General features: G+C 69.0%; 101 protein-coding genes and 7 pseudogenes. 46 read left to right on the forward strand and 62 right to left on the reverse strand.

The genetic code is table 11. The features are described from left to right. A partial coding sequence (locus A4R44_RS23060) for an NAD(P)/FAD-dependent oxidoreductase (RefSeq protein WP_232791729.1) occupies positions 1-844 on the forward strand: 844 nt, incomplete at its 5' end. A gap of 137 nt (positions 845-981) precedes the next feature. On the opposite strand, the gene A4R44_RS50635 is transcribed toward A4R44_RS23060, so the two are convergent. Together A4R44_RS50635 and A4R44_RS52520 are read right to left on the reverse strand one after the other, a co-directional pair. Further along, positions 982-1,275, reverse strand: coding sequence for a hypothetical protein (locus A4R44_RS50635; protein ID WP_232791744.1), 294 nt, complete (start codon positions 1,273-1,275; stop codon positions 982-984). A gap of 166 nt (positions 1,276-1,441) precedes the next feature. Next, a pseudogene (locus tag A4R44_RS52520) lies at positions 1,442-1,522 on the reverse strand (TetR/AcrR family transcriptional regulator); the annotation flags it as partial. A 110-nt stretch (positions 1,523-1,632) separates the two neighbouring features. Between A4R44_RS52520 and A4R44_RS23070 the strand changes: the two are divergent. After that, entirely contained in the window at positions 1,633-2,094 is a 462-nt protein-coding gene (locus A4R44_RS23070) for a cupin domain-containing protein (RefSeq protein WP_067584297.1), read from the forward strand. 241 nt (positions 2,095-2,335) lie between these two features. Here the strand turns inward: A4R44_RS23070 and A4R44_RS23075 are convergent, their stop codons facing one another. Continuing rightward, positions 2,336-3,331 (reverse strand): inorganic phosphate transporter, encoded by a 996-nt coding sequence (locus A4R44_RS23075; protein ID WP_067584300.1) that lies wholly within the window; start codon positions 3,329-3,331, stop codon positions 2,336-2,338. Next, positions 3,332-3,946 (reverse strand): DUF47 domain-containing protein, encoded by a 615-nt coding sequence (locus A4R44_RS23080; protein WP_067584303.1) that lies wholly within the window; start codon positions 3,944-3,946, stop codon positions 3,332-3,334. A gap of 100 nt (positions 3,947-4,046) precedes the next feature. Here A4R44_RS23080 and A4R44_RS23085 point away from each other — a divergent pair, with 100 nt between their 5' ends. Then, on the forward strand, positions 4,047-4,946 hold the full coding sequence (locus tag A4R44_RS23085; RefSeq protein ID WP_067584306.1) for a Ku protein: 900 nt from the start codon (positions 4,047-4,049) through the stop codon (positions 4,944-4,946). A 183-nt stretch (positions 4,947-5,129) separates the two neighbouring features. Here A4R44_RS23085 and A4R44_RS23090 read toward each other — a convergent pair whose 3' ends face one another. After that, the gene (locus A4R44_RS23090; RefSeq protein ID WP_067584309.1) at positions 5,130-7,082 is read right to left on the reverse strand and encodes an aconitate hydratase; all 1,953 of its coding nucleotides are present in this window, start codon (positions 7,080-7,082) and stop codon (positions 5,130-5,132) included. 98 nt (positions 7,083-7,180) lie between these two features. On the opposite strand from A4R44_RS23090, the gene A4R44_RS23095 reads away from it, so the two are divergent. The 3 genes and pseudogenes from A4R44_RS23095 to A4R44_RS51795 form a co-directional block, all read left to right on the forward strand. After that, positions 7,181-7,516 (forward strand): plasmid stabilization protein, encoded by a 336-nt coding sequence (locus A4R44_RS23095; RefSeq protein ID WP_067584312.1) that lies wholly within the window; start codon positions 7,181-7,183, stop codon positions 7,514-7,516. A 578-nt stretch (positions 7,517-8,094) separates the two neighbouring features. After that, positions 8,095-9,558 (forward strand): annotated as a pseudogene (locus A4R44_RS23105) (thiamine pyrophosphate-requiring protein); the annotation flags it as partial. 14 nt (positions 9,559-9,572) lie between these two features. Then, positions 9,573-10,034: pseudogene (locus A4R44_RS51795) on the forward strand (thiamine pyrophosphate-dependent enzyme); the annotation flags it as partial. Between the two features lie 187 nt (positions 10,035-10,221). Here A4R44_RS51795 and A4R44_RS23115 read toward each other — a convergent pair. Together A4R44_RS23115 and A4R44_RS23120 are read right to left on the reverse strand one after the other, a co-directional pair. Continuing rightward, positions 10,222-11,079, reverse strand: a complete 858-nt coding sequence (locus tag A4R44_RS23115; protein WP_232791730.1) for an SDR family oxidoreductase — start codon at positions 11,077-11,079, stop codon at positions 10,222-10,224. 180 nt (positions 11,080-11,259) lie between these two features. Further along, a pseudogene (locus A4R44_RS23120) lies at positions 11,260-11,650 on the reverse strand (CBS domain-containing protein). Positions 11,651-11,758: 108 nt separating this feature from the next. Between A4R44_RS23120 and A4R44_RS23125 the strand changes: the two are divergent. From A4R44_RS23125 to A4R44_RS23145, 6 genes are all read left to right on the forward strand, one after another. Then, complete coding sequence (locus A4R44_RS23125; RefSeq protein ID WP_067584321.1) at positions 11,759-12,316, forward strand: hypothetical protein; 558 nt, start codon at positions 11,759-11,761, stop codon at positions 12,314-12,316. 54 nt (positions 12,317-12,370) lie between these two features. Further along, entirely contained in the window at positions 12,371-12,781 is a 411-nt protein-coding gene (locus A4R44_RS23130) for a phage holin family protein (protein WP_067584323.1), read from the forward strand. Beyond that, complete coding sequence (locus A4R44_RS23135) at positions 12,778-13,098, forward strand: DUF3618 domain-containing protein (protein WP_067584326.1); 321 nt, start codon at positions 12,778-12,780, stop codon at positions 13,096-13,098. Before A4R44_RS23130 ends, A4R44_RS23135 begins: the two co-directional genes overlap by 4 nt. 41 nt (positions 13,099-13,139) lie before the next feature. Next, the gene (locus A4R44_RS46105) at positions 13,140-13,277 is read left to right on the forward strand and encodes a hypothetical protein (RefSeq protein ID WP_232791731.1); all 138 of its coding nucleotides are present in this window, start codon (positions 13,140-13,142) and stop codon (positions 13,275-13,277) included. 157 nt (positions 13,278-13,434) lie between these two features. Then, positions 13,435-15,186 carry an APC family permease gene (locus A4R44_RS23140; protein ID WP_067584329.1) on the forward strand — a complete coding sequence of 584 codons (1,752 nt, stop codon included), beginning with the start codon at positions 13,435-13,437 and terminating at the stop codon, positions 15,184-15,186. 213 nt (positions 15,187-15,399) lie between these two features. Then, positions 15,400-16,548: a M48 family metalloprotease gene (locus A4R44_RS23145; protein ID WP_067584332.1), complete on the forward strand. Its 1,149-nt coding sequence runs from the start codon at positions 15,400-15,402 to the stop codon at positions 16,546-16,548. A 49-nt stretch (positions 16,549-16,597) separates the two neighbouring features. Here the strand turns inward: A4R44_RS23145 and A4R44_RS23150 are convergent, their stop codons facing one another. Together A4R44_RS23150 and A4R44_RS23155 are read right to left on the reverse strand one after the other, a co-directional pair. Then, the gene (locus tag A4R44_RS23150; RefSeq protein ID WP_067584335.1) at positions 16,598-16,957 is read right to left on the reverse strand and encodes a darcynin family protein; all 360 of its coding nucleotides are present in this window, start codon (positions 16,955-16,957) and stop codon (positions 16,598-16,600) included. A 16-nt stretch (positions 16,958-16,973) separates the two neighbouring features. Next, the gene (locus tag A4R44_RS23155; protein ID WP_067584338.1) at positions 16,974-17,855 is read right to left on the reverse strand and encodes an NAD(P)H-binding protein; all 882 of its coding nucleotides are present in this window, start codon (positions 17,853-17,855) and stop codon (positions 16,974-16,976) included. A gap of 102 nt (positions 17,856-17,957) precedes the next feature. On the opposite strand from A4R44_RS23155, the gene A4R44_RS23160 reads away from it, so the two are divergent. From A4R44_RS23160 to A4R44_RS23170, 3 genes are all read left to right on the forward strand, one after another. Further along, complete coding sequence (locus A4R44_RS23160) at positions 17,958-18,893, forward strand: LysR family transcriptional regulator (protein WP_198545406.1); 936 nt, start codon at positions 17,958-17,960, stop codon at positions 18,891-18,893. Positions 18,894-18,980: 87 nt separating this feature from the next. Continuing rightward, a complete protein-coding gene (locus A4R44_RS49220; protein WP_198545407.1) occupies positions 18,981-19,181 on the forward strand; it encodes a hypothetical protein in 201 nt (66 codons plus the stop codon). 256 nt (positions 19,182-19,437) lie between these two features. Further along, positions 19,438-20,193: an SRPBCC family protein gene (locus A4R44_RS23170; protein ID WP_095213539.1), complete on the forward strand. Its 756-nt coding sequence runs from the start codon at positions 19,438-19,440 to the stop codon at positions 20,191-20,193. A 120-nt stretch (positions 20,194-20,313) separates the two neighbouring features. Here A4R44_RS23170 and A4R44_RS50645 read toward each other — a convergent pair whose 3' ends face one another. Both A4R44_RS50645 and A4R44_RS23180 read right to left on the reverse strand, forming a co-directional pair. Next, the gene (locus A4R44_RS50645; protein WP_232791732.1) at positions 20,314-21,330 is read right to left on the reverse strand and encodes an iron-containing alcohol dehydrogenase; all 1,017 of its coding nucleotides are present in this window, start codon (positions 21,328-21,330) and stop codon (positions 20,314-20,316) included. Positions 21,331-21,387: 57 nt separating this feature from the next. Further along, positions 21,388-22,482: a mandelate racemase/muconate lactonizing enzyme family protein gene (locus A4R44_RS23180; RefSeq protein WP_067584344.1), complete on the reverse strand. Its 1,095-nt coding sequence runs from the start codon at positions 22,480-22,482 to the stop codon at positions 21,388-21,390. A gap of 58 nt (positions 22,483-22,540) precedes the next feature. Between A4R44_RS23180 and A4R44_RS23185 the strand changes: the two genes are divergently transcribed. Continuing rightward, positions 22,541-23,341, forward strand: a complete 801-nt coding sequence (locus A4R44_RS23185) for an IclR family transcriptional regulator (RefSeq protein WP_067584346.1) — start codon at positions 22,541-22,543, stop codon at positions 23,339-23,341. Continuing rightward, positions 23,338-23,832, forward strand: a complete 495-nt coding sequence (locus A4R44_RS23190) for a hypothetical protein (RefSeq protein WP_232791733.1) — start codon at positions 23,338-23,340, stop codon at positions 23,830-23,832. The genes A4R44_RS23185 and A4R44_RS23190 overlap by 4 nt, the downstream gene beginning before the upstream one ends. Positions 23,833-23,954: 122 nt before the next feature. On the opposite strand, the gene A4R44_RS23195 is transcribed toward A4R44_RS23190, so the two are convergent. The 16 genes from A4R44_RS23195 to A4R44_RS23265 all read right to left on the reverse strand — a co-directional run bounded on the left by A4R44_RS23195 (position 23,955) and on the right by A4R44_RS23265 (position 39,311). Beyond that, complete coding sequence (locus A4R44_RS23195) at positions 23,955-24,320, reverse strand: hypothetical protein (protein ID WP_067584349.1); 366 nt, start codon at positions 24,318-24,320, stop codon at positions 23,955-23,957. A 149-nt stretch (positions 24,321-24,469) separates the two neighbouring features. Next, positions 24,470-25,027, reverse strand: coding sequence for a hypothetical protein (locus tag A4R44_RS23200; protein ID WP_157904965.1), 558 nt, complete (start codon positions 25,025-25,027; stop codon positions 24,470-24,472). Between the two features lie 986 nt (positions 25,028-26,013). After that, positions 26,014-28,932, reverse strand: coding sequence for a LysM peptidoglycan-binding domain-containing protein (locus tag A4R44_RS23205; RefSeq protein WP_067584354.1), 2,919 nt, complete (start codon positions 28,930-28,932; stop codon positions 26,014-26,016). Further along, positions 28,929-29,342, reverse strand: coding sequence for a hypothetical protein (locus A4R44_RS23210; protein ID WP_067584357.1), 414 nt, complete (start codon positions 29,340-29,342; stop codon positions 28,929-28,931). Before A4R44_RS23210 ends, A4R44_RS23205 begins: the two co-directional genes overlap by 4 nt. Further along, positions 29,339-29,785, reverse strand: coding sequence for a TadE family protein (locus tag A4R44_RS23215; RefSeq protein WP_067584360.1), 447 nt, complete (start codon positions 29,783-29,785; stop codon positions 29,339-29,341). Before A4R44_RS23215 ends, A4R44_RS23210 begins: the two co-directional genes overlap by 4 nt. Then, positions 29,782-30,699: a TadE/TadG family type IV pilus assembly protein gene (locus A4R44_RS50650; RefSeq protein WP_232791735.1), complete on the reverse strand. Its 918-nt coding sequence runs from the start codon at positions 30,697-30,699 to the stop codon at positions 29,782-29,784. Before A4R44_RS50650 ends, A4R44_RS23215 begins: the two co-directional genes overlap by 4 nt. 21 nt (positions 30,700-30,720) lie before the next feature. After that, positions 30,721-30,978 carry a hypothetical protein gene (locus tag A4R44_RS23225; protein ID WP_067584362.1) on the reverse strand — a complete coding sequence of 86 codons (258 nt, stop codon included), beginning with the start codon at positions 30,976-30,978 and terminating at the stop codon, positions 30,721-30,723. Between the two features lie 66 nt (positions 30,979-31,044). After that, entirely contained in the window at positions 31,045-31,950 is a 906-nt protein-coding gene (locus A4R44_RS23230) for a pilus assembly protein TadB (protein WP_067584365.1), read from the reverse strand. Further along, a complete protein-coding gene (locus A4R44_RS23235; RefSeq protein WP_067584367.1) occupies positions 31,947-32,876 on the reverse strand; it encodes a type II secretion system F family protein in 930 nt (309 codons plus the stop codon). The genes A4R44_RS23230 and A4R44_RS23235 overlap by 4 nt, the downstream gene beginning before the upstream one ends. Beyond that, positions 32,873-34,360, reverse strand: coding sequence for a CpaF family protein (locus A4R44_RS23240; protein ID WP_067584370.1), 1,488 nt, complete (start codon positions 34,358-34,360; stop codon positions 32,873-32,875). The genes A4R44_RS23235 and A4R44_RS23240 overlap by 4 nt, the downstream gene beginning before the upstream one ends. Next, positions 34,357-35,184: a hypothetical protein gene (locus A4R44_RS23245; RefSeq protein ID WP_067584579.1), complete on the reverse strand. Its 828-nt coding sequence runs from the start codon at positions 35,182-35,184 to the stop codon at positions 34,357-34,359. The genes A4R44_RS23240 and A4R44_RS23245 overlap by 4 nt, the downstream gene beginning before the upstream one ends. Positions 35,185-35,223: 39 nt before the next feature. Further along, positions 35,224-35,829, reverse strand: coding sequence for an SAF domain-containing protein (locus A4R44_RS23250; protein ID WP_232791736.1), 606 nt, complete (start codon positions 35,827-35,829; stop codon positions 35,224-35,226). Between the two features lie 166 nt (positions 35,830-35,995). Further along, the gene (locus tag A4R44_RS23255; protein ID WP_304456049.1) at positions 35,996-36,526 is read right to left on the reverse strand and encodes a hypothetical protein; all 531 of its coding nucleotides are present in this window, start codon (positions 36,524-36,526) and stop codon (positions 35,996-35,998) included. A 443-nt stretch (positions 36,527-36,969) separates the two neighbouring features. Further along, positions 36,970-37,569, reverse strand: coding sequence for a hypothetical protein (locus A4R44_RS48185; RefSeq protein ID WP_157904966.1), 600 nt, complete (start codon positions 37,567-37,569; stop codon positions 36,970-36,972). A 32-nt stretch (positions 37,570-37,601) separates the two neighbouring features. After that, entirely contained in the window at positions 37,602-38,237 is a 636-nt protein-coding gene (locus A4R44_RS23260; protein ID WP_067584378.1) for a prepilin peptidase, read from the reverse strand. A 177-nt stretch (positions 38,238-38,414) separates the two neighbouring features. After that, the gene (locus A4R44_RS23265; protein WP_157904967.1) at positions 38,415-39,311 is read right to left on the reverse strand and encodes a hypothetical protein; all 897 of its coding nucleotides are present in this window, start codon (positions 39,309-39,311) and stop codon (positions 38,415-38,417) included. A 355-nt stretch (positions 39,312-39,666) separates the two neighbouring features. On the opposite strand from A4R44_RS23265, the gene A4R44_RS23270 reads away from it, so the two are divergent. After that, complete coding sequence (locus tag A4R44_RS23270; protein ID WP_067584384.1) at positions 39,667-40,059, forward strand: helix-turn-helix domain-containing protein; 393 nt, start codon at positions 39,667-39,669, stop codon at positions 40,057-40,059. Here the strand turns inward: A4R44_RS23270 and A4R44_RS23275 are convergent. Together A4R44_RS23275 and A4R44_RS23280 are read right to left on the reverse strand one after the other, a co-directional pair. Next, a complete protein-coding gene (locus A4R44_RS23275; protein ID WP_157904968.1) occupies positions 40,052-41,242 on the reverse strand; it encodes a GGDEF domain-containing protein in 1,191 nt (396 codons plus the stop codon). The two genes, A4R44_RS23270 and A4R44_RS23275, sit on opposite strands and share 8 nt — an antisense overlap. A 170-nt stretch (positions 41,243-41,412) precedes the next feature. Next, positions 41,413-42,654 (reverse strand): MFS transporter, encoded by a 1,242-nt coding sequence (locus tag A4R44_RS23280; RefSeq protein WP_157904969.1) that lies wholly within the window; start codon positions 42,652-42,654, stop codon positions 41,413-41,415. Between the two features lie 321 nt (positions 42,655-42,975). Between A4R44_RS23280 and A4R44_RS23285 the strand changes: the two genes are divergently transcribed. Further along, positions 42,976-44,034 carry an NAD-dependent epimerase/dehydratase family protein gene (locus tag A4R44_RS23285; RefSeq protein ID WP_067584390.1) on the forward strand — a complete coding sequence of 353 codons (1,059 nt, stop codon included), beginning with the start codon at positions 42,976-42,978 and terminating at the stop codon, positions 44,032-44,034. Positions 44,035-44,052: 18 nt separating this feature from the next. Here A4R44_RS23285 and A4R44_RS23290 read toward each other — a convergent pair whose 3' ends face one another. Next, positions 44,053-45,357 (reverse strand): hypothetical protein, encoded by a 1,305-nt coding sequence (locus tag A4R44_RS23290; RefSeq protein ID WP_067584393.1) that lies wholly within the window; start codon positions 45,355-45,357, stop codon positions 44,053-44,055. 237 nt (positions 45,358-45,594) lie between these two features. On the opposite strand from A4R44_RS23290, the gene A4R44_RS48190 reads away from it, so the two are divergent. The 6 genes from A4R44_RS48190 to A4R44_RS23305 all read left to right on the forward strand — a co-directional run bounded on the left by A4R44_RS48190 (position 45,595) and on the right by A4R44_RS23305 (position 50,642). Then, complete coding sequence (locus tag A4R44_RS48190; RefSeq protein ID WP_157904970.1) at positions 45,595-46,461, forward strand: hypothetical protein; 867 nt, start codon at positions 45,595-45,597, stop codon at positions 46,459-46,461. Between the two features lie 151 nt (positions 46,462-46,612). Then, positions 46,613-47,005 carry a hypothetical protein gene (locus A4R44_RS48195; RefSeq protein ID WP_157904971.1) on the forward strand — a complete coding sequence of 131 codons (393 nt, stop codon included), beginning with the start codon at positions 46,613-46,615 and terminating at the stop codon, positions 47,003-47,005. Between the two features lie 103 nt (positions 47,006-47,108). Beyond that, complete coding sequence (locus A4R44_RS48200; RefSeq protein WP_157904972.1) at positions 47,109-47,483, forward strand: hypothetical protein; 375 nt, start codon at positions 47,109-47,111, stop codon at positions 47,481-47,483. 691 nt (positions 47,484-48,174) lie between these two features. Then, positions 48,175-48,456, forward strand: a complete 282-nt coding sequence (locus A4R44_RS23295; RefSeq protein WP_067584403.1) for a hypothetical protein — start codon at positions 48,175-48,177, stop codon at positions 48,454-48,456. Positions 48,457-48,676: 220 nt separating this feature from the next. After that, the gene (locus tag A4R44_RS23300) at positions 48,677-49,609 is read left to right on the forward strand and encodes a DUF5753 domain-containing protein (protein WP_067584406.1); all 933 of its coding nucleotides are present in this window, start codon (positions 48,677-48,679) and stop codon (positions 49,607-49,609) included. Between the two features lie 97 nt (positions 49,610-49,706). Continuing rightward, a complete protein-coding gene (locus tag A4R44_RS23305) occupies positions 49,707-50,642 on the forward strand; it encodes a Scr1 family TA system antitoxin-like transcriptional regulator (RefSeq protein ID WP_157904973.1) in 936 nt (311 codons plus the stop codon). Positions 50,643-50,749: 107 nt separating this feature from the next. Here the strand turns inward: A4R44_RS23305 and A4R44_RS23310 are convergent, their stop codons facing one another. Continuing rightward, complete coding sequence (locus A4R44_RS23310; RefSeq protein ID WP_067584411.1) at positions 50,750-51,730, reverse strand: hypothetical protein; 981 nt, start codon at positions 51,728-51,730, stop codon at positions 50,750-50,752. Positions 51,731-51,807: 77 nt separating this feature from the next. Between A4R44_RS23310 and A4R44_RS48205 the strand changes: the two genes are divergently transcribed. Continuing rightward, a complete protein-coding gene (locus A4R44_RS48205) occupies positions 51,808-52,260 on the forward strand; it encodes a hypothetical protein (RefSeq protein ID WP_157904974.1) in 453 nt (150 codons plus the stop codon). 183 nt (positions 52,261-52,443) lie between these two features. Here the strand turns inward: A4R44_RS48205 and A4R44_RS23315 are convergent, their stop codons facing one another. The 9 genes from A4R44_RS23315 to A4R44_RS23355 all read right to left on the reverse strand — a co-directional run bounded on the left by A4R44_RS23315 (position 52,444) and on the right by A4R44_RS23355 (position 63,493). Next, a complete protein-coding gene (locus tag A4R44_RS23315) occupies positions 52,444-53,424 on the reverse strand; it encodes a M23 family metallopeptidase (RefSeq protein WP_067584414.1) in 981 nt (326 codons plus the stop codon). 39 nt (positions 53,425-53,463) lie between these two features. After that, positions 53,464-54,411: a replication-relaxation family protein gene (locus A4R44_RS23320; protein WP_095213542.1), complete on the reverse strand. Its 948-nt coding sequence runs from the start codon at positions 54,409-54,411 to the stop codon at positions 53,464-53,466. A gap of 64 nt (positions 54,412-54,475) precedes the next feature. Beyond that, positions 54,476-55,894 (reverse strand): type IV secretory system conjugative DNA transfer family protein, encoded by a 1,419-nt coding sequence (locus A4R44_RS23325; protein WP_067584417.1) that lies wholly within the window; start codon positions 55,892-55,894, stop codon positions 54,476-54,478. A gap of 27 nt (positions 55,895-55,921) precedes the next feature. Then, positions 55,922-57,163 (reverse strand): hypothetical protein, encoded by a 1,242-nt coding sequence (locus A4R44_RS23330; RefSeq protein WP_067584420.1) that lies wholly within the window; start codon positions 57,161-57,163, stop codon positions 55,922-55,924. Next, the gene (locus tag A4R44_RS23335; protein ID WP_338080345.1) at positions 57,160-59,028 is read right to left on the reverse strand and encodes a VirB4 family type IV secretion system protein; all 1,869 of its coding nucleotides are present in this window, start codon (positions 59,026-59,028) and stop codon (positions 57,160-57,162) included. The genes A4R44_RS23330 and A4R44_RS23335 overlap by 4 nt, the downstream gene beginning before the upstream one ends. Positions 59,029-59,031: 3 nt before the next feature. Next, positions 59,032-60,027, reverse strand: a complete 996-nt coding sequence (locus tag A4R44_RS23340; RefSeq protein ID WP_198545408.1) for a PrgI family protein — start codon at positions 60,025-60,027, stop codon at positions 59,032-59,034. Next, complete coding sequence (locus tag A4R44_RS23345) at positions 60,027-62,123, reverse strand: conjugal transfer protein TrbL family protein (RefSeq protein WP_067584427.1); 2,097 nt, start codon at positions 62,121-62,123, stop codon at positions 60,027-60,029. The genes A4R44_RS23340 and A4R44_RS23345 overlap by 1 nt, the downstream gene beginning before the upstream one ends. A 3-nt stretch (positions 62,124-62,126) precedes the next feature. After that, the gene (locus A4R44_RS23350; protein WP_232791737.1) at positions 62,127-62,492 is read right to left on the reverse strand and encodes a pilin; all 366 of its coding nucleotides are present in this window, start codon (positions 62,490-62,492) and stop codon (positions 62,127-62,129) included. Positions 62,493-62,662: 170 nt separating this feature from the next. Beyond that, the gene (locus A4R44_RS23355; protein ID WP_232791738.1) at positions 62,663-63,493 is read right to left on the reverse strand and encodes a hypothetical protein; all 831 of its coding nucleotides are present in this window, start codon (positions 63,491-63,493) and stop codon (positions 62,663-62,665) included. A 1,118-nt stretch (positions 63,494-64,611) separates the two neighbouring features. On the opposite strand from A4R44_RS23355, the gene A4R44_RS23360 reads away from it, so the two are divergent. Together A4R44_RS23360 and A4R44_RS23365 are read left to right on the forward strand one after the other, a co-directional pair. Next, positions 64,612-65,412: a hypothetical protein gene (locus tag A4R44_RS23360; protein ID WP_067584430.1), complete on the forward strand. Its 801-nt coding sequence runs from the start codon at positions 64,612-64,614 to the stop codon at positions 65,410-65,412. Further along, positions 65,409-65,735: a hypothetical protein gene (locus A4R44_RS23365; RefSeq protein WP_067584433.1), complete on the forward strand. Its 327-nt coding sequence runs from the start codon at positions 65,409-65,411 to the stop codon at positions 65,733-65,735. Before A4R44_RS23360 ends, A4R44_RS23365 begins: the two co-directional genes overlap by 4 nt. A 240-nt stretch (positions 65,736-65,975) precedes the next feature. On the opposite strand, the gene A4R44_RS23370 is transcribed toward A4R44_RS23365, so the two are convergent. The 3 genes from A4R44_RS23370 to A4R44_RS23380 all read right to left on the reverse strand — a co-directional run bounded on the left by A4R44_RS23370 (position 65,976) and on the right by A4R44_RS23380 (position 69,504). Continuing rightward, a complete protein-coding gene (locus A4R44_RS23370) occupies positions 65,976-66,713 on the reverse strand; it encodes a hypothetical protein (protein WP_067584436.1) in 738 nt (245 codons plus the stop codon). 398 nt (positions 66,714-67,111) lie between these two features. Next, positions 67,112-67,786, reverse strand: coding sequence for a trypsin-like serine protease (locus tag A4R44_RS23375; protein ID WP_067584438.1), 675 nt, complete (start codon positions 67,784-67,786; stop codon positions 67,112-67,114). Between the two features lie 944 nt (positions 67,787-68,730). After that, complete coding sequence (locus tag A4R44_RS23380; protein ID WP_157904975.1) at positions 68,731-69,504, reverse strand: hypothetical protein; 774 nt, start codon at positions 69,502-69,504, stop codon at positions 68,731-68,733. Positions 69,505-69,908: 404 nt separating this feature from the next. Between A4R44_RS23380 and A4R44_RS23385 the strand changes: the two genes are divergently transcribed. Next, on the forward strand, positions 69,909-70,856 hold the full coding sequence (locus A4R44_RS23385) for a glutaminase (protein WP_067584444.1): 948 nt from the start codon (positions 69,909-69,911) through the stop codon (positions 70,854-70,856). 1,000 nt (positions 70,857-71,856) lie between these two features. Here the strand turns inward: A4R44_RS23385 and A4R44_RS23395 are convergent. Continuing rightward, complete coding sequence (locus A4R44_RS23395; RefSeq protein ID WP_067584450.1) at positions 71,857-72,849, reverse strand: Lrp/AsnC family transcriptional regulator; 993 nt, start codon at positions 72,847-72,849, stop codon at positions 71,857-71,859. 188 nt (positions 72,850-73,037) lie between these two features. Here A4R44_RS23395 and A4R44_RS23400 point away from each other — a divergent pair, with 188 nt between their 5' ends. The 11 genes and pseudogenes from A4R44_RS23400 (at position 73,038) to A4R44_RS23440 (ending at position 82,628) form a co-directional block, all read left to right on the forward strand. After that, a complete protein-coding gene (locus tag A4R44_RS23400; RefSeq protein WP_095213545.1) occupies positions 73,038-74,186 on the forward strand; it encodes an ABC transporter permease in 1,149 nt (382 codons plus the stop codon). Beyond that, positions 74,183-75,340 carry a substrate-binding domain-containing protein gene (locus tag A4R44_RS23405; protein ID WP_095213546.1) on the forward strand — a complete coding sequence of 386 codons (1,158 nt, stop codon included), beginning with the start codon at positions 74,183-74,185 and terminating at the stop codon, positions 75,338-75,340. The genes A4R44_RS23400 and A4R44_RS23405 overlap by 4 nt, the downstream gene beginning before the upstream one ends. Then, on the forward strand, positions 75,337-76,917 hold the full coding sequence (locus tag A4R44_RS23410) for a sugar ABC transporter ATP-binding protein (protein WP_161269839.1): 1,581 nt from the start codon (positions 75,337-75,339) through the stop codon (positions 76,915-76,917). Before A4R44_RS23405 ends, A4R44_RS23410 begins: the two co-directional genes overlap by 4 nt. Positions 76,918-76,933: 16 nt before the next feature. Next, positions 76,934-77,206, forward strand: a pseudogene (locus A4R44_RS52525) (succinylglutamate desuccinylase/aspartoacylase family protein); the annotation flags it as partial. A gap of 34 nt (positions 77,207-77,240) precedes the next feature. Next, entirely contained in the window at positions 77,241-77,948 is a 708-nt protein-coding gene (locus A4R44_RS23415) for a succinylglutamate desuccinylase/aspartoacylase family protein (RefSeq protein ID WP_067584455.1), read from the forward strand. A 3-nt stretch (positions 77,949-77,951) separates the two neighbouring features. Then, positions 77,952-79,226, forward strand: a complete 1,275-nt coding sequence (locus A4R44_RS23420; protein ID WP_067584458.1) for a M20 family metallopeptidase — start codon at positions 77,952-77,954, stop codon at positions 79,224-79,226. A gap of 190 nt (positions 79,227-79,416) precedes the next feature. Next, a complete protein-coding gene (locus A4R44_RS23425) occupies positions 79,417-79,752 on the forward strand; it encodes a hypothetical protein (RefSeq protein WP_067584461.1) in 336 nt (111 codons plus the stop codon). A 140-nt stretch (positions 79,753-79,892) separates the two neighbouring features. After that, a pseudogene (locus A4R44_RS52530) lies at positions 79,893-80,276 on the forward strand (alcohol dehydrogenase catalytic domain-containing protein); the annotation flags it as partial. A 132-nt stretch (positions 80,277-80,408) separates the two neighbouring features. Continuing rightward, positions 80,409-80,591 carry a hypothetical protein gene (locus A4R44_RS50655; RefSeq protein WP_232791739.1) on the forward strand — a complete coding sequence of 61 codons (183 nt, stop codon included), beginning with the start codon at positions 80,409-80,411 and terminating at the stop codon, positions 80,589-80,591. A gap of 756 nt (positions 80,592-81,347) precedes the next feature. Beyond that, complete coding sequence (locus A4R44_RS23435; protein ID WP_067584467.1) at positions 81,348-81,839, forward strand: hypothetical protein; 492 nt, start codon at positions 81,348-81,350, stop codon at positions 81,837-81,839. A gap of 402 nt (positions 81,840-82,241) precedes the next feature. After that, positions 82,242-82,628: a transposase gene (locus A4R44_RS23440; protein ID WP_198545410.1), complete on the forward strand. Its 387-nt coding sequence runs from the start codon at positions 82,242-82,244 to the stop codon at positions 82,626-82,628. Positions 82,629-82,713: 85 nt separating this feature from the next. On the opposite strand, the pseudogene A4R44_RS52535 reads toward A4R44_RS23440, so the two are convergent. Continuing rightward, positions 82,714-83,052: pseudogene (locus A4R44_RS52535) on the reverse strand (DEAD/DEAH box helicase); the annotation flags it as partial. A 213-nt stretch (positions 83,053-83,265) separates the two neighbouring features. Continuing rightward, positions 83,266-83,709 carry a hypothetical protein gene (locus A4R44_RS48210; RefSeq protein ID WP_157904977.1) on the reverse strand — a complete coding sequence of 148 codons (444 nt, stop codon included), beginning with the start codon at positions 83,707-83,709 and terminating at the stop codon, positions 83,266-83,268. Positions 83,710-84,173: 464 nt separating this feature from the next. On the opposite strand from A4R44_RS48210, the gene A4R44_RS23445 reads away from it, so the two are divergent. Beyond that, positions 84,174-85,202 (forward strand): IS630 family transposase, encoded by a 1,029-nt coding sequence (locus tag A4R44_RS23445; protein ID WP_067584473.1) that lies wholly within the window; start codon positions 84,174-84,176, stop codon positions 85,200-85,202. Positions 85,203-85,772: 570 nt separating this feature from the next. Here the strand turns inward: A4R44_RS23445 and A4R44_RS48215 are convergent. The 9 genes from A4R44_RS48215 to A4R44_RS23480 all read right to left on the reverse strand — a co-directional run bounded on the left by A4R44_RS48215 (position 85,773) and on the right by A4R44_RS23480 (position 95,050). Then, entirely contained in the window at positions 85,773-86,399 is a 627-nt protein-coding gene (locus tag A4R44_RS48215; protein WP_157904978.1) for a hypothetical protein, read from the reverse strand. 35 nt (positions 86,400-86,434) lie between these two features. Beyond that, positions 86,435-87,082 (reverse strand): hypothetical protein, encoded by a 648-nt coding sequence (locus A4R44_RS48220; RefSeq protein ID WP_157904979.1) that lies wholly within the window; start codon positions 87,080-87,082, stop codon positions 86,435-86,437. Further along, positions 87,072-87,509, reverse strand: coding sequence for a hypothetical protein (locus A4R44_RS23450; protein WP_067584476.1), 438 nt, complete (start codon positions 87,507-87,509; stop codon positions 87,072-87,074). The genes A4R44_RS48220 and A4R44_RS23450 overlap by 11 nt, the downstream gene beginning before the upstream one ends. Positions 87,510-88,025: 516 nt before the next feature. Then, on the reverse strand, positions 88,026-90,038 hold the full coding sequence (locus tag A4R44_RS23455) for a recombinase family protein (RefSeq protein WP_067584478.1): 2,013 nt from the start codon (positions 90,036-90,038) through the stop codon (positions 88,026-88,028). A 103-nt stretch (positions 90,039-90,141) separates the two neighbouring features. Next, the gene (locus A4R44_RS23460) at positions 90,142-91,257 is read right to left on the reverse strand and encodes an acyl-CoA dehydrogenase family protein (RefSeq protein WP_067584481.1); all 1,116 of its coding nucleotides are present in this window, start codon (positions 91,255-91,257) and stop codon (positions 90,142-90,144) included. A gap of 1 nt (position 91,258) precedes the next feature. Beyond that, positions 91,259-92,065, reverse strand: a complete 807-nt coding sequence (locus A4R44_RS23465; RefSeq protein WP_067584484.1) for an enoyl-CoA hydratase/isomerase family protein — start codon at positions 92,063-92,065, stop codon at positions 91,259-91,261. Then, the gene (locus A4R44_RS23470) at positions 92,062-92,976 is read right to left on the reverse strand and encodes an acyl-CoA dehydrogenase family protein (protein WP_232791740.1); all 915 of its coding nucleotides are present in this window, start codon (positions 92,974-92,976) and stop codon (positions 92,062-92,064) included. The genes A4R44_RS23465 and A4R44_RS23470 overlap by 4 nt, the downstream gene beginning before the upstream one ends. 11 nt (positions 92,977-92,987) lie before the next feature. Continuing rightward, positions 92,988-93,908: an acyl-CoA dehydrogenase family protein gene (locus tag A4R44_RS23475; RefSeq protein ID WP_067584488.1), complete on the reverse strand. Its 921-nt coding sequence runs from the start codon at positions 93,906-93,908 to the stop codon at positions 92,988-92,990. Positions 93,909-93,910: 2 nt separating this feature from the next. Further along, on the reverse strand, positions 93,911-95,050 hold the full coding sequence (locus A4R44_RS23480) for an acyl-CoA dehydrogenase family protein (RefSeq protein WP_067584491.1): 1,140 nt from the start codon (positions 95,048-95,050) through the stop codon (positions 93,911-93,913). Positions 95,051-95,305: 255 nt separating this feature from the next. On the opposite strand from A4R44_RS23480, the gene A4R44_RS23485 reads away from it, so the two are divergent. From A4R44_RS23485 to A4R44_RS23495, 4 genes are read left to right on the forward strand one after another with little or no spacing between them, the layout of a single operon-like run. Beyond that, positions 95,306-96,664 (forward strand): MFS transporter, encoded by a 1,359-nt coding sequence (locus A4R44_RS23485; protein WP_067584494.1) that lies wholly within the window; start codon positions 95,306-95,308, stop codon positions 96,662-96,664. 47 nt (positions 96,665-96,711) lie between these two features. Beyond that, the gene (locus A4R44_RS23490) at positions 96,712-98,013 is read left to right on the forward strand and encodes an amidase (RefSeq protein WP_338080542.1); all 1,302 of its coding nucleotides are present in this window, start codon (positions 96,712-96,714) and stop codon (positions 98,011-98,013) included. Then, the gene (locus tag A4R44_RS49235; RefSeq protein ID WP_167545638.1) at positions 98,010-98,171 is read left to right on the forward strand and encodes a hypothetical protein; all 162 of its coding nucleotides are present in this window, start codon (positions 98,010-98,012) and stop codon (positions 98,169-98,171) included. The genes A4R44_RS23490 and A4R44_RS49235 overlap by 4 nt, the downstream gene beginning before the upstream one ends. 13 nt (positions 98,172-98,184) lie before the next feature. Further along, complete coding sequence (locus A4R44_RS23495; RefSeq protein ID WP_067584500.1) at positions 98,185-99,708, forward strand: class I adenylate-forming enzyme family protein; 1,524 nt, start codon at positions 98,185-98,187, stop codon at positions 99,706-99,708. Positions 99,709-99,805: 97 nt separating this feature from the next. Here the strand turns inward: A4R44_RS23495 and A4R44_RS23500 are convergent, their stop codons facing one another. From A4R44_RS23500 to A4R44_RS23515, 4 genes are all read right to left on the reverse strand, one after another. Then, on the reverse strand, positions 99,806-101,338 hold the full coding sequence (locus A4R44_RS23500; RefSeq protein WP_067584503.1) for an AMP-binding protein: 1,533 nt from the start codon (positions 101,336-101,338) through the stop codon (positions 99,806-99,808). An 11-nt stretch (positions 101,339-101,349) separates the two neighbouring features. Then, complete coding sequence (locus A4R44_RS23505; RefSeq protein WP_067584506.1) at positions 101,350-102,222, reverse strand: cyclase family protein; 873 nt, start codon at positions 102,220-102,222, stop codon at positions 101,350-101,352. 120 nt (positions 102,223-102,342) lie between these two features. Further along, positions 102,343-103,071: an SDR family NAD(P)-dependent oxidoreductase gene (locus tag A4R44_RS23510; RefSeq protein ID WP_093576863.1), complete on the reverse strand. Its 729-nt coding sequence runs from the start codon at positions 103,069-103,071 to the stop codon at positions 102,343-102,345. 161 nt (positions 103,072-103,232) lie between these two features. Beyond that, entirely contained in the window at positions 103,233-103,970 is a 738-nt protein-coding gene (locus A4R44_RS23515; RefSeq protein ID WP_067584509.1) for a FadR/GntR family transcriptional regulator, read from the reverse strand. Positions 103,971-104,849: 879 nt separating this feature from the next. Between A4R44_RS23515 and A4R44_RS23525 the strand changes: the two genes are divergently transcribed. Next, positions 104,850-105,917: a trans-acting enoyl reductase family protein gene (locus A4R44_RS23525; RefSeq protein WP_067584515.1), complete on the forward strand. Its 1,068-nt coding sequence runs from the start codon at positions 104,850-104,852 to the stop codon at positions 105,915-105,917. Positions 105,918-105,983: 66 nt separating this feature from the next. Here the strand turns inward: A4R44_RS23525 and A4R44_RS23530 are convergent, their stop codons facing one another. The 3 genes from A4R44_RS23530 to A4R44_RS23540 are packed head-to-tail and all read right to left on the reverse strand — an operon-like array spanning position 105,984 to position 109,488. Continuing rightward, positions 105,984-108,281 carry an FtsX-like permease family protein gene (locus A4R44_RS23530; protein WP_067584518.1) on the reverse strand — a complete coding sequence of 766 codons (2,298 nt, stop codon included), beginning with the start codon at positions 108,279-108,281 and terminating at the stop codon, positions 105,984-105,986. Beyond that, positions 108,278-108,967: an ABC transporter ATP-binding protein gene (locus A4R44_RS23535; RefSeq protein ID WP_067584521.1), complete on the reverse strand. Its 690-nt coding sequence runs from the start codon at positions 108,965-108,967 to the stop codon at positions 108,278-108,280. Before A4R44_RS23535 ends, A4R44_RS23530 begins: the two co-directional genes overlap by 4 nt. Further along, positions 108,967-109,488: a PadR family transcriptional regulator gene (locus A4R44_RS23540; RefSeq protein ID WP_037813352.1), complete on the reverse strand. Its 522-nt coding sequence runs from the start codon at positions 109,486-109,488 to the stop codon at positions 108,967-108,969. The genes A4R44_RS23535 and A4R44_RS23540 overlap by 1 nt, the downstream gene beginning before the upstream one ends. Positions 109,489-109,782 lie beyond the last annotated feature (294 nt).

Raw genomic sequence — 109,782 nt, forward strand, 5'->3', positions numbered from 1 at the left:
AATCCACTACCTGCGCCGGATCGAGGACGCCGACCGGCTCAAGGAGCTGTTCGGCACCGCCTCGAAGCTGGTGGTCGTCGGCGGCGGCTGGATCGGCCTCGAAGCGACCGCCGCCGCGCGCCAGGCCGGGGTGGAGGTCACCGTGGTCGAGGCGCTCGAACTGCCGCTGATCACCGCGCTCGGCCGCGACGTCGCCCCGGTGTTCGCCGACCTGCACCGCGCACACGGCGTCGACCTGCGGCTCGGCGTCCAGGTCGAGCACATCGCCAACGGCGGCCAGGGCAAGCGGATCCGCCTCGGCGACGGCAGCCTCCTTGAGGCGGACGCCGTCCTGGCCGGGATCGGCGCGAAGCCGAACGACGAACTGGCCGAGGCGGCCGGCCTCCGCGTCGGCAACGGCGTGGTGACCGACGCGAGCCTGCGCACGAGCGACCCGGACATCTTCGCCGTCGGCGACATCGCGAACGCCTACCACCCGTTCCTCGGCAAGCACCTGCGCGTCGAGCACTGGGCGAACGCGCTCAACCAGCCCGCCGTGGCCGCGGCCGGGATGCTCGGCGAGGAGGAGTCGTACGACGAGCTGCCGTACTTCTTCACCGACCAGTACGACTTGGGCATGGAATACCTGGGCGTCATCGAGGGCCACGACCGCGTCGTGTTCCGCGGCGACGTGCCCGGGCGCGAGTTCATCGCCTTCTGGCTCAAGGAAAACCGCGTCCTGGCCGGGATGAACGTCAACGTCTGGGACGTCACGGACCCGATCAAGGCGCTCATCCGCTCGGGCAAGGCGGTGGACCCGGAGCGGCTGGCCGACCCCGGGGTCCCGCTGGAGGACCTCGCCTGATCTCCCGCCGGCGGGCCGTTCCGGAGGGGCTTCCGGGGCAGCCCGTCACGCTTTTCCGCCGGCGGGGACTCCGCCTGCCACGTCGTGCGAACCTCGTTCGGCCCGAGGTTCCTCGCCGACAGCGGCGAACTCACGTCTTACGTACTGCGCCTGGCCGGATAGTCCCGGGGCAGCAACCCCTCCAGGGCCAGCGCCAGAAACCGCCGCCAGTCCCCGCTTCCCGTGCGGACCACCGACGACAGGCAGCCGACCAGCAGATACACGTCCCCCGCCGTGCAATCCGCGCGGAGCACCCCCGCCGCCTGGTCGGCCTCGATCGCTTGCGTCACCACGATTTCCAGCTCCGCCAGCGCGTCGCCGCGCGGCTCGCTCCCCGCCGACCCCCGCGCCGCCTCGATGGCGGACGACAGCGCCCGGTCCCCGGACAGCACCTCGCCGACGTGCCGCAGGTAGCGTTCGACGCCGGATTTCCCGTCGAGGCACCGCTTTCGCGCGTACTGCGCGATCTCGNGCGATCTCGTGGAACCGCTGCTCCGCCAGCGCTTCCACGAGCGCCCGCCGGTCCGGGAAGTTCCGGTACACCGTCCCGACGCCCACCCCGGCGGCCCGCGCGATCTCCGGCAACTGGACGTCGTCCTGCTCGGCGAGCAGCGCGCGGGCCGCTTCGAGCACCCGCACCCGGTTGCGTTCCGCGTCCGCCCTCGGCCTGCGCTCCGTTGACAACCGACACCCTCCTCCGGTTAATCTGGAAACGGACTCCGTTTCCGATATGTTCGAGAGGATACCCCATGACGAAGGACCGCTTCCTCCTGCTGCAGCCCGGCGAGGCGCGCCCGGGCCGGGTGCCGCTGCCGCCCGCGTTCGCGGTGAAGGCGATGACGGGCGACACCGAGACCCGGTTCTCGCTGCTGGAGGTGACACTGGCGCGCGACATCCCGCGCCACGTCCACCACGAGGCCGACGAATGCATTTACGTCCTCGAAGGCGAACTGGGCATCGACTTCGCGGACGAAAGCCATGTGGCGGCGAAGGGGACGTTCGTGTTGCTGCCGCACGGGGTCCCGCATGCGCTGCGGGCGGTTTCGGATCCGGCGCCGCGGCTGTTGCAGATCTCCTCGCCGGGCGGGTGGGAGCACTATCTGGAGGATCTGTTCGAGGCTGGTCCGGCGGTGCTGACCGACGGCGCGGTGGACCCGGTGAAGATCAATCCGGTGGCGGCTCGGTACTCGATCACCTATGCGGAGAGCTGATTCCCGGCCAGTGCCGCACACCGGCCCGCCAGGTCGGCCACACCCGCGCCGAAGCCCGTGACCAGGTCTGCCGCTACCGGAGCAACCGTGTCCAGCGCTCACCGGCGGGACCGCGATCACCGCACTGCGGGCCCTCCGGTCGCGCCGCCGCGACCGGTCTTCGCCGCTCCCGTCGGCGAGTTCTGCCCCGGACTTCAGCCCTGCCAGCGACCAGGACGTCCTCGCCCTGGCGCCCAGATGATCAGCCGAACGCCGACAAAAGCCAGAACATCAGCGCAGCGACCCCCGCCGCGGCCGGGAACGTCAACACCCAGCCCAGCACGATGTCACGGGCAATCCCCCACCGCACCGCCGAAAGCCGCCTCGTCGCACCGACACCCATCACCGCCGCCGTGATCACGTGCGTGGTCGAAATCGGGGCCTTCACGGCAAAAGCCGTCAAGTACAGCACCGAAGCCCCGACCGACTCCGCGACGAACCCGTGCGGCGGGTCGAGCGGGAAGACCCGGCGGCCGAGCGTCCGCATGATGCGCATGCCGCCCGAGCAGGTGCCGAGCGACAGCGCTCCGGCGCACACCAGCGTCACCCACAGGGGCACCGAGAACGTGTCCTGTTTCCCCGCCGCGATCAGCGCCAGGACGAGCACGCCCATCCCCTTCTGCGCGTCCTGCAAGCCGTGTCCGAGCGCCAGTGCCGAGGCCGAGACGATCTGCAGCCGCCGGAACACCCGGCCGCTGCGGTGCGGGTTCGCCCGGCGCAGCAGCCACAGCACCGCGACCATCGCCGCATAGCCGAGCACGAGCCCGAGCAGCGGCGACGCGACCATCGGCACCAGCACTTTCTCGACGATGCCCGTCCAGTGCACCGTGCTCGCCGCGGCCAGCGCGGCCCCGACCATGCCGCCGATCAGCGAATGCGACGACGAGGACGGCAGCCCGAAATACCAGGTCACGAGGTTCCACGCGATCGCGCCGACCAGCGCGGCGAGCACCACGGTCAACGCGCCCGGGCCGGGCGGGACGTCGATGATTCCTTTCGCGACGGTCGCGGCGATCCCGGTCGACAGCAGCGCTCCGGCCAGGTTCATCACCGCGGCCAGCACGAGCGCGGTGCGCAGCGGGAGCGCCCTGGTCGAAACCGCGCTGGCGATCGCGTTGGCCGCGTCGTGGAAGCCGTTGGTGTAGTCGAAGAAGACCGTCAGCACCACGACGGCGACCAGCGCGGCGGTGCTGTCCACTCAGGACTCCTTGACCGCGATGGTCTGCACCACGTCCGCGACGTGCTCGAAGCCGTCGGCCGCCAGTTCGAACTGTTCGACGACCTCCTTCGCCTTGAGCACCTCAAGCGCGTCGGCTCCCGGCTGGAAGAGGTCGGCGAGCATCCGCCGGTAGGTGTGGTCCGCCTCGTTCTCCAGCGCGTTGATCTCGATCCAGTACGGCGACAGCTCGCCGACCTTCGAAAGCCCCGGCATGGATTCCGCGGTCAGCTCCGCCGCGCGGCACAGCACCCGCAGCATCCCGTCCGTGCCCGGCGGGAACTTGTCGAGCCGGTACAGCACCGCGAGGTCCGCGGCAGTGTCCACAAAGTCCAGTACGTCGTCGATCCGGGCGGCCAGCGCCTGGATGTCCTCGCGGTCGAACGGCGTGACGAAGGTGCTGTTCAGCTCGACCATGATGGTGTGGGTCAGGTCGTCGCCGGCGTGTTCGACCTCGTGCAGCCGGGCCGCGATCGCCTCCCGGTCCGGGGGCGGAGCCTCGGTGAGGTCCCGCAGGAGCGCGGTGGCGGTGACGAGGTTCGCGGCCGCGTCCGCGAGCAGCTGGAAGAACTGGCTTCCGCGAGGTTTTATGCGCATCGGAGCAAAAGCTACCCGGTAACCTCCTCGCGCACACCGGGGCGGTGTGCCGCGCGCCCGGATCGGGTACCCGGCGGGCAGCAGGGAGGAAGGAGCGCCGATGCGTCCGGTCTGGCAGGGTGCGCTGTCGTTCGGGCTGGTCAACGTCCCGGTGCGGATGTACAAAGCGGTCGAGGACCACGCCGTGCGCTTCACGCAGTTCCAGCGCGGGACGCGGGACCGCATCCGCTACCGGCGGGTCAACGAGCGGACCGGCGACGAGGTGCCCTACGACGAGATCGTCCGCGGCCGGGAGGTCGGCGACGACGAGTACGTGCTGGTCGAGCAGGAGGAACTCGACGAGATCGCGCCGGGGCGGTCGAGGTCGCTCGAGGTGGAGAGCTTCGTGGACCTCGACGAAGTCGACCCGGTGTACTTCGACCGCGCTTACTGGCTCGCGCCCGCCAAGGAGGAGGCGCAGCGCCCGTACGTGCTGCTGCTCGACGCACTGTCCGGCCGGGACAAAGCGGCCGTCGCGAAGTTCGTCTTCCACGGCCGCGAACACCTGGCGCTCGCCCGGGCCGGCGACGGAGTGATCGTGCTCAACACGCTCCATTACGCCGCCGAGGTGCGCAGCGCGGACGACGTTCCGCAGCTGCCCGCCAAGGCCAAGACCAACCGGAAGGAACTGGACCTCGCGGTCAAGCTGATCGACGCGATGACCGAGCCGTGGAAACCGGAGGAGTTCCGCGACACCTACCGCGAGCGGGTGGAGGAACTGATCGAGGCCAAGCGGGCGGGGAACACCGTCACGCCCGCCGCCGAGCCGGAGCAGCCGACGAAGGTGGTCGACCTGATGGAGGCGCTGGCCAAGAGCGTGCGCGGCAGCCGCAAGCCGCGCACCCCGGATCTGTCCGGATTGTCCAAGACCGAGCTGCGGAAACTCGCGAAGGAACGCGACGTCAAGGGGCGTTCGAAGATGTCCCGCGCCGATCTGGAGGCCGCGCTGAAGGCTTCCTGACCAGCCAGAGGTCCGCGAGGGGAACCTGGCCGCCGAGTCCCCAGGCCGGAAACGCAAGCCGCGTCGATCCACCCCCTGCTGTCCACAGGAGACATCAGAGTCGCCGAAATGCCCGATTGACGGCCAGATGACCGTGTCTTCCGCGCTCCAGCTCCGACGTCGCCTTCGGCCTGGACGGACCTCTCAGTGCAGCGCCCGCGCCAGCTGCGGAATCCGCCCGCCGGCCAGCAGCACATCCACCTGACGCGGCGACAACTGGTGCTTCGCCCGGTACTCCTCGTCCCGGGTCAGATTCCGCACCGCGAACTCCCCCGGCTCAGCCAGCCGTTGCAGCCCGGACACCGACAACACGTCGTCGCGCCGGATCTTCTCGCTGTCCTCCGGCTCGGCGAATTCCAGCGGCAGCACCCCGAAGTTGACCAGGTTCTGCCAGTGGATCCGGGCGAACGACCGGGCCAGCACCACGCGCAAACCCAGGTACCGCGCGGTGATCGCGGCGTGTTCGCGGGACGAGCCCTGGCCGTAGTTCTCCCCCGCCACCACGAAATGCGCCGGGCTGCCCGCCGCGCGCTCCGGGTAGTCCTCGTCGATCCGGGTGAAGGTGAACTCGGCCAGCTTCGGGATGTTCGAGCGGTAGGGCAGCGCGCGGGCCCCGGCGGGCGAGATTTCGTCGGTCGACACGTCGTCCCCGGCTTTCAGCAGGACCGGGCCCTCGATCTCGTCCGGCAGCGGGTCGAAATCCGGCAGCCCGGCGACGTTCGGGCCCTTCACCAGCTCCTCCCGCAGAGCCTCCGCCTCGGGCAGCGGCGCGGCGAAGACGCGCGGGTCGGCCGCCGAACGGGCCGGTCCGGCGACGCGCGGGTGCGCGAGGTGGTGGGCGGTGGCGTAGTCGCGCGGATCGGTCAGCACGCCGGTGAGCGCCGACACTGCCGCGGTCTCCGGCGAGCACAGCCAGACCGAGTCGTCGGCGGTGCCGGACCGGCCGGGGAAGTTCCGCGGGAAGGTGCGCAGCGAGTTCGTGCCGGGCGCGGGAGCCTGGCCCATCCCGATGCAGCCGAGGCAGCCAGCCTGGTGCACCCGGGCCCCGGCCGCGACGAGGTCGGTGAGGTATCCGCTGCGAGCCAGTTCGACCAGGATCTGCCGCGAGGCCGGGTTGACGTCGAAGCTCACCGAATCGGCCGTCTGCCTGCCCCGGACGGTGGCCGCGGCGACCGCGAAGTCCCGGAACCCGGGGTTGGCGGACGAACCGATCACGACCTGCCCCACCGGCGTCCCCGACACCTCGCGCATCGGTGCCACGTTGCCCGGCGAAGACGGCTTCGCCACCAACGGCTCCACAGTGGACAGATCGATCTCGTCTTCGATGTCGTAGGAGGCGTCGCGTCCGGCGCGCAGGTCGCGGAAGTCGTGTTCGCGCCCCTCCGCCCGCAGGAACGCGCGGATCGCTTCGTCGGCCGGGAACACCGTCGCGGTCGCGCCCAGTTCAGCGCCCATGTTGGCGATCACGTGCCGGTCCATCGCGCTCAGGCAGGCCAGCCCCGGGCCGTGGTACTCGATGATCCGGTGCCGTCCGCCGCTCACGCCGTGGCGCCGCAGCATCTCCAGCACGACGTCCTTCGCCGACACCCACGGCGGCAGCTCGCCGCCAAGCCGGACGCCCCAGATCTCCGGCATCCGCAGATAGAGCGGCTCTCCGGCAATGGCCAGCGCCACTTCGAGGCCGCCGACGCCGATCGCGAGCATGCCCAGTGCGCCTGCCGCGCAGGTGTGCGAATCGGACCCGGCGAGGCTCTTGCCGGGCACGCCGAACCGCTCCATGTGCGTCGGGTGCGAAACGCCGTTGCCCGGTTTGGAGAACCACAGCCCGAACCGGCGGCACGCCGACCGCAGATACGCGTGGTCCTCGGCGTTCTTCTCGTCGGCCTGCAGCAGGTTGTGGTCGACGTACTGGACGCTCAGCTCGGTCCGCGCGCGATCGAGCCCGAGCGCCTCAAGCTCCTGCATCACGAGCGTGCCCGTGGCGTCCTGGGTCAGCGTCTGATCGACCCGCAGGCCGATTTCGGTCCCTGGTTCGAGCCGTCCGGCGACCAGGTGCTCGGCCAGCAGCCGTCCGGCGAGAGTCTGTTCGCGTCCCACTCGCGAACGGGTACCCGTTTCCGGCGCGGCGAACCACGATGTTTCCGCGTGCGCAGCGCGGGCAATCCGGGGACCGAGAACGGCGGAAGGAGACTGGGATGCCGCAGCAGGCTTGGAGTTCGAAACGCGAACGGCAGTACCAGCACATCGAGCAGGCGCAGGAAGAGCGCGGCGCGAGCGAAAAGCTCGCAAAGGAGATCGCCGCCCGCACGGTGAACAAGAACCGGGCGCAATCGGGTGAATCGGACCGCGCGAGCAAGACCTCGGTACGGGACAAATCGCCGCAGCAGCGCGGCGGGCACCGCTCCGGCAAGCGGCTCGGCCCCGGCGGCCCGACGCGCGACCAGCTGTACAACGAGGCCAAGCAGCGCAATATCCACGGCCGGTCCACGATGACCAAGAAGGAACTGGCGAAGGCGCTCGGCCGGGACTGATCGAGAATCACGGCCCGCTCACCGCGGCGCTGGTGTCGCGAGGAGGCCCGGTCGAGCGGCTGCGACTTCCCCGCGCTTCTGCACGACGGGCGCGGGGATGTGGCCGCTCGGACCCGTCGACGGCGGACCGGCCACCCGCCGCGGCTATGTCGATAACTCCCTGGTCCTCGCCCGCGAAGGGGAATCTGCCGACGGTCCCGTGCGCATGCTCGGCCTCATGCCGCCGCGCGACGGAGCGGCCGATCTCGTCCGGATCGTCGAAGGCATGCACGGACTTGCCTGCGGCCGAGGTTCGACCTGGCGGCACTCTCGCCACGCCAGCGATTTCGCTGCCGGAACAGCGCGACGCCACCTTCACCCCCGCGAGCACTCGCCGGCACCGGCTATCCGCCGAGTTGAAAGCCTGCGCGAATGACTCATCCGCGCAGCGGCTGGTGATCCGGCTGGCCTTCAGGCCCGTTCGGGAACATGCCGCGGGCGTCCAGCAGGATCGGGATCGTCACCACCGCGCGGCACGACGTGTAGCGCCTCCGGCCCCCGGGTAGCCGAGGAGGACTCAACGCACGGGAGGACTTGTCATGACCGAGACCGTCGGCGACTACCTGCTTTCGCGGCTGCGTGACTGGGGCGTGGAACAGGTGTTCGCGTATCCCGGGGACGGGATCAACGGTCTCGTCGCCGCCTTCGGCAAAGCGGACGACCAGCCGCGCTTCGTCCAGGCCAGGCACGAGGAAATGGCCGCCTTCTCCGCGGTCGGCTACGCGAAGTTCAGCGGGGCGGTCGGCGTGTGCATGGCGACATCCGGGCCTGGCGCGATCCATCTGCTGAACGGGCTCTACGACGCGAAACTCGACCACGTCCCGGTCGTCGCGATCGTCGGGCAGACCGCGCGCACCGCGATGGGCGGCAGCTACCAGCAGGAGGTCGAACTCCAGGCGCTGTACCGGGATGTCGCGAACGAGTACTGCATCGAGGTGAACGTCGCCGAGCAGCTGCCCAACGCGCTCGACCGCGCGTTCCGGGTCGCGCAGGCGTCCCGCACGCCGACCGCGCTGATCGTCCCGGCGGATCTGCAGGAAGAGCCGTACGAGCCGCCGCGGCACGCGTTCAAGCAGATGCCGTCGAGCCCGCCCGGGACCGCGTGGCCGAATCCGGTGCCGCCCGAACCCGCCATCACCGAGGCGGCCGAGGTGCTCAACGCCGGGGAGAAGGTCGCGATCCTCGTCGGGCAAGGCGCGCGCGGCGCGGCCGGCGAGCTGCGCCAGGTCGCCGACCTCACCGGGGCCGGAGTGGCGAAAGCGTTGCTGGGCAAGGATGTTCTCCCCGACGACCTGCCGTACGTGACCGGCGCGATCGGCCTGCTCGGCACCCGGCCGAGCTACGAGATGATGCGCGACTGCGACACGCTGCTGATCGTCGGGTCCAATTTCCCGTACAGCCAGTTCCTGCCGGAGTACGGCCAGGCCCGCGCGGTGCAGATCGACATCGACGGCCGGTTCATCGGCATGCGCTACCCCACCGAGGTCAACCTCGTCGGCGACGCCGCCGCGACCCTGCGCGCGCTGCTGCCGAAGCTGAACCGGGCCGAAAACCGTTCGTGGCGCGAGAACATCGAGAAGAACGTCGCCGGCTGGTGGACCACAATGGACCAGCAGGCCGAGGTCGACGCGAAACCGGTCAACCCGATGCGGATCGTGCACGAGCTGTCGAAGCAGATCCCGGGCGACGCGATGGTCACCGCCGATTCCGGCTCGTCGACCAACTGGTACGCGCGCAATCTCCGGATCCGCGAAGGCATCCGGAGCACGCTGTCCGGCACGCTCGCGACGATGGGTCCCGCCGTGCCGTATGCGATCGGCGCCAAGTTCGCGCATCCCGACCGGCCGGCGATCGCGCTGGTCGGCGACGGCGCGATGCAGATGAACGGGATGGCCGAGCTGATCACCATCGCCCGCTACCGGGGATTGTGGACCGATCCGCGGTGCGTCGTCTGCGTGTTCCACAACAACGACCTCAACCAGGTCACGTGGGAGCTGCGCGCGATGGGCGGCGCGNCGCCATGCAGATGAACGGGCTGGCCGAGCTGATCACCATCGCCCGCTACCAGCACCTGTGGAGCGAGCGGACCTGCGTGGTCTGCGTGTTCCACAACAACGACCTCAACCAGGTCACGTGGGAGCTGCGCGCGATGGGCGGCGCGCCGAAGTTCGAGGAATCGCAGTCGCTGCCGGACGTCGACTACGCCGGGTTCGCCCGCAGCGTCGGCCTCGACGGCGTCAACGTCGACGATCCGGGCGATCTCGCTTCGGCCTGGCGGACCGCGTTCGCCGCGGACCGGCCGACGGTGCTGGACGTGCGCTGTGACGCGGAGGTCCCGCCGATTCCGCCGCACGCGACGTTCGAGCAGATGAAATCGGTGACCGAGTCGGTGCTCAAGGGCGATCCCGAAGCGTTCCACCTGATGTTCCAGGGCGCGAAGACGAAGCTGCAGGAGTTCCTGCCCGGACGGTCGCGGTAGCCGTCGCCGCCCCGCACACCGAACGGGATCGACGCGCGCTGCCCGGTGCCGGCTGGCGGCGCGCTCTCCCGGGACTCCACCGCGCTCGTCGTGGCCAGGGCGGGGTCGCGGGAAAGCCGGTGTCGGATCCGCCCGCGTGCTGGACGGCCGTGGACCCGACCCCCAAACCGCTGAAGGTCCGTGAAGGTTAGCCGCCCGGAACCGTTTCGCCGCCCAGCGCGGCCAGCACCTCGCCGCTGTAGTACGAAGACAGCCGATTCGACGCGAGGAAGACATACGACGGCGCGAGATCGTCCGGATGCGCCGCCCGCCGCATGGGCGCCTGCAAGCCGAACTTCTCCACCTTCTCCGGCGGGAACGTCGACGGGATCAGCGGCGTCCACACCGGACCCGGCGCGACGCAGTTCACCCGGATCCCGCGATCCGCCAAGGCCTGCGCCATCGCGTACGTCCACGCGTGGATCGCGCCCTTCGTCGCCGAGTAATCGATGAGGCTCTTGTTGCCGCGCAAGCCGTTCACCGAACCGGTGTTGATGATGACGTCCCCATCGCCCAGATGCGGCAGCGCGGCGGCGGTCACCCGGAAGTAGCTGTGCAGATTCACGTCGAACGTGTGCATCCACTGCTCTTCGGTCAGGTCCTCGGGACGGTCGACCGGCCATTGCGTCGCCGCGTTGTTCACCAGGATGTCGAGTCCGTCCAGTTCGGACAGAGTGCGCTCGACGATGTCCCGGCACTGCTTCGCCCCGGCGAGATCACCGGGCAGCAGCACGCATTCCCGGCCCTCCGCGCGCACGCGGTCCGCGGTGTACTCGGCGTCCTCGTGCTCGTCGAGGTAGGAGATCGCGACGTCCGCGCCTTCCTTCGCGAAGGCGATCGCCACCGCGCGGCCGATGCCGGAATCACCGCCGGTGATCAGCGCGCGTTGTCCGGCCAGCAGGCCGCGGCCCTCGTAGCCGGTCATCGAATCGCGCGGCCGCGGGTCCATGGCCGCGGTGGTGCCCGGCGGGTCCTGCTGCTGCGGAGGTCGGATGCGGTCGGCCACGGGAATCCTCCCCGGAAAGTCGGTTCTGTTCCGTTCCGGCTACCCGCTGGGCCGCGGTTCAATCACGGCAAGAACCGCGCGACCGTCCCCTTGCGACGGTCGCGCGGCCTCTAGCCCCCTGCTCCGCTCTGCGGATGCGCGGCGGTTACCCCGATCCGCGTCCGGCAAACCCGGGGACGGTCAGTAATCCTGCGACAGCGCCTCGGCCAGCACTCCGGCCTCCGGATTGGGCAGGGCGCGCGCGACGACGCCGATCAGGTCGCGGCCGTCGATCACCGGCAGGCACCGCACCTGATGCTGCGACTGGTCTGCAGGATCTCGGCGACGTCGTCCGTCACCAGTTCGCCGTGCGCCAGCTCGCCGGCCTGCACCGCGCGGGTCCTTGCCCTCGGCGATCACCTTCACCACGACGTCACGGTCGGTCAGCATCCCCCTTGAGCCGGTTGTCCTCGCCGCGGACCGGCAGCGCTCCCAGCTGTTCGCGCGCCATCGTCCGCGCGGTGCCGTGCCCGGTGTCCGACTCGCGCACGCACCCAGCGGCCGGCGTCATCAAGTCGCGGGCAGTGGTCATGAGACTGTCTCTTTTCTCCCGGCTGACCGCGTTCCCGGCCGTTGCGCCCCCCCGGACGGTTTCTCCTCCGCCCGCCCGGGTAACCGGAGGCGCGTGGAAGGAGCCGACATGCCAGAACCGTTCCCGTCCGACCCGGTCCGCGCGGAGGGCCCGCCGCTGGTCGCGGCAGGCCGGTCCGGCGCACCCCGGCTGATCGTGCTCGACCCGGCGGGCGCGGCCAAACACGACGGCCTTCCCGCCACCTGGCGGCCGCTCGCCGAGGACCACGAGATCCTCTGGTACCGGATCCCGGTCGAGGGCGCGTGGCGCGAAACCGCGGAAACCCTTGCCGCGCCGGAGCGCAGCGACCTCGTCACGAGCGGACCGCTCGCTGCCGACGCGCTGCAGCTGGCCGCCGAGCATCCAGGGTCGCTGCGGTCCGTTCTTCTCGTCGACCCGGCCGCCGAGGGTGTGATCAGTCCCGGTGACGCCGCCGTCGCCGACGAAGCCTGGCTGGTCCAGCACGACGCCGAGATCGCCGCGTTGCGCGAGTCCGGCGTCGAAGTCGAAGTACTGGCGCACAGTCGCGACGACCCGGACGACCAGGTGCCGAGCCCGCTGCCGCTGGGCCACGGCTGGGTCGTCGACGCGCTCCGCGAAACCCTCGCCAAGCTGGAAGCGCGCTGACCGGTTTCGCCGCCCACCTGCCGGGTACGCCTCGAAGAAGGAAGGGAGGAAGCCGTGCTGGAGGAAATGAACCGGACGCCCGCGCACGAGAAGTCCGCCGCGGACCTCGCCGCCGATCTGAGCGCTTCGCTCAAACGCCTGCTCCACGACGAACTCCGCTTGGCCATGGCCGAACTCCAGGCGAAGGGGAAGCGCTTCGGCATCGGGGCGGGGCTCGTCGGGTTCGCCGGCGTGCTGGCGCTCCTGGGCGGCGCGACCCTGATCGCCGCGGCCGTGCTCGCCTTGGCGCTCGTCGTGCCCGGCTGGCTGTCCGCGCTGCTCGTCGGAGGCGCGCTGCTGCTGGTCGCGGGCCTCGCCGCGCTGGCCGGCGGCAAGGAAGCGAGCCGCGCCGGGCCGGTGGTGCCGGAGGAATCGGTCGAACGGGTCCGCGAGGACGTCGAGACGATGAAGCAGGTGCGGTCATGACGGAACGCGAGGTCGAGCGGGCCCGGGCGGACCGGGACGTCACCCGCGAGGAACTGGCCGAAACGCTGGACGCGCTGAGCCACAAGCTGGACGTCCGCACGCGGGCAGGCGAGAAGGTCGACGCGACGATCGACCAAGCCGCCGAACAGGTCGAGAAGACCGTCTCGGCGCCAGCCGCGGAGAAGGTCCGCGCTGGTGCGCAGGCGGTCCGGAGCAACCCGCTCCCGCTGTTCGCGGCGGTCTTCGGCGGGGTGGTCGTGCTCCGCTTTGTGATCCGCCGCCGGCACGCGCACCGGAAGCAGGGTGACGCGGGCTGACCGACCGGGAACAGCGTGCGCTGAACGAAATCGAACGCGATTTGTCCGCCGCGGATCCGTGGCTCAGCGCCAAGCTGGCCCGCGGATCCGGGCGGTGCCGTCCCGCGCTGGAGGTGCTGGCGATCGTCACCGGCGCAGTGCTGATCGCCACCGGGCGTTCGACTCGCGGCCGGGCATGATCGTGGCCGGGGTGGTCGCGCTCGCCGTGCTCTTGGGCGGGCCGTTCGCGGTGCGGCACGGGAAAGGCGGCACCCGGTAACCCTCGTTGGCCGGATCACTGTCAGGAAACCGTCAACGACCGCCTCGTGAGCGCCGCCCGGGGGCCAGCCTGAGCGGGTGACCGCAACTTTGTCCCGCCCGGAAACGCCGCGGGCCGCCGATCGGCACCGGCTTTCCGTCCTCGGCGGCCTCGCCGCACTGTCCCTCGACGCGATGGCGTCGGTCGCCTACGGACCCGAGACGATCGTGCTCGTCCTGGCCGTCGCCGGCGGGACGGGGCTCGGCTTCACCCTCCCGGTGACGCTGGCGATCGCCGTCTTGCTCGCCGTCCTGACCCTGTCGTATCGGCAGGTCATCGCCGCGTTTCCGGACGGCGGCGGGGCCTACGGCGTCAGCCGCGCTCATCTCGGCCGCCGCGCGTCGCTCGTTGCCGCGGCGTCGCTGATCGTCGACTACGTGCTGAACGTCGCGGTGTCGTCCGCCGCCGGGGTCGCCGCGCTGACCTCGGCGGTTCCCTCGTTGCTGCCGTACAAGCTGTGGCTTTGCCTCGGCGTGCTCGCGCTGATCACCGGCATCAACCTCCGCGGCATCGCCGAGAGCGCGCGTGCCTTCATCGTGCCGACCGCGGTGTTCGTCGGGTCGATTCTCCTCGTCGTCGTGGTCGGTCTCTTTCGCAGCACTCCGGCCGCGACTGTCGCGAGCGGACATCTCCAGACGCTCCAGTCGGTCGGCGTCCTGTTGCTGCTCAAAGCTTTCGCGAACGGCTGCGCGGCACTGACCGGCGTCGAAGCGATCGCCAACGCCGTCCCGTCCTTCCGCGAACCGCGGGTACGCCGAGCCCAGCGAGCGGAGGTCGCGCTCGGCGGGCTGCTCGCGGTGATGCTGCTCGGGATCGCCGTGCTGATCGGGAAGTTCTCGATCCGCCCCGTTGACGGCGTGACAGTGCTGTCGCAGGTGACCGCCGCGTCGCTCGGGAACGGTTTCGGGTACTGCTTAGTGCAATTCTCCACTGTCGTCCTGCTGGCGCTCGCGGCGAACACGTCCTTCGGCGGGCTGCCGGTGCTGGCGCACTTGCTCGCGAAACACAACAATCTGCCGCACGTTTTCGCTCTGCGCGCCGAACGCCAGGTGTACCGCTACGGCGTCGGTTTCCTCGCGATCGCTTCGGCTTTGCTGCTGCTCCTCGCGAATGGCGACATGAACACTCTGGTGCCGTTGTTCGCGATCGGAGTGTTCGTCGGTTTCACCTTGTCGCAAACCGGAATGGTGCGACATTGGTTCCGTTCGCGCCCGCGCGGCTGGCGCGGAAAAGCCGCGCTCAACGGCTTCGGCGCGCTGCTCACCGGACTCGCCGCGATCGTGGTCACGGCGACGAAGTCCGGCGAAGGCGACTGGCTGATCGTGATCACGCTGCCGGTGCTCGTGCTGCTGATGGAATGGGTCCACCGCGGCTACCGCCGCATCGGACTCGGGCCTGTCCCGCCCCCCGCCGGTCGCTGGTGGTCGTCCCGGCTGACCCGCGACGCGCTCGCCGCCGCGCTTTCGCTCGGCGACCGCGTCGAGGCTGTCCACGTGACACATCCCGGGGAAGAAGCGTCCGCGCGCGAGTTCGTCGAAGCGTGGGAACGGTGGCATCCGGACGTCACGCTGGTCCAGCTGCACGACGAACGCCGCCGCCTCGGCGAGCCGATCGCGGAACACCTCCGGCGGCACGAGGGCCGCCGCGTTTTCGTCCTGGTCGCCGAGGTCGAACCGGAACACGTCGGGCAGCGCGTCCTGCGCAACCGCCGCGGCGCGGTGCTGGACCGGGCGCTGCGCCGCCGGTCCGACGCCGTCGTCTGCCGGACGCGATTCCGGATCAGCGCTTAGCCAAGCCCATTTCGTCCCGTTTTCCCGGACACCCGGTCCACCGGATCCGCTGCCGTGTTTGCCCGATAGTACTTTCGGCCGATGCCCGCAGGGCGAAAACCCGCCGAAAGGCGTGGGCCATTCCGGGGTTCTTTCCCGCGCCCCGGTTTCCGCGCCCAAGATCGTCTTAGGGTTGGGCGCACTTCGTGATCTTGAAACCGGAATGAGGGGCCCATGCGAAAACGGACCAGGATTCTCGGCAGAACGCTCGCCGCGGCGGGCACCCTCGCGGCGCTGACGATGGCCACGGCCGTCCCGGCGACCGCGGCGCCGCAGGCGAAAGCGGCTGAGCCGACGTCGGTCGAACAGGACGTCGCGCAGCTGTACCAGGACGTCGAGGATCTCTACAACGGGCTGCCCGCGAACGCGCTGCGCGGCGTCGACCCGCTGTTCGACTCGCCGGTCAAGCGGCCGGGCCAGCAGGCGCACGCCGCGCAGGGCCCGATCCCGGGCTGCACCGAGGGGTCGCTGCTGACGTACGCGAACAAGCTCGCTTCCTCGCTGACCCCGACCGAGGACCAGGCGCTCAGCGCGCTGAGCGCGATCGGCCAGCTCTACACCCAAGCGGTCGCCAACGACAAGACGCCGCAGGTCTTCGGCACAGACGGCCAGTACACGCCGCGCGCCGGCGCGACGATCGACAAGCTGCGCGGGTTCTGGGACATCGAGAGCTGGAACATCCAGCTGGTGGCCTGGAAGGGCACCGACCTGGGCAGCCAGGAACGCACCACGCAGACGTTCAAGCTCGGCCTCGACCCGAAGCGGGCGGCGGAGGCGGGCGCGCTCGCGACCAAGGTGCTCTACGAGGTCCCGGCGCTGCAGGGCGGCCGCCACCCGCTGCTGACCCTGAACGCGTTCTCCGCCCCGGCCGACAGCCTCGGCGGCAAGCGCATCATGCTCGGGGACGGCCTGCTCGACGTGGTCAACCACCTCGGCTTCGACGACGTGTCGGTGGAAGCGGTCGTCGGCCACGAGTACGGCCACCAGGTCGACTTCGCGCACGACAACTACCCGCGCGACGAATCCGGCGAGATGGGCCCGGACGCCTACGGCGGCTACTTCGGAGCGCACGCCAAGGGCGAGGCCTGGAACGCCCGCGCCCAGCAGGAGGTCACCTACCTCGACGCCTCCATCGGCGACTGCTACCACAGCCACGGCACCCCCGACCAGCGCAAGGCCGCCGGCGCGTGGGGCGAGAAGCAGGCCGTGAGCCAGAACAACCCGAACCGGATCATCCCGTCCGCGAAGATGATCGAGAAGTTCCAGAAGGAATACCCGAAGCTGATGCCGCCCGCCACGGCGGCACTGGCCGCGGCGCACTGAGCACCGCACTCGGGCCCCGTCTTTTCGGAGACGGGGCCCGTTCGCGTGCTCAGGTGGCGATGGTGGCCAGCGGGTCCAGGCCGTACGTGCGGGCGTAGCCGTTCTCGGTGCCCACCAGCAGGTCGACGATCTCGAAATACCGGTCCCAGAACGGGGTTTCGCGCAGGGCGTCGATCAGGAGCTGGTAGGCGTGGTGGTCGTCGGCCTCCCAGACCCAGACGTCGGTGACGCGCGCGGAGTAGAACTCGGTGTCGTAGAACCGGGACCGGACGCCGGCGGTTTTCGCCTCGATCGCCGGGACGACCTGGGCGGCGAACGCGTCCGCCCGTTCCTCCGGGGTCAGCGCCAGCCATTCCGGAGTGGTCTTGACCAGCAGGAACGCGGTGACCGGCGGGTTATCGATGGGCATTGCGGATCCTCACGGGTCAGGCGCCGAAGGCGGGCTTGAGGGTTTCGGCGCACCACTGTTCGAACGTGGTCGGAGACGCGGTTTCGGCGGTGCGCGCGACCCCGGCGTCGAGACCGTTGTCCTTGGCGTGCTTCATGTCCGCGACGGCGTGGGCGAAGGTTTCGTTGAGCCCGTAGCCGATGAGCGTGGTGCGCAGGTCGTCCAGAGACTCGCGCTCGTAGCGGACCGGACGGCCCAGCTGCTCGGTCATGACGCGGGCCAAGTCGTTGGGCGACAAGTCTTCCGGCCCCAGAACCGGAACGTCGGCGAAGCCGGTCCAAGACCGGTCCCGCACCAGCCCAGCGGCGACCGCGGCGATGTCCGCGACGGCGACGAGCGGGGCCGTGCGATCCGGGTCCAGGACGTCGGCATAGACCCCCTTCTCCCGGATCGAATCGACCTCTTCCAGCAGATTCTCGAAGAAGGACGGGTTGGCCAGCGCCCGGTACGCGACACCGGTGCCCGCGATGAGCTCGTCCATCGCGAGCGACGCGGTCACGAGCCCCGCCTGGTCGGCGACCGCGGTTCCGCGCCCGAGCGCCGAGACGCCGACGACATGCCCGACCCCGTGTGCGACAAGCGCTTTCGCCGCCGGGCCGGTGAAACCGCTCCACCCGTCCGCCGGAGTCCGCGACGAATCCGGTGGCACGACCCAGAAAACGGCGTCCGCGCCCGCGAAAGCCCGGTCGACCGCTTCAGGGTCGCCGTGCGAACCGACGACGACCTCGACGCGCTCCCGCACCGAGTCCGGCAGCCGGGCGGGGTCGCGGACGATCACCCGCAGATCCTCGCCCGCGTCGACCAGCCGGCCCAGCACCCGGCTGCCGATGTTTCCGGTAGGGGCAGTGATGACGATCATGCAAAACCTCCGTTGAGTACGCCCTCGATCCTGCTGAGCGCCGCCGTGCTGCCACAATGGGAACTTCGGCACGCAATCCTTGCCAGAACTGGAATTACCCTGGTGAACAGCTTGAACCCGGCGATCGACGCCACCCTCGCCGTCGCTTTGGACGCCCTGCTGACCGAGCAGAGCGTCACCCGCGCCGCCGCGCGCCTGCACACCTCGCCTGCCGCGATGAGCCGCACGCTCGCCCGGTTGCGCCGCATCCTGCAAGACCCGCTGCTGGTCCGGGCCGGGCAAGCCATGGTGCCCACGCCGCGTGCCCGGTCCCTGCGCGACGAGGCCGCCGCCGTGGTGCAAAGCCTGAACGCGCTGCTCAGCCCCGGTGCCGTCGTCGATCCCGCGGCGCTGCGCTCGACCTTCACGATCCAAACCGCCGACCTGGTCGGCGCCGCACTGGCCGCCGGCCTCCTGCACCTCGCGCGCGAGGAAGCCCCCGGCATCTCCCTCCGCGTCCGAGCCGAGGAGCTGGAAGCCGGTTCAGCCCTCCGCGACGGCCGCCTCGACCTCGAGGTCGGCTCCATCGACCACGTCGATCCCGAGACGCAGGTCGAAAAACTGCTCACCCTGCGCCTGGTCGCCGCCGTCCGTCCCGGCCACCCCCTGGCTTCGGCCCCCTTGACCCCGGCCCGGCTCGCCGCGGCCGACCACGTCGCCGTCAGCCGCCGCGGCCGATTCACCGGCCCCCTCGACGCGGCACTGGCCGAGCACGACCTCCGCCGCCGGGTCGCGGTCGTCCTGCCGAGCCACCTGGCCGCGATGGCGCTCGCCGCCCGCAGCGACGCGGTCTGCCTGATCCCGGCATCGCTCCCCGGCGAACCGCCGTCGCCGCTCACCGCCGACGCGACCGCACTCGGCTTGCGGCTTCTCGACATCCCGGTTCCGTTGCCGCCGCTGACGATCGGCATGGCTTGGCATCCGCGGCAGTCCGCCGATGGGGCGCATCGCTGGCTCCGCGACGCGGTGCGGCGGACCCTCCTCGCGCCGGGAACCTGAGCCGAAGCCCGTGCGGGGGACCCCGGGGGAAGCTGATTCCGTCAGGGTTCCCCGCACGGCTGTTTCCCGGCCGGGCAGGTTGCCCGCGTGGAGTTCGCGGTCGCCGGGGACGAGGTGCGGTTCTCCGTTTTCGACGTCCTTCCGCAGACGGAAGAGGCGTCGGGCGACGCATTCGTGCGCGAGGTCAAGATCCCCAACTGCACCTCACCGGGGACCCGGGCCACCGCGGCGTCCGCGTCCGGCACCGGCGCGAACCGGACGTCGTCGATGTCTTCCGCGAACTCGTGACCGTGCTGAATCGAGATCCACGAAAACCCGTCATCGCGATGGAGTACCGCGCGGAAGGCTGCCGCGGCAGCCGTGCGCGCGCACTCGACCGGCCTTCGCCCTGACGGATGTCTTGCTCCGAACCTGAAGGCCCCCGTGCCGGACGTGCGCGCCGCGTTAGAGGTTCTCACTTTTCCTCTTGACGTTCACCCGATCCGGGCTATAGGGTTTCACCATAGTTAATGGCATTAACACTCGTGAACAGGGAGTATCGCTCATGCCCGCCATCCGCTCGAAGATCTCGCGCAAGCCCAGCCGCCGGACCGGCCTCCGAGTTGCCTTGCTCGCGGTCCCGCTGACGGTCGCCGGCGCGCTGGCGGCGGCCCCGGCCGACGCTTCCCCTGGCCCGGCATCGCTGACCTGCCAGGGAAAAGGCGTCGACCAGACCGCGAAAGCCCGGCACCGGGCCGAAATCCTCATCCACGCGCCGCTGCCCGCGATCTGGGGCCTTCACACCGACGTCGAAGCCTGGACGTCCTGGCAGAAACCCGCCGCGCCGATGACCGTCCGGCGGCTGGATCCTGGACCGCTGCGCAAGCATTCCCGGTTCCAGGCGACCGTCCGCGTGCCCTCCGCTCCCCCGGCCACCGTCGTCATCAGCTCCACCGTCCAGCAGCTCCAGCGCGGCAAGTGCCTCCGCTGGACCGGCCCCGCCGACAGCGCCGGGTACCACATCGACGGCGTCCACGTCTGGACGTTCAGCCCCGTCCGCGGCGGTGTCCTCGTCCGCACCGAGGAAAGCCACCGCGGCCCCCAAGCCGATCCCACCTCCGACATGGGTCTCGAAACCTGGCTCGCCGACCTCAAGACCGCCGCCGAAAGCGGTCGCCGCGGCCGGCACCTCGCCGCGAACGCGGGGGCCGGGCGGGATCGCCGTGCAGGCGAGCCGGAAGGGCGAGCGCTCGGCCGCAGCGCGGGCTGGTCCGGCGCGGGCTGGTCCGGCGCGGGCTGGTCCGGCGCGGGCGGTAGCTGATCGAGTACCCGGCCCCGGCCAGATTCGCCTCGGCGGGCCCGGTCACGTCGAGCGTCTTCACGCCGTCGAACACGACGAAGACCACGCTCGCGACCTCCGGGGCCCGGCATGGCCAGACCGTCAGGCGGACGCGAACCGGAGCACCGCCGCGTCGTACTGGGCGCGGGCGAACCGGAACGGCCCGAACCCGCGGTAGTCCCGCTTCGGACGGTGCGGTTGCCCGAACGAATCCCAGACGACCTCGTCCTCGGTCACCGTGCTGCGCGCCAGCAGCCCGAGAACGCGCAGGCGAGCAGCGGGGTTCTGCCTTCCTCCGCGTCGAGACCGTGGAAGTGCTCGGTCATGGTGCGACTGAACTCGCGCGGGAGAAGTCCGCCGCAAGCGCCACCGCCCCGGGGACATGCCGGCGTCGAGTTCGAACCGGTCGATCAGGTCGGTGAGCGCGATGACGTCGACGGACGGCATCACCGCCGGACCGCCCGCCTCGCCGGGCGGATGGAATGCGAAACGAAGCGCGCGGCGCAGGTTCTCCGCGACCAAGCGGACGGCGTGCAGGTCCAGACCATCCGCCCGGGGATGGGCCCGGCGGAGAGAAAGGACTCCACGGCATGGGTCAGGCAGTCGATTCCGGCGGCCGCGGTCGCGCGCGGCGGCAGGCTCCGGGTCGAGAAGTGCGTACCGGGCAAGGCAAGCCGGGCCGCCGAGGTAACACTTGCGCTGCTGCCGAGGGTCGGTGACGACGCCGAGGTCGTCGCACTCCGAACCGGTGCCGGAGGTGGTCGGGATCGCCAGGATCGGCAACGCGGGCGCCAAGCCCGCCGAAGCTTCGGTGCTCCAGGTCAGTTCGGCGGCCGGACGGTCGTTGACGACGGCCAGCGCGATCGCCTTCGCCGCGTCCAAAGCGGACTCGCCGCCCAGCGAGACCACCGCTCGCGCCTGCGCGGCGCGCACGAAAGCACCGCCCGCGTCGACGTCGCCGGCGGTGGGATTCGGGTGCACTTCGGAGAAAACCTCGACCGCCGACCCGCCTTGCCGCGCCAACTGGACTGCCCGCTCCGGCAACGGGGGCGCGACGAGCCCGCGATCGCTGAGCAGCACAACAGTCCGCGCGCCGATCATCTGGACCAATCGCGGCAACTGCTCGACGGCGCAGCCGGATAGGTCCGATTTCGGCAGCTGGGACCTCCGGCATGCCTACCTCCCGAACCGGTCTTCGTCGACCGCGGCGCCCAGCCCCGGCGCGGACGGCACGTGCAGCAGGCCGTCCCCGTCGATGTCCAGCGGGGCGGAAAGCAGGAAATCGCGCCGCTGCGGCGTCCACACCGGCGGGTCGTAAGGGAATTCGAGGTACGGTCCCCCGCCGACTCCCGCGGTCACGTGCAGGTTCGCGAGCAGGCCGAGGCCGTTGGACCAGGTGTGCGGCGTGAAGAGCCGGTTGCGCGCCAGCGCCAGCTCGGCGAGCGTGCGGGCCCGCAGCATCCCGGCGGCGAGCGCGACGTCCGGCTGGTAGACGTCGAGGGCGTCGGATGCGACCAGGTCCAGCAGCTCGCTGAAGGTCCGAACCATTTCGCCCCCGGCGACGCGGACCCCGGCGTCCCGCACCGCGCGCAGGCCGGGCCGGTCGTCCAGCGGCAACGGTTCCTCAAGCCAGAAGACGTCCGCTTCGCGCAGCGCCGCCGCGAAGCGCCGGACTTCCGCCGGGTCGAGCGAAGGCCGCACGTCGCCGGGCATCCGCCAGGCCTGGTTCAGGTCGGCCATCAGCGTCATCTCCGGCCCGACCGCCTCCCGGACCGCCCGCATGGTGCGGATCCCGCCCGCGAAATCGTCCGCGGCCAGCCGGATCTTCGCCGCCTGGAACCCGCGGTCGCGGACCCCGGTCATCATCTCGGCCCGCTGTTCGGCGGGCAGGATCCGGCCGGTCGAGGCGTACGCCGGGATCGCCGTCGCCGCGCCGCCGAACAGCGTCGCGACCGGGACGCCGAGCACCTTCCCGATGACGTCCCACAGCGCGATCTCCAGCGGCCAGTAGCGCCCGGCGTGGAACGCGATCGTCTCCAGCGTCCGCACGTGCCGGCTGATCGCCATCGGATCCTGGCCGAGGAACAGCTCCGCGTACGGCTCGAACCCCGCCATCGTGTCGCCGGAGCCGTAGCCGGCCACGCCCTCGTCGGTCACCACTTTGACCACCGTCGCGTCGAACCGCGTGCGCGGAACCGGGTCCCACGCGGCGTCGAACGGCGGATCGAGCGGCAGCGTCCCGGGCAGCAGCTGGATGTCGGCGATCTTCACTCCCCGGACGGTAACCGCGGATTGACGCTCGCCCAATCGTTGTTGCACAGTCCTCAACATGGCGAACCAGCGCACCTACGGTTCGGGCCTGGTCCGCGACGTCGACCTGCTCGAAGTCCTGGCACTGCCGGAAGCGCGCGACGGACTCGGCGTGTCCCGCGTCGCCGAACTGTCCGGCCGGGACAAGGCACAGGTCTCGCGTGCCCTCGCGACGCTCGCCGACGCCGGACTGGTGTCGCGCGACGAGCACACCCGCGCGTACCGGCCGGGCTGGCGGCTGTTCGCCTTGGCCACGCACGCCACCGAAACGCACCTCGCGCACCTCGCCGCGCCGTTTCTGCGCACGATCGTGGCGCGGCTGAACGAAACGACGCATTTGTGCGTCCTGCGCGCCGGTCAGGTGTTCACCCTCCGAAGCGAACTCGCCTCCCATGCTTTTCGCGGACTCGGCTGGGAAGGCATCGGCGTCGACCCGTTCACGACCTCACCCGGACGGGTGTTATTGAGCGAATGGGACGAGGAAACCGTCGGACACTGGTGGCGGACCTTCGCCGGCATCGCCGCGCATCCGCTCCCCGATCTCCCCGGCGCCGCCGGCGAACCGCCGCCGATCACGCTCGACCAGCTCGCCGGGAAGCTCGCGGGAATCCGGAAACGCGGCTACGAAACCGTGGACGAGGAGTTCGAACCGGGATTGGTCGGCGTGTCCGCGCCGGTGTACGGCTTCCGGGGCGACATCGTCGCGGCAGTCAACGTTTCCGCCCCGAAATCGCGCCTCGGCGCACGCCTGCCCGCGGCGGGCCGGTTCGCCCGCACTGTCGCCGACCGGATCTCCGCCGCGCTCGGCGCACCGGGATGACGTTCATTTATGCTTCGCTCAAGCGTCTCTCCCGGCAGGTGGTCGCCATGTACGAAATCCCGCCCACGGCGGCCATGCAACGCTGGTCGGTCTCGGTCGACGGCCCCCACGCGATCTTCGTCTGCGCGCCGTGGCTCGAAGACCACACCGCGGACCGGGTGCTGCCGCGCCTCTGGCCGGGCCGCGGCCTGGGCGTCAGCGACGCCGACGCCGCCGGTTTCGCCGCCGCGATCGCCGAGACGATGAAAGCGCCGAACTACTGGACCGCCAGCCACGCCGCGGCGCGTGCCTGGCAGGACCAGCCGTGGTCCCCCGCCAGCCGCGACCACGACGACGGGTTCGTGTACTTCGCCGGACCGTGCGGGGAGCCGGGGAGCGCGGTGGGGTACCGCCCGGCTTACCACCTGCCGCTGGCGCTGCCGGACCTGCGCGGACTGCGGATCCGGGTGGCGGCGTACCTGCGGGGCCGCGTGAGTGTTCCTGCCGGTTAGAGCCGATACTCAATTGGTTACCTACTTGTGACCTGGCAGTCCTTAGCTCAGAACCGGCGTTCACGGGTTAGGCGGACTGGCGGCCATCACGGCGACTGGCCGCAGCGACAGGCATCGGCGTGTCAGTGTCCGGCTAGCTGCTGACGATCTGCGGATGGCAGACCTTGGAGCGGATAGGTGCGACTGTAGACGCCGTCGTCCGGTCCTAGCTCGCCGAGATCAACCAGGAGTTCCACGACCTGGCTAACCTCGTGTTCCGAAAAGTCGGCCCTGATGTGGCGGAAGTCCAAGAAGTAGATGCGATCCCTGCCTGCCTCGCGGTAGGCCCGGATGCGGGCGCGAATCCGGGCGATCAAGTCAGGGGGGTACGCGGCGAGCGCACGACGAACACTGTCCTGCGGCTCGTGATGCAGCGAGCCTGGAACAGTCACCACGACCGTGTCGTTCGTGGTCGCCACAGTCTCGGGCAAGGTCGGTGCGGGGGTCATCGTTTGCCTCCTGCTGATCAAGGAACCTGCTTCTTCTGTCGGTCCGCGAGCAGTCCTGGCGCAGTCCCCGATAGTGGATCGCTGTTCTCGCGCTAGACCGCGAGTGCGCAGCTCGCGCTCCCGCATGACGGAGCCTGCCCGCCGTCTCCTCAGGAGGCGTCGGCTCCGTTGCCAGAAAAGCCGGAGGGGCCGTTGACGTAGATGTTCGGCGAGTCCTTCGCGGCCTGGGAAAAAGCCTTGGATTCGGCAAGAGAAGAAATATCGGACAGTGATGTGGGCGAACAGCCAGCAAACTGGATCGCGATAGCCGCACGCAGCGAATCCTGCACGGCGAGATTTTGAACCTGGTCAATTACGCCAAGCGCACTGATGAATTGTCTGTCAGCTTCACGATCGGTCCGCAGGCGGTCGATCATGGCAATCATCAGATCTCTTGCTTTGTCAGCGCGTTGGAAGAACAGAAACCCGATTGCCTCGTTGACCGCTCCGGCAACCGTGGCGACGATGGCACCGCCCGCCTGGTCCGGGTTGCGCAGGTAACTGACCGCGGCGAGACCGAAGACCACAAACCCGATGACAGCGAAGGAGATGCTGAGCATAAAGCTAATAGCGGTTTGTCGACGAGCATGCACGTAGTACTTGACTATGAGTCGAGCGTTGCCGTCGGAGTGCTCGCGTAGCGTCTCGGCAAGTTGCTCGGTCGACATAGCTCGACCGGACGATATGTTGATCTCGACTGATTGGTGAGCCGTCGGACTTGCCGGGGAAGCAGCGACATCATCTTGGGCTTGCTCTTCGACCCCCTCCGTCGCAGGCGCGGCATCCCCTGGAGGCATTGCAGGCTCAGCCTCGTCCGGCGATGGTTCGACGTTGAGGGCCCGCAGTGTCCTGCCCTCTCTGTTGTGGATTCTGCAGCGTTGCCAGGGTAGACGAACCGAATTCCGGCACATGGTGCCAGAGCGGACGGTAGCGCCACATCGCCACGTCGGCCGCAGTCGCCGTAATCGCATAAGGGAAGCTTGCCTTATTGGCCGCCGACATCCAACCGGAGCCAAGTCTGGAGCGGCCTTTGCCGCCTGACGGCGACTGCTCCAGGTTCGACACGGCCAGTAAGCCGCCAAACGAGGCGGGAACAGGCCAGTGTCTTGCGAAAGCTGAACCGAAAGTCAAACACTCTTCCTGTTGCGGCCTCATGTATATTCTGTTTGACGATTCCGCTTGACGAACTTCCGAAACGGCCTCGGCATGATATAGTTCTATCGTTGCGCAATACGCGCGGACTCAACAGACTAGCCAACGTTGAATGCAATTCGCTTGCTCGCACACTGCGTTACGGATCATTGGCAACCATGGGCACATCGCGAGTTTTCAGTTTAATGGAACGAAGTGGAACGGGATTGCGCATGCCGATGCCTGAAAGGAAGAAGTGCGGGCTGCTGCAGCTCAGGCGGTGTGGTTATCGTGACCAGTCGGGTTCGTTGGACGCGCAGGGCAAGGCGGGCTGACCTGCACTCTTGCCGATGCAAGGGTGGTCAGTGAGGGGGCATCCTTAAGATGACGAGTCTCCGATCCCTAGGATGACGGCCTGGATGACCCCTGACCGACCCCTGGGTTTGCGGTCATAGCAGAAGTTTCCGTTCGATTGAACAACTTCCGGATGTGCAACACGGTCAGTCGTGGAATGCGGATTTCGCTAAATCGGCAAAGGCGATTCATTCAGCAGTGCAGCGGTTCCAGGCGCTGGTTCCAGATCGATGTCACGAAGATTTGTGCACAATCGCTGGTAGGTGCTGTGCGCAGCCGGGAATCGGCCGAGGTCTCGCTGCAGTTTCATAGTACGCCGGTAGAGGGCTTCGATGTAAGGATCCCAGGTGATGGCGATGGCGAGCGCGTCGAGGGCTTCGTCCGGGTTGTGGTCGCGAACGTCGTCGGTGAGAGCGACGAGTGCGTCGATGACGTGGCTGCGCCAGTGCTCGGCCACTGGTTCGGCCCAGGAGTAGCTGACGCCGTCCAAGGGTGCTCCGGCGCGGCACAGTTGCGCGAGGTGCCGCAAGGATGCCAGGCGGGTGGCCGGATCGCCGGCGGTGCGGGCGCGGGTGAGGGTGTCGTCGAGGTCCCACACGTCGGCGGTGATGCTGGCCGGGTCGAGTCGGTAGCGGCCGGATTCGGCGAGGACGAACTGCTCGTCGTCGCGGCCGGTGGCGGTGCGCAGCGCGCCGCGGGCGAAGGAGACGGCCTCGTGCAGGCGGGCGGCGGGCTGGTCGGGCTGGATCGCCTCGCGCAGCGTGTCCGCGGTCGTGCCGTGCTGGTGGGCGGCGAGGTAGGCCAGGACTTCCCGGGCCCGGGACCGCAATCCTCGGACGTGATTCCCTCCGGCTTCCACGCGCACGCCGCCGAGCAGGCGCACCAGGGCGACCGACTCCCGTGTCGACGCCGGCCGTTGGTCGTCACGCGAGGCGTTGGCCGGTGTGGCGTGTCCGGCGGGCTCGTCGCGGTTGTCCGAGTCGGTGTGGTCGGTCGTCTCGGTGTCCGGGGCTCGGCGTGGGGCGGGTGCGCGAGCTGCGGCGAGCAGGTGCCATACCTCGTCCGCTTCGGCAGGGTTCAGGATCTCCGCACGGGCTCCGGCCTCGACATCGCTGTCGCCGAACACGGCCTGAACCGTGCCGTCGGTCTCGACGGACAGGCCCGTGAAGCCGCCGACATCGTGGAGGCGCTTCTCGCCGAGGAGCAAGATGTGGATGCCGACCCCGCTTCCCTGGGCGAGGACCGTGGCCCACTCCCGCCAATGCCGCGGAGACGGGCGCGCCAGCACCAGCAGCAGCGGTACCGGATCGGTGACCTCGGCGGGACTCGGACCGCGATCACGCGGAACGGCGCCGGACTGGAGATCGGCGTCGAGCTGGTCTTCGTCCCGCAGCCGGGCGCGCCGGGCGAGTTCGGTGTGCAACTGCGCCAGCGCGGTCGTTTCGTCGGTGCCGATCTCGATGCCGGGGGCTTCGTGCAGCGGTGTCGGACCTGGTCGTCCGGCGATGAGTTCGGCGGTTCCAGGGTCGACCAGCAACGCTTGGGCCGGGTAGTGCGCATCAACGGCCAGCACGGCGGCCAGGACGGCGCGGGCAGCGGACGCCGCGCCGGGGCCGGCCAGTGCCAGCCCGCCGGATGAGACCAGGTCGACGGTCTGCGCAGCGGTGCCGGTGTACGCGGTCAAGACGGGGGCGGGCGGCGGCCACACGCGCCGGTGTTCGGCCATGACGACGTCGATCGCCTTGCCGCGGTCAGCGGAGTCCGTGCCGGTGCCGGCGTCCTCGGCTTCGTTGTCTTCGAGTTCTGTGTGGCGGGTGTGGACGGCCGTGGTGAGGGTTCCGACAGTGGGACCGGGCCGCAGCGGCTCGGTTTCCTCAGCGTCGGGTGGTGTGAGGTCGCCGGTTGGTGTGCGGCGGGCGCGGCGTCGGCGGCGGGCGAGGAAGAGCAGGACGGTCACGCTCAGCGCGAGTCCGAACCCGACCAGCCCGCCCTCGGGCAGCGACACCGGGTCGGTGCTGGGCTGGGTGTCGTGTTCCGGTGCGGCGCGCGGTGTAGGTGCCGCGGATGAGCCAGCACTCGGCGGCCGAGTTGGCCCTCGTGACGGAGCAGCGGGCGGAGGCATCGGTGCCGACCGCTGCGCAGCGTCGGCGGGCGGTGCCGGCGTGGCGGGCAGGTGCAGCTGCCAGCCGGGGAGGAGCTGGTCGGGATGGCGCAGCACGCGTCCGTCGGGCTGGACGCGGCCTGCGTTGAGATCGAAGAGCGTGTGCCAGGCATCCGGGTTACCGAGTTCTCGCTCAGCGATGCCGGAAAGCGTGTCCCCGGCCGCCACGTTCACGGTGCGGCTGGTGGCCTCGGTGTCGGCGGGCCGGGAAACGCCCTTCGCATCGCCTGGAAGCAGCAGAGTCCATCCGGGTTCCAGCTCGTCGGGGGCCTTCAGCAGGGCGGGATTGAGCCGCATGATCTCGTGGTAGCGGGTGCCCTTGCCTAAATGCCGTTGGGCTAAGTCCCAGAGTGTGTCCCCGTGCACCACGGTGTACGGCACGGCGTTCGCATGGTGCGGTCGATCGGAGGCCACGGCCGGAGCGTCGAGGGTGTGAGTGTCCGAGGCTGGAGTCGCGGGTTGCCGGGTGGCGGGCCACGGTGGCGCTGTCGCCGCGGCCGGTGTGGCAGGAAGGCCGGAGGCGGTAGCGGTGCCTGCCGAGGCGGCCATGAGCGCGGCGGCGACGAGACCGGCGATCCATTGGCCGCGCGGAGCGCGGTTCAGCAGTCCGCGCGCGGTGCGGATCCCGTGTCCTGTCTGGCGAATCACCTCGACAACGACGGAGAGGGTCAGCAGCAGCCAGCCTGCCCATGCCACGGCGACGATCAGCCAGTGCACGAGGTCTCCGGTCAGCCATGCCCACCGCAGCGTGCTCCAGATCCGTTCGGGCCACTGGCTGATCGGTACCGGGTCGGGCCAGCGGTCCGGGATCAAGCGGGCGGGATCGGCGCCGAGTGCAAGGAGTCCGCAAGGTGTCCCGGCGACGAAGGCGAGCAGCGCGAGCGCGGCCAGTGCGCCGCGGATCCGTTGTGCCGGTGCGGTGGTCATGGCAGGTTGCCGTCGCGCGTGCCGACGCCCAGTACGGCCACCGCGGTGCTGGTGGCTTCGATGCTGCGGCCGAGCAATCCGATCGGAGCGGGTTCGGTGACCGTGACCGTCACCCCCACGGTGCGGGGTCCGGTGACGCTGACCGTCCCTGTCTGCCCGGCGCGGGCCAGGTAGTCGGAGGCCGCGCGCGCTGCGGTCGCGGTGTCGATCCCGATGCTGCTGCTGCGTGTGTCCACGGCGGTGTTGGCCGCGCGGGCGCCTTCAGCGGCGAGCGTGTCGGCGCGGGCGATCGCGCGCAGCCTCGCGGACCCGTCGACCACCAAAGCGAAAACAAGCAGCAGAGCGGGTACCAGGACCGCGACCATGACGCTGACCGACCCGGTGTCCTGCGGTGCTTTTCGGTAGATCATGGGATGCCTCGGTACGGGTCGGCGAAGCTGGTGAAGCTGCTGGTGATCGTGCGTGTTCCTTCTGGGACGGGGAGGCCGAGATCGCTGAGGGCGACGCGGCACTCGACGATGGCCCGGACCTGTCCGGGCCGGCCGAGGGCGATCTGGCTGGCATCCACCGACACACTGAACTCGTCACAAGACATGCCTTCGCGGCCGAGCCGTTCGCGGGCGACGAGGGTTCCGGCGTGCTGGGCGGCCGCGGGACTGCGGGCGATCGACGCGGCTCTCGCTGCGGCGCTGGCGGCGTTGTCGACCGCTTGCTGGGCCGAGCTGACCCGGGCGCCGGCGACGATCAGCAACCCCACGAACAGCACAACAGGCACGAGGACAGCGGCCTCGACGCTGATGGAGCCCGTGTCGCTCCAGAGCGGACCGCGGCCGGCTCGGGTCGGAGGACTCATGAGCCGCCTCCGTCTGCCCGATCGGGCACGGAGAAATGCTCTTTCGCGGCGCGTGCGGACGCTGTCACGCGAATATCCAGGCCGGGAATCGGCACCAGACGGACAGCGGTCCCGGACACCTCGACCTGGACGGTGTCGGCGGTGACCGTGGTCTGGACCTCGGGCCCTGCGAGCACTCCGTGCCCGGCGCGGGTGGCGAACGACCGAGCGGCCGCGGCTGCCGTGGTGTTCGTGCCTGCGACCGGGCGTCCGGCGTCAACACCAGCCTGAGCGGCTTGGGCAGCGACAGCGCGTGCATGCCACCACAGGCCTCCTTGCACTGCCGAGAGGATCAGCACGAGCACGACCGGGAACAGCACCGCCAGCCCCACCGACTCCGATCCGCGGTCCGCACCTGTTCTCGCGCCGCGGAAGGTCCACCGCCGAGCCAGCACGGCAAGGTCAGCGGCCCGCCACGGCCGTGTGAGCAGCATCAGGAAACTCCCGCCGGCGTCTTTGCGGCGACTTCCCGCGCGCGAGGAGATTCCTCTGGCATGCCAGAGGAATCTCCTCNCGGTGCTCGGTGCGCGAGGCACGGCCGGTTTCTGCTGCGGGGCAGTGCTCGGGCCGGACGCGCGGGTTGGCTTCTTTCGCTTGGCGCGCCGGGTTTTCTGGCTCTTCAGCTGGTTCTCCCGCCATCGGGTGAGGTCGGCGGCGGGGACGTCGGTGAACCGTGCGAGTTCGCCGATCTCGATGACGGCGCTGGAGTCGAGGAGCACTTCACCCAGTTCTCGTTCGACGTCGTCCAGTTCTCCGACGATCGCGGCGCGGCGTTCGGCTAGCTCGCCGATTCGCTTCGCCGCGGCGGATCGTTTGGCGCTGCGGGCTGAGTCTTCCGATTCGACACGGAGTTCGATTTCCTCGCTGGTAGCCATCTTGCGTTCTGCCTCCTTGTGTCATTTCTTGATCTGGCCTTGAAATTCCTGCACTACGGCCCGGATCGCGAAGGCGAGGCCGATGGCCACCGCGAGTCCGATGGCGACGAGGACGGCCTTGTCCACGCTCTCTGACCCCTGATCACCGGAAGCACGAACCCGCTCCCAGCGGGCCGCGACCGCGGCGAACAGAAGCAGCACGACACTGCCGACAGTCAGCGTGAGCCGTGCTGCACAATGCCGCGCGTCGGCGAGACGGCGGTCCAGAATCTGGATCATGGGTGGTCAACTCCTTGCTGCGACGAGGTAATAGGTTGCGCTGCAAACGGTTTCCGACCGTTTGGGCTAGCCGCTTCCGGTCAGCAGGCGAATCAGCGCCGGATACATGGCCATCAGGAGAAACGCGACCAGCAGGACGGCGACGGGAAGCGCGAGCCTTTGCGAGCGGGAGTTGGCGTCGGCCTTGTCTGCGGCGAGCGCGGCCGAGCGCAACGCACCCGCTTTCGCGAGCAGCGTGCTGTAGATCGCGGCACCGTCGGCGGCCGTGGCCAGAATGTCGGCCAGGTCGGCGAGTTCGACCACTCCCATCCGTTTGCCCAGCCGGGACAAGGCTTCCCACGGTGTGTGCCCGGCGCGCATCGCTCGGCCGAGCGTTCGGCTGATCCGCACGAACGCCCAGGAATCACCGACGGCAGCGGCTTCTCCCAGCGCCTGGCTCGGAGCACGTCCGGTCGCCCGTTCCTGGGCCACCAGATCCAGATAGGCGGCGGTGGCACGGCGGAATTCGCCGCGCGCCCGATCTGCGTCCTCCCGCACGGCCAGAACCGGCACGACCGATCCGCCGACGGCGGCAGCGAGCACGGCCAGCACAACCACCGTGATGGACAAGCCAATGCCGCCGAACCACGCCATTCCTGCCACCGCCAGGACTACGGCGGCGGCGCCACTGGCCCACGCCAGGCGGCGCGCGAGGTAGCGCTCGGCGGTCTGGCCGAGCACATCGAGGTCGTCTGCCGGGATGCCCCACCAGCGGTTTGACGACCGCGCCGAGTACCCGGCCAGGCGGCGCAATCGAGCAGACCAGCGGCCGCTCGGGAGCGCAGGGTCTTGGCGGCGCGCGGCGCGGTCGTCCAGTTCCGCGACCGCGGCGGCGAGGTTGACCGGGGCCGGACGCACCAGCGCGAGAATCACGCACACCAGCGACAATCCCGCTACCGCACCGACAACAGCGGCGGCAGTCCCGGGGCTCATCGCGGTACCTCCGCATCAGGCTGGGCTGCCGTGCGCTTCGGGCCTGGCGCACCGACGGGGCCGCGCGACGCAGCGCCGAGCAGGCGTGCGGGGCGGCGAGTCCGGGTCAGGGTGTGCATCCACCACCCGGCCGCGCTAAGCAGGCCTCCGATCCCGGCCATCACCGTCTGGCCCAACGCCCCGTCGAAGGGCGAGAGGAATTCCCGCGCGAACAGGACCAGCCCGACCAGCAGGACCACGGTGATGCCCAGGATCGTGCGCACGTCGGTGCGCGGCTTCGCACGGTCCGCTTCGATGTCCCGGCGAGCGACGACCTCCCGTTCCAGGGCGGTGGCTTTCGCGTCGAGAACGTCAACCAGGCCGCGCCCTCCCGCACGAGCGCGCAGGATCAGGGCGAGGACGACCTCATCGGCGGCCTCGTCGCCCACGTCCTCGGCGAACGCGCGCAGCGCGGCTTCCAGGCCGCGGGTGTGCAGCCGCACCGCGAGCGTTTCGACCTCGGCAGCCAGGGCGTCGGGGGCGGTGCGGGCCGAGCTGGCGATCGCCTGTTCCAATCCGCCCGCGCCGGACGCCAGCACGTCGGCCAGGCGCCGCACCCAGCTGGCCAACGCGTCCAAGCGGGTGATCAGCCGCTGCGCGTCGTGCCCGCGCGCCAGGACCGGAACGGTCACCGCCCCGGCGACGGCCACCGCCGCCGCGACCGGCCACCCGGTCGCCCACCACACCGCCACGCCCGCGGCTACCGCTACAGCGACCCGCCGCACCGGCAGCCGCTCCGCGACAGACCGCCACCTCCGCAGCCGCCGCCGAGCCGAGCCTCGGGCCCTGGGTGCCGGTACCGGAGCGGGCGGGACAAACGCCGCGACTGCGCAGGCGAGCGCCAGCACCGCGACCACCGCGAGCAGACCCGGCCACACGCTCGTCATCGTCGACCTCCAGCCGGAAAACCGGTGACATTTCCGGTGCCTGCCTGCGCACCGGCGGCGTCGAGGTGGACGCGGTCGAAGCCGTGCCGTTCCAAACGCTCCAGCAGATCAAGACTGGGCGCGTACTCAGGCACCGCGCGGCCGTCGGCCGGGCGTGGCGCGAAGATCCTCGTGGTGTCCGGGCGGCCGGAGTCGCCGACCGGGCCGACTTCGATGATCTCGGAGACGTACCGCTGCCGGCGGTGTGTGCCGAGGTGGGCCTGATCGGTGCGGGCGATGTGCACGACCAGGTCGATCGCCGAGGCGGTCCATTGGTGGGCGGCTTCGATCGCCAGCGGCGGATCGGCCAGTTGCCCGAGCGCCCCGATCCGGTCGAACACCGCGGACGCGCTGGTCGCGTGCAAGGTGCACATCCCACCCGTCGCGCCGTTGCCCAGCGCACGCAACATCGCCGTGACCTCTCCGGCACGGACTTCCCCGACGATCACCCGGCTCGGCGAGTGGCGCAAGGTCTGCTTCAGCAGATCGTCAAGAGTGATTTCGCCGATCCCTTCCGAGTTCGCCGGCCGAGCTTCCAACGGAGTCACCAGAAGCCGAGAGCCGATGTGGAGGCCGAGTTCGTACTCCTCCTCGACGGTCACGACGTGTTCGTCATCCGGGATCTCGGCGCACAACGCGCGCAGCAGGGTGGTCTTCCCGGCGGCCGGCCCACCGGAAACGATCACGTTGCAGCCGGCGCGCACCGCCGCCCGCAGGAACGAGGCGACCGGGATGTCGAGGGTGCCGTTGGCGACGAGGCCGTCGAGCGCGACGTCGACCAGGCGGTGGCGCCGGATCGCCACCCGCGGCCGGTCGCTGACCTCGATCACGGCCGCGACCCGAGCGCCCAGCGGCCCGCCGGCGCCGATGCGGAGGTTTCCCAACGGGCGGCCGGCGTTGAACTCGCGACCGGTCTGGCCCTGGCGGGCGAACATCGCGGCCAGCATTTCCGCGAGGTCGGCGTCGGTGTCGGCCACCGGGTACGGCCATTGCTCGATCGATCCGTCGGCCAGCTCCAGCAGAACGCGGTCGCAGCCGTGGACATGGATGTTCTCGACGTCCTCGCGCTCCAGAAGCTCCTCCAGCGCGCCCAGCCCTGACAGCGCGGCCACTACCGCCCGGGTCAACCGGCGTTCGTCCTCAACGGACAGCGGCACTTGCCCGTCTGCGGCGCGGCGCACAACCCAGGCAGCAACTTCATGGGCCGCGTACGCGCGGAGCCGGGCTTGTTGCTCTTCCGTCGACAAAGGCACGTCCAGGTGCGTCTCCCCGGCCGCGACGCGCTCCAGCCGGGCCGCGACCGATTCCCGGATCGCCCGGACGGCATGGGAGTCCAGCCGCCCCGCCAGCGTGGGGTTCGTCGGCAGTCCGCGTGCCGGCTGCACCGGGACCGGGTAATCGGCGGGGTCGTTGGGCAGGCGATATCCGTTGTGGGGCAATGTCATCGCGTTCCTCCGGTCAATACGCCAGCAGAAACGAGCGGTGCCGTGACACGCAATTCGGCGGGCGTGTAGTTGTGGTACGTGCCGTGCAGCCGGCGCGCTGCCCGGCGCGCGGCGCGCAGCAATGGCGACCGGCCCGGAACGGCGCCTGCGTCATTCCCGTCGGAGAGCACTGCGGCAGTCCGGTCGTCGATCGGGATTTCCACGCCGATATCCCGACCCAGTGCGGCGCGGACCTCATGGGTGCCCGCGGGCGATGTCGCGCACGCCGCCAGGCCGAGCCGCTCCGGCACGATCCGCTCGGCGAGTTCGGCCAGCACCGGGCGAGCGGCCAGCACATGCCGCTGGGTGGGGCGGACCGCCACCAGCACCACGTCGGCGGCCAACAGCAAGGGCCACGGCGTGGCCGCGCCGAAGCGGCCGACATCGACCAACGCGTCAGCGGGACGCCCGGTCGCGGTTCGGAACGCGGCCAACGACGCGGTCAACCGCGTCCACCCCGCAGCGCTGATCGCGGAGTGCTGGCCCGGCGACGTCAATCCCGCGAGCAGACCGACGTGCCGTGCGGGCGGCACCGTCTGCACGTGTTCAAGCAGCGCAGCCGGGTCTCCCGCTGTCGCGTGCCGCGTCGCGGTCGCGTGCGACAGCACCCCGCGATCGGCGCGGATCGCACCTGCCACAAGCCATTGGCCCAGCCAACCGGGCGCGAGGTCGCCCCCGGCGGGGTCGCAGTCGGCCAGCAGCACCGGCGCGGGCCACACTGCCGCCAGCGCGGCCAACGTCGTGGTCCCGCCGGGCGATCCCTTGCCCGAGACGATCGTGATCATCGCCAACACCCTCACCGCCCTTCCAGACGAAGTCGCTTCCTACGCACTCGGCCCGAGCTGGACCACGACGACCTGACCCGCGGCAGCGCTGGTCGCGGCCTGCGCGGCATCCATCCCGACGACGACATCGACGGTGACCGCGCCGGTCGAGTCCGGCGGACCGGTGCCCACCACACGTGCTTGAAACGGTCCGGAAGCACTCGCCGACGGCTGCCCGAGGTCGGACCCGGTTCCTCCCGCGACCGGACTGACCTGGACCAGATCGCCGCGCGACAGGCCTCGGGCGGGCAGGTGCCCCGGTTTCACCGCGAGCCCGACAAGCCGCTCGCCAGGGCCGGGAACCGGCTGCGCGGACAGCTGGCGAGGCGCAAGCACACTGCCGGCGGGCAACGCAGAGCGCGCGACCTGACCGACCACCTCCGCCCGGTCAGCAGCCGGAATCGCAGACACTCCCTGGCCAGGGACCGCCTTCGCCACCCCGAGGTCTCCGTCGCCGATTCGCTGGCCCCAGCCCACATCTCGCGTCAGCACCACGACATCGACCCGTTCGTCCTGGCCCGCGATCAGGACGTAGTTGCCGAAGGCGGCCCCAGTTGCCAGCACGACCGCGACGCCAAGAAGCCACCACCGCCGACGACGTGGCACCCGAGGCTCGTCACCGTCCCGGTGCCGCTCGTGGAGCGGAGAGTCGTCAGGACGCGCTTGGCGCGCCCGTGAAAAAGACAGAGCAGTACCCACCGGGAAACTCCTTACTCATTTCCGGAAGTGCGGTTTTCCTATATGCAGCTATATGTCTGTCGAATTCCCTGCGCTAATTCGCGCGCAAAGCCTGTACCTCGGCGACCGCGAAGCTGGCCCCGGCCCTTGACTGCATCTGTGGGAAGTCCCCGCCCACATCAACGCTTCCGTCCGACCCGACCCAGCTGACCGACCACTGGATCGCCCACTCCGCACGGGCTTGCTCACCCGGCTGTCCGACGGAACTGCGGGTGTAGACGAACCCGCAATCCGGGCTGGCAGCATGCAGGCCGAAGGAACGGTCGTAAGGCGTGCCCGGCCCCGAGCACGACGCCGATCCGCCCGTGCCCGAGTTGAACGTCATGCCCACAGGAGTCGCGGTCACCTCCGCCCACACCGGCCCGACCTGAACTCGCCGCACCGCCGGATGCCATACCTCACGATCGGTCCACACCCAGGTGTTCTCGCCGACGATCGTCGCGCCCCGCCCGTCCGGCAGCCGCACATCCGGCGAATGCCGCGGTACCGGCAAGGGAAGCCGCAATTGCTCGAACGCCTGCGCCGCCAACTGCGCCGAAGTCGGCAACGGCGGGGGCGCGGGCACGCCGCCGGGCGGTACCGCTGCGTTGTCCGCAGGGAGTGGCGGGAGACACCGCACTCCGAACGCACTGCCACCTGGACGGCCAGCGCCCGGAACACCACCTGCACCGAAGCCGCCCACAAAGCAACCTGGCGGAAGCCCGCTCGGCGCATTCGCAGAATTACCCGAGCCCGTCGCGGCCTGCCGATCTTGGCCGCTGACACCGGCCGACTTCTTCCCCGGACCGCCAGGCCGCACAGGTGCTTGGCCCCGTTGATCCAACGCCCGCATGTCGATGTGCGGCGGCGCGACCAGGCCGGACACGTCTCCCGGAACGACGATGACCTGGCCATCGTCGTTGCTCGACGGCGGCGGCTCGGCCAGGGCCGGTGACGGCAGGCCGGTTACCGATACCCCGCACAGGCAAAGGACGCAGGTCGAGACAAGCGCAATGCGTCGGCGGACCATCAGCATGTCCCGCCGGGGAACGTGACTTGAGCAACCTTCCACCGACCGTCAGCCGAATCACGCTTGAGATCCGCATTGACCGGATTCCGCGGTACGCCAACGGTTTTCCGCTTGCCAGTCTTGGCATCCGCCTGGCCTGCCTTCGAAGTGTCTTGGCAGTCGACTACTTTCGCGGAAGCACCGTTGATCTGAACGGAGACTATTCGGGCCGTGACATCGCCGTACACCGTGATACCGGCTTGCTTCTGCGTCTGCATCGCACCCAAGGCCGTCGTGAGTTGGGGGTCGACTGCGACTGCGGCGACCGCGTCATGCCAGGTGCTTTCAGGCTTGTCACTGGTGTGAAACGTGCTGTGCCAGAACTGGCGGTAGGCAGTTTCGACCGCTTGACGCTGTTCCGGCCCCGATGAACTGCCAGCCGAAGATGGTTGAGTCGGAGCCGACAGCTGAGACGGCGAGGTCGGTGCCGGCGCGTCCCCACCGCTGCACCCCGCAAGCAGCATGGCAGCCGCACCGGCCAGGACGACATGAAGTTGCCGACGACCAGCACCGAAGTTGTTCACAAGATCCTCCCCGTCTCCTGCAGTTTCGATTCCCATGGCAGTCTGCTCTTGCGAAGGCTGCCATGTGCCTAGGTCAATAGGATGCTGACCAATGAGCCGACAAGCAGTGGCGGGCCAGCGGGAAATCGCGAATTCATGCTCTTGGACGACAGCCCGACGGCAAGTGCTACCAGGGCAGTGAGCCCGCTGGCTATCAGCAGGCCGAGCAGCAGTCCGTTCCATCCGAACCAGCTGAGGTAGAGCCCGAGCGCGGCATACAGGGCCGTGTCGCCCCCTCCGGTGTGTTCCGGCGCGCACATCTGAACCAGCAGCGCAAGACCCAGCAATGCCATCATCGACGCACAGGCGAAGCCGAATCGAATCCAGGTTCCGTGGACGATCGCGTCGAGGAGCAGGAGCGCTGCACCTCCTCCTGCCAACGCTGCGACCATCGGAAACGGCAACCTTCGGCAACGGAGGTCGGTGAGCGTCAAGCCGCATCCCAACGCGCACGCCCAGCACCACGCCACCCAGATCGGCGTCGCACCGAGCTTGGGCAGCCCGATCCAGCCGAGACCTGCAGCCGCCATCGACATTCCCGCGGTCAATGCCGTGCGCGCGGACCGGCCCGCCGCCATGGTGGTGCCGGTCGTTCGTTCCGCTGCTGCCAGCAAGCATGGTCCCGCAACGACGCTGGCGGCTCCGAGCACCGGAATCAACATCATCGACTGCTCCCCGGTCACAGAAAACGTTCTGAGGGTCGGCTGGGGTTGGGGAATGTTCGCCGATTCCACCAGGTTCAGCAGCCGGCTGAGCGGTATCGATCGGTGCGATTTGCGAGCCTGCGGACGGGTCCGCGGCCAATTCCGACGGACAGTCGGCCAGCGGCCCTGCTTTCTGCATCACGACGAGCCCTCCTCTCCAGTGGAACCGGGCGAGCGCTGTTCCCACGGGAACGCTCCGGCACCGAGGACGTCTCGTGCGGCGGTGACGTAGGCGAACACGTTCTGCGGCAACGCCTCCGCAAACTCCGCCAGGCGGCGAACATCGGCGTCGACCGGCAGCGCCGCAAGCGTGTGGGCCGTGAGGTCAGCCAGTTCAGCGTGCCGGAGTTTTCCCTCCCACTCCCGAACCAGCACGAGGCAAGCATTCACATGCCGGACGACCTCGCTGAGCGCGCCATCGATCACACCAACCGACTCGCGGGCCGCGACCGCCAGGTCACCGACCGCGGAACCGGGATCTGCGGCCAGTTCGACGGCGAGGCTGCGGGCTGCCCGCGTTCGGTCCAGGCAGCACAACGCTTGCCACACGAGCTGGTGCGCCTTGCCCGGAATCATCGGGTCGATCCAGGTTCGTGCTGGGCTGCGGTGAAGTTCTCCCACGCTGTCGATCAAGATTCGCGCCGCATGGTGCGCCTCGCCGAGCTCGCTGAAGTCACGGCTGCGGAAGAAGAACTCGCCCCGGACCCGGTCCAGCCGACACGGACTCCCGGCATCATGGCGATGATCGGTCAGAAAGTTGGCGACGTTGTCCAGGCCAGCGACGACGCTCATCCCAACGAGCAGAACGCCCGCGCAGACCACGACCACACCGATTCCGGCCATCAGCCCAACGAGCGTAATGGCAATGCCGGCCAGGCACGGGAGAATGATAGCCGGGCTGAGTGCCGTGCGAACACGTTCTCTGCGCAATTCAGCGTCTGATATCGCGGGATTCAGAAGCAGGGAATCCGGCCCGTCCGGGAACGCCGCGGTGCGCACCGGTCCCGCCTGACCAGTTGCCTTTCTGCGTGCCATGGTGTCTCCAAAGGTCTGGGAGCGAGCTGTCCGCCACGCGTCTGGTGATCGCCTGCGAGCGGTGTGCTGTTGCCGGCGCGGCGATCGTTTTGGGTCTGGGTTCTCTCGTGCCGGACGCGAGGGCCCGGCTTGACGCTCGGCTGCCGGGCACCTCGCTGCTTCCGTCCCCGGGGCCCTTGTCCCCGGTGAGTCCCAGGTTTAGCCCGCTGACCTCGTGCGACCGCAACGTAAGAACCCGTGGAACTTTGAAGTAGCACGACGAGTTATCACCCATTCAGCCCAATGTTCTCGGCCTGTGTCGCCCGGGTTCGCGCCGCAATGGCACAGCGTGCCGTGATCGTGTAGACACCGAGTAGTGAACGACTGGAACGTGTCGTACCGCCGGAGCCTTCATGAACTGCTGACGCTCCTGACCGGACAGTGGACAGTCGCGGTCATCGCCACCCTCGCGGTCGGCGAGCTGAGCTACACCGAACTTCTCGACGAGGTGAACAAAGCCGAAGAACAGCAGGGCTGGACCAGTCACACCAAGCCGCTCAGCTCGAAAGTGCTGACCGACCATCTGCGAAGGCTCGAAGCCAACGCCCTGATCGAGCGGCGCGGCGAGGGCATCAAGTTCAACAAGGTCTGGTACCGGCTCAGCGCGGACGGCCAAGAGCTGCTGAGTATGCTGAGGCCGTTGGCCCGCTGGTCCGCCCAGCGGCACGTTATCGCCGCGCTGGAGGACGAGACTACGTCCCCTAGCTGACAACCACCCGGTTGCGTCCACGGTCCTTTGCCGCGAAGAGGGCGTTGTCGGCAGCGCGAAGCAAGTCGTCCAGATCGGTTCCGGCGGTGGTATACGCCGCTGCGCCGATCGAGACGGTGATTCGGGGCGAGTGTCCGGACGCAGGTGCGACCTCGACGGTAGCGATGCTGTCGCGGATGCGGTGAGCGATGGCGAGGACTTCGTCCGCGTTGTTTCCTGGCAGCATCACCACGAATTCGTCACCGCCGAGCCGTCCGCACAAGTCCGTGTTCCGGACGACCGAACTCAACGCCGCTCCTGTCGCTTTCAGGACGCGATCGCCGACGTCCTCACCGTGAACGACATTCACCAGAGCGAAGTGGTCGACGTCGATCAGCAGGATGCTGAGGGCTCCGTTGGTCTTCTCGGCCCGCCTCAGCTCGCTGTCCGCCAGCGCGCGCCAGCTGGCGATGTTCAGGAGGCCGGTCTTCGAGTCGCGAGTGGCCGCGTGTTCGAACTGCCGGACCAATGCCGAACGGTGCAGCGCATACAAAGGGAAGACTAGGAAGGCGACCAGCCAGGGGGCCAACGTGAGCAGCACCGCGGTGACCAGGCCCATGCACACCGTCGCCAGTTCGAGCAGGTTCTCGTTGGCCGGGCCGGTCAGCCGCCTCCGTGAGGATGTGCCCAGTGACAGCCCGATGACGGTGCCGACCAGCGCCGAGTTGACCGTGAAGAACACCCCGATCACCGCGGCCGCTCCGAGCAAGCTCATGACACCGAGGTCGTGTTCGAGCGGAACGACGGACACGCCGCGAGCGCACCATGCCGCCATCTGGCAGGACAAGATCACGTTGCAGGCGCTGAACAGCGTGCGGTGCAGGTGTACGCCTGGAATGCCGCGCCAGCTCCGCAGCCACAAGTGCAGATAGAGCGCGACGACGACGGCAACCGTCAGCGCGCCCGGAAGCACGAGGGATGCCGCGAACGTCCAGACCGAGGAGAAGTTCACGTGCGGGGTATCGGCGAACCTGCGGCGGCGGCGCTCGACCTGGCGAGCCATTTCGGCTGCGCCGATCCCGAGCCCGACGAGAACGAGGCAACTTCGGATGTCCTCGAACGTCACGCGAGCCGACACCGCGGCGGCGACCGTGACTACCGTCGCCGCCAGCACCACGGTCATCACAAACGCACGGACACGCACGGGGTGTGACCAGAACTCCCAGTGCTTCACCCGGCTCAGTCCACGAGACTGCCCCGGATCGGTTACATGCTGCATACTGAACTCGCTTCCGTTCCCACGGGGAGGGCTGCGGCTATACGACTTGTCCCAGGCTCGGCCCTTCCTGCGGCTGGATGTCCCGGGAGGGGGTTTCATGCGCAGCAAGGACTGGTGACGGCGTTCGCGCTCCTGACGCGGGCTCGTCCTCGGNCCTGGCGTGGACGAGCCCCTCTCCAAACGATCGCGGCACCGAGGGCAAGCACAGACGCCATCAGGCCGGACGCTGCCACTGTGGTCACGGGCCCCACCTGGTCAGCCGCAAGGCCGGCGGCGACAATCGCCACCCCTTGCGAGGTTTGCAGGCAGGTGCTCATCCTGCCCATGACAGTTCCGCGCCTGCTGTCCGGCACGATCTCGGCGACGATTCCTTGCAGCCGGATCAGATAAACCGTGGACAGCGCGCCCGAGATCGCCCACAGCACCGCCGACCCGGCCAGCCACGGCATCGCGGCCGAGGCCAGCAGAGGAAGACCTGCCGCAACCGCCGGAACCAGCACTCCCCGCGGCGAGTTCACCGGCTCCCCGCGGCTGGCCCACCATCCGCCAAGGACGCTGCCGATCGGATCCGCCGCCATCAGCACGCCGACAGTTAATGATGTCGCGCCAACCGCGCTTGCATAGGGCGCGGCAACTCCTTCGGGAACGACCAACAGACCGACAAGCGAAATCAAGATCACCGGCGCGACAAGCTGCCGACCGATGAGGTAATCGCGACTCGCCGCAGACGGGCCTACTGCCGCCGAGGCGTCCCGAGACGCCGGACGGGCTGCCACGCCGAGCAAGACACCCAGCGCGCTCAGCAGGAACGTCGCACCGTTGAGTAGCAGGGTTCCTTCGGCCTGGATGGCGACGACAAGCAGGCCGCCCAATCCGAAACCGGCCACTTGCGCGATCTGAGTGGTGATCTGCCGCAAGCCAAGTCCTGTTTGGTACAGCTGGTTCGGAAGCACGTCGCGCAGAAGGGACAGCTGTGCGGCCTTGAACGGAGCGCCAGCCAACGTCAACACCCCGACGATGCACCACAACGCAGGCAATGGGAGGCCCGGAGTCGCCATCGAGATCGCCAAACAGCCCCGGACCACGTCGCTCACGACGATCACCGTGCGACGCGGATACCGGTCCGCGAGGCCGGACAGGAGGAAACCGCCCAGCACCGCCGGCGCGAAGGTCAACGCATAGCTCAACGCAGTGAGGGACGCCGAGTTCGTGCGACCGTAGACCAGCAACGCCAGGGCAACCCGGGCAAGCTGGTCTCCAGCAACCGACAACGTCTCGGTCACCAACATCGTGCGAAACTCGCGGAACCGCAGAGCCGCCGCGAAGTTCCCGCGCACGCCAGATTGCATGTGCTCGCTCCCTCCCCGGAGCTAGCCAAACCGACCGACGGCTCTCCCGGACCGGCGATCTTGACTTACTAAGGTATGCCGGAGAGTGGCCAGGGAGACACAAACAGCGACAGGTTCACTCGTATGAGGTAGTCCGGGCAAGTGCAGCCGACTGTCATCGGCGGACGCCGACGATCGCGTCAGGTAAGTCAGATTGACCGAGGTCGAGCACTGTCCGCAGGGCAAGTCATCCGGCATTCACAGCAAGTGTGGCTCACCGAGCGGCGGTGCTCATGGGGCCTGTAGCGCGCCATCCTGGCATCCGCCAGGATGGGCGGCATGGCTCGTTTGCTGGTGCTTGGCGGCTCCTGGTTCCTCGGCCGCACGGTAGTGGAAGATGCTCTCGCCGACGGGTGGGAGGTCACCACCTTCCGCCGCGGGCAAGGCGGGACCGACGTCCCCGGTGTCACCCTCATTCGAGGGGATCGCACAAAGTCGGAAGACCTCAATCGACTCGCTGCGGCCGGACCGTGGGATGCCGTCGTGGATACCAGCAGCTTCGTCCCCCGCGAGACTCTCGCCATCGCCACGGCCCTCGCCCCAGTCGTGGGTCGCTACGTGCTGATCTCCACCGTGTCGGTGTACGAGGGCTGGCCGGTCGAACCGCTCACGGAGAACTCGGCTGTGCTGGAGTGCCCCAGCGATGCCGGACCCGACTTCGGCTACGACGGCGATCCCGGCCCCTCAACCTACGGCTTCGGCAAGGCCGGCTGCGAACGCGCCGTCGCCGAGGTCTTTGGCCCCGACCGCACCGTGCTGCTGCGGCCCGGCGTGATCCTCGGGCCGTACGAGTACGTCGGGCGGCTTCCCTGGTGGCTGCACCGCGTTGCGCGCGGCGGCAGGGTGCTCGCACCGGGCCAGCCCAGCAGGAGCGTCCAACCTGTCGATGTCCGCGACGTGTCCGCCTTCGCGCTGCACACCGCGAAGGCGGACGGGCCGGTCGGCACCTTCAACGTAACCGCCAACGGACGGGAAACGATGTCGGACTTCCTGACCGCCTGCCAGCGCGTGACCGAATCGGACGCGACCTTCACCTGGATCACCGACGAGGAATGGCTCGCTGCCCAGGGAGTCGCGCAGTGGACCGAACTGCCGCTCTGGCGCACATACCGCGGTGCTTGGGCCGTCGACTCCGCGAAGGCTCGTGAGTCGGGCTTGACTACCCGACCGCTGTTCGACACCGCGACCGCGACCTGGGCATGGCTGCGCAGCGGCACAGGCACCGTTGACCACGAGCGTGCCAGCGAACAAGGCATCGATCCGGACAAAGAGCGCACGATCCTCGATGCGTGGGACGCACGCGAACGCAGCCGTAACGACGCCAGGTAGGCCCCAGTTCGGTGTCCGCTAGTTCCCGGAAGGCAAGGCCGGACGGGCAGTCATGCGGGCAAGGCTCGCGGCGGTGAAGTCCTCGATGTCCTCGCCGATATGCGCGGCCTCGATCGCGCCGCGATAACGAGTCTGACCGAGCATGCGACCAAGGGCGGACAGCCGTTGTGTGATGGCTTCGGTCCGCCGAGCTGGCTCAAGCGCGAACACCGGCACCAGTGCGTCCTGGGCACCCGCGAGATTGCCATGCAACGTCCGAGCTGTAGCAAGGTCTACCTGCGCACCCAGCGCACCCGCACCCCACCGCCGTTCCTTGGGCATCTGACCGAACAACGCGATCGCGCGGCTGGCTTCGGTTTCAGCACGCCGACCGTCGCCAAGCGCGACGTAGACAGCGCCACCGCACAATGCCGCGCGCGAACGGTCGAAGGCCAGCTCGCCGCCGACCTCGTCCAGGAAGCGGTCATCGCCCGCGCGATCAAGCTCGATCGTCGCCGCGTCAAGCGCGGACTGTGCCTCGTCGCGAGCGCCGCTTAGGGCAAGAGCGCGTGCGTGAACGCTATGCAGCCGGGCACTGGCCGTCCCTGCCGGAGCGTCCTCCAATGCTCCCTCCGCAATGCCCACAGCGCGACGCGGGCGGCACCACAAGGCCACGGTGACCTGCAACGCACGTGCCCACGCGCGCAACGACGGGTGATCGATGATGCTGCCGTAGGTGTAGGCCGCGCGCGCCTGTTCTTCGGCGACGTCGGCGTTTCCGAGATCCCACGACACTGAGGACAGCAGTCCGCATACTTGCCCTGCGAGCAGGTACAGCTCCGCTTGCTGACGGGGCTTGTGCGTCCGGTCGAGCTGCTTGTAGATCATGTCCCTTTGCTGCAATAAGTCGGTCAGCATTGTCAGGGGCGGCGTCACGTAGTAGTCACGGGCTGCTTGTCCGGCTGCTGCGTGCAGCTGTTCCAGCGCGGATGGGTCAATTGCCGAGGACGACTCGATAGCGTGCTCGGACGATTCGCGAGCGGCGTTCACCATCAGTTCCTGTTCGCTCCGTGGGGACATGCGGTGCGAGGCGACCTCTGCCTTCGGCGGACCGAGCAGCTCTTCCGTTGGCTCGTCGAACCAGTACTCCAGTACTCGGCGGGACTCCGCGCGCGGGCTGCCGGGATCACCTCGCAACCACCGCTTCGCCGAACGCTCCGAGGTGTGCGCACGAATCCCAGCATCGTTCGCGCGCTCGGAGAACTGGTCTACGAAATCGATCAGCGACAGATTCCGCGCAAACAGCAATTGCTCCAGCCGCGTACGCGGCGATCGATCGGCCATCCCGTGTGCCTCCTCTCCATCCACCGTAGCTAGCAACCATCGCTCGCGCGCGCGTTAAGCGCCAGTGGCCCCGAATCGGCCGCAAGTGGCCTCCGTTTGGCCCGGAGCGGCCGGAGGGCCCGACTTGGCCTCAAACCAGCCGCAAATGGCCCCCGTTTGGCCTCCACATGCGCCCCAGCTTCATCCGATGGTCATTACCAGCACGAACGCGACTCGGACGTCCGGAAGGAGGCTGGCATGCAGGCATTGGCTCACGTACTCAACGACTCCGCCGACAGCCTTCGCTCAGGCGACGCTGCGCAGCGTTGGGATTGCCGGGGCGCTCGTACTCTTTCGGCACGTCCCATCTGGGTGACCTGCCAGGACGACGGGCTGGACCATCTGGTCAACGACGACGATATGGGCAGGGCGATTTCTTCGGACCAGGCACTCGGCTTCCGCGCGCTTTGCGGTCGATCTGTGGTTCCCGCACCGATGATCTGCCCTCCATTTCCACAGTGCCGCGGGTGCCTGACCCGACGAGATTGCGAGCAGCGCAGCTGGCGGCGGTTGCAGATGACCTCTGCCGCGCACGGGGCCGCGCGGCACCGCGCGCCCGGCATCATGCGCAGGATTTCGGAGAGCATTCACTGCCACCTGGCCAGTTCCTCGCTTGTGGGGCGGCACGCCGCAGACTCCGAACGAAACAGTCAGGTCTTGCGCGCGGGGTCGGAGTGCGGTTTCCTCCGGCCTCGCCGCGTACCAGCATCGGCTTCGCCGAAAATCGAGTGTCTGATTGAAAAACAGTCGGAGTTCGACGGACACGCAACTTCTGTCATCAGAAACGGGTCCGTCGCCGACCCGCGTGAATTCCGCGGCAACGGTCATGACCATCGCTGGCAGCGCACCGCGTGGTGTGCAGGTGTGGTGCCAGTGGCGCGTGGTGAAAGCAGGGTTGATCGCCTGCCGGGCAAGAGCGCTCCTTGCCATCGCGCGTTTCTTCGGGCGCAGACGAGCGCACGGCATGAATTCTCCCAATTTGCCGTCAGTTCGCGTCCGCAGGGGGCCGCGCGGTCCGCAGTATCTCCCACCGTGCGGCCCCCGCACAGCATGGAAGAGGTTTGACCATGGCTTGCGCCGAGAAGTTCGCCGCCGGTAACCGGTTTCTCCGGTACGTCGATGTCCGTCGTGCCCGGGAATCCGCACATGGAACTAAGCCGCGCAGTGACCCCCATTTTGACCTCGGTCCGACTCTGATCGTTGGAGCTAGTCCGTCATGACGAACGATGTCGATTACCATGCGCTCGCCGTGTCGGCGGCGATCTTGTTGCTGCCCATCATCTCGACCGTGGTATCCATCGGCGGGGCGGCGTGGATCATGCGCCGCACAGTCCAGCGGATTCACGCATTGCGTGACGATTCCCAGCACTGGCGTGACGAGACGTATGCCTTGTGGCAAGAGGTGATCGCGGACACCGCAGTCCAATCCAAACGATCAGATAAACCGGAAAGACCTCTTGCGGTGCACAACCGGACGATCGACGAACCCTCGGAACGGCCCGGTCGGGATGCTGTGCGCCTCCGCGCTACCGGGCCGGTGGCTCCGCAATGGCCGGGCCGTGACCTGGACGCCCAGGACCGCTTGGCATACAAGGGAAAACGCGCGTGATTTCGGACGGGAGTCACGCTGGAACCGGGCTGGACGCGTCCACCGGAAGTCCGGCACCCACGGAATTGGCCAGCCTCGGTGCGAATAGGAACGGATGATGATCATGGCCGATGTGGACGCAGTGACAACCCTCGCTCGTGATCAATTCGGGCCCGGAGTGGCTGCGATGGACGAAGCCGCGAATTTCGACGAGGACGCAGCAGACCTTGCAGTGATGCGCACCCGACGTAAGCGAGGGGAGCCCGTCCCTGAGGCAGCGTTGGAGGCGGCCGCCCGTTACGTGGACCGTCACTACCCGAAGGGACACATTCCGGAGCAGCTCATCAAGCACTTTCCGTCGCAGGTCAACTGCCCGCAATGCCGGATGGAGACCGAATCGAGCAACACGCAGTGTCCTCACTGCAAGGCTCCGATCTATCTCCACTGGACTGCTGCTGGCCGTGGCGGCCGCACCAGGACCATTGGTGGGGCGCGATGACCGGGCGCGGCATCGACCCCACCCGCCCTCTGCGCGACGCACCCGACCCGGCGATCCCGCATCGCAGCCGTATCGCCCCGGCTGCATCGCCGGATGCGAACGCAGACGAGCGCCGACTCGGCGGCGCTCCACACCCTGCCGCCGCGTCGGGTGGCGGCAGGGTCCCCTGGCCCCAGCGAACGACCGGTCGGCTCCGTCCGCCGCACCAGGGACCCGTGAGCACGGGCGGCTACGCGGATCGCGCGGCCCGGGACGCCGAGGAACGCGAGCGATACGAGCTAATGGTGGCGGCTGCGAACGGTCTGCGCGCCCCGGCCGCTCGGGCGCAACTGATCCTGCTCGTGGGCATAGCCGGCCGCACCGACATCTCCGACGCAGTCCGCGGCCGAGAGACCGCTGCGGCGTACGCGAAATTGCTTGCGCTGCTCAAAGACAGCCCAGTCGCCGCGGCGAGACCCCGACCTCAGTCGTGGCGGCTGGGTGCCAACCGGAGAGGAAGCCCCAATGGCCGCCGTTGAGGTCAAATGGTCTCGCAACGCGCTGATGCTGGCCCAATGGAATGTCGGCGTGCCGTTCACCGATCCGACTCCTGATCAAGAACGACGTGAAAATCCGCCCGCACGGCGGCCAGAACGCCGCCGAGATCTCGTCCCTGCTGACTCCCCGGCCCCGCGAGAAACAGTGACCTTCGATGTCGACCACGATCACAGGAACACCCGTCACCGAGACCACCGACGGCACCGCCTGCACGACCTGGTCCGCCTCGTACGGCGGCGTCACCGTGCGGCACAGCGCCGACCACCGGCTGATGGGCCACGCTCTTCCTCTGTACGCACTCGCCTACGCCACGCCGACCTCCACCCGGGTCGACCTTCGCGACAGCCACGACCGGACGGTGGCATCCGCGATGATCGGGCGGCCAGATCCGCAGGATGCCATGACACGAGAGACGGCCGACGCGAACCACAGCTGATTCACGGCGTCCTGGCTGCGGGGCGTGCGTCGTGGCTGGGGTTCGACGTCATCTGGACTTCTCTCGGCTGTACCCCAACAGGCGCAAGGCTCTTAGCTACTTCAAATTCAATCTAGCTGCAAAATTTAGCATTCAGCCAGCACCGGAGTCGGCCGAAAGTCATCGAAGATTCCAATGAACGACTGATCAAAGAGAAATTTCTGAACCTCAGAGGCAAGGCATGGACGAGACCAAGTACGAAAATGAGCCCAACGGCGAAGGTGGTGCAGCACAGCCCTTCACGACCGTGCTCGGCGCGGTCCTGCGCACCACCCGCGTCAAAACCGGGTCCGGCTTGCGCGAGGTGGGTCGCGCGATCGACAAGCACCCGGCGATTGTGTCGAATTGGGAGCGCGGCTCCCGGACCCCGCTCTCCGAAGACGTGGCCGGCGTCCTCGGTGCCCTCAACGTCGTGGGCGAAGACAAGACGCGAATCCGTAATCTCGCGGCCGTCACCACTCCGGGCGTCGTCGTCACCGGTCGCCAGGATGTTCCTCACCACTTGGCGACTCTTATCGACTGCGAAGCCCAAGCCGCACAGGTAACGGTTTGGGAGCCCCTTCTCGTTCCCGAGCTTCTGTGGGAGGGGGACTACGCCCGGGAAACCCTCCTCGCCGTCGGGCACGCCCCGGAGCGCGCAGCCCGGCTCGCCGATCTGCAGACCGACAGGCGCCATCTCCGGGCACAACCATTGCCGATCACCGCTTACCTCGGCGAAACCGCCCTCACCAGAAGGGCCGCCTCGGACCAGGCCATGTGCTCGCAGCTGCGCCGCCTCGCGCAGCTCAACACGAGCGCAGACGAGCAAGTCACCGTTCGGGTCGTGCCCTTCAGCAAGATCACCCTGCACCCCGGGCTGGCCAGCCCCTGGGCGATCTACAGCATGGAAAAGCGTGCCATCGTCTACCTTGGCCATGTCGAATCCGGAACATTCGTGGACGACCAAGGCAGCCACTACAGCCGCGCTGCGGACCAGCTCGCCGACAAAGCCCTCAGCAAGGAGGAATCTACGAAGGCACTGCTGAGCTTCGCTGCGAAGCACGCCATCAACCAACTCGGAGACCGGGACGAACCGCCACTCGCCTCCTCTCTCGCCGAATGGACTCGGCGGTGATGCGGCTGTTGCGTCCGGCTCACACGGGCGCGAATGGGGCGGCTTCTCCGTCGCGGACGAGCACCGGCTGCTCGTCGGCCACGCGCGAGGGCGACGAGTGAAGTCGATCCGCCCTCTCATCCGGACTGTTCTGCTCGGCCTCGAACTGCGGGCGGCTCGCGGCAACAAGTGGAGAGGCAGAGAACTGGCCCGCAGAATCGGCGTGAATCCAGCGTTGCTGCACAACTGGGAACGCGGAGAGCGCACCCCGCCGCTGGTCGATGTCGCCTGCATCGTGGGCGCGCTCGGCATCGTCGGCGAGCGCAAGGACAGGATCCTGGAACTGGCGCGGCTCGCCGACACGGACTCGATTCTTCTCGGCCGCCGCAGCCAGCCGTACCACGTCGCGACCGCAGCCGTGTGCGCGCGGGCGGCTGCCGAGATCGTGGACTGGCACCCGACGCTCATGCCGGACATTCTGCAAATACCGAGCTACTCCTGTGCCGTCGCCAAGCACGTCCTCCCGGAACGAGCGACGGACTCCGATCTGCATGCACGTTTCGATGAAACCACCGAATACCTGAAAAATATCCGCGTCAGCGCCTATATCGGCGAATACGCGCTCGCGTGCCCCGTTGACGACCCGGACGTCGACGTTGTCATGAGGCAACTCCACCACTTGATTAAACTCCAACGACAATCCCGCGACTTCACCGTTCGGATCGTGCCTGCGGACGCCAATGCCCACTTAGGACACACGGGTGCGTTCACGACCTTCAGGGTCCGCAACGCCGAGCATCTGATTGTCCATCGATCCCACGGATACAGCGGCTCGTTCGCACTCGACGAAGACGGCTTCTATGCCGATGCNCCGATGCCGACAGCCAGATCGGCAAGGTGGCCCGCACCGCCGAGGACTCTGCAGGCCTCATCATCCGCCGTATCAACCAGCTTCACTTGGCGAGGTCTAACGGGCGCCGCGCCAGACCCGGCAACTACCGGGCATGACCTCTTGAGTGCAGATGCCGGAATGCATCCCCACCAGTTTGTGTGACGGGGTGCGCCCGGCGACTGGTATGTAAGCGGCGGCGTCAATCATGTTGGCGGTACGACGATCCTGGTCTGAGGACGCCGCTTCCGCACGGTGGTCAGATTCGGGTGTCAGAGATCATCAGGTTGGCTGACGGGCGGATGCCTGTTGTCGGAGCCGAGATCTTGGTCGACGGCGAACATGACCAGTCGTATCTGAGCTTCCAGCGAGGTCTCGACGGACGTGGCTCGATCCAGGCAGGCGAGCATCCGGCTTCCCTCGGGCGACAGGATGCCTGGGGCATCCTCGTATTCCGCCGATGCGGCTTCCAGTTCGCCGAGCGCCGAGCGGTGCCGGTTGTCGAGGAGGGCACTGCGCAGGACAGCTTTCTCCGCAGGTGTCGGCCAGCGGCGCTCGCTTCGCATCCGTTCGAGGATGGCCTTGACGTTGTGCTGCAACAAAGGCATCGACCGATGGCCGGCGTGCGCAGCAACCATGCGCGGTGTAGTCATTTCTTCTGCCGGGCGGAGACCCATGTCCGGCAGCGGGGCCTGACCGGTCACCGCGAGGCTGTCAAGGGCGGCCGCGTGGCGTTCTTCGCGCTCGCGCATCCTGTCAAGCGGACTCTTTCGCCGACTGGCGGCAAGTACCGCGATCTCGTCCCGTGCTTGCCGACCACGAACGCCCGGAGAACGAGGACGACGGTAAGCACCGTTGTTCGCAGCCCGCTGCCGGTTGTTGGCATACCACTGTTCGAACTGCAGGCCAGGCTGCGGGGGCTTTCGTGCAGCGGAGAACTCGTCCGCTTCCGATTCGTTGTACCATTTCTTCATTCTGGAGCGCAGGTACTCGGGCAGCGACTCGCCCTTTTTGCGCGGAGGCTGAGAGGTGTTGTCCGGCGTCACGCTGAGGCAAGTCAGAATCGCTCGAACGCAGTAGCCGGACTCGTACCAGAACTCCAGCAGCCGGTCGATCTCAGGTTGCTGGCCGGGTGCCAACTTCTCTCCGGCCCGTCCCATCCGTTGCAGCAAGAGAGCGGTCGCCTGGCCTCGTTGGTAGTCGTCGCCGGGGATGACGGTGACCGGCCATCCGCTGTCGTTGATCTTGACCACGAGGTACCTCCCTGTGCGCTCGCAGCAACGGTATGGCAACGCGGTCTGACCGTGACGTCCGACACGCTCAGGATTCCTTGATCGTTGAATTGGCCGAGGATGGTGTGGAGAATGCCCAGGTGAATCAGCGCGACACGACGGCGACGCCCGGGCCCCATCACCAGATCCGGATGCTCGTGGACGACCGGATCAGGGCGGGCGACACCCGTCCGGTCAAGTGGATTCGAGCGCAGGCTCGTCGTCAGGTGCTGAACGCTCGTGCGGACCTGCTGGCACAAGTCTACGGCGGCAAACCTCGGGCATCGCTGTTCGCTTGGGTGTCCAGGCAGTTCGAGGAGTTGCCCGACGGCTCGCCATGGCCGGAACTGCCTGCTGTCGCGCCTGACGTGCAAGCACGCCACCCGCGCCGGGCACAAGCACTCGAACATGACTGTCCGTCCTGCGGTGCTTCGGTATCTCAGCCGTGCCGCGGCAGCCGAGGGCCTCGAATCTCGGTTCATAAGACGCGCCTCGACGTGTCGTCCGCTTGACCCGACCTGGGGCAACGACAGCCAGTTGCCCGGTTAACGTGAACGGCGTATGCGGAAGAGCTTGTCGCAGCCACTGCGGCGTTGACGATCAGTGACTTCATGAGGCGCTCGCTCGCCATGGTCTCCGCGTTTGATACGTCGGGACCCGCCGTGTCCGTTGACGTCACCCGGCTAGCGGCGACGCTACGGGCCGCACAGCGGGGGTGCGTGCTGTTGCCGGTAGAAGGCGACCGGGTCGGTGGGCTGGCCGCCGGGCTCGATTTGGAAGTGCAGGTGCGGGCCGGTGGATTCGCCGCGGTTGCCGATTTCGGCGATGGGTTGTCCGGCGTGGACGGTCTGGCCGGCGGTGACGAGGTTGCGGTTGTTGTGCCCGTAGGTGGTGATGACGCCGTCGGCGTGCTCGATCCGGACCCACAGGCCGTAGCCGCTGGCCGGGCCGGAGGCGATGACCCGGCCAGCGGCGGCAGCGACGATCGGAGTGCCGACGGGTGCCGCGATGTCCTGTCCTCGGTGGAATTCTCCGCCGCGCGGGCCGAATCCTGAGCTGCACTGCCCTTGTGCCGGGACGACCCAGCCAGCGGTCGCGGGAGACGGCGTAGCCGGGGTGCAGGAAACTCCGGTGAGCGCGCCGGCGATCTGCCGGGCTTCTTGTTCGTGCTGGGCGTATCGCTCGGGGAACCCGGAGCGTTGCACGGCTTGGGCTGCCGGGGCGAGCCCGATTTGCTGCCAGTTCGGCAACGCGACGAGGTGCCGGTAGAACTGTGCGGCGGCGTAGGCGGGGTCGAGTATCTGGGCGCGGGTGCCCCATCCCATCGAGGGCCGTTGCTGGAACAGGCCGAGGGAGTCGCGGTCTCCGTAGTCGAGGTTGCGGAGCCGGGATTCGGTGATTGCGGTCGCGATCGCGATGACCCAGCCGTATTCGGGTACGGCGCGTTGTTTGCCGACGGCGATGATCGTGGCGGCGTTGGCGATCTGGTCGGTGTCGTATCCGGCGACGTTCCCGGTCGGGGCACCGGTGGCGGTGCAGGCGAGCGAGTCGCTTGCACCGGGCTGGCCGTTGGCGCCGTCGGTGCCGAGGACCGCGCCGAGGCTGGCGGAGAGGAACAGGACCGGCGCGAGTGTCACGCATCCCGCCGTGACTGCGAGTTTGACGGTCGCCTTCACGAGAGCCTCTCTTCCTCAGTACGGCGAGTGGCGACGGTGCTAGCGCACGGGATCTCGGGTGCGGGCGAGTTCGGCGATGCGTTGCCGTTGGCAGCCGTGGAGGGGCAGCCACACGGGTCCGGCCGGGTCGCGCAGTGCGTCGGCGTGGGCGGTGGCGATGTGCCAGCCGACGTCCCCGACGCCCAAACTGCGACCGGCAGGGTCGGCGGCGGCGAGGCGGTCGCGGAGGTTGGCTTCGCGCGCGGGCGAGGGCAGGCCGAACAGCACCCAAAAGCCGTGGCGTTGCTGGGTTTTACGAGCCGGTCGCGGTCCGCCTGCGCGGGCGAGTTCGGCGTATCCGTCGAGTTTCTGCATCACGCGGGTGAGGGGTTCGGTGCCGGTGTCGTGCTCGTAGCAGGCCACGAGCTGGTTGCCGTGTTCGCGGTAGACGATGAGCGCGTCGGGACGCGCGAGTCCGCCGCAGTCGGCGGCGGCGGAGCGTTCGCCGTGCCACAGCCGGACTTCGGCGTCTGGGGCGCGGCGGGTGTGCGCGGTGAGGGCAGCGAGGACGTCGTTGATGCCGAGCAGGTGGTCCAGGCGCGGGTCGGTGGCCAGGCGCAGCACTTGTTCGCGGACGGTGGTCGGGCGGGGCGGGTTCTGGCCGCGCATGGCGGCGAGCACGCCGTGTCCGGCGACGCCGAGGGTGTAGCGCCATCCGGTCAGGGCTCCGTCTCCGCGCGGGTGGCGGAACCGGTCGAGGACGTGCCAGTGCCACAGGCTGAGCAGGCGTCGTTGCGCCCGGTTGAGGCTCGGGTACGGCAGCAGGTCGGCGACCTGATCGCTGGTGAGGACGCGGTGCTCGCGGAGCAGGTGGAGCAGGTCGCGGTCGCGGGCGGTCAGCCGCGAGGCCAGCTCGACCGGGTCGGCTGCCGTCCCTCGGGGGCGGTGACGCCGGACCCGTCCGGTGTTCGCGGCGGTGAGGTCGGTGCCGTTCTTGTTGTCGGGCATGGGAAACGTGTCTCCGATCGTGAATTGCTGGCGGAAAGGGAAGTGCGCGGCGGGTTGGCGCGGGTCAGTCGAGTTCGTCGTGGCCGGGGTCGAGGTCGGTGGCGGGTGCGCGGGTGGCGAACATGCGGCGGCTGCGGTCGCGGTCGCGGATCGCGCGGTCGATGCCGTGGGCGCGGGCCGCGGCGCGCAGTTCGTCGGCGCGGCCGGCGATGACCGGTGGCGGCGGCAGGGTCCGCATGGTGAATCCGGTGGTGTCGCGGTTGCCGATCGACAGCCGCACCGCGGCCTGATAGGGGGCGAGGCGGGCGAGGTCGGTCGCGTCGAGGTGCGGGCCGACGTGCGCGGCGAGGTGCCGGGCGTCGTCGGGGCTCACCCCGAAGAAGGACTTGTTGCGGGCGTTGGCGTCCAGCGCTGTGGCGAGTTCGGGGGTGAGCTGGCCGAGGTGCTGGTGGGCGAGCACCCATCCGAGGTGGTAGCCGCGGGATTCGGCGAGCGCGTCGCCGAGCGGGGTGGGCAGGTGGAGGAAGTTCTGCGCTTCGTCGATCATGACGGTCGCGTCGGCGCGATCGTGCTCGGGCTGGTGCGACCGCCCGATCGCGGCTTGCCAGAGCGAGGCCACCAGCAGCGATCCGACCAGTCGTGCGAGGTCTTCGCCGAGTTCGCCTTTCGGCAGCCGGGCGAGCAGGATCCCGCCGTCGAGGATGTCGGCGGGAACGAAGCTGGAGGTGGCGGTGCCGAACAGGTCCGCGACGAACCGGCGGCCGGTGACCGCCCTGAGTTTGGACAGCACGGGTCCGGCTTGCGCGGCCGCGGCGGCGGGGGTGAGCCGGTCGTAGGAGGTCCAGAATCCGCCGATGCCGACCGGGTCCTCTCGTTTGATCCGGCCGGTGACCTCGTGCCGGTACCGGGCGTTGGTCAGCAGCAGCGGGATGTCGGCCAAGGTCGAGCCGGGACGCTGGGCGAGGGTGAACGCCGCGGCGCGGAGAGTGTCTTCCACCCGGGGTCCCCACGAGGCGGAGTAGATGCGGTGCAGGGTGGACACCAGGTGTTCGGCGACGATTTCGCCGCCGAGCCCGGCCGGGTCGAGCACGTTGAGCGCCGGCGGGGCCTGGGTTTCGTCGGGGTCGATGAGCACGAGCCGCTCGCCGGCGTCGCGCGGCATCCGGTCGAGCAGGTCGCGGATGAGGTCGCCGCGTGGCTCGATGACCGCGACGCCGCGGCCGGCCTCGATGTCGGCGAGCGCCAAGTGCAGCAGCAGGGTCGACTTGCCCTTGCCGGTCGCTCCGGCGAGGTGGAGGTGGGTGCGGGCGTCCGCGACGGGCAGCACGACGCGCCGCGCCGGTCCGGCGTCGGTGACCCCGAGCTGTTTCGGCGTCTTCCGGCGCGGGTCGTCTGCCGGGCGGAGCGTGAGCCGGGTCGGGCCGACCGGGGTCGCGGAGTCGGGTTCGCGCTGAGCAACTGCAGAGTTCTTGGTGGCTGGCAACGGAATCCCTTTCTCCCGGTGCCGGTGTCAGAGGTGTCGGGTGGCGTCGATCGGCGCGGGAACGCTGCGGGCTTGCCCGTTGGAGAGCGCGTCGGTCCGGGGCGGCAGGTGCGCCAGGGCCGCCAGTTCCGCGGCCGAGAGCAGCGCGCCGCGCCGCATCCGCCGCGCCTCGATCACGGCGCGCGGCTTCGGCAGGCGGTGGCGCGCGAGAGCGTTGCGTCCGGCCAGGAGGGCGAAGGCGCCGAACAGCGAGTCGGCCAGGCCGCGAACCCGGGCAACGGCTTCCGGCCCGGTGGCGGTGGTGGCGGCGTAGTAGCGGAGTCCGACTTCCCATTGCGGCTGGAGCTTTTTCGCCCGGATCTCGCGCAGTTCCTCGGTCTGCTGCGGGTCCAGCCGCCGAACCGGAGGGTCCCCGGCGCCGTGGGTGGCGGCGGTGGATTTGCTGCCGGTGACGATCTCCATCAGCTCCCGGACGAGCACCGACACGAACCCGGCCAGTGCCGAGCGGCGACCCGAGCGTCCGGAATGCAGCCGGTCCACGGTGCGGCGGTAGCGGCGCAACCGCCGTCCGACCGCAGGCCGCGCCAGGATCTGCACGACCGCGGACTCGCCGTCGGCCAACTGACCGGCCACGGCCTCCAACGCCCGCAACGGATCCGCGGCGTTGTCGCGGGGATCGGGAATCCGCAACGGCAGGTGCTCGGGGCGTTCGGGGCGCACGGTGCCGCCGGTGACCACCAGCCGTGTCCGTTGCGCGGGCTCCGGCTCTGCGGGGTGTCCGCTGGTGTCGCGGTCGGTCCGGTCCAGGACGAGGGTGCCGGGCCAGGCCGCGCGCAGGGCGGCGTCGATCCGGCTGGTCGGTATCGGTGCGGGCAGCCACATGCGGACGGCGAGGTCCTCGCCCGCGCTCAGGTGGTATTCGACGGTCAGGTGCGGCAGCCCGGCGACGAGACGTTTCCAGCGCGGCGGGGCCAGACTCGGCAGATCCCGCCACAACCGCTGAGCCCCGGCGAGGGCTGCGACTGGATCGAGCCCGGCCGGAGGCAAGACGGCCACCAGCCGGGCACCGCGGTACCAGCGCTGCCGCGCCGATCGCCGTGACCGCATGACGGCAGTGACGGCGAGCGCCGCGAGAACGGCGACCACAATCGCCAGCACACGATGCTGGGTAATCCAGGTCGAGACACAGTCCCAGGCCGCGGCCAGCTTGACGAGCAGCGTCTGAGCAGGATCCGGGAGACCAGGGAGGATCGTCAGTGTTGCGTTCATGGTTCGAGGCCGTCCTCGTCGTCGGCCGGGATTCCCGCCAGGAACTCCGGGTTGGTCGTGATGAGTTCGTCTTCCTCGTCGGAGGCGAGCGCGTGGAACGCCACCCGGTACAGGCCCGCGATCAGCAGCGCTTCGCCGATCCCGGCGGCCAGCAGGTAGGCGCGTTCCCCGTCGGAGAGGCGGAACGCGTCGGCGATGGCGTCAATCGCCTGTGCCGCCTGCCGCATGAGGACTTGGGTCGCCGCGTTGGACACGATCGCGGTGCCCAGATCGCTGGAGAGCACGTCCCCGGCGTCCTGGGACACGAACGCGAGCCCGGCCCAGTACTTGCGGGCGGTTTTGGCGAGCCGGTAGAGGAATCTCGCCGCTTCCGGTTGCCGCATCAGCAGCCAGGCTTCGTCCACGATCACCAGCCGCCGGCACCGGTGGTGCGGGTCGAGCACGCGCCGCCACACGGCGTCCAGCGCGATCAGGGTGCCCACCGATTTCAGTTCGTCGGGCAGGTCCCGCAGCGAGATCGCGACCAGATGCCCGTCCGGCGCGGTCGTGGTCGGCCCGTCGAACAACCCGGAGAACGACCCCGACACATACGGGGTCAGGCGCGCGGCCAGCTCCGCCCCGGCCGGATCCCCGCCGTCGGCACTGTCGGCGACGAGCGCGGCTTCGAGATCGGCCAGCACCGGGGCGGGCCTGGACCAGGTGCGCCGGTCGGCGGTGATGCCGACCGAGGCGTACGCGGCGGTGACGGCCCGGTCGAGCACCGCGGCCTCCTGCGGCGTCAACGACTCGCCGAACATCACCGCGAGCAAGGTGTGGACGAACAGCGACCGCCGCGTCAGCGCGTCCGGGATCTTCTGCGCTCCCGGGGGCAGGTCGAACGGGTTCAGCCGCACGCCCGGTGCGCCGAGATGCAGATAAGCGCCGCCGACGGCCTCGGCGAGACGCTGGTACTCGTCTTCGGGGTCGATGACGAACACCTGCACCGGAACCTCGCCCTCGGGTGCCGGCCGGTGCGGGTCCGGGTAGAGCGAACGCAATGCTTCGAGTTTGGTGAGATAGGACTTGCCCGCGCCGCTGGTCGCGAGGACGACGGAGTTGTAGTTGTCCTGGCTCCACCGGTCGAACAGCACCAGCCCGTTGGAGCTGGCGTTGCCCCCGTACAGCCGGCCGGTCAACGGCGCGTGCGGAGACGGGTCCGCGGTCGGCAGATCCGGTGAGGTGAAGGGAAAACTGGCCGCCAGCGCCGGGGTGTCGAGAGTGCGGCGCATCCCGAGCAGATCGACGCCGAGCGGCAGTGTGGAGGTCCAGCCCTGCACCGACCGCCACGACGCGGGCTGGGCGTCCAGCAGCAGGCTGGAGGCCAGCGACCGGACCTCGGACACCTCGGCGTCGAGATCCTCCTCGGTCACCGCGTGCACGGTGAGGTAGAGCCCGACGCGGAAGAGCTTCGACTCGCCGCGGGCCAGCGCGAAGGCCATGTCAGCGGCGTCGGCCGCAGCGGCCTCGGTCTCCGGGTCGTCCAGCTTGCCCTTCTCCGCCGACGAATTGCGCGTGGACTCCAGACGGCCTTGCTGCTTGCGGAGCCGTTTCGCGGCGACGGCGGGACTGATCGGATCGATGTGCAGTGCGACGTCCAGGCGGCCGGGATAGGACAGCAGCGGTTCCAGCCAGCCCGCTCCGACCTCGGCCGGATACCCGGTGACCGCGAGCGTGGCGGCATAGCCGTCCCCGACACGCAGCCACCGCGACCCGACCTCGACCGCATCCGGCCCGGCCACAGCGACCCCGCTTCCGGGCGAGGAATGTGCGGAACGGCTGCCGACGAGACGGCGGGCACCGCGCCGGAGGAGTTCGATCGTGGTCACCGCTCAGACCTCCAGATCCTCGTCAGCGCCCGGCCGGTGCACGGCAGGCTGTGCGGTGACGACGCCGGACGCGATGCCGGCGCGGGTCGCGGCCGGGTCGCCATTGGGGTCGGCGGCGGCGCTGAGCACCGCGTGGGCCGCCGCGCCGTCGAGCGGGGCGACGACGACCTCGCAGCCGCGCAGCGCACGCGCCGCTTCGTGCGCCCGGCGGGCCACGGCCAGTGCCGCGCTCGCATCCCGGCCCCGCGGTCCGCCGGCCGGTTGGCGGAACACGACGGTGACGTGGCGGCGCAGCAGGTCCCGGCTCGCCGCCAGCTCGCGCAGGAACTCCACGTGTCCGCGGCACGCCTGCTCCAGCGCGGGGTGCGGGAGCCCGCCTGCTCCGTCGGCGAGCGCATCGAGGTAGGGCTCCAGATCGAGGCGCTGGGCGCGCACCACGACCTGCACCGGGCCTGAGAGCGAGTGCAGCCACCGGGAAAACCCGGCGATGAGGCTGTTCTGCTCGCCGGCGCTGCGCAGCCCGAAGTTGACCGTGGAACACGCCGCGGCATAGGCGGTGCCGTGCTGGCCGAGGTCGATCGCGCCCTCGGCCGAGATCGCTTCCGCCGGGAGCCGCAGCGGCGCCGGGAGCGGCCCGGCGTCCGCCGCGACCCACGCGGGCGCGCCGGGCACCGCGTCGCCGCGCACGCTGTCGGCGGGCACCAGCCGCGTGGGGCTCCGGTGCTGCCTGAGCGCGGCGAGCAGCCAGGCGTCGAGCGTGAGGCCGTCACGGCGCATGGTCACCAGCGCGAACGCGGCACCGCCGACCGGGATCGCGACCGCGGCGAACACCACCGGAGGCACGACGGCGTGGGTGAGCTGGTAGCCGCCCCACAGCAGCAGCGCGGTGACGCCGAGGATCGCGGCCTGCCGGGCAGTCAGCCCGAACAGGATCTTGTCGGGCTTCTCCACATCAGCGGGTACACGCGCCGACATCGGGACCTCCTCGTCACCGCGCATCAGCGGCCACCTCCCTTCTTCGGATTCCGTTGCTTCGGCGTCGCCGCCCCGAAACGAGGCGCGGCCGGTTGCTGCCGCTTCAATGCGCCTCCGGCAGTCCGGCGTGCCTGGTCACTGCGGCCCGCGGTGCGCTGCGGAGACGGACTGGCACCCGGCGCCTGCGGCGGCGGAGTGGTTGCCGTCGTACGGCGCGCGGCCGCACCGGTGGCACGGGACGGCGCGCGCGGCACTGCGCGGTCCCGTGCCTGGCTCGCGGTCGCCGGGCGAGCCGTCTTTGCAGCGGTCGGCGTCCGGGCGTCGGCCGCGGTCGGAGGCGGACCGGAACGACGCCGCGGGTCGGGCGATCCCCAGCGGGTGGCTTCGATCGGCGGCGCCGCGGTCGCTGCGGTCGGCGTGCTCGACATCCGTGCGGGCACGAACGCGCCGGAGGCGGGAGTGAACCCGCCGTCGCTCCACGGCTGCCTGCGCTCCCGCGCGGCGGTGCGCGCGTCGCGGGCCATGCGCGCGGGCGCGGCCCACGCACGGCTCGCCCGTTCCCGTGCCGCGCGCGCAGCACCCCGGGCCACCCGCTGTGCTCCGGGCCCGACCCCGGTTCCGCGACCGCGGGATGCAGCGCGCGCGGGGCGCGGACTGCTCGACGGACGGCTGCCGCCCGGCCGGGCAGCCGCACGGCTGTTCCTGCGCCGCCGGCCTCTGCCGCGCGCGGCGGTGCCTGCGTGCTTGCCGATGCCGAGCATCCCCAGGCCCTTGGCGATGGCCGCGTACTTCACGATCGACCCGATCGCCGACCGTCCGCCGAGGCCCACGTGCTGCATCACCCAGGACGGGATCTTGATCAGGATGAACAGCAGCACGACCGAGATGACGAGGTTCATCAACCCGCCCGACACACCGAGCAGCTGACTGGCGCCGGGACCCGTTGTGCCCTGGACGAAGAACACCTTGACGAACACGACCAGCGTGACCGCCTGCAGCACCTGGATCCCCAGCACTCCGAACAGGAAGCGCCACCAGAGCTTGGCGATGCCCTCGGTGTAGGGCGAGGCGTGGCACACGAGCGCGAGCGGCCCGGCCACGACGACGATGACGGTGATCGTCAGCCGCACCACGTACAGCACGAGCAGGACGACCGCCAGGATCAGCACGACGAGCGCGACCAGGACCATGAAGATCCCGCCCTTGTCCAGCTGGCGGTGGATCTCGTCCTTCACCCCGGTCGTGATGCCGCCGGACCCGTCGCCGGCCAGGATCCCCGTCGCGATCCCGTTGACCGTGGTGATCGCCAGCCCGATCAGAGACAGCGACGCGTTGACCGCGATGAACCCGACCACGATCCGCGGCAGCGTCTCCTTGAGCGTAACCCGGGTCTGCAGCGTCTCGTGCGACGCGACCACGATCCCGCCGACGACGACGAACAACACGAACAGCGAGTTCGCGACCCAGCGCGTGATGTCCCACAACTGGCTGATCTGCGCGTTGCCCGCCAGATCCGGGGTCGTCATCGAGGTCCGCCCGACCAGGTCGAGGACCGGGTCCAGCGCCGAGGTGACCAGGCCGGTGAACCACTTGTCGATCGCCTGCCCGGCCTTGCACACCACGTCGAGCCAGCCGCAATCGGTGGAATCCGCCTGCGGCTGCGGCCCCTGCTGCGGCGCCAGCGGCGCGGGTGCCACCGGGTGGCCGGGGTCGACCTGGATCGGCGGCGGCTGCACCGGACTCGACGGCGCGGGAGTCTGCGGGTTCCAGGGCTGCGGCGGCTGCCCCGGCTTCGGCAACGGCGGCAACTCGCTCGGCCAGCCAGGATCCGGATTCGTCGGCAACGGCATCGGCGGCTGCGCCCCCTCTGGCACCGGTGCTAGAGGGGGTCCGGGCGTGGCCTTCGGCGTACTCGGGAACCGGATCTCCGGCCCGGGAGCGGATCCCGTGGGCAACGGCAGCGGGGGCGGCTGCGCCTGCGCGTGCCCCGCCGAGGCACCCAGCAGCGCGACGACGAACGAACACACGAGGCCCGCCCAGACGGCGACGCGCAGCCAGTCAGCGAAATGCGGCGTCCGAGGCGCGAACGGGCTGGCGGGCCGCGGCGAGATGCTCGTCATCGCTCAACCCACCAGGCTCTTGAGGACGCTGACGATGACCGGCGCGAGCATGGCCAGGCCGTATCCGATGGCGGCGTTGCGCAGGCTCTTCTTCGCCCGCTCGACCTCGCCCGCATCGCCGTCCGCAGCGAGGTAGCGCACTCCGCCGATGGTCAGGAACAGCGTGGCCAGGCCGACCAGCAGACCGATCAAGAAGTTGCGCAGGTTGTCGACGACCTGATCCAGCGACCCGGGCGCAGCGACGACGATCGCACCGGCCGCCGCGGGTTCCGCGGCGGCGAACAACAGGACTCCGACAGCGCTGAGGACGGCACCGGCGCGCCGCCGTACAGACGTGCCGCGCCGGAGGCGCGGTGGTCGCAGAGACATCCAGGATCCCTCCCGAGGGCACCCGCGGCGGGTGGGCGAGGTGGAGGTGAGGGCGACCAGGGATCCGGCCACGGACTCCGCGGACCGCCGCGCCGGACGCGGGCGGGCGGCAGGCGATCGCGGAGACTCGTGTGTGTCCGGTGCTCGACCTGGTTCCCCCTCACACCGCTCTAAAGCGAGGGGCGGGCCGACTTTTTGCAGACGGGTTTCGATTTCTTTTCCGGACGCGGCGCGCCGAGCCAGGAAATGAGCGCGGACTCGGCCTTTTCCCGCGCGCGAAACACCCGGAAATACGACTCGCCTAATGCTTCCGCGGCCTCGTGAACGCGCATTCCCTCCAGCCGTGTCGAGGCGATCAGCGACGCTTCGGCCGCGGTCAGCACGCCCTCGCGCACCGCCTCGGCGAGCACCAGATCCTCGTGACCGCGCACAGGAGGGCGCGGCTCGCACGACTCCCACAAGGGCGCGGTGCGGGCCGCGTAGTCCCACTCCGCCGCACGCAGTTTCGCCCCCGCACGCTGCGCCGCCCACACCAGCCGCGCAGCCAGCGCACCGGCATCCGGATCGATCTGCTTCAGCCGGGCCGCGAACCCCGTCAGCAGCTCGGCGTCGATGTCCTCGACATCGCCGAGGTACCCGGCGGCCAGCTCCCCGGCGGCCTTGCGCAACCCGGGCAACGCGACCCCGACGGCACCGACGACCCACGCGGGATCACCGGCCTGCGCAGCCGTCACCAGCTCCCGCCACGCCGCCTCCCGCGCGGCCCCGGACGTCGCCCGATCCAGCAGAACATCACGCAGCTCGACCAACGGCACGCGCCGCCGAGGCAACCCGAACCCGAGCCGCGCACAGTCCAGCGCGAGCGGCTCCGGGCCGGTGCACAACAGCCGGAACGCCTCCTCCGCGGTGTTCAGCACCGAGCCGGTGCCGGCAGAATCAGTGCCGGTGCGCGATCGGTTGCGGCGGCGAAACGGTTCCCCGCGGTCGACGCGCGGACTCATAGGTGGCATCGCAGGACTCCCGAGTGCGAGCGACCCGCGCCAGACTCCGGCGCGGATCGGACAGGTCGATTGACGCCGTCCATCCCGCCGAAGACCGCTTGCCGAAACCTTCCCCGCCGATCGTGAAAACCGGGCCGCAGAGAAACCGCCAGGAACCACTCCGCCCGCCCGGAGCGAACCGCCGGACGGCCTCGCGCATCCCGTGACCTGCAATGCAAGGAATCTGCAAGGGGAATTGCGCGGTCGCGGGGCCGAGCGGAAACTCCGCGAAAAATGGCGGGCCGAGCCAGCGATGCCGCGCTTGCCGACCGCTTGCTCCAGGCTGAACGCGGAAGATCCAAGCCGGTGCCGCCGCGGATCACGCACTGCCGGAATTCGCGGACGTTCCCACCCGCCAAGCGCTGCGGGGCGAGGGAGCCTCGACGGTGCCCACGACAGAGCCGGCGGAGCCGGGCGTTCCCATCGACGAGAGACAGAAGAGCCGGGCGCACGCGACAGCGCGCTCCGCGAGACAACTGCCGGTCGCAGCAGCGAGGCCCTCCCGCGACGGAGCCGAACACACGTCGGACCAAACCGTTTTCCCGAGCCGAGTTCCGCTCGGACAGACGTCACTACAAAATGGAGTCTCGACCCGACGCCTATGCGCGCACGTGCAGCCGAACGGCAGCGCAGACGACGGCGCGGGAGACCGGTCGCGCGCCGCGTCGATACAGTGCTCCGGCGCGACGCACGCGCGAACCATCTGCCATCGCGGGACGCCACCGGGCAACCCCGGAGCACAGGGCCCGAACGCAGCTACCGCACACGATGCGGAGGCGGGGCGCAGCGTTTCCCCCACGACATCAGGGACGAACGCGGGCGACGCCAGGACCCACGTCCCCGACACCCTCGGGCACCTTGGGGCAGGGGCAACCACGGTCCCCGAGACGCGTCTCGGTCAGCGCCCCCGCTCAGGCCGCAAGCTCGGCCTTGACGAAGGGAAACCGGATCCTTGCCCGCAGGCGCAGCGCAGGGTGACAGGACCCTCGAAAGTTCGAACTCGCCTGCAAAATCCGGCGCAGAACCGCGCTTTAGAGCAGTGTTAGAACCCGTCGCAGCGAATTGCGAGGACACTCACCATGGATATTGTTCCTGCCGCGCCGGAACCCTCGTCAGGAATCGAAGCACAATCCGAAACGCAGGCGAGGAAAACCGCGTCCGCACCGCTGGGAATCTGGTTGTGTCCGCCCGCTCCCGCCGACGAACACGGCCTGCCGCCGTTGATCGAGGGCCTCACCCGCAGCCTCGTGACCCGGGCCGTGACCGCCCTCGCCGCACCCGGCGACACCATCGCCGTGACCGGCCCGGACGCCGCCCGGATCACCGCAGTCGCCGACAGCGCGGGCGCCCGCCGAGTCCTCTGCGTCGACCCCGAAACCGTCACCGCCGAAGGCTGCCGTCGTCGGACCGGCGGCGGCGCGCGCACACCCGAGGACAGCTCGGTGGCCCTTCTGCTCGCCGCCGAACTGCCTGCCCCCTGGATCGACGCCGACGGCCAGCCGTACCGGTCCTGGGCACGGTGGCTGGCACCGGACGGAGCGCTCGCGGTCGCCCTCCACGACGAGGCCGGACGAGGACGGTTCGCCGACTATGCCGGTGCAGTAACCACCGCGGCGACCAACGCCGGAATGCGCTACGCCCGGCACGTCATCGTCACACTCGCCCCCGTCGATCGCGACCGACTTCTCCGGTCCTGTCCGCCGGCTTCGGTCACCGTGCCCGCCGAGGCAGTGGACGCCAGCAAGCGCACCGACCTGCTGATCTTCCGGAACGACTCCGGAACCGCCTTGACGCACGCGGCCCGTTCCATTGCTCAGCGCGCACCGGAGCCGATTCCGCAGATGCGCCGCGAGTCCTCTCCGGCGATCGAGGCGCGATGACTGGCCGCCCCGCCCGACGCTTCGCACCCTCCGCCGACCGGCGGCACACCAGGCGAGGAAGCAGCGAAGACACTCCCAACGATCACGACACCACCACCGCCGACGAGTCGAAGTCCGACACGATCGACCCCGAATCGGCCGCGCGGGAGACCTACGCCGAGCAACAAGCACGACTGGACGCCGAAGCGATCGACCGGTGGGCCGCGATCGTGGTGGACTGGCCGCCGATGACCGAAGAACAGATCCGCGCCATCGCGGTGATCCTCAACCGGATCGAGGCCCGCCAGGAGCGGGAACGGGTTCAACGGCAGCAGAGCAGCTAACCGCGACACAGACGAACGGTGGCTCATCGTCCATGGGACAGTGAGCCACCGTTCGTCTGTTGCGGGGTCTGCCGGTCACGATTCCCCGCCCGCGCACCGCCGACCGATATCCCGCCCGGCTGGTCCGCGTCGCGCGCTGACCCGTCCGCAACCCGGCGCGGCTGCGAGCCGCGGAAGCCGTACATCACGGCGGGCCGCCGTCAGATCTGCCGCGTCCTCAATGGGATGCCCGAGGACGGTTCACGCACGCCGGTCGGAGCCGTTGTCCTCGTTCCAGGTGGTGAGCGACCAGGGGCCGTCGATCCACAACTGGACTTCAGCGACGGGAACGCTCGGCGCGGACCAGAGCTTCCAGTGCCCGTAGCCGAGCCATCGGTCGCCGGGGCGCACCTGGGCGAAGGCACCGGGGTTTCTCGACCGCACGACGACGCGCAGACGCCGTCGTGCGCCCGAGTGGTCGAGGTAGTCCTCGTGCTCGTCGCGCAACTGGTGGGTGTTGCCGGAGTGGGCGGTGCCGATGTCCCGGACGATGCCGTGCAGCGCGAGCGGATGCCGTGCCGCAGGTCCGTGTTCGAGATAGCCGGCGATCGCGACGGCCTCGTTCGCGCCGCGGCAGAAATCGTTCCAGCGCAGTGTCCTGCCTGCGTATCGGGCGCGGAACCGGCTGCTCGCGTCCGGGTCGTCGTCGAACTCGTGCAAGAGCCGCACGATGCCGGCGGCAGTGCTCAGCGCCGGGACGAGCCTGTACGGAGAGGCGGTCACGGCGAGCCGGGCCGTGGGTTTGCCAGGCTTGCCGGGCGGCAGCGGGTCAGGCGGTTCGATCGTGTCGGGGTCCGGGAGCCGCAGCTCGTAGTCCTCGCCGTCTTTGACGAGGGTGCCGCGGCTGTCGCGGATGAGGTTCTCGGCGCGGTTCTTGAAGTCGTAGGGGCAGCCCGGGTCGTGCTCTCCGTTCGGGGGCAGGCGGTACAACGCCGTCACCTGGGTCGTTCCGCCCCGGGGCCTACGGCGAGGATGGGTCGACACCGCGATCACAGCCACAGTGCAACCTCCGCAGTGCAGCGGCTTGAACGCCTCGAACGGAGGCGGCGGCGCGTCGATCGCCGCCCGCCCGTCGACAGTGGATTCGGTCGAGTCCGGTCGGCGAGCCGGTGCTCGGCCAGGCCTCGTCGGACTGTGACATCTGGACGAGGACCGCGATGCTGTGTGGAGCGCTTGGTGTTCGCTCTGAAACGGCCGTGTTCGCCTCGCGGCAGGTTCCTGTCTTCGACCGAGGGGACCGGTCGGGCTTGTCGCACACGAGGCGAAGCGGCGGTGCACCGACAGGCAAAGGGGTGTCTGCCCGGACTGTTTCCGCCCGGGCAGACACCCCTCGATTGTCAGGAACCGGTGTTGTTCAGGATCCACTGGCGGTAGGTGGCGAGGTTGACGTGGCCGGAGGTGCCGGCGTTGGTGTCGCCGTAGGAGTGCACGCCGATCTGTTTGCCGTTCTGGAAGACCGGGCCGCCGGAGTCGCCGGGGCCGGTGAAGCCGTTGATGCTCGTGGCGTCGATGAACGTGCTGGACACCTTGGTGACCTTCATGTTCGCGGTCTTGAGGTAGCGGGAGTCGCGGGCGGACTCGGTGCGGCCGTAGCCGTAGACCTGCTCGGTGCTGCCGACGCTCGGCGCGCTGCTGGTCAGTTCGGCGGAGGTGGTGCTCACCGGGGAGTTCAGCTCGTAGAGCATGATGTCGGCCGAGGGATGGGTGATGGAGCGCACCGGTTTGCGGGATTGCCCCTTGGTGCGGTCGACGTCGCCGACCAGGAAGGTATAGCCCGACGTGGCGCAGTGTTTCGCGGTCAGCACGTACCGGGAGTTGATGATCGACCCGGAACAGTTCTGCTGCCCGTTGAGCATGAGGGCCACCGCCCATGGGCCCGACTGGGCGTAGGTGCCGTCGATGATGTTCGGCTGGGCATGTCCGGGGCCGAGGTCGGCGGAGGCGACAGCGGTACCGCCGAGGGTCACGGCGACGGCACCGCACAGGGCCATCAGATTACGCTTGATACGCACAGGAATCTCCCAATGTCAGGTACAGATGGAGGGTGACCTGGAGAGCGTTTTTTCCGCGCTCACCGCCTGTTCGACGCAGGTCCGCAGGCGGCGAGGCGAACTGTAAGAGCGACGGGCGGACATTTCAAGACTGTGAATTCCCGGTTATGACAGGCCAACGCCGAGATCAGCCCAGATGCACGGCAACCTGTCAACAGTAAATGTTTCTGGTGCCGGTTCACGCTTGTCATTTCGTGCGAAAGAGTTCGGGGTTGTTGATCAGAGACGAAGGCGGGCTGGTCAAAACCCGTCTTTCGTAGGGCCGAACTGCGGCCCGACGCGAGGCCTGCGGTGGTCGTCTCGCTCCGCGCCCGGTCGTCGTCTCGGAGTGCACGGCGGGTGGTGCGCTTGAGATTGAACGTCGCAGGGCGGTGTCGGAGTTCGCCTATGGCGGCACTTGTCCTCTGTGGGCGTACCTGCGCGTGTCGTGGGTTGTGGTGCGCGGTGCGGGCATGTGGCGTGTTCAGCAACTGCGGGTTACCGGCCTGTCCAGCCCGCAATTATTAATTCTTGACAGATTTAGCGAGAAATCGCAGGTGATGGCCCTGCATGGGCTCGGGTGGCCAGATTTTGTCCTTGAGTCGGCTGTGAGTCGCTCTTACAGTCCGACTCGCCGCGTGAACCGGGTGAAGACTCAGCGGTGGGCGCGCAGCCCCGGTCAAGGCCTCGTGCGGTTTCCCTGACGACTTCATCGGACCGAGCGACCTCGATGGTCGCGGGCAGTCGAGAACGGCGAACTGATCGACGTGTACCTCTCCGGCGACACCTCGTCGACAACCTCGGGTCGCGCGGATGGCCGTGTCCGCCGCCAGCGGGCCCTGGACGGCCGCGCAGCCGAAGCCAGCCTGCGACTCGCCCTCGCCGGTGATTGCGCACCCACGCCACCAGTCAGATGGCCGACTCATTCACCATTCCCAGTGCAGCGCATAGCGGCCGGGCTTGGCGTTGGAGACCGCGAGCTGCACGCAATGCGTCCGATCGATGGGAAGCTCGCCACCGCGCTCGATCACCTCGTCACCGTTGAACATCCACCAGCAACGCGCGGGCACAGCCTGGGGGTGGAAGCTGACCTCGGAGAAGTACTCCCGCACGGGAAAGCGGAGCTTGCGCTCGTGTCGTACCGTCCGCGTCGACGTGGGCGCCGGACGCACTTCGTATTCCACCAAGATCACCTCCCCACGGGCCATCTCCCGGTCGAACTGCAACGAGGCGACCAGGTAACCGTGCTCCGGCAGGTACTCCACCGTGCGGACCGCGCAATGCCGCAGTGGACGGATCAGCGGGGCCGTCGCCTGCGGTTGATCCGTCGCGTACGCGATCGGGATCCGGGACACGCCAGACTTCGTCGCTCTGAGCACCAGGCGCACCCGCACGGACTGCTCAGTGCCATCGGACTCCATCGTCAGCAGATCGTGATGGCTCAACCGCGCCAGGAACTCGTCCTCGCCGTCCACATCGCGCAGCAACGACGGCACCCCTGGATCGGCAGGCCACATTGTCTCCACGGGCACGCGGCGTTGTCCATTCGGCCCCGGCCCCCGCGGCCGGGGCGGTCCCAGGGCGGAGAACAGCGTTCCGCTCGGCACGGCGAGGATCTGTTCCAGGACGGTCAGGGCGGCCAGCGATTCACGGCGTTCCGGCTGGCGCTGTCCGGTCTGCCACAGGCTCAGGGTAGCCACGCTCAGCTGGTGTCCCTGCTGCGCCAGCCGAAACCGGATGCGCTCCAAGTTCAGCCCGCTGCGTCGCACAGCCTCACGCAGAACATGGTGAAATGCCCGTTCCCCCTTGGGATTCTCGTTCGACATGCGGCACTTCCGTCCACTGGGTGGGCCTGGCAGTCTAACCGGCTGCTTCCCAAAGCGACGACCGACGCCACGCGGTCGCCGAACCGTTCTCGTGCGCCCGGTCCTGCGCGCTCGCAGGACGTTGAAGCGGCGACCCGAGCAGGTCCCGAATGGCCGCCGGCCATCGTGAGCGGGGAGAAGACGTCCGCTCTCGTCCACGCTGTCGGCCGTGAGCGGCGCGGTGTCATACGGGTCGCCACGCGAGATGGCATCCACGGTGACGAGACCAAGGAGCTGCTATGACGGTCGAGGAACGATCCGACATCCAGGGGCAACGGTTATTGCCAGTGTTGCTCAAGATCGCTGAGGAGGTCGGATCCGGAGCGGGAAGCAAGGGGCAAGTCGCCGACTATATTCCGGCGCTGTCCCAAGTCGACCCGACATCATTTGGGTTCGCCGTGGCCGGTATCGACGGCGAGGTGATCGGGGTCGGAGACTGGCAGACACCATTTTCGATCCAGAGCGTGTCAAAGGCCTTCTCCCTGGCGCTCACGCTCGCTGGCAGCGGCGAATCGCTATGGACGAGGGTCGGACGCGAGCCTTCCGGAGACCCATTCAACTCGCTGATGCAGCTGGAACACGAGGAGGGCATCCCACGCAACCCGTTCATCAACGCCGGAGCACTCGTGGTGACAGACCGGTTGCTGACCCTGACCGGCGACGCCAGCGCGACGGTGCTGCGACTGCTGCGCACCGAAAGCGGAAACCCGCACGTCGACTTCGACCCCGTCGTGGCGGCATCAGAGGCGGCAGAAGGCGACCGCAACGCCGCGCTCGCACACTTCATGGCCGGCTACGGCAACCTGGAGAACCCGGTCACCCACGTCCTCAAGCACTACTTCTCGCAGTGCTCGATCGCCATGAGCTGCCGAGATCTGGCCACCGCAGGGTTGTTCCTGGCACGACACGGCCTGCGCGGCGATGGCTCCCGCCTGCTGGACCGCCGGGCGACGAAGCAGATCAATTCGCTCATGCTGACGTGCGGCGCCTACGACGCCGCCGGGGAATTCGCCTTTCGGGTCGGACTGCCTGGCAAAAGCGGCGTCGGCGGCGGAATCCTCGCAGTCGTACCAGGCCTGTGCACACTCTGCGTATGGAGCCCGGCTCTGGACCGGTGCGGCAACTCCGTCGCGGGCGTCGACGCGCTCGACCGATTCACCACTCTCACCGGCCTGTCGGTATTCTGACTTTCCTGCTGGCCAGGCACCACATTGGCAAAGCGTGACTACGCGATCATTGAGCCAGCTCTATCGTCTGAGGAGACCCGCACCCGGTGGCAGATTGTCACCGGCCGACTGCGGGGTGTTCTATACTAACCTACGGAGGTAATCCCGAAGCCCCGCGCCGGTCGCGGCGGCGGGCTCGCTAACCGTTCGATCAAATCCGCCAGCCAGTTCAGCCGTCGTCCGATCGTCATTGCGCAGCGCGGCATTCGAGTAGTTTGGCGAGCAGCAGCGCGGCCCGCTCGACCAACGAGCTGCTGACGAAGTCCGGAAAAGCCCGCTGATAGTGTTGCAGAGTCATCTTCGCCACCCGCAGGCGGTCCGGACGTTCGACCGGGCGTTGGAAAGGCCGTTCTCACACGGATCTCGCATTGGCCGAGACCTCGAGCCGAGACGGTCTCGCGCAGGTGCCGGCGACTCTAGGGCACGAGGTGCACGACCGTTTCCTGCACCCGTTGATCGAGCGCGCCGCCGTGGAGGGGTGTGACGGCGGATGCCTGCGCCGGGGCCGAAGCACCCGCGGCTGCATCGACCGAGGTGGTTCCGCGCTCGGCGCTTCTCGCGAAGCACTGGCCAGCGAACAGCTGTTCCGTCCTCGCCGCCATGGAGGACGAAAGCCTTGCGCGAGCTGTTGGCTCCCTGTCACAACGCGGTCCAGGTGGCAACCACGTCAAGACGCTGATCGTCGCTGTTCTGGGCGGCACCGCGACTGGCACTGCGATCGGTGCGTCGGCCGCGGCCAGCCCGCTGACAGGCGGGAAGGCCGTTTCCCGACAGAATGCCTTGCGTCAGACAGGCGTCGCCTTTCGCGGGGCCTGGCACCCTTGGCGATCTGCTTCAACGGGGCCTCGCGCGGCGGGGGCACCGCGGCGACGAGCGCTCTTCACCGCAGTGCCGCGCCGGCATTCCGGGCAGCACTGCCCCCGACGCGGCAGCCGGACGAGCCTGTTCGACGTAGCACTCTCTACCAGAGCACGAGTGGGATCAAACGGACGCTTCTTCCTGCTTCATCGAGCTCCCAGCCCATGCGTTTGAGCGTGCGCAGGTCGAAGGTGCTGTTGACGATGTGGATGGCAGGGAACTTCTCCGCTAGTCCGGCCTCGATCTGCGGGAGCAGTTCGATCGTGGGGAGGAAGAGCTGGAGCAGGAGGTTGGAGCGTCCGGTTGTCGATGCGATGACACCAATGCTGGGCCGGCTTCTGAGTTCGCGGGCGATCTGGTCGTGATGGGCAGAGGGGGCGCGGGTCCAGAGGGTGGCCACGATCGGCCAGCCGAACAGCCGGGTGGCGATATCGCACCGCAGTCGCAGGAGGCCGCTGCCGGTGAGGTGGCTCAGTCTGCGCCGGACCGTGGTGGTGCTCATGCCGAGGGCGGCCCCGAGTTCGGTGTAGCTCATCCGGCCATCCTGCGAGAGCACGTTGACGAGGTGTTTGTCCGTGTCGTCGGGCCGAGGAACTGGGTTTGGCGGTCCGGCTCTGTTGCCCCCGAGTTTGGTGGACTGGTTCCGATCCAGTGCCTGTACGCGCCACTGGCTGGCTTCGGTGTGCAAGTCGGTGGTCAGCGACACGCACACCGCTCGGACTCCAGTCTGTTGCTGCAAGTGCCGCAACACGTCGGTGTGCAGCGTAGCGATGTCGGGCGCGAAACTGATCAACACTAAGTCGGGATCGCCGCCGGTGACCTGGATGGTGGCGATTCTGGGGTTGCTGAGCAGAGCCTGCGCTATCGCGTCGGTGCGCGCGGGCTCGCAATCTGCGGTGATGAACGCGTTCACGCCGGTGCGGCCGAAGGTCGGCCCCGGGGTGACGGTCACTCGGGCGAGTCCTGCCTGACGGAGCTGTTCCCATCGTCGTGCAAGAGTGACCGGAGCGGCGTCAAGCACCTTCGCGAGGTCGACCCACGACGCGCGCGGTTGGCGCTGCAGCGCCTCGACCAACGCCAAGTCGCTCTCGCGCACGACGTTCGTTTCTGTCTCAAAAGGACCCTCAAGAGTCGACATCTTGAACTTTCGGACCGCTCGGAGGACACAGAAGCACACTTCTCATCGCTGGATGCTACGTCTCCGGGGCACCTGCTCGGGAAGTGGACACGCCACACAGACGGGGCCGGGGGCAGCACAAGGCGAACGACTAAGGAGGTCGTCAAGTGAAGGCTGATTCCGGCCGAGCTGACATGTCGCAGGACGAGACCGGTGCCGCGCCCGGCGGCCGAGGGCCTGCTCCGGACGGCAGTGCGGCAGGCAAGGCGACGACCGCCTCCCGCGTGCGTCCCGAGCGGGCATCGCGACCTCGGAGGGGAGGGCTCGCGATCAGCTCGAACTATGGCCTGCCGATCACCTGGCTGTTCATGGTGCTGCTGTTCGGTGTGCTGATGCCGAACAGCTTTCTCTCCCCGGCGAACGGTTCCTACATCCTGAGTTCGCAGGCGACGCTCCTGATCGTCGCCATCGGTGTCACGGTGGCGCTCGCCGCTGGCGAATTCGACTTGTCGTCGAGCGGCACGCTGACGATGTGTTTGGTGGTGGTCGGCTATCTGAACGTGCAGAACAAGTGGCCGGTCCTGCCGACTGTCCTGGTGGCCCTCGCGATCGGCCTTCTCGTCGGCGGTGTCAACGCAGTGCTGGCGGTCGCCGGTGGGATCAATTCGCTCATCGTCACGCTGGCCATGGGGTCCGTTCTGTTGGGCGCTTCCTTGGGCATCAACAATCTTACGGTCAGCGGAATCTCCCCGACGCTCGTCAACGTCGCGCGCAGCACGGCAGGCGGCATTCAGCTCGTGTTCTTCTATGCGATCGCTCTGGCGGTCGTTGCCTGGTACGTCCTGCAGCACACCGCGCTCGGCCGAAAGCTTTTCTTCACCGGCGCCGGGCGCGAGGTCGCCAGACTGTCCGGGATTCGTGTCGACGCGATCCGTGCGGGGGCGCTGATCGTCTCCAGCGTCTGCGCGGCGTTGGCGGGTGTCCTGCTCGCCGGCGTACTGGGGTCCGCTGATCCCAATGCGGGCGTGAGCTACATGCTGGCGCCGTTCGCGGCCACGATGCTCGGAGCCACCAGTTTCACGCCCGGCCGCTACAACATCCCGGGTACGACGGTGGCGACCTATTTCCTGGCCACTGGCATCGCCGGACTTCAACTCCTCGGTCTGTCCGGGTGGATCTCGCAGGTCTTCTACGGCGTCGCGCTGATCCTCGGCGTAGGCCTGTCCGCCTATGCCAGCCGGATGATCAGCAAAACACGTGGCGGCCGGTCGAAGATCGGCCGTGCGCGAAACGAACTGGAAAAGGACATGGCATGAATACGTATCGCGTGATCGGGACGGGTGCCCTGGCGGCTTGCCTCGCGCTCGCCACGGGGTGCAGCGCGGCCGTGGAGAGTCCGTCGACGACAGGGGGAGCGGCGCGGGCCTGCCCCAACTCGGCCGCGGCCGATGCCTTGCGGTCGGCCACTGCGCCGTACGCCGCCGATTCGCTCGACCTTCCGGCGCTCACCCACCCGAACCCCCTTCGCCACGCAACCGTCTCCTACATCGCGAGCGGGCTCAGCTTTCCGTTCAGCCAAGAAGTGCTCGCCGGGGTCAAAAGCGGAACCTCAGCCGCAGGCGCGACGGTTTCGGTGTCCGACAGCGGCGGCGACCCGGCCAAGGCCGGTTCCCTCATCGACCAGGCCGTGTCCGGCAACGCTCGGGTGATCCTCCTGCAGGGCACGGACCCGGTCGCGGTGTCCGCGAGCATCCGCAACGCCAAGAACCACGACATCCCGCTGGTCTCGGTCGCCGCCCTGAATCCGGGCGCAGTGCCGGCCGAACTGCAAGCCATCGGCGTCTCGGCGATCGCGGCCGCTCCCAGCGACGTGGGCACACGGCAAGCCGACTTCGTGGCAGCCAACAGCGGATGCGCGGCTCACGTTCTCTTCGTGGGTTCCTCCACCTTCCCGACCAGCAACGCCGACGAAGTGCAGTTCACCTCACGGCTGGCGCGCATGTGCCCGGACTGCAAGACCAGCACCTTGGACTCGCCGATCGCGCAATGGCCCACCCAGCTCGGCCCCCAGGTCAACGCCGTCCTCCTGCGGAACCCGGACATCAGCTACGTCGTCACCGTCGTCGACGACATGTTCACCAGCGTGAAGCCCGCTCTGCAATCGCTCGCCGGGCGGCAGGTGAAGCTCGTCGGCAACAACGCCGTCGCGGCCACGATGCAAGTGCTGAAAGGCGGCTTGTCCGATCCGGTCGCGGCCACCGTCGGAACTCCGCTGCGGTGGATGGGCTGGGCGGCAGTCGATCAAGCACAGCGTGTCGTCGCCGGAGAACCCGCAGTAGCCCACGAGCCAGTGGCCAACCGCACGTTTGTGCACAGCAACGTCAAGAGTCTGGACCTGGCGAACCCCGAGACCTGGTACGGGACATTCGACTACCAGCGGGCCTACCGCACGTTGTGGGGGATCTCGTGAACACCCGCGCACAGCACGGACCGGGAGTCGCGGGACCGGACGCTGCAGCGCCCGAGACGGCATTCGTCGCCCGGCACCTGTCGAAGACCTACGGGCAGCGGCTCGTGCTCGATGACGTCACGTTCGCGGTGCGGACAGGAGAAATTCATGCGCTGCTCGGCCAGAACGGCTCGGGCAAGTCCACTCTCATCAAGATTCTCGCCGGCCAGGTCGCCCCCGACGCCCGCGGCCGGTTTCCGAGCGGACCGTCGCTTTCCGCCGGAGACCGCCAGCACGAACTGCCCGTCTCCCCCAGCGTATCTGCTGCTCTGGGATTCGTGTTCGTGCACCAAGACCTCGGGCTCGTCCCGACCGCGACAGTCACCGAGACCCTGGGACTCGGACACTTCCTGACCAACCGTCTGGGCCGGCTCCGGTGGAAGGAACAGACATCTCTCACCAAGAAGGTCCTCGAGCAGTACCAGATCGACGCCGCGCCCTGGGCGCTGACGCGCGACCTGAGCGAGGTGGACCGAGCGATTCTGGCCATCGTGCGCGGCGTGTCCTTCCTGCGACGCGACCACAGCGCCGCCAAGGTTCTGGTCTTGGACGAACCGACGGCGTTCCTGCCCGCCGACGTCGTCCACCGCGTGTTCCGCATCCTGCGGGACCTGGCCGGCGAAGGCCACGCAATCGTGTTCGTGTCGCACCGCCTGGACGAGGTGTTCGAGGTCTGCGATCGGGCATCCATCTTGCGGGACGGGGTTCTGGTCGGCACTCGTGATCTGGCCGACACTGCCAAACACGAGCTCGTGCACGCAATCCTCGGTCGCCATCTTCAACCGACCCGGCGCTCGAGCGACGCCCACGCCAACCGCGTCGCTATCGAGGTGTCGCACCTGAGCGGTAAACGGGCGAAGAACGTTACCTTGTCCGCCCGCGAAGGAGAAGTCGTCGGGCTCACCGGATTGCTGGGCAGCGGGTTCGAAGAGATCGCGTACCTGGGATTCGGAGCCTCCAGAGGAACCGGAACAGTCACCATCGGCGACCGCGAGTTCGCCCAGCACAAGCTGTCCCCGCACCGCTGCATCGAACTCGGGATGGGCTTGTTGCCGGCGGATCGTCGCGCAGCCAGCGGAGTGCCTGCCGCGTCGGCAGCCGAGAACCTCACGCTGGTCGAAGTCGGGCAGGCGAAGAATCGGAGCCGCGTGCGGCGCACCGAACGCGAGGACGCCGCCGCCGTCATGCGTGACGCCGGTGTGCGGCCTCCGCTCGCTGGAATGCCGTTCTCCGCCTTCAGCGGAGGCAACCAGCAGAAGATCTTATTCATGAAATGGATGTCCATGGGGCCGACAGTCCTGTGGCTGCACGAACCCACGAACGGGGTCGACGTCGGCGCAAAGGAAAGCATTCACCACCTCATCGTTCGCGCCGCGGAATCGGGGTGCTGTGTGCTGATCGCGAGCACCGAATACGAGGATCTCGCCGACCTCTGCGATCGCGTGCTCGTGTTTCACGACGGGCGAGTCACCACAGAACTCGCCGGAGAGAACCTGAACCACCGGCAACTGCTGCACGTTTGCATGTCCGCCGAATGACCTCAAGGAGGATCGGATGAACTTCACGATCGACACCATCACAGTCCCGCCGGCGTCGGTGCGCCACTTTCGGCTGCCCGCGGTGGCCCTGCCCTCAGGTGCTGGCGTGGAGATCCCCGTGACCGTCGTCCACGGTGCGGAACCAGGTCCCGTGCTGCTCGTCACCGGGGCGACGCACGGCATCGAACTCGTCGGGACGCGCGCGCTTCTGAGCCTCGTGTCTGCGCTCGACCCGCGGACCCTGGCCGGCACGGTGATTTCGGTGCCGGTCACGAACCCGCTTGCGTTCGACCAGTCAAGTTACGGCTCNAGACGGCATGCACATGGGGTTGCCTTGCTACTGGCCGGCCTCGCCCGAAGGCTCGGCCACCCGGCGGCTCGGTGCCGCGCTGCGGCCGCTGTTCGACGCCGCCACCCACTACATCGACTTGCACAACAACGTAGAGCCTGCGGTACCGATGTCCATGCGATTCGAGGACTCGTGCTCCTCCGAGTCGGTCCGGCAACAGCAGCGGCTCATGGCCGACAGCTTCGGGTTCACCTCCGTCCGGATGACCGAGCCCGATGACGACACCGCGCAGATGGTGGGCCGGATGGACGGTCACCCGGCCGCGGCGGCGTCCGCCCACGGAAAACCCGGGCTCATGGTCGAACTGGTCGACACCCGCGGGTACCTCGGCCACGACCTCGGCGTCGCCGGGGTCCGAAATGTCATGTCGGCACTGGGCATGCTGACCGATCCGGTTACGCCGCAGGACGCACACCGTCTCGACGGCGATTTCACTTTTCACGGCCTCCTCGCCGCCTCCGCGAGCGGAATCGCAATGCCTGTTCGCGAGCCCGGAGCGCTGCTGGAAAAGGGCGAGGAAGTCGTTCACATCGTCGACATGACCGGCGCGATCGTCGACACCGTCCGCATGCCGATCACCGGTTTCGCCTGGGCGTACCTCGCAAGCCCGCACCAGCGAAACGGAACGATGGCGGTTAACGGAGGACACGCACTGGCGTTTGTCGCGAAGCTGGAGGCGTGACGCGTGGCCGCCGACATCACCACGACCGCAGCTGGCAGCTCGGGCGAGGCGACCGCTGGCACCAAGACCATCACGGAGAGGTACGTCCGAGCCTCCCGTGATCTCTGGCTGCGGCTCAGCCACGCCATCCATGCTCAACCCGAACTGGCGTTCCAAGAGGTCGAATCCTCTGCGCTCGTGGCCGAAACACTGGTTGCGCAGGGGTTCGACGTCCGGAAACCCGCGTACGAGCTCGAAACCGCGCTGTCGGCCCGAGCCGGGTCAGGGACGCTCCACGTCGCGCTGTGCGCTGAGTACGACGCGCTCCCGGAAATCGGGCACGCCTGCGGCCACAACATCATCGCCGCGGCTTCCGTCGCCGCAGCCTGCGCACTTCGCGAAGTCGCGAACGACCTCGACCTCACCGTCGAGGTTCTCGGCACCCCAGCGGAGGAAGACGGAGCCGGGAAAGTCATCCTTCTGGAGCGAGGCGCTTTCGACGAACCGCATCTCGTTCTGATGGCTCACCCGTCGCCATTCGACGATCCGGCTCCGCCGCTGATCGCAGCAACTCATTTCACTTTCGAATTCATCGGAAAAGGTTCGCATGCCGCCGCTGCCGCGGACCTGGCGCTCAACGCCGCCGATGCCGCCAACCTCGCGCAAGTCGGTATCGCTCTCCTCCGTCAGCAACTGCCCGAAGGCGTGCGCATCCACGGCATCGTCACCGAGGCCGGGAGCGCACCGAACATTATCCCGGCGCTCTCGCGAGGAAAGTATGCCGTCCGCGCGCCTGCAAAAGCAGTCCTGGACCAAGTGCTGGACCGAGTCGAAGCATGCTTCCGCGGTGCCGCGGTGTCCACCGGCTGCGAGGTCGTCCTCCGCAGGAATCCGCGACCGCTTCCGGAAGTTCGGCACGACACCGAAATCGCCAGTATCTACCAGCGGAACGCTGAACACNCTGAACACCTCGGCCGGCGATTCTGCAACCTCGAACACGCTTCTCGTTTCACAGCATCCACTGATTTCGGCGCCATCAGCCAGCTCGTCCCCAGCATCCATCCGCACATCAGCATCTGCTCGCCGGACGTCGCCAACCACCAGCCCGCCTTCACCGCCGCGAGCCGTTCCCGCAGGGGTGACGATGCGGTGGTCGACGCCGCCATCGGCCTGGCCTGGACAGTGATCGACGTAGCGCAGAACACGGACATCCGGTCCCGCCTCGAGGAGCGAAAACACTCGGCTCCGAACTCAGCTCCTGGCGACGGACGACATCGACATGCGCCGGAAATGCCGTAACCACTGCACTCTGTAGCGACGGATACGTGCGGCTGAGTGCCCGGTTTCGCCGCGCAGCCGGGAGCAGTCCACGACGGAGATGCTGTGTGCGGGCGGGCCGGACGTTTGGTGCCGCTCTGGCGCCTCAAGTGTGTGCCGGATGCGAGACCTAGCTGCGGGCAACTTCCCGGATTGAGGAGGTCGGGGACCGTTGAGCACCCGTGCTCACGGCGCAAATAAACGCCATCTGAACCGGCACCGGCGGGCTCGCCACGGCCTGGACGGTTGGGAGCTGAGCCTCCACATCCTCGATCAGCGTCCGCAGGCGACCTTCAAGGTCCGGCCGGTCGCATACCAGGTCCTCCAGCTCCTCCTGCCACCGCGTGATCTGCCGGTCCCGGACCGCGTCGACGTCGGTCGTCCTCTCCAGCCGGTCGGCGCTTCGACCCAGCTGCGCTTCGATGTCGCCCCGGTGCTCGTGGCCATGGCCGCGACGATGGTCGTCGCGGCCTTCATCGCCAGGTCTGCCACCGGATCGGACATGTGAACTCCTTCGCTGCGGCCGGACGGGACGGACCAGCGCCGAGCGTACCTAACCGGTCACCCGAGGACTGCGGAATTCGCCGAAATCGGTTCGGCTGCGCCCCCGTTACCTGACTCAACGGGGAAACCTGCCACGTCCGCTGAATGCCATGCCTGCCGAGTTCGACGCCGCCGTCTTCGGGTGCCGCACGTGCCGCTGACCGTCGAGCGAGTTTCGGTCCCCGACACGCCGTCCCCTGGCGAGGTACTGGTGCGGCTCAAGCAAGCGTGGTGTGCCACAGCGACCTGCACATGCTCGCAGGGGAATGGGACGCGCCCGCGTTGACGATCCGCGGTCACGAAGGCACCGGAATAGTCGGGAGTGCGGGAGAAGGCGCCACGACCCTGGTGCAGGGCGGGGACGTCGTCCAGTCCTCGACCCTGTCGTGCCGCCGATGCTGCTACTGCGTCAGCGGCAGGCCCGTCCTCTGCGAGGTTCTCGGCCAGCACTTGGCCGACCACCTGTCATTCGCAGGCCGAACCCGCGTCACCACGACCGACGAACGGGACGTCCACAGATTCGCCGGGAACGGAACGTTCGGCCAGGTCACACTCGTTGCCCGAACCGGCCGCGATCGCGATCCGCAGCGACGTCCCGTTCGGACAAGAGGCCCTGATCGGATGCGCGGTCACGATCGGAGCGGGGAAGCGGTCAACACCGCGAAAGTCCGGCCGAGCGGCACCGTGTTCGTCCTCAGCTTCGACGAGGTGATCGCCGGGTTCCGGATCGCACGCGGCGGCGCGGCCGAGAAACACGGCGTGCTCCCGGACTTGTCCGTCTGCGGAAAGGCGATGACCGGATGATCACCCAGAGCACTGTCGTCGGCCGAGCGGACCTGATCGACCAGGTAACGAACGCCGTCACCCACGCAGGAACCTGCAACCCCAACCCGATCGCGTTCGCAGCCATCGAAGCGACAAATGCGCGTCCTGGCCGCCCCGGCTGTCTACGAGACGCTCAAGACGATCTCGTCCGGGTCCGAAGCCCACGCCGGCGGTGCTCTCGATTCGGTTCCTGACTGCGCCCGCTCCAACCGGGGTCGGCTCGCTCCTTCAGTACGTCCCCGCGGGCAGAGCCACTGCACCCCACGGCACCGGAGGGCTCTGGACGGCGATCCTGGAAGGGATGGCTGCAGCAGGGCTTCCAGTTCATGCCCTCCGGCAAGATCTTCCGCAGCACCGCACACCACCACTGATATCGAGGCAACAGCCGGGGCCGTTGAGAAGCTGCTGCGCCAGTCGTGGCCGACCGTGCGGCGGCCCGCGAACGGGGCCGACGCGGTCGCGCCCCTGGCTGATCGGCAGCGCAGGAAAGTGGGCCGCGAGCGCCGAGTACGTGCCTGAGGCGGTGGTCGCCGACTGCCGGCCAGTGATCCACGCCTGCGAAGCCGGCCGGTCCCGCCTGATCGTGCAAGGCCTGCCCCGTCGTCGTGAACACCGGGCCCCCGCGTGATGGCTGTTCGCGTTGGCCTGCACACTGACGGCATGTCCGATGACCAGACCGGTGCGCGCCGTCGGAAACGCTCTCGTCAGCGACGAGCGGCCAGCCCTGTGCCCGCCATGCGACCGGGCCCCGGCCCTGTCGGCGACGGCCCGGTGCCCGGACGAGCCGGGCCGTTCCGGCCGCCGGCGATCCTGCGGGTCGTCGGCTGGACCATCGCGGCCGTATCGTTGTTCTTGCTGGTGTGCGGAATCCTGATCGCCGCAGGAGTGCTCCACGGCGGCCAGACGGATCGCGGCCAAGCGGTCATGGTGGCGGTCAGCGGCGGAGCGCTCTTGGCGGTAGGACTGCTGATCGCGGTGAAAAGCTCGGTGGAACTCTACCTCGAACGGTCCTCGCTGCACTACCGCAAAAACCTGTTCGTCCGAGGTTCGATGAACTACCACGAGCTCGTCTCGATCAAGCTCCAGCCCGGGCCCGCCCAGAGCACCACCATCCGCGACCTGCACGGCCGCACCGTCGCGATCAACGCCTACCGCGTCGACTGGGAACCCATCACGACCTGGGCCGCCGACCACGACCGCACCGACATCTTCGTCGGCTGGGAGTGAACCGGCCCGCCCCGCAAGGCGCAGAGGAGCGACTGGCCAGAGCCCAGTACCCGTTGGCCGGCCAGCCGGGGCGGCGTCTCTGCACGCCCGGCCGTCGCGTGGGCGCGAGCAGCCGTGCGGCACCGGATCAGCCGCGGAGGCGAGCCGCGCGACGGAAAGGGAGATGGAAGATCGCTTGTGCCGGCAGCGGCTCATCGACGTGTCCTACCTTTCTTGAGCTTTTTGTTTAACCTGGTCACGTCGGGGCGTGACCCCCGTTGATCACGGGCGAAGCCCTTGGTTGATCATTCCTCTTGCGACAGAAGGAAGATCCAACCAAGGGCTTCAGTTGATCAGTGTGCACGACGCCGGCCACGCCGGTGCACTCGGGGAGTTGTCCACGTTCCGCGAACGGTTCTACCAGTGCCTGACCGGCCGGACTGCCGCTGCCTCGTGCCGCGAACGGGCGGATCGCGCTGGCCGTGGACGTCTCGCACTGGCTGCGCCCGGACGCGGTATGCAGGCCCCGACCGGCTGTTCTGCCACATCTGCGCCCGCGGCAAGGGCCAGGCCCAGATGATCCCCGGCTGGCCCTACTCGTTCGTCGCGGCGCTGGAGACCGGGCGCACCTCGTGGACAGCGGTCCTGGACGCGATCCGGCTGGGACCGGCCCACGACGCAACCTCGGTCACCGCCGCCCAACTACGCGAGGTCGTGGGCCGGATCGTCGACGCCGACCATTGGCAGCCCGGCGATCCGAGCGTCCTGATCGTGGCCGACGCCGGCTACGACCTGGCCCGGCTGGCGTGACCCAGTAGTTCATCACGCCTACGGCCTGTGCTTGGTGATAGTCGTCGAGTTTCGCTCCGCCATAGTCCTTTGCGGCGAAGCGCAAGGTTTCCAATCCCAGGTCTTCGGCTTCTTTTTCCACTCGCTCGGCAAGCTGGCGGGTGCCGGTCAGGTAGGCGACTGACCATCCGCGAGAAAGGGCGTGATCGGCGATCAGCAGGGCCAGCAGCGTTTTGCCCTCGCCGGTGGGCATTTCGATGGCCAGATCAGCGGTGTCAAGATGCTGGTCCGCGTACGCGGCAAGTACCTGAGCCTGTCCCGGTCGAAGCTCGGTGAACGTCGCTGATCCAAAGTCCACCAGGTTCTGCTCGAAGTCCGGCTTCGCCACGTCGCTGCTCCAAGGTCGGCCTATGCCTACGTCGTCAAGACACCGCGTCGAAGACACGGCTATGGAGATGTAGCGCTCCAAGGTCGCAGCGTGTTACTGTAAGCATCGATGCATCCTGTTACCGTACCGATATGTACTGGTCGACGCGCGCGGAATTGCTCGGCCGCGGCGCGAACGAGTCCCAGTCGATCGCCTTACCTTGACCGCAGGGTTCGCGGGTCGTAATAGGGTCAGCTTTTCGTATCCGCAGCATAAAGGAAGGTCCTGCCGTCACATGGTGTCATCTGAATCGGCTGGAAAATCGCCATGCCTGAGCACTGAAGCAATCGCAGGCAGTTGGGCAATAAGTTGTCGACGCTCGTCGGAGGTTAGCCGATTCAGGAGATCGGCTATGGTGTGCGCGAGACGGTCATGCGGATCCGAAATCGGCTGCGGCGGCGTTCCGGCTTCGCGAATCACCGTCAAGATCGCGTCGAACTGCTTCGCATCTGCCGCGAGCGCCGCCTCGGGGTGGTTTTCGAGCAGCCACGCGCGGGCGAGGCCCGGGTGGCTGAGTATTTCACGAAGTGAATCCACCCGGCGGCGCAGTCGATCATTGCGAAGCTGCTCAGCACGTTGAGCTTCGGCGAAGTCGCGCGCTTGAGAAAGGACATGGTCGTCGACGGTGACAGCTGCATTGTTAATCGACACAACGACACCTTTCAGGCGATCCACCTCCTGAGAATTCCCCAGCATTACAAGCAGAACGTCCCTCAGGTGGTCAGCATCAGTGACACTGTGCGCCCTGCTCAGATTTGCCAATGCGATTCTCAGGTGATGCCGAGCGAACAATTCCGCCTTAGCTCTGGTTACCCCTGGAGCGTGGTCTTCCCTCGCGTAATACGAGGCTTCGACCGACACGTGAAACACCAGACCAACGTGTTTACTGGGAAGTGATTAATTGAGAACCAGAGCGCCGGAGAGTTTACTGGAGGGTCTTTCTCGCGGCGGCACATGATGTCCGATCTGGTCTTCTTTTCTCCGAAATATCCTTGTCACGTGACAGACTCGCCACCAAAGGTGGAATGGGTCGAAGTGCAATCTGAAACAGTTCGTCAACTACTAATGAGTTCGTAAGTAAGTCGAGACGCGCGGTGTGATTTCCCGGGGTTTCGGCGGTTGTGCGGGATGCTTCTTGCATGCGCGACAACGACGGTCGGAAGCTGGATCACAAGACTCTCGAGGTGCTGCGGATGCGGGCGATCGAGCAGGTCGCGGCCGGTGCGCACCCGGAACAGGTGGCGGTCGCGCTGGGGTTCCACAAGAACACGGTCTACGGGTGGCTGGCCAAGGCGCGCGAGGGCGGCAGGGACGCGTTGAAGGCCAAGGCGGTCCCGGGTCGCCCGCCGCGGCTGTCGGCGACGCAGATCTCCCGGTTGTACGGGCTTGTCGCGGGGGTCGATCCGCGGCAGCTGTCGTTCGAGTTCGCGTTGTGGACACGGGAAATGGTGCGCGAGGTGATCTTCCGCGAGTTCGGGGCGAGGCTGAGCGCGGTCAGCGTCGGCCGGCTGCTGCGCACGATGGGCATGTCCCCGCAGCGGCCGCTGCACCGCGCCTGCCAGCAGAACCCGGAAGCGGTCCAGGCGTGGAAAACGGAGCGGTTCCCGGCCATCCGCGCCGAGGCCAAAAAGGCCGGCGCGACAGTGTATTTCGCCGACGAGGCGGGAATCCGCCCGGACTGTCATGCCGGGACCACGTGGGCGCCGGTCGGCAGGACGCCGGTCGTGGCGAACACCGGCGCCCGCTTCTCGATCAACATGCTCTCCGCGGTGAGCGCTCAGGGCGCGCTGCGGTTCATGCTCCACGAGGGCGCCGTGAACGCCGAGGTGTTCGTCGAGTTCTGCAAGCGCCTGCTCGCGGACGCACCCGGCCCGGTGTTCCTGATCGTGGACGGCCATCCCAGCCACCGCGCCAAGGCCGTCGCCGCGTTCGTCGCCGGCACCCAAGGGCGACTGCGCCTGTTCTTCCTGCCCGGCTGCTCACCGCAGCTCAACCCCGACGAATGGGTCTGGAAGAACGTCAAACACGACCGCATCGGCAAAACCGGCGTCACCAGCAAAGCCGACCTGAAAAGCAAAGCCGCCGGCGCCCTGCGCCGCCTGCAGAAACTCCCCGCCCTCGTCCGCGGATTCTTCCGCGACCCCAACCTGACCTACATCACCGCCTGACTCGACCTACTGCTGAACTCCTTAGTAAGCGATCGCGAGCGGATCGTTCTTGCCTTTCCCCGTCGCTTACTTGTGTCTTCAAGAGCATTTTAACGACGACGTTCTCTTGGAGTACTTCGACGGCGGCATCCTTAAGTATTTCATGGACGAGTCCAGGAGGAAGCTCATTCTTGTCCGCACTTGCCAGCCATGAGCTAATCGCGTGAACACCTGCTCCTTGGTCGTGACGACGGGACATTACTCGCTTCCATCCGCTCACGATCGAGGCGCGGGCAGATCCTTCAGGGTTGCTAGCATCCTCAAGATACGAGTGCAATAGATCAAGGGGCAAAGGTGTTGCCGTCATGAGCTGAGTGAACCCGGAATATTCGGCCTGAGGCCACTTTTTACTCCATTCAAGTACTGTCTGGAGTACATGGCGTCGGAGTTCGGAGCTGTGCGCAGCCAATGATCGGAGACCGGCCCCTGCAATGTTCCTGCTGCGCTCGTTATCCTGCTGGACAAGCCATTTGAGGCGCACCAAGGCTCGTTCCGGATGCATCTGCCCGAATAGCCCTGAGCAAACGTCGGCTACGACGCGTTGTTGTGCTGCGACAGGCCCGCGAGACCAGGTCCACAGTTTAGTTCTCTTGCCGGAGTCCTGAGCCTTTCATCCAAAGCTGCTGCTGTCAGCAATGAAACCGTGAGGGAATGATTTTTCGAATCTGTGCCAAGCATGCGCTCGGCTTTTTCCAACACTTCGGCAGCGTCGGCCTCGATCGCCAGGGCCTGCAGCCTCCGGCTGACCAGATCGGCGTATGCGGGACCGACGCCGGGCACCGAAGGCAGACTGGCCAGCCAGTCCAGCAAGACCTCGCGGAGATCGGGAAACTCGCGGTAGACGTGATTCAGGACAGCCTGGCCCGCACCTGGCCTGCGCGTGGTGATGCTGACACGGTCCTCGGTATTCTCCGCATCGATCGTCTTCAAAGCCCGACTGAGGTCCACCGCGACAAATGCCTGAGCTGGCGATGTTGCAATCTTGAGATATTTCAACAATGCCTGAGCGGCGGCAATAATAACAACTTTTGACGCGCCGTCGAGTGCGGCAGTCGCCCAAAGGAGAGCACGCTCCCAATGTGTCGCATTATCGTGCCCGAAGCACGTGATGATGTAGTCAGGCCATTGCAGCAGCTCTTGAAAACGCTGCTTTTGCACGGAATCGTCTTGCTTCCGCAAGAATCTCGGCGACCTCAACCGCGCGCCGCGGCGACGCGCCAGCAGGCAACAGGCCTGCACGCTCGTCGAGCTTCCGCAATCACCGGTTTCCACAGCTCATCCGGAGTCACGACAACCAATACAGACCCTCGCGAGAGAAGTGTGCGTCCGAGGCTGACGAGATTCTCGGCGAATTTCGCCGAAGGCGGCCCGTCTTCCTCTCCGAGGTCTAGGATATAGCCACAGCTTTCTCCGGTTGGCAAACGGCCAGTGGAGGGTTCCCGCCAGTCCGATTCCAGAACTATTAGCGATAGATCTGCTTCATATTTTTCCGCGTGACGACGCAGTAATGCCAGCCCGCTTGCGGACTTGCCAATTCCAGGTTTTCCGTACAACACCGCAACGCCGCGGCCATGCAGTTTGTCTGCCGCCTCAGTGAACCGATCTGGTGTCACAAAGTAATTGTCAACGACATCTAGATCATCTGAGCCGGGGGCCTGCCCGGAAAGCGTCTCCTGGTAGTGAATATTGTAGACTGGCCCTTGATGCTGACGGAGATGCGCATCGCCGAATCCTATCCCTAGCATCGAGGGATAGCCTGAAGGATGATCAGTTGGAGGAGCGGGCGCAGTTGGATAAACCTGTCCGATAAACGGCCATTCTTCTGGATAGTCAGCGGGCATTGCCGAACGTGTTGTTCTGAGTTCCGACGTTCTGCACAATCTGACTGTTGTCGAACCCGTAAGCCACCTGTTGGTGATTTTTCAGCGTCGGCGCAGTGCTGGGATTTGCTGCAATCCACTCATTGAGGAATTCTCGAAGTTGTTCCGTCAAGTCGGGATGCGCGGTCAGCAACCCTGTAAGGTCTTGTGTCCACCGCTTCTGAACAGCCCGCTCCAGGACGGGACGATCCTCCTCGTCGGCCTCGAGGAGCTGCTCGACATTCGTGTCCAAGGTCGCTAGCGCCTTGCCCGCGGTCTCATCGTTCGATCGGGAGGACCAACGTCCGAGCCAAGCACGGAAATCTGACCACGCCGCAGTGGTCAGTGTCGAGAACGTGGTTTGCGTGGCGAGAGCGGCCAGAGCGCCGATCTCGGACGGGATATCCACTTCAGCGTCCCTCCCCAGGACTTGTCATCAGTGAGCTACTACCCGACTGCACTCTGTCATCTATTTGCGAGAGTTCGCCACGATACGAACTGAACGTCACTGGAATGGACCAGCTTCGAGAGCCCGCCGCGTTCACGGTCATGCGGCCCGCTCGGTCAGAGCGTGGCGCAAGAGGTGAAGACTCTGCAAAGAGTTCTTCGCCGGCTCGCGCCCGCTGGCCACATGAGGTGATTGTCCTCGGCAGGTGACATTGGCGCGCAAGTCGCCGCCGGACGCTCAGGTCTCAGGCGCGGCTCGGCACCTCGCGTCGCGTCGTTGAGGCGAGATCCATACGTCGACCCGGTGCTCAACGGTGAACTGACTCCCGTCCGGGCACGCTCACTCGTGCGCGCCCAGTTGGCGGGATTCGGGACCGTCCGGCCTGTATGGTCGGACGCGGAGGCGTTTCGGGGGTGGATCCGACCTCTCCGGTCATGACGCCATGTGCCGGGACCGGGCGCGCGGGCTGTCGTGTCGCTACGCGTCCGGTGCCGAGCCGCCCCGGGACCGTTCGCGCAACCACTCGTCGTGGTCCGGGTGCTCGGGGTGGTTCAGGTCGTCGGGGTTTCGATCGAAATACGCCGCCGCGATGCCCACCGCGAAGTCCCACACCCACGACTCTCCGTCCACGTACAGCCGTGGTTCCGGGAACATGAGCGAGTCGCCGCCCTCGGCGTAGTCGCGCGGGACCCCGAACATGGCCGCCTGGCACATGTGGTGCTTCCCGTTCGGGCGCCGGAATTCCAGATCCCACACGTACCGGCCGTCGTCGCGGTCGTCCTCGGGGCGGCGCCGGGACGCGACCAGGGTGTAGTCCCACCGCGCGCACACGTCCGCGACGAACGCGTCCAGGTTGGCAGCGGCGGTGTCTTCATCCGCGGTAGGCAACGGTCCGCTGCCCGGGCTGAATATCACCATGGAAGGGCCCTTCTCGTCGCTGGTACTCACATTGTCTCGGCCATCGCCGGTAGCGCGGTCAGCCGCCGGGACCGAGGCAATACCTGCCCGGTCGCGCTTGGGGTTGTACGGCTTGATGCGGACGCGTTTCGGGTCGAACGTGCGGAACCCCTTGCAGGCGGACGGGTAGACGCAGAGCGTATCCCGGCCCAGCGCGTCGCCGAGCATGGCGCGACGCTCGCCGACATCGGCCGCGTCCCACTTCGCGGCGACTTCCTCCGGGCTCATCGCCTCGGTTGGGCCCTCCGGGTTGCCGCCGGTCAACTCCTCCCGCTCCGCGTACAGGCGCGCGAGATCCTTGAGCAGGGGCTCGTTCGCCTTGTCGTACGCTTTTTCGGTCATCTTCTTCGCGCCCCATTTAGCGGCGATCGCCTCTTGCCGTTCCTCGCACTCCCTGATCTCCGACTCGACGGCGGCCAGCCGATCGGAGACCAGCGCCCGCGCGGCCTTGATCGCCGCCGCGTGGTTCTTGTCCGACAATCGCGCGATCACCAGGGCACGGATTTCCCGGTCCACCGCCCGCATGTCCGCCGCGACCTTGCCGCAGCCCCCGCGCGCTTTCGTGCAGTTGTACTGGCGCCGCCGCGTCCCGTCCGGGTATTCGCCGACGTGCGGGCGGGCGGACAGCTTCTTGCCGCACTTCGGGCACGTCGCGATCCCGGACCCGACGTAGGTATTGCCGGGCTGCCGTCCCCGGGTGCGTCCGGCGAACAACGTCCGCAGCCGCGTGAAATCGTCCGGGTCCACGATCGGCTCGCCCCGCATCCGCCCCACGATTTCCCCGTCGTGCTCGATCAGTCCCGCGTTGCGCGGCCGCAGCAGCACGTCCCGGACCTGCGCCGGGCTGAACAACCCGCCCGTGACCGTGCGCAGCCCGCCCGCGTTCCACTCCTCGGCCACCGTTTCCTGAGTCACCTTGGCCAGAATCGCTTCCGTTCCCGACCGCAACGCGGCACGTTCCCGCTCCACCAGTTCCGCCGGAACCTGCTCGCGGGTGTCGTTGCCGTCTTCGTCCAGCGCCTCTTCCTTCGGCACCGTCCGGTCCAGCCCGGGGAACCCGAACGACCGGCCCTGCAAATGCGGGATGCCTTTACGGCGAAGGGTGTCGAACCGGCGGGTGATCCGCTGCGACGCCTCGTCGGAGTTGCGCTGGTTGTGCGCGACCTCCTGCCGCAACTGATACCGGTCGTTGTAATCCGACAGGTCATACCGGCCGTGCGAGGACGCGACAGTGAACGAGTCGAACTCCTCGACCAGCTTGAACAACGCCTCAAGATCCGGACTTTGCCGCCAGCCCCGGTCGGTGTTCCACACCACCACCCCGTCACACGCCCGCGCGGCAACCCGCTTCATCACCCGTTCCCACCCCGGACGCCGGACCTTCGGATTCCACGCCGACAGCTTCGGGTCGGAAATCTCCTCACCCAGCACGGCACCCAGCCGCTCGATCACCTCGCGGTTGTCCGCGTGCTGGACCTCGCACTTCTCCAGCTTCCCCTTTTGGTTGCGAGACAGCCGCGCATACGAGTCCAAGATCGGCTGCCGACCGCCCCAACCAGCACTAACCTCATGACCATGACCCATGACACCCACGGTAGGTCGCCAAGTCAGGGTCCGCTAGAACCGGCAGGAACACTCACGACAACCCGAACTCCTGCCTCCCGATCAACCCCCGCATCACCTCGGTGGTCCCGCCGCCGATCGTCTCCAGGATCGACTGCCGCCACAAGAACTCCGTATCCGTCCCCGCCACGGCGGCCTCCGCCCCGCCGAACTCCACCCCCGCGCGGGCGATGTCCTGGGCCAGCACCGTGCCCGCCAGTTTGTGGTACGCCGCCGGGACCGCGGCCGGTTCTCCCCGGATCACCTCGCCCAGCAGGGCCAGCGCGAGCGCGTCGACCTCGGCCAGCCGGACCGACAACTCCCCCATTCTCCGCCGCACCACCGGGTCGTCGGCGACTCCGGCCGCGTCCAGCGCGGCCAGCACCTCGTGCAGGTCCCGGCGCAATCGCTTGGGCGGGAACTGCACGTGCCGCTCCACCGCGAGCGCCGAAGCGACGACCTGCCACCCCTCGTTCTCCGCCCCGACCCGATCCGCGACCGGGACCCGCACGCCGTCGAACCGGACCTCGTTCAGGCGTCCGCCGTCGAGGGTCGGGATCGGCGACACGGTGATCCCGGGGCTGTCCAGCGGGACGATCAGCACGCTCAGCCCGCGCGACCGGCTGCCGGCCGCCCCGGTCCGGCACAGCAGCCACATGCGGTCCGACCAGTGCGCGTTCGACGTCCAGCATTTCGCCCCGTCGACCACGTAGTGGTCACCCTCGCGACGAGCTTGGGTGCGCACCGCGGCGAGGTCCGAGCCAGCGTCGGGCTCGGAATAGCCGAGGCAGAAGTTGAGCCGGCCGCGTCGCAGGTCGGCGAGGTATCGCTCGCGCTGCGCGTCGGTGCCGTGCGCCATCAGCGCTTTGGCCACCAAACCCGGGCCCATCGGCGGGCGCGCCACCCGCGCGTAGGCCATCTCGTCCCAGAGGATGAACTCATACGCGGGCGAACGGCCGCCGCCGCCGAACTCGACCGGCCAGGACAGCGACAGCCAGCCCCGCTCGCCCAGCGCACGGTAGACCCGGCGGACGCCGCCGGCGGTGTCCTTGCCGCGGTGGAAGTAGCCGTCGGTGTCGCGGTATTCCCAGAGGAACTCAAGGACCTCCGCGCGGAATGCCTCTTCCTCCGGGGTGAAGCCGAAATCCATCTCACTGCTCCCCGTCGGCGCCAGTCGTCCATCGCGGCTCGCGGCCCTCGGCGAACGCGCGCGGGCCTTCCTTCGCGTCCGGGTGCGCCCAGTGCATGCGCAGCAGCGACCAGCCGTACTCGCACGCCTGCCCGTACCCCGTCTCCAGCGAATTCCAGACCGCCTGCTTCGACAACTGCACCGCCGCCGGCGAGTTCCGCGCGATCTGCTGCGCCATCTCCTCCGCGCCGGCCATCAGCTCGTCGGAAGTGGACAGCTCGTCGACGAGCCCGAGCTGGTAGGCACGCTGGGCGGGCATCCGGTAGCTCTTGCCCATCAGCGTCATCCGCAGCGCCGACCCGAGGGGAAGCCGTTTCGCCAGCCCGATGTTCTCCATCGCGCCCACGAGGCCGACGTTCACGTGCGTGTCCATGAAGGCCGCGTGGTCGGCCGCGAGCACGATGTCCGCGTCGACCACGAAGTGCAGCCCGGCCCCGGCGACCAGCCCGTTGACCGCGCTGATCACCGGTTTCCACACCCGGTTCTGCCGCGGCGACCAGAACACCTCGTCGGTCAGCGGCCCGTTCCCGGTGCTCATCCCGCCGCGCCCGGCGACCGCGTGCACGTCGGCCCCGGTGCAGAAATGCCGCTCCCCGGCCCCGATCACGATCGCCGCGCGGATCCACGGATCGTCGCGGACCTCGGCCCACATCTCGCGGATCACCGGCATCATCGACCCGGTCAGCGAGTTGCCCCGGTGCGGGCGGTTGAGCGTGAGACAGGCGACGTGGTCGCGCTTTTCGAACAGCACCTCGGGCGCGTCGCTCATCGTTCCTGGCCTTTCCGGCGATACTTCGCCGCTATCTTGTCCGCGCACCCCGGCCGCGATGCCTGGTGCCTGATCCGCTGCGAGAGCGGCCCGATCGGTCCTTCGACGGAGTAGCCGATCGCGCCGAACGTCTGGTGCGCGACTTCCGCCGCCTCGACCGCCGCCCGTCCGCCCGAGCACCGAGCCGCGGCTGCCAGCGCGGTTCCGTCGGGGTGCCCGTCGTCGAACGCGAGCGCGGCCATCGTGGTGAGTTTTTCCGCCGCGGCAAGCGAAAGCCCAGCGTTCACGAGGGGATGCGCGACCGCCTGGAACGTCCCGATCGGACGTCCGAACTGGACTCGGTTCCGGGCATGCTCGACAGCGAGATCGAGCAACCGCCGTCCCGCACCGCTCAGGTAAGAGGCCGCCGCGAGGTCGGAGAGCGCGGTCGCCGCCTCGACTCGTTCCAACGGCTGAACCCGCGTCAGCTCGACCCGCCCCCACTGCTCGCCGCCCAGCACCGCAACCGGTTCAACCGAACCGGCCTCGGCAAGCCACGCGCGAGAGCCGTCCGTTTCCACGAAAACTCCCGCCATCGGAGCCCACGGCAGCAAGGGCGGCGCACCAACCGAGGCCACGCAACTCCCGTCCGCGACCTGGGCGGCCAGCTCCGGCGGCAACACCTGCGTCGCGAACACCGTCGCCGCCAACGGCCCAGGCGCGGCAGCCCGGCCCAGCTCCGCACCGGCAGCCGCGACGTCGCCCGCTCCCCCGCCTTCGCCCGGCACCGCCAGCGAGAGCACTCCGAGCGAGGCCAGCCCCCGCCAGAACTCCGCCGGGAACGCACCGGAGCGCCAGACCTCGTCCGGACAGTGCGCCCGGCAGAAACTCCGGACCGCCTCGGCCAGCGCCCGCTGCTCCTGGGTGGGCATCAACGCGACGCTCATACCGCCGCCCAGCGCGCCTCGGCGACGGCCCGGCTCGGCGTCCGCCAGCTGCCCAGTTCCGCGCGCACCGCCTGCAACCGCAGCGTCCACAGGTGCAGGTCGTGTTCCGCGGTCAGCCCGATCGCGCCCATGATCTGGTGGGTTTCCCTGGTCACGCGGCCGAGAGCGGACATCGTGTGCGTCGCGGCGACCGCGGCGGCTTCGGCGGGCGCACCGGCGAACGCGGCCTCGTAGACCAGCCAGCGCGCGCCCTCCACGGCCACGTCCACCTCGGCCAACCGGTGCTGCAGCGCCTGGAAAGAACCCAGCGAGCGGCGGAAGACCGTGCGGTCCTTGGCGTAGGCGACCGCGATGTCGACGGCCCGGCGCATCATGCCGACCGCCTCGGCAGACGCGCCGACCCGCCACCAGTTCACCATCGCCGCCGCGCTTCCGGGAGCCAGTTCCTCCTGGTTCGCAGCGACCACGCGGGCGAGCGGATAACCATAAGCCGACGGAACCCGTTCAGCCGCATCGGAATCGAGGTCAGCGGCAAAGCACCGGTCGCCGTCGGCGCGGAGCATCCGCGTCGCCTCGCCGCCGTAGCGCACCGGACCCGGGTCGCCCGCCGCGAGCACCACCGGCCCGGCAGGCCGGTCGAGCCCGAGCGCGGGCAACACCAGCAGATGCGGCACCGCGCTGACGGCGCCGAGGTCGGCGGCGATCGCCTCGACCGCGAGGGCCGCGTCGAGCGGACCGGCGTCCTCCGCGGCGAACAGGTCGAGGAAACCGTCGCGGCGCAAAGCTTCTTCGAGGTTCCAGTCGTATGCGCCGCGAGCGGCCAGCTCCCGGCTGCGTTCCGGCCCGGCGTGCCGGGCCAGGAGCGTGCCCAGCGCGTCGAGCACCGCGCGCTGGGTCGAGGTCGGTTCGAAATCCACGGCTAGTCCTTCGGCAGTTCGAGGATGAGACGGCTGATCAGGTTGAGCTGCACCTCGTAGCTGCCCGCGGCGATGCCCGCGCCGAGCGAGTTGCGGAACTGCGCGTCGCCCAGCGCTCCTTCGACAAGCGCTTCGCTGCCCAGCACGTCCAGCGCGAGGTCGCCCACCGCGCGTTCGGCCTGCACCATCGCGGCGCGGGCCTGATACGCCCTCGGCGAGGGTTCTTTCGCCTTCGCCCGTTCGTCGATCACCCGGTACACCAGCACGCGCGCCGCCTCGCACGCTGCCCGCGCGCGGCCGAACTGCTCCTGGATCCCCGGGTCGGCAAGCCGCCCTGACGCGCCCACCTCGGCGGCCAGCCGGTCCAGCACCAGCGCGGCCCGCGCGTACCGGGGCGCGCCGACGCGTTCGTAGGCGAGCGTGCGCCGGACGATCTCCCATCCCTTGTTCTCCTCCCCCAGCAGGCAGTCCGCCGGAATCCGGGCGTCGGTCAGGAAGAGCTCGTTGAAGGAATGATCGCCCACGAACCCCGGGATGCGCCGGACCTGCGCCCCCGGGGTGTTCAGCGGCAGCAGGAAGACCGAGATGCCGTCGCGGCCGTCGGCGGCCGATCCGGTGCGCGCGAGCAGGAAGCAGTAGTCGGCGACGTTGGCGTAGGACGTCCAGATCTTCTGTCCGTTGAGGACGTAGCTGTCGCCGTCGCGGACCGCCTTCGTCCGCAGCGCGGCCAGGTCCGTGCCCGCCTCGGGCTCGGAGAAGCCCTGGCACCAGAAGACCTCGCCGCGCGCGATCGGCGGCAGCAGCTTCCGCCGCTGGTCCTCGGTGCCGTACTTGATGATCGCCGGCCCGACCCAGTTGACGTTCATGTACTGCGGCCCGCGCGGCTCCCCGCGCCGCCACATCTCCTCGCCGAGCACGAAATGCTGCCACGCGCCCTGCCCGCCGCCGCCGTACTCGCGCGGCCAGTGCGGCGTGAGCCAGCCCCGGTCGGCGAGCCTGCCGACGAACCCGCGCGAAAAATCGCTGTAGACCGCGCTGCCGAGGCCGGTCTCGGACCGGTCCCATCCGGCCAGCTCCCGGTCGAGGAAGTCCCCCAGCTCGCGCCGGAACGCGACGTCGGCCTGATCCCACGCGAAGTCCATCAGCGTCCCTCCGGCCCGCGCCGGCGCTCGTCCAGTCGGTGCACGTCGCCGACTCCTCTCGTTCGATAAATAAAGGATACTCAATTAGCTCCGCTACGCAACCATTCACCTAGCCGATCCCACGCGAAGCGCCGCAAAACTGCCGGTAACAGCGCTGGTAACGGAATCGCATCCGGATCGCGCACCTCTTGCACTCCGGCCGCTGATCAGTATCCTCAACTCGGTCGCCCACCGCCCCCATTCCCGGAGGTCCCGATGGTCTCGCCAGAACCCCAGCCGCCCGCCCCGGGCGGCGGCGCCGCGTCCCCCGAACTGCGCAAGGTGACGATGTCCAGCCTGCTGGGCACCGTGATCGAGTACTACGACTTCCTCATCTACAGCTCGATCGCCGCGCTCGTGTTCGGGCCGCTGTTCTTCCCGTCGCTGGACTCCTCGACCTCCACCATCGCCGCGTTCGGCACGCTCGCCGCCGGGTACGTCGCGCGGCCGCTCGGCGGGCTCGTCTTCGGCCACTTCGGCGACCGGCTGGGCCGCAAGTCGATGCTGATGGTGACCATGACGCTGATGGGCGCGGCCAGTTTCCTCATCGGCGTGCTGCCGACGTACGGCTCCATCGGCATCGCCGCGCCGCTGCTGCTCGTCTTCCTCCGCGTGGTGCAGGGAATCGCGGTCGGCGGCGAATGGGGCGGCGCGGCGCTGATGGTCGTCGAGCACGCGAGCGCGCGCCGGCGCGGCCTGTGGGCGGGCATCATGCAGCTCGGGTCGCCGCTCGGATCGTTCCTGGCCACGCTCGTGTTCGCGCTGGTGAGCCTGCTGCCGAAGGACGCGCTGTTCTCGTGGGGCTGGCGGCTGCCGTTCCTGCTCAGCGCGCTGCTGCTGATCATCGGCTTGTACGTGCGGCTGCGGGTGTCGGAAAGCCCGGTCTTCCGCGAGCAGGCGGCCAAGCCCGCCGACCGCAAGCCCGCTGTTCCGGTCCTTCAGGTGCTGCGCCGCCCGCGTGCGCTGGTCCTCGCCTGCGCGGCCGGGATCGGGCCGTTCGCGCTCACCGCGCTGGTCAGCTCGCACAGCATCGCCTACGCCAAAACCCTCGGCTACGACGTGTCCGACGTGGCTCGTGCGCTCCTGTTCGTCGCGGGCGTCGGGATCATCTGCATCCCGGCCTTCTCCGCGTGGTCGGACCGCGTCGGGCGGCGGGTGGTCAGCCTGATCGGCGCGGTCGGCACGCTTCTCTACGCACTTCCGTTGTACGCCTTGGTCAACAGCGGTTCGGTGCTGCTGCTGACGCTCGGGCTGATGGGCGCGCAGGTGCTGCAGAACCTGATGTACGCGCCGCTCGCGCCGATGCTGTCGGAGATGTTCGGCACCGGCGTGCGCTACACCGGGGTTTCGCTGGGCTACCAGCTGGCGAGCCTGCTCGGCGCCGGGTTCACGCCGCTGCTCGCGAGCAGCCTGGTCGCCGGGTTCGGCGGGTCGAGCCTGCCGCTGAGCGCCATCGCGGGCGTCGGGGCGGTGATCACCATCGTGGCGATCTGGCGGATCTCCGAGACCCGCGGCAGCGACCTCACCGATTCTCCCGACGCCGTCTCCCCCGAACCGGCCGCTCGATGGTCCTGAGCATCAGCGAAGCCGCGGTGGCCCTCCGTACCGGGAGGACCACCGCGGTGGCGTTGGCCGAGTCCGCGTTCGCCGCCGCCGACGAGCACGACGCCGCGCTGGGCGTCTACCTCTCGCGGTTCGACGGACCCGCGCTGGCCGCGGCGGAACGGGCGGACGCCGAGCTGGCGGCTGGCGTCGATCGCGGGCCGCTGCACGGGATTCCGTTGGCAGTCAAGGACCTCCTCGCCACCGGCGAGGGCGAGACGACCGCGCAAAGCCAGGTGCTCGATCGCGCCTGGGGTCTCCGCGGCGACGGTCCGGCGGTCGCCCGGCTGCGTGCGGCGGGCGCGGTGCTCACAGGGAAGACGACCACGATGGAATTCGGGATCGGCGCACCGGACCGGACGAAGCCGTTCCCGCTCCCGCGCAACCCGTGGCGTCCCACGCACTACGCCGGCGGCTCCAGCTCCGGCAGCGCGAGCGCGGTCGCCGCGGGCCTGGTCCTCGGCAGCCTCGGCACCGACACCGCGGGCAGCATCCGGTACCCCGCCGCGTTGTGCGGGGTCAGCGGGCTCAAGCCGACGTACGGACGGGTGCCGAAGAACGGCTGCGTCCCGCTCGCGCCCGGTTTCGACCACATCGGCCCGCTCGCCCGCAGCGCCGAGGACTGCGCGCTCCTGCTGACCGTGCTCGCCGGGCCCGATCCCGGCGATCCTTCCTCGGCAGGCCACCCGGTCGAGGACTACCGCGGCGGGTTGACCGAGTCGCTGTCCGGATTGCGGATCGGAGTGGTGCCGCACGCCGAGGACCGTGCTTTCGAGCGGGCAGTAGCTGTTCTGCGCGACGCGGGGGCGCGCACGACACCGGTCGAGCTGCCTTACTGCCAGGAGCTGAAGACGGTGACCAAGTTCGGTCTCGCCGCGGAAGCTTTCGCCTGGCACCGGACGAATCTCCAGCACCGGTGGTCCGACTACGGTGCTTCCACCCGGATGGCGCTCGCGAGAGGCGCGCTGGTCTCCGCCGGTGACTACGTGCAGATGCAGCGCGTCCGGCGGGCCGGGCAACGGAAGCTCGCCCAGCTGTTCGCCGAGGTCGATCTCGTGGTGACGCCGACCGCCACCCGCGGCGCACCCGAGATCGAGGGGCTCAGCACGTCCGGGATGGCCGACACGGCGCTCACCTCCTACTGGAACGCGGCGGGCAATCCCGCGCTGTCGGTCCCGATGGGGTTCACCGGCGACGGGCTGCCGCTCGGCCTGCAGATCGCCGGGCGGCCGTTCGCCGAGGCCACCGTGCTCGCCGCCGGGCACGCGTACCAGCAACGGACGAGCTGGCACCTCCAGACCCCGTGGGAGATCGTCCGATGACTGTCGTCGAGGCCCTGCTCGCCGCGGCCGGGCTGGCCCCGGCACCGGAGGAGATCGCGCGGCTGGAGGCCAGCTATCCGGGATGGGCGGCGGAACTGCGCGCACTGGACGAGGCACGATACGAGGAGCCCGCCCCGGTTTTCCGGGCGGAGCCGTGAAGGAGGAACGACCGTGGGCAACGATTTGACGCTGCCGAGCTGGCTGCGGACGATCGGCGGACAACCGCACGGCGCGCACCGGCGAGCGCTGGCCGACGAGCACGGCGAGCTGACCTTCGCCGAACTGGTCGCCGCCATGGACGCGACCGCCGCCGCGCTGCGCGAGTCCGGGGCCGAGCCGGGCGACCGGATCGTCACCGCGATGGAGCCGTCGGTCCCGCACACCGTCGCGATCCTCGGCACGCTGGCGGCCGGGATGGTGGCCGCGCCGCTGAACATCCGGCTGACCGCGCCGGAAGCCCGCGCGTACCTCAGCGCGCTCAAGCCCACGGCGCTGCTCGCCGACCCCACGTACGCGCCGCTCGCCCGGGAAACCGGCTACCGCCTCGTCGAACTTCCCGCGGCGAACCAGCCCGCGCCGATCGCCGAACGCCTGGCCCCGCTGTATCACCCGGGCGGCGACCGGATCGCCCCGGACGAGGACGAGTTCGCGATCGTCTTCGGCACCGGCGGCACCACCGGCAGCCCGAAGGCCGCGGTGCACACCCACCGCAGCCTGTGGCTGTGGCTGAACACCTGCGCACACGGAAATCCGCGGGTCCCGTCGGACGTCGAACTGTTCTTCTCGCCGTTCTTCCACATCACCCTCGGCACGAACCTCCTGACGCCGCTGTTCGCCGGCGGCGAGGTCTGGATCCACCGGCGTTTCGATCCCGCGGCCGCGCTCGCCGCGATCGACCAGGGCGCGAGCAGGCTCATGGGCGCGCCGACGATGTTCGCCGCCCTGCGCGCCCGCCCCGAGTACGCGACGACGCGACGCGAGAACGTCACCGCGATCCGCTTCGGCTCCGCGCCGTCCACCGGCGATTTCGTGCGGGACCTGCTGCGCGACTTCCCGAATGCCCGCATCCGGGCCGGTTTCGGCGCGACCGAGTTCGGGTCGGTGCTGGGATTCGACCACGACGACCTGCTGGCAGGCCGGTTCGCCGGGGTCGGCAGGCCGCTGCCGGGCGCGACCGTGCGCATTCTCGGCGCCGACGGCCGCGAAGCCGCCCCGGGCGTCGTCGGCGACCTGGTCGTGTCGTGTCCCTGGCAGACCCACGGCTACTACGGCCTCCCCGACGAGACGGCCGCGACCTTCCAGGCGGACGGTGTCCACATTGGAGACCTCGCGTCGCGGAGCGCGGAGGGCTGGGTGACGATCGCGGGCCGCCGCAAGGAAATGATCATCAGCGGCGGGGAGAATGTTTATCCGCGCGAGGTGGAGGAAGTCGTGCTCCGGCATCCGGACGTCGCCGACGCGATCGTGTACGGGATGCCGGACGAGCACTGGGGAGAACGGGTGGCGGCGAGCGTCGTCGCGGTGGCGGGCCGGACTGTCGAACCGGCCGCGCTGCGGGAGTACTGCCGCGCCGAACTGGCGGGCTACAAGATCCCGAAGACGGTCCGGCTCATCACCGCGGTGCCGCTCACCGCGAACAACAAACCGGACCGCCGGCAGGCCCGTGCGGACGCCCTCTCCGCCTCCCAGGACTGAAGCTCGGCATTCCGCCACCCGTCCCGGCCTCAGCTCGGAGTCCGTGCGGGGAACCCTCAGGGTCTCCGATTCCCCGAGGGTTCCCCGCACGGATCCGTCATTGCGCCAGCTTGCGCAGCTCCGCCTTGCGGATCTTGCCGGTCGAGGTCTTCGGCAACTCCGCGAACCGGATGTCTCGCGGCACCTTGAAATGCGCCAGCCGCTCCCGCAACCAGCCGGTCAAGTCCACATCGGACACCTCGGCCCCGTCGCGGAGCCGGACGAACGCGACCGGCACCTCGCCCCACCGCGGATCGGCCTTCGCGACCACCGCCGCCTCCGCCACCGCCTCGTGACCCAGCAGCGCGTTCTCGACCTCGATCGACGCGATGTTCTCCCCGCCGCTGATGATCACGTCCTTGAGCCGGTCCCGGACCTCGACATACCCGTCGGGATGCCGCACCGCCACATCCCCGGTATGCAGCCAGCCGCCGGCGAACGCTGCCTCGGTCGCCGCCGGGTCGCCGAGGTATCCGGCCATGACCGTGTTCGAGCGGATCACCAGCTCACCCAGGGTTTCCCCGTCCGCGGGAACGTCGGCCAACTCCGGAGTCACCACCCGCGCCGACTCGACGTTGACCGTCCGGACCCCTTGCCGCGCCAGCATTTTCGCCCGCTTTCCCGGTTCGAGGTCCTGCCATTCCGGCCGCGGGAGGCACATCAGCGAAGGCCCGTACGTCTCCGTCATCCCGTACAGGTGCGTCACCTCGATCCCGATTCCGGCCAGCGCCGCGATCGCGGCGGGCGAGGGCGGTGCTCCCCCGACCGCGAACCGCACCCGCTGCCCGAACCGCGCACCGCCGCTCGCCTGCACCAGCATGTCGAGCACGACCGGAGCACCGCTGAGATGCGTCACCCCTTCCTGCTCGATGAGTTCGCACGCCCGCGCCGCGTCCACTTTTCGCAGCGTGACGTGCCGCGCCCCCGCCGCGGTGACCGCCCAGGTGTAGCACCAGCCGTTGCAGTGGAACATCGGCAGCGTCCACAGATAGCGCGAACTTGCTTGCAGACCAGTGGAAACGACCTGGCCGAGCGCGTTGAGGTATGCGCCGCGATGCGTGTAAACCACGCCCTTCGGGCCAGCCGTGGTGCCGGAGGTGAAGTTGACCGCCAGCGGCTGCCGTTCGTCGCCGGGCAGTCGCAACGGCACCGGATCCGCGGTTCGCAGCCACTCCTCGTAGCCGTCGCCGATCACCAGGACCGCCCGCAGCTCCGGCGTCCGCTCGACGACCTGCGCGGCCAGCGATTCGTCGACGATGAGCACCTTCGCACCGGAAAGCCGCAGCAGCTGCGCGTATTCGTCCGGCGAAAGCCGCGTATTCAGTGCCGCCAAAGCGCATCCGGCGCCGGGCACGCCGTAATGCGCCTCCAGCAACGGCACGCCATTGGGCGCCAGCACCGCGACCCGGTCGCCCTCGCCGAGCCCCAGTTCGCGGAGGCGTCCGGCCAGCCGCTCCGCCCGGTCCGCCAGCCGCGCCCACGACATCCGTTCCCCGGCGTCGGTGACCACGCCGATCCCGTCGCCGTCGAGGTCGACCGTGCGCCGCAGGAAACTCAGCGGGCTGAGCGGCACGTCGTTCGCGAATTCCATCCCGGTTCCCTTCACACGACAGCGATCGGGCGCAGCGGCGAACCGGTCCCGCCCCGCAGCGTCAGCGGCAGCGCGACGAAGAGGAACGTGACGACGCCGTCGGCCGCCAGGTCCTCGCAGTTCACCCATTCCATGATGTGCACCCCGTGCCGCTGCAGCAAAAGCACGTGCACCGGCAAGGGATTTCCCGGCACCGGCGACGGCCGGACCTCGAACGACATGGTGTCCGCGCCGACGTACCGCACGCCCTTCGACACCAGCCATTCCGCCCCGTCCACGCCGACGCCGCTGCCTCCGCCGCGCTCGGCGATCTGCGCGGCGTCCGGCCAGAATTTCATCTGCCCGGTCCGCACGAGCACGATGTCCGACCCGGTGATCGTGACGCCGCCAGCCCCGGCCGCCTCCCGGAGATGGTCTTCCCCGACGGCGAAATGCGGTGGCAGGACGTCGAGGCCGAGCACCTTCGGGATGTCCAGCAGCACGCCGCGGCCGATGATCGGCCCCAGCTCGGAGGCGTCGCCGCGCAGCGCGCCGTAGTCGCCGAGCGCGCTGTTCGCCGAGGTTCCGCCGTGCCATTCGTCCTCGCTGCCGCACGTGACGTGGCACAACGCGTCGATGTGCGTTCCGGTGTGCAGGCTGCCGGAGACGAGTTCGGACACATAGCCGAACTCGACGTCGTTCGTGCCGGGCGAGTCGAAGGGGAACCGGCCTTCGGCGCGCTGGCCCTGCGGGGAGTTGTACGTGACGACTTCCAGCTGCGGGTTGCCCGCGAACGTCGGCATGTGCCGCCACCAGCCGGTCGACAGGTCGTACACCGAACCGGTCGCGGGCAGGCCGAGGCTGCGCACGAGGCCGGCGTCGGGCGGGGTGCTGCGGGAGCTCATGAACACTTCCTGGGGTCAGCGGGACTCGGGTCGGCGGAACTGGGGTCAGCGGGACTCGGGTCAGCGGGACTCGGGTCAGCGGGACTCGGGTCAGCGGGACTCGGGTCAGCGGGACTCGGGTCAGACCGTGACGGACAGCCCGGCGTCCACCGGGACGACCGCGCCGGTGATCCCCCCGGCCAGCGGGGAAGCCAGGAACAACACCGCCGCGGCGACCTCGGCGGGCTGCACGGCCCGCCCGCGCGGCGTGCGGCCCACCATGCGCCTGCCCGTCTCCGAGGGCAGGAACTCCTTCATCCGCGGCGTTTCCACCAGGCCGGGCGCGACCGCGTTGACCCGCACGCCGAACGGCGCTTCCGCGGCGAGGTACCGGGTGTAGCCGAGCACGCCCGCTTTCGCCGCGGAATACCAGCTCACGCCGCCGCCGATCACCGTGCCCGCGATGGACGCGACGTTCACGACGGCTTCCGCCCGCTCCCGCACCCGGTCGAGCCAGGACGTCGTGACCAGCTCGACGAGCCCGAGCACGCCGGCCACTCCGTCCGCGAACGGCCGCGGCCGCTGGCTCGACGGACCGGCGTTGTTCACCAGCATGCCCGGGGTGCGCCAGGCCAGCGTGCGGTCGAGCGCCGTCTTCACCGAGGCCGGGTCCGCGGCGTCGGCCTCGACGGGCAGCACTGCTCCGCTCGACTCTTCGGCGAGACCGGCCACTGCCGCCGGGTCGAGATCCCAGGCGGCCACTGCCACCCCTGATTCGGCTGCCCCGAGCGCGATCGCGCGGCCGATCCCGCTGCCCGCGCCGGTGACCAGGACACAGCTTCCGGCTTTAAAACCCATCGTGGTCAGCATCAATACAGTATACTCTTTTGCGGTGCCCGACACCAGGCTCGCTCCTGGCGACCCGCCGTTGTGCGTGTGGGGAACCCTGAGGGAATCTGATTCCGTCAGGGTTCCCCACACGGACAACCTCAGCGCCCCGAAGGAGAAAGGGTGTACTCTGACGGCGGAGATCAGGCTTCGGGGCGCAGCAACGCGGCGATGGCCTGCAAGTGCCTGCGCATCCGGTGCTGGCCCAGCGGGGCGTCCCCGGCGACGAGGGCCGCCACGATCGCTTCGTGCGCCTCGTGCGATTCGCGGGCGGCGTCGCGGTGCTCGCCGCCGGCGGATTCCGCGTCCCATTCCCGCTGCACGATGTCCTGATCGAGTTGCGCGAGGACTTCCACGAACAATGTGATCGCCGGGTTTCCGGCGAGTTCGGCGATAACGCGGTGCAGATTGCGCGCGTGCCCGCGGGTGAATCCTTGTTCAATGAGTTCGCGTTCGGATTCGAGCGCTTCTTTCAGCCGCACGATTCCCGATTCCGTGAGGTTTTCCGCGGCCAGCGCGATGCCCGCGACCTCCAGCGCGGTCCGCGCCTGCATCAGCTGCTGCCGGTTCACCTCGGCGTGGCGCAGGTACACCCGCGCCGCGTTGCGCACGACGCCCGGATCCGGTTCTGTCACCACGAGTCCGCCGCCGGGACCGCGGCGCATCGCCGCCATCTGCTGGTGCTCGACCAGCCGCACCGCCTCGCGGAAAACCGCCCGGCTGACCCCGTACCGCTCGATCAGCTCCGTTTCCGAGCCCAGCACCGATCCGACCCGCCAGCCGCCGTCGATGATGTCTTTTTCGATCTGCTCGGACACCTTTTCCGCCAGCCGCCGAGTGCCGCCCTTTTCCCCGGGCGTGGCGTTCTGCTTGCTGGTCATCGGTCGACCCCTGTCGGTGCGCGGGCGGCGGATCGGTAAGCACGTGGGCCGCGCCAGTCTATACCACTCCGGATTTCCCGCGAGGACGCCGCGAACGGCAATTCGCATTCGCGTCGGTCCGCGCGGATACGGTGCCAGCAGCGCCCCGGTCAGCCGGCGCGCGGTCGCCGCCGCGCGCGCGGAATCGCCTTCGACCAGGCCCGAGCAGCGGGGCCAGCGCCAGATGCGGCGACAGCGAAGGCACTCCGCGCCACCTGCTGTCCCCGCGGAAACAACTCGCCGATTGCGCCGCCGCGATCGCCTGCGCGCGCACTCCCCCCAGGTCGGCGGCGACCGGGTCATCGCCTGGGGCATCTCCTTCGGCGGCGGCCCTGTGCTCAGCGCCGCCGCGAACCGCCCGGCCGGACTCGTCGCCGCGATCGCGCAATGCCCCGTTCACCGACGGCATCGCGTCCGCCAGTTCGGCCAAGGCGACCGCCGCCGCGGCCCGGGATGTGATCCGGGCACTGGCTCGGACGGCCGCCGCAGCTCATCGCCACCGCCGGCCCGGAACGGGGCACCGCGCCGGACACCGAGCCGGGGTATTTTGCGCTGGTGCCGCCGGGCAGCGATTTCCGCGACGAGGTCGCGGCCCGGGTGGTGTTCGACATCCTGCGGTACCGGCCGGGCCGGCCGGATCGAGGCGCCTAGGTTGTCCGCGGTGCGCGAGAAGGATTCCGTCGCTCCTGCCGGACCGACGCTGCGGTACGCCACCCGCGCGCCACGCGGCGAGGTACGGACCTGTCCGGACGGACATTTCGCGGTCTGCCAAGGTGATCAGTTCGAACGGGTTGTCGCGGATCAGGCTGATTTCCTCCGCCGGCACGTCCCGGTGGCGGCATGACCGGGCAGATCGTGGTGTTCGGGGCGACCGGCTATACCGGCGGCCTCGTCCTGGAGTCGCTGACGCGACGCGGGGTGCGGCCGGTTCTGGCCGCACGGAACCGGGCCGCGCTGGAGGTGCTCGCCGCCGGCCACGGCGATCTGGAGACCGCGGTCGCGGACGTCAGCGATCCCGCGAGCCTCCGCTCGCTGGCCGGGCCCGGGGACGTGCTGATCGCTACCGTCGGGCCGTTCGACCGGATCGGACACGCGGCCGCACAAGCCGCCGACGCCGGAGCGCACTATCTGGACTCGACTGGCGAAGTCGGCTTCGTCCGCGACGTGCGTGCCCGGCACCATGAGCGGGCAGTCGAAACCGGCGCGGCGATGGTCCCGGCCTTCGGTTACGACTACGTCCCCGGCATCCTCGCCGGTGCCCTTGCCGCGCGAGAGGCGGGCGACGGCGTGCGCTCGCTGGAAATCGGATACTTCGCGACCGGGCCGCTTTATCGCGGGTTGAGCCAAGGCACCCGGACGACCATGCGGGACGGGCTGGCCCTGCCTTCGCTGCGCTGGCGAGGACGGCGGCTGGTCGAGGAACGGACCGGCAGCCGGGTGCGCGCGTTCCCGGTCCGAGGGCGGACCAAGCCGGCTTTTCTGGTTTCCGGGACCGAAGTGCTCTTCCTGCCGGGGACCTTCCCGTCGCTCGACGAGGTCACTGTCTACAATGGCTGGTTCCCCGCCTTGAGCCGGGCGATGCCTGCGGTTTCCGCGCTGGCCGCGGTCGCCGGGCCGCTGATGCGGGCGGCGAGCGGGCCGATGGCGGGTCCGCCCGGAGGGCCGGACGCGGCCGCGCGGGCGAAAACCGGCGCACAGGTCGTCGCAGTCGCCGATTCCCGGGCCGGGGTTCGGCTTGCGGGACCGAATGCGTACACGCTCACCGGGGATCTGCTGGCTTGGGCCGCGATCCGGTTGAGCGTCGACGGCCCGGCAACACCAGGCGTAGTGCGCCCAGTGGACGCCTTCGGCATGGAGCCGCTCCGAGCTGGATGCGCTGAACTGGGCCTGGTGCGGCAAGAGTCGTGAGGGGAACCCTGAGGGAATCAGATTCCCTCAGGGTTCCCCTCACGTACATCGCCAGATGCCCCCGGTCTACTCCGAGCGGAGCGTGTCCAGCCTCGTCACCTGGCGCAGCAGTGGCAGCGTCAACGCCGTCACCAGCAGTACCGCGGCGACCGCGGCTCCGGCCAGTCCGGCGAGGACCCCGCCGTCCACCATCATCGGCATTTTCGCCAGCCGCAGGATCGGCGCGGTCAGGCCGAGCCCCGCTCCGACGGCCAGCACCACCCCGACGACCACCGGGACCGCGGTCTGCCACAGGGATCCCCTGGCCAGCACGCCGATCGGCACGCCGGCCGCGGACAGCGCGGCGAGCGGGCGGCGGCGTTCGCTGATCTGCTCGATCGACAGCATCAGCAGGCTCATCGCCGCCACCGCCAGCACGAACAGCGACGCGGTCAGCAGCACCGCGCGGAAGCTCGCCAGCATCCGGTCGTCGCGGCCGGCGTAGTCGGACATCAAGTCCGTCTTGCCGACTTCGGCCTTCCACGCCAGCGGGCGCACCGCCGCCGCGACCCGGTCGATCAGCGCGTCGGCGCCCCCGGCGCCCGCCACGAGCAGTTGCGTGCGCTCCCCCGGCAGCTTGACGTCGCCGAACGCGCTCGGCGTGATCAGCAGGCTGCTGACCGACGCCTTCGCGGTGTTGCCCGACGGCACCACCCGGACGTTCCCCGGGACTGTCCACTGAGGACCCTCGACCTCGTGGCCGTTGCGGTAGGTCATCAGCCGGTAGTCGCCCTTCGGAGCGGCCTGAGCCGACGAGCCCGCCACGTAGAAGACGTCGCCGTCGGCGCAGTCGCCGATGTTCGCCTCCGTCTTCAACGCCACGCAGTCCCCGACGGTGCCGTAGACCTGGCGCTCGCCGGAGCCGAGCTGCAGGGATTGGGAGCGGTGCACCCCGGTCACCCCGGCCACCCCGGACAGCCGTTCGCGGACCTCCGCCTCGTGCGCGCTCGTCGTGTCCACCCGCACCGGCGCGGCCGCGACCCCGGCCGGCGTCTCGTACGACCGCGAGCTGCGGTTGCTCATCGACGTGAGCACCCCCTGGATCAGGATCGTCCCGGCCAGCACGACGACCAGCCCGGACACCACCCGGCTGGCGGTGCCGCTGTCGAGCTGCAGCCTGCGCACCGCGAGCTGCCACGACGGCGGACCGCCCTGCAGCCGTTCCACGATCCGCTCCACCAGCCACGGCAGCAGCGCCGCGACACCGATGAGCAGGAACACGCTGCCCACCGCGAGCGCGAGCGCCGCGGCCTGGTCCCCCGACCCCGGCGAGACGACGAGCGTGCCGAGCAGGAACACCGCGCCGATCCCGGTGACCGTCCAGCGCCACCACATCCGCCGCCGCACCGGTTTGCCCTGCCGGACCACGCCGAGCGGTTCGACGATCGTGCGGCGCAGGCCGAACAGCGCCGAGCCGACCGCGAGACCGGGCACGAGCAGCACGATCACCAGCAACGCCACCCACGACGGCGTGAAATCGTCCGCGAACACCCGGAGGCCGAACGGAAGCCAGTCCCCGATGAACGGCCGCAGCGCGTAGAACAGCGCCCCGCCCGCCACGAGCCCGATCACCGCGCCGACCAGCGATTCCGCCGCCGCGACCCGTTTGATCTGCCGGGCGTCCACGCCGACCAGCCGCAGCGCGGCGAGCCGCCGTTCGCGTTGCGCCGCGCCCATCCGCGACGCGGTGGTCACGAAGATCAGCAGCGGCAGCAGCAGCACCGCGGCGATCGGCGCGACGACCATCCACATGATCGCCGACAGCGCGAACCCTTCGGCGGGCTTGCCGTAGGCGTAAACGCTGCTGGCGTTCTCCCCTTCGGCCTTGATCTCCGCGGCGGTCGACCCGTAGTACGCGGTCAGGTCGGCCGCGTCGCCGACGCCCGGCTCCGCGATCTGGCCGACCACGTTCCCCGGCAGCCGCGCCTTGATCGACGCGCCCTCGGCCGAGTTCAGCTTCTCCGCCAGCGCGGGCGACACGATCACCTCGCCCGGCGCGGGCAGCCGCGACAGCCCCGGCGGCACCGGCGAGTTCTCCCCGGTCGCCGCGACCGCGGTCAGCAGGAGGTAGTCCTCGCCGACGGACGGATACCAGCGGTAGGTCGCCAGCGGCGCGATCCCCTCGCGCGGAGCGGTGTCCTGCTTGATCGCCGCCGCCCGGTCCGCCCGCGCGTTCACCAGGTGGCTCACCGAGGCGGCGGGCAGGAGCACGGCGACCGCGAGCGCGATCCCGAACGCGGTCATCGCGAGCCGCAGGAGCGCCGAACCGGACATCCGGCCGCCCCCGACGGCCAGCCGGAGTCCCAGCAGCAGATCCCGCATCATGCGACCAGCTCCCGGTCGACCGTGCGCCCGTCCCGGACCACGATCTCGCGGTCGGAGTACGCCGCCACCCGCGGTTCGTGGGTCACCAGCACCACCGCGGCGTGCGTTTCCCGCGCCGCCTGGGTGAGCATCTGCATGACCTTCTCGCCGTTGAGCGAGTCGAGCGCGCCGGTCGGCTCGTCGGCGAACACGACCTTCGGCCCGGTCACCAGCGCCCGCGCGACCGCGATCCGCTGCGCCTGACCGCCGGACACGTCGCCCGGACGGCGCTTCGCCAGGTTGTCGACCTCCAGCCGGGCCAGCCATTCCTTCGCCTTGGCCTCGGCCGGCCCCCGCTTCGCCCCGGTCAGCCGCAGCGGAAGCGCGACGTTCTCCAGGCAGGTCAGCTCGGGAACGAGCTGGCCGAACTGGAACACGAAGCCGAATTCGGTGCGCCGCAGCGCGCTCCGGCCCTTGTCGTCCATCGCGACGAGGTCCCGGCCGCCGTAGTGGATGGCCCCCGAGTCCGGCCGGACGATCCCGGCGAGACAGTGCAGCAGCGTCGATTTCCCCGAACCGGACGCGCCCATGATCGCGAGCACTTCCCCCGCCGAGACGGCCAGCGCCGCCCCGTCGAGCGCCCGCGTCTGGCCGAACGATTTATGCAGCCCGTTGCCCGCGAGCAACGCAGTTCCCGGCCTGGTCATCAGCGCACCGCCTTCTCGAGTTCGCCGAGCCGGGCCGCGGTGAGCTCGAGCCACCGCAGGTCCGCCTCAAGATGGAAGAGCGCGTGGTCGCAGATCAGCTGATCGGCGAGGTCGCCCTCGTACTTCCGCTTCGTGAGCGAGCGCATCACCTTGAGGTGCTCGCTGCGCTGGACGTCGAGCACGTCGGTGGCGTCGCGGCCGGACAGCAGCGCCAGGACCACCTTCGTGTACAGCGTGTTCTGCAGGTACGGCTCCGGGCTTTCCGGAGTGCTCAGCCACTGCTCGACGTCGGTGATCCCGGCGTCGGTGATCGTGTAGCGCTTCCGCTCCGGCCCGTCGCCGCTCTCGACCCCCGCGACCTCGACCATGCCGTTGCGCAGCAGGCGCGACAGCGTCGAGTAGACCTGGCCGTACGCGAGCGGGCGGTCCTGCCCGAACTGCTCGTCGTACGCCCGTTTCAGGTCGTACCCGTGTCTCGGACCCGACTCGAGCAACCCGAGCAAGGTATGTGAAACCGACATTCCCCTGTTCCTCCCTTGACCCCGGAATCCCGGGGGTGAAGATCACTATACAACACGGGTATACGCGCCGTGTATACCACCGCAGGATAGTGTGTTTTGGCAGGTGAGGGGGTGTCGTGAGTGGCGATCCTGGTTAGAACCGGGATCGCCACTCACGAGGGCCCGGGCACGACGCACACTCGCGCGGGACAGCGGCGGGCGGCGGCAGCGGCAGCGGGCGCGGGCGGCGGCAGCGGGCGCGGGCAGCGGCAGCGGGCGCGGGTGCGGGCAGCGGCAGCGGGCAGCGGCAGCGGG

Source organism: Amycolatopsis sp. M39 (assembly GCF_001651785.1).
GTDB lineage: Bacteria > Actinomycetota > Actinomycetes > Mycobacteriales > Pseudonocardiaceae > Amycolatopsis > Amycolatopsis rubida.

What these genes read in the sequence shown, in the direction of transcription:
- A4R44_RS23070 (WP_067584297.1), top strand. Translation starts at nt 1,633, where the DNA reads ATGACGAAGGACCGCTTCCTCCTGCTGCAGCCCGGCGAGGCGCGCCCG.
- A4R44_RS23080 (WP_067584303.1), bottom strand. Translation starts at nt 3,946, where the DNA reads ATGCGCATAAAACCTCGCGGAAGCCAGTTCTTCCAGCTGCTCGCGGAC.
- A4R44_RS23085 (WP_067584306.1), top strand. Translation starts at nt 4,047, where the DNA reads ATGCGTCCGGTCTGGCAGGGTGCGCTGTCGTTCGGGCTGGTCAACGTC.
- A4R44_RS23095 (WP_067584312.1), top strand. Translation starts at nt 7,181, where the DNA reads ATGCCGCAGCAGGCTTGGAGTTCGAAACGCGAACGGCAGTACCAGCAC.
- A4R44_RS23125 (WP_067584321.1), top strand. Translation starts at nt 11,759, where the DNA reads ATGCCAGAACCGTTCCCGTCCGACCCGGTCCGCGCGGAGGGCCCGCCG.
- A4R44_RS23135 (WP_067584326.1), top strand. Translation starts at nt 12,778, where the DNA reads ATGACGGAACGCGAGGTCGAGCGGGCCCGGGCGGACCGGGACGTCACC.
- A4R44_RS23145 (WP_067584332.1), top strand. Translation starts at nt 15,400, where the DNA reads ATGCGAAAACGGACCAGGATTCTCGGCAGAACGCTCGCCGCGGCGGGC.
- A4R44_RS23150 (WP_067584335.1), bottom strand. Translation starts at nt 16,957, where the DNA reads ATGCCCATCGATAACCCGCCGGTCACCGCGTTCCTGCTGGTCAAGACC.
- A4R44_RS23155 (WP_067584338.1), bottom strand. Translation starts at nt 17,855, where the DNA reads ATGATCGTCATCACTGCCCCTACCGGAAACATCGGCAGCCGGGTGCTG.
- A4R44_RS23170 (WP_095213539.1), top strand. Translation starts at nt 19,438, where the DNA reads ATGCCCGCCATCCGCTCGAAGATCTCGCGCAAGCCCAGCCGCCGGACC.
- A4R44_RS23185 (WP_067584346.1), top strand. Translation starts at nt 22,541, where the DNA reads ATGGCGAACCAGCGCACCTACGGTTCGGGCCTGGTCCGCGACGTCGAC.
- A4R44_RS23190 (WP_232791733.1), top strand. Translation starts at nt 23,338, where the DNA reads ATGACGTTCATTTATGCTTCGCTCAAGCGTCTCTCCCGGCAGGTGGTC.
- A4R44_RS23195 (WP_067584349.1), bottom strand. Translation starts at nt 24,320, where the DNA reads ATGACCCCCGCACCGACCTTGCCCGAGACTGTGGCGACCACGAACGAC.
- A4R44_RS23200 (WP_157904965.1), bottom strand. Translation starts at nt 25,027, where the DNA reads ATGTCGACCGAGCAACTTGCCGAGACGCTACGCGAGCACTCCGACGGC.
- A4R44_RS23205 (WP_067584354.1), bottom strand. Translation starts at nt 28,932, where the DNA reads ATGACCACCGCACCGGCACAACGGATCCGCGGCGCACTGGCCGCGCTC.
- A4R44_RS23210 (WP_067584357.1), bottom strand. Translation starts at nt 29,342, where the DNA reads ATGATCTACCGAAAAGCACCGCAGGACACCGGGTCGGTCAGCGTCATG.
- A4R44_RS23215 (WP_067584360.1), bottom strand. Translation starts at nt 29,785, where the DNA reads ATGAGTCCTCCGACCCGAGCCGGCCGCGGTCCGCTCTGGAGCGACACG.
- A4R44_RS23225 (WP_067584362.1), bottom strand. Translation starts at nt 30,978, where the DNA reads ATGATCCAGATTCTGGACCGCCGTCTCGCCGACGCGCGGCATTGTGCA.
- A4R44_RS23230 (WP_067584365.1), bottom strand. Translation starts at nt 31,950, where the DNA reads ATGAGCCCCGGGACTGCCGCCGCTGTTGTCGGTGCGGTAGCGGGATTG.
- A4R44_RS23235 (WP_067584367.1), bottom strand. Translation starts at nt 32,876, where the DNA reads ATGACGAGCGTGTGGCCGGGTCTGCTCGCGGTGGTCGCGGTGCTGGCG.
- A4R44_RS23240 (WP_067584370.1), bottom strand. Translation starts at nt 34,360, where the DNA reads ATGACATTGCCCCACAACGGATATCGCCTGCCCAACGACCCCGCCGAT.
- A4R44_RS23245 (WP_067584579.1), bottom strand. Translation starts at nt 35,184, where the DNA reads ATGATCACGATCGTCTCGGGCAAGGGATCGCCCGGCGGGACCACGACG.
- A4R44_RS48185 (WP_157904966.1), bottom strand. Translation starts at nt 37,569, where the DNA reads ATGGGAATCGAAACTGCAGGAGACGGGGAGGATCTTGTGAACAACTTC.
- A4R44_RS23260 (WP_067584378.1), bottom strand. Translation starts at nt 38,237, where the DNA reads ATGATGTTGATTCCGGTGCTCGGAGCCGCCAGCGTCGTTGCGGGACCA.
- A4R44_RS23265 (WP_157904967.1), bottom strand. Translation starts at nt 39,311, where the DNA reads ATGGCACGCAGAAAGGCAACTGGTCAGGCGGGACCGGTGCGCACCGCG.
- A4R44_RS23285 (WP_067584390.1), top strand. Translation starts at nt 42,976, where the DNA reads ATGGGCGGCATGGCTCGTTTGCTGGTGCTTGGCGGCTCCTGGTTCCTC.
- A4R44_RS23290 (WP_067584393.1), bottom strand. Translation starts at nt 45,357, where the DNA reads ATGGCCGATCGATCGCCGCGTACGCGGCTGGAGCAATTGCTGTTTGCG.
- A4R44_RS48190 (WP_157904970.1), top strand. Translation starts at nt 45,595, where the DNA reads ATGCAGGCATTGGCTCACGTACTCAACGACTCCGCCGACAGCCTTCGC.
- A4R44_RS48195 (WP_157904971.1), top strand. Translation starts at nt 46,613, where the DNA reads ATGACGAACGATGTCGATTACCATGCGCTCGCCGTGTCGGCGGCGATC.
- A4R44_RS48200 (WP_157904972.1), top strand. Translation starts at nt 47,109, where the DNA reads ATGGCCGATGTGGACGCAGTGACAACCCTCGCTCGTGATCAATTCGGG.
- A4R44_RS23295 (WP_067584403.1), top strand. Translation starts at nt 48,175, where the DNA reads ATGTCGACCACGATCACAGGAACACCCGTCACCGAGACCACCGACGGC.
- A4R44_RS23300 (WP_067584406.1), top strand. Translation starts at nt 48,677, where the DNA reads ATGGACGAGACCAAGTACGAAAATGAGCCCAACGGCGAAGGTGGTGCA.
- A4R44_RS23320 (WP_095213542.1), bottom strand. Translation starts at nt 54,411, where the DNA reads ATGCCCGACAACAAGAACGGCACCGACCTCACCGCCGCGAACACCGGA.
- A4R44_RS23330 (WP_067584420.1), bottom strand. Translation starts at nt 57,163, where the DNA reads ATGAACGCAACACTGACGATCCTCCCTGGTCTCCCGGATCCTGCTCAG.
- A4R44_RS23340 (WP_198545408.1), bottom strand. Translation starts at nt 60,027, where the DNA reads ATGCGCGGTGACGAGGAGGTCCCGATGTCGGCGCGTGTACCCGCTGAT.
- A4R44_RS23345 (WP_067584427.1), bottom strand. Translation starts at nt 62,123, where the DNA reads ATGACGAGCATCTCGCCGCGGCCCGCCAGCCCGTTCGCGCCTCGGACG.
- A4R44_RS23350 (WP_232791737.1), bottom strand. Translation starts at nt 62,492, where the DNA reads ATGTCTCTGCGACCACCGCGCCTCCGGCGCGGCACGTCTGTACGGCGG.
- A4R44_RS23355 (WP_232791738.1), bottom strand. Translation starts at nt 63,493, where the DNA reads ATGAGTCCGCGCGTCGACCGCGGGGAACCGTTTCGCCGCCGCAACCGA.
- A4R44_RS23360 (WP_067584430.1), top strand. Translation starts at nt 64,612, where the DNA reads ATGGATATTGTTCCTGCCGCGCCGGAACCCTCGTCAGGAATCGAAGCA.
- A4R44_RS23365 (WP_067584433.1), top strand. Translation starts at nt 65,409, where the DNA reads ATGACTGGCCGCCCCGCCCGACGCTTCGCACCCTCCGCCGACCGGCGG.
- A4R44_RS23385 (WP_067584444.1), top strand. Translation starts at nt 69,909, where the DNA reads ATGACGGTCGAGGAACGATCCGACATCCAGGGGCAACGGTTATTGCCA.
- A4R44_RS23405 (WP_095213546.1), top strand. Translation starts at nt 74,183, where the DNA reads ATGAATACGTATCGCGTGATCGGGACGGGTGCCCTGGCGGCTTGCCTC.
- A4R44_RS23415 (WP_067584455.1), top strand. Translation starts at nt 77,241, where the DNA reads ATGGGGTTGCCTTGCTACTGGCCGGCCTCGCCCGAAGGCTCGGCCACC.
- A4R44_RS50655 (WP_232791739.1), top strand. Translation starts at nt 80,409, where the DNA reads ATGCGCGGTCACGATCGGAGCGGGGAAGCGGTCAACACCGCGAAAGTC.
- A4R44_RS23435 (WP_067584467.1), top strand. Translation starts at nt 81,348, where the DNA reads ATGCGACCGGGCCCCGGCCCTGTCGGCGACGGCCCGGTGCCCGGACGA.
- A4R44_RS23445 (WP_067584473.1), top strand. Translation starts at nt 84,174, where the DNA reads ATGCGCGACAACGACGGTCGGAAGCTGGATCACAAGACTCTCGAGGTG.
- A4R44_RS48220 (WP_157904979.1), bottom strand. Translation starts at nt 87,082, where the DNA reads ATGCCCGCTGACTATCCAGAAGAATGGCCGTTTATCGGACAGGTTTAT.
- A4R44_RS23460 (WP_067584481.1), bottom strand. Translation starts at nt 91,257, where the DNA reads ATGGATTTCGGCTTCACCCCGGAGGAAGAGGCATTCCGCGCGGAGGTC.
- A4R44_RS23465 (WP_067584484.1), bottom strand. Translation starts at nt 92,065, where the DNA reads ATGAGCGACGCGCCCGAGGTGCTGTTCGAAAAGCGCGACCACGTCGCC.
- A4R44_RS23470 (WP_232791740.1), bottom strand. Translation starts at nt 92,976, where the DNA reads ATGCCCACCCAGGAGCAGCGGGCGCTGGCCGAGGCGGTCCGGAGTTTC.
- A4R44_RS23480 (WP_067584491.1), bottom strand. Translation starts at nt 95,050, where the DNA reads ATGGACTTCGCGTGGGATCAGGCCGACGTCGCGTTCCGGCGCGAGCTG.
- A4R44_RS23485 (WP_067584494.1), top strand. Translation starts at nt 95,306, where the DNA reads ATGGTCTCGCCAGAACCCCAGCCGCCCGCCCCGGGCGGCGGCGCCGCG.
- A4R44_RS49235 (WP_167545638.1), top strand. Translation starts at nt 98,010, where the DNA reads ATGACTGTCGTCGAGGCCCTGCTCGCCGCGGCCGGGCTGGCCCCGGCA.
- A4R44_RS23500 (WP_067584503.1), bottom strand. Translation starts at nt 101,338, where the DNA reads ATGGAATTCGCGAACGACGTGCCGCTCAGCCCGCTGAGTTTCCTGCGG.
- A4R44_RS23505 (WP_067584506.1), bottom strand. Translation starts at nt 102,222, where the DNA reads ATGAGCTCCCGCAGCACCCCGCCCGACGCCGGCCTCGTGCGCAGCCTC.
- A4R44_RS23510 (WP_093576863.1), bottom strand. Translation starts at nt 103,071, where the DNA reads ATGCTGACCACGATGGGTTTTAAAGCCGGAAGCTGTGTCCTGGTCACC.
- A4R44_RS23515 (WP_067584509.1), bottom strand. Translation starts at nt 103,970, where the DNA reads ATGACCAGCAAGCAGAACGCCACGCCCGGGGAAAAGGGCGGCACTCGG.
- A4R44_RS23525 (WP_067584515.1), top strand. Translation starts at nt 104,850, where the DNA reads ATGACCGGGCAGATCGTGGTGTTCGGGGCGACCGGCTATACCGGCGGC.
- A4R44_RS23530 (WP_067584518.1), bottom strand. Translation starts at nt 108,281, where the DNA reads ATGATGCGGGATCTGCTGCTGGGACTCCGGCTGGCCGTCGGGGGCGGC.
- A4R44_RS23535 (WP_067584521.1), bottom strand. Translation starts at nt 108,967, where the DNA reads ATGACCAGGCCGGGAACTGCGTTGCTCGCGGGCAACGGGCTGCATAAA.
- A4R44_RS23540 (WP_037813352.1), bottom strand. Translation starts at nt 109,488, where the DNA reads ATGTCGGTTTCACATACCTTGCTCGGGTTGCTCGAGTCGGGTCCGAGA.